This window comes from Paenibacillus sp. CF384 (assembly GCF_900106745.1).
In the GTDB taxonomy this organism is placed as follows: Bacteria; Bacillota; Bacilli; order Paenibacillales; family Paenibacillaceae; genus Paenibacillus_Z.
In genome coordinates, this window is sequence record NZ_FNNV01000005.1 from 57,672 (window position 1) to 173,014 (window position 115,343).

General features: G+C 50.9%; 94 protein-coding genes and 1 riboswitch (2 of these 95 cut by a window edge). Of the genes, 21 read left to right on the top strand and 73 right to left on the bottom strand.

What is annotated here, in order from left to right:
* Both BLW29_RS10765 and BLW29_RS10770 read left to right on the top strand, forming a co-directional pair.
* A protein-coding gene (locus tag BLW29_RS10765; RefSeq protein WP_090979261.1) for a sensor histidine kinase crosses the window boundary here: on the top strand, positions 1 to 150 show its 3' portion. Its footprint begins 1,605 nt before the window's first position; 150 of the gene's 1,755 nt are visible here — the last part of the coding sequence; its start codon lies off the left edge, out of view; it ends in the stop codon at positions 148 to 150.
* 7 nt (positions 151 to 157) lie between these two features.
* Positions 158 to 1,792: a response regulator gene (locus tag BLW29_RS10770; RefSeq protein ID WP_090979263.1), complete on the top strand. Its 1,635-nt coding sequence runs from the start codon at positions 158 to 160 to the stop codon at positions 1,790 to 1,792.
* Positions 1,793 to 1,888: 96 nt separating this feature from the next.
* Here BLW29_RS10770 and BLW29_RS10775 read toward each other — a convergent pair whose 3' ends face one another.
* The 9 genes from BLW29_RS10775 to BLW29_RS10815 all read right to left on the bottom strand — a co-directional run bounded on the left by BLW29_RS10775 (position 1,889) and on the right by BLW29_RS10815 (position 16,568).
* Positions 1,889 to 3,616: a type 2 periplasmic-binding domain-containing protein gene (locus tag BLW29_RS10775; protein WP_090979265.1), complete on the bottom strand. Its 1,728-nt coding sequence runs from the start codon at positions 3,614 to 3,616 to the stop codon at positions 1,889 to 1,891.
* A 468-nt stretch (positions 3,617 to 4,084) separates the two neighbouring features.
* Positions 4,085 to 5,068 (bottom strand): TnsA endonuclease N-terminal domain-containing protein, encoded by a 984-nt coding sequence (locus BLW29_RS10780; protein ID WP_090979267.1) that lies wholly within the window; start codon positions 5,066 to 5,068, stop codon positions 4,085 to 4,087.
* A gap of 1,073 nt (positions 5,069 to 6,141) precedes the next feature.
* Positions 6,142 to 7,761, bottom strand: coding sequence for an alpha-glucosidase (locus tag BLW29_RS10785; RefSeq protein ID WP_090979269.1), 1,620 nt, complete (start codon positions 7,759 to 7,761; stop codon positions 6,142 to 6,144).
* 13 nt (positions 7,762 to 7,774) lie between these two features.
* A complete protein-coding gene (locus tag BLW29_RS10790) occupies positions 7,775 to 9,862 on the bottom strand; it encodes an amylo-alpha-1,6-glucosidase (protein ID WP_090979271.1) in 2,088 nt (695 codons plus the stop codon).
* 67 nt (positions 9,863 to 9,929) lie between these two features.
* On the bottom strand, positions 9,930 to 10,754 hold the full coding sequence (locus BLW29_RS10795; protein WP_090979273.1) for a carbohydrate ABC transporter permease: 825 nt from the start codon (positions 10,752 to 10,754) through the stop codon (positions 9,930 to 9,932).
* 4 nt (positions 10,755 to 10,758) lie between these two features.
* On the bottom strand, positions 10,759 to 11,706 hold the full coding sequence (locus tag BLW29_RS10800; protein WP_090979275.1) for a carbohydrate ABC transporter permease: 948 nt from the start codon (positions 11,704 to 11,706) through the stop codon (positions 10,759 to 10,761).
* A 90-nt stretch (positions 11,707 to 11,796) separates the two neighbouring features.
* Positions 11,797 to 13,044, bottom strand: a complete 1,248-nt coding sequence (locus BLW29_RS10805; RefSeq protein ID WP_090979277.1) for an ABC transporter substrate-binding protein — start codon at positions 13,042 to 13,044, stop codon at positions 11,797 to 11,799.
* A gap of 174 nt (positions 13,045 to 13,218) precedes the next feature.
* Positions 13,219 to 14,754 (bottom strand): response regulator transcription factor, encoded by a 1,536-nt coding sequence (locus tag BLW29_RS10810; RefSeq protein WP_090979279.1) that lies wholly within the window; start codon positions 14,752 to 14,754, stop codon positions 13,219 to 13,221.
* Positions 14,751 to 16,568 (bottom strand): cache domain-containing sensor histidine kinase, encoded by a 1,818-nt coding sequence (locus BLW29_RS10815; RefSeq protein ID WP_090979281.1) that lies wholly within the window; start codon positions 16,566 to 16,568, stop codon positions 14,751 to 14,753. The genes BLW29_RS10810 and BLW29_RS10815 overlap by 4 nt, the downstream gene beginning before the upstream one ends.
* Before the next feature lie 896 nt (positions 16,569 to 17,464).
* Here BLW29_RS10815 and BLW29_RS10825 point away from each other — a divergent pair.
* The 6 genes from BLW29_RS10825 (at position 17,465) to BLW29_RS31395 (ending at position 21,223) form a co-directional block, all read left to right on the top strand.
* Positions 17,465 to 17,950, top strand: a complete 486-nt coding sequence (locus BLW29_RS10825) for a winged helix-turn-helix domain-containing protein (protein WP_177186577.1) — start codon at positions 17,465 to 17,467, stop codon at positions 17,948 to 17,950.
* Positions 17,951 to 18,307: 357 nt separating this feature from the next.
* Complete coding sequence (locus BLW29_RS31735) at positions 18,308 to 18,433, top strand: hypothetical protein (protein ID WP_256208525.1); 126 nt, start codon at positions 18,308 to 18,310, stop codon at positions 18,431 to 18,433.
* 46 nt (positions 18,434 to 18,479) lie between these two features.
* On the top strand, positions 18,480 to 19,835 hold the full coding sequence (locus BLW29_RS10830) for a cytochrome ubiquinol oxidase subunit I (protein ID WP_090979287.1): 1,356 nt from the start codon (positions 18,480 to 18,482) through the stop codon (positions 19,833 to 19,835).
* Positions 19,832 to 20,857 (top strand): cytochrome d ubiquinol oxidase subunit II, encoded by a 1,026-nt coding sequence (locus BLW29_RS10835; RefSeq protein WP_090979289.1) that lies wholly within the window; start codon positions 19,832 to 19,834, stop codon positions 20,855 to 20,857. Before BLW29_RS10830 ends, BLW29_RS10835 begins: the two co-directional genes overlap by 4 nt.
* A 25-nt stretch (positions 20,858 to 20,882) precedes the next feature.
* Positions 20,883 to 20,984, top strand: a complete 102-nt coding sequence (locus tag BLW29_RS32095; protein WP_371264703.1) for a cytochrome bd oxidase small subunit CydS family protein — start codon at positions 20,883 to 20,885, stop codon at positions 20,982 to 20,984.
* A gap of 86 nt (positions 20,985 to 21,070) precedes the next feature.
* Positions 21,071 to 21,223 (top strand): DUF6254 family protein, encoded by a 153-nt coding sequence (locus BLW29_RS31395; RefSeq protein WP_177186578.1) that lies wholly within the window; start codon positions 21,071 to 21,073, stop codon positions 21,221 to 21,223.
* Between the two features lie 92 nt (positions 21,224 to 21,315).
* Here the strand turns inward: BLW29_RS31395 and BLW29_RS10840 are convergent, their stop codons facing one another.
* The 3 genes from BLW29_RS10840 to BLW29_RS10860 all read right to left on the bottom strand — a co-directional run bounded on the left by BLW29_RS10840 (position 21,316) and on the right by BLW29_RS10860 (position 27,333).
* Positions 21,316 to 24,114 (bottom strand): bifunctional diguanylate cyclase/phosphodiesterase, encoded by a 2,799-nt coding sequence (locus tag BLW29_RS10840; RefSeq protein WP_177186579.1) that lies wholly within the window; start codon positions 24,112 to 24,114, stop codon positions 21,316 to 21,318.
* A complete protein-coding gene (locus BLW29_RS31150; protein WP_177186580.1) occupies positions 24,104 to 25,882 on the bottom strand; it encodes an ATP-binding protein in 1,779 nt (592 codons plus the stop codon). Before BLW29_RS31150 ends, BLW29_RS10840 begins: the two co-directional genes overlap by 11 nt.
* Positions 25,883 to 25,968: 86 nt before the next feature.
* A riboswitch (cyclic di-GMP riboswitch) is annotated at positions 25,969 to 26,062 on the bottom strand.
* A gap of 191 nt (positions 26,063 to 26,253) precedes the next feature.
* On the bottom strand, positions 26,254 to 27,333 hold the full coding sequence (locus BLW29_RS10860) for a Gfo/Idh/MocA family protein (RefSeq protein ID WP_090979293.1): 1,080 nt from the start codon (positions 27,331 to 27,333) through the stop codon (positions 26,254 to 26,256).
* 166 nt (positions 27,334 to 27,499) lie between these two features.
* Between BLW29_RS10860 and BLW29_RS10865 the strand changes: the two genes are divergently transcribed.
* Entirely contained in the window at positions 27,500 to 28,369 is an 870-nt protein-coding gene (locus BLW29_RS10865) for an AraC family transcriptional regulator (RefSeq protein ID WP_090979295.1), read from the top strand.
* A gap of 21 nt (positions 28,370 to 28,390) precedes the next feature.
* Here the strand turns inward: BLW29_RS10865 and BLW29_RS10870 are convergent, their stop codons facing one another.
* From BLW29_RS10870 to BLW29_RS10890, 5 genes are all read right to left on the bottom strand, one after another.
* Positions 28,391 to 29,164, bottom strand: coding sequence for a sugar phosphate isomerase/epimerase family protein (locus BLW29_RS10870; protein WP_090979297.1), 774 nt, complete (start codon positions 29,162 to 29,164; stop codon positions 28,391 to 28,393).
* A gap of 76 nt (positions 29,165 to 29,240) precedes the next feature.
* A complete protein-coding gene (locus tag BLW29_RS10875) occupies positions 29,241 to 29,960 on the bottom strand; it encodes a response regulator transcription factor (RefSeq protein ID WP_090979299.1) in 720 nt (239 codons plus the stop codon).
* Between the two features lie 119 nt (positions 29,961 to 30,079).
* A complete protein-coding gene (pnpS, locus tag BLW29_RS10880; protein WP_090979301.1) occupies positions 30,080 to 31,861 on the bottom strand; it encodes a two-component system histidine kinase PnpS in 1,782 nt (593 codons plus the stop codon).
* Positions 31,862 to 31,915: 54 nt separating this feature from the next.
* Positions 31,916 to 32,833 (bottom strand): bile acid:sodium symporter family protein, encoded by a 918-nt coding sequence (locus BLW29_RS10885; RefSeq protein WP_090979303.1) that lies wholly within the window; start codon positions 32,831 to 32,833, stop codon positions 31,916 to 31,918.
* A 79-nt stretch (positions 32,834 to 32,912) separates the two neighbouring features.
* On the bottom strand, positions 32,913 to 34,457 hold the full coding sequence (locus tag BLW29_RS10890; protein WP_090979305.1) for a fumarate hydratase: 1,545 nt from the start codon (positions 34,455 to 34,457) through the stop codon (positions 32,913 to 32,915).
* A gap of 151 nt (positions 34,458 to 34,608) precedes the next feature.
* Here BLW29_RS10890 and yfbR point away from each other — a divergent pair, with 151 nt between their 5' ends.
* Together yfbR and BLW29_RS10900 are read left to right on the top strand one after the other, a co-directional pair.
* Positions 34,609 to 35,211 (top strand): 5'-deoxynucleotidase, encoded by a 603-nt coding sequence (gene yfbR, locus BLW29_RS10895; protein WP_090979307.1) that lies wholly within the window; start codon positions 34,609 to 34,611, stop codon positions 35,209 to 35,211.
* 101 nt (positions 35,212 to 35,312) lie between these two features.
* Entirely contained in the window at positions 35,313 to 35,705 is a 393-nt protein-coding gene (locus tag BLW29_RS10900; protein WP_090979308.1) for a cupin domain-containing protein, read from the top strand.
* Between the two features lie 352 nt (positions 35,706 to 36,057).
* On the opposite strand, the gene BLW29_RS10905 is transcribed toward BLW29_RS10900, so the two are convergent.
* Together BLW29_RS10905 and BLW29_RS10910 are read right to left on the bottom strand one after the other, a co-directional pair.
* Positions 36,058 to 36,387: an HIT domain-containing protein gene (locus BLW29_RS10905; protein ID WP_090979310.1), complete on the bottom strand. Its 330-nt coding sequence runs from the start codon at positions 36,385 to 36,387 to the stop codon at positions 36,058 to 36,060.
* Between the two features lie 259 nt (positions 36,388 to 36,646).
* The gene (locus tag BLW29_RS10910) at positions 36,647 to 38,455 is read right to left on the bottom strand and encodes an SgrR family transcriptional regulator (RefSeq protein ID WP_177186581.1); all 1,809 of its coding nucleotides are present in this window, start codon (positions 38,453 to 38,455) and stop codon (positions 36,647 to 36,649) included.
* 116 nt (positions 38,456 to 38,571) lie between these two features.
* On the opposite strand from BLW29_RS10910, the gene BLW29_RS31400 reads away from it, so the two are divergent.
* Positions 38,572 to 38,778 carry a hypothetical protein gene (locus BLW29_RS31400; RefSeq protein ID WP_177186582.1) on the top strand — a complete coding sequence of 69 codons (207 nt, stop codon included), beginning with the start codon at positions 38,572 to 38,574 and terminating at the stop codon, positions 38,776 to 38,778.
* Between the two features lie 18 nt (positions 38,779 to 38,796).
* Here BLW29_RS31400 and BLW29_RS10915 read toward each other — a convergent pair whose 3' ends face one another.
* From BLW29_RS10915 to BLW29_RS10925, 3 genes are read right to left on the bottom strand one after another with little or no spacing between them, the layout of a single operon-like run.
* Entirely contained in the window at positions 38,797 to 39,327 is a 531-nt protein-coding gene (locus tag BLW29_RS10915; RefSeq protein ID WP_090979314.1) for a cysteine hydrolase family protein, read from the bottom strand.
* 29 nt (positions 39,328 to 39,356) lie between these two features.
* Positions 39,357 to 41,099 carry a Rieske (2Fe-2S) protein gene (locus tag BLW29_RS10920; RefSeq protein WP_090979315.1) on the bottom strand — a complete coding sequence of 581 codons (1,743 nt, stop codon included), beginning with the start codon at positions 41,097 to 41,099 and terminating at the stop codon, positions 39,357 to 39,359.
* Between the two features lie 54 nt (positions 41,100 to 41,153).
* Positions 41,154 to 42,383, bottom strand: coding sequence for an MFS transporter (locus BLW29_RS10925; RefSeq protein WP_090979317.1), 1,230 nt, complete (start codon positions 42,381 to 42,383; stop codon positions 41,154 to 41,156).
* Positions 42,384 to 42,708: 325 nt separating this feature from the next.
* On the opposite strand from BLW29_RS10925, the gene BLW29_RS10930 reads away from it, so the two are divergent.
* Entirely contained in the window at positions 42,709 to 45,588 is a 2,880-nt protein-coding gene (locus BLW29_RS10930) for a family 78 glycoside hydrolase catalytic domain (protein WP_090979319.1), read from the top strand.
* Positions 45,589 to 45,696: 108 nt separating this feature from the next.
* On the opposite strand, the gene BLW29_RS10935 is transcribed toward BLW29_RS10930, so the two are convergent.
* Entirely contained in the window at positions 45,697 to 46,125 is a 429-nt protein-coding gene (locus BLW29_RS10935) for an Lrp/AsnC family transcriptional regulator (protein WP_090979321.1), read from the bottom strand.
* A 157-nt stretch (positions 46,126 to 46,282) separates the two neighbouring features.
* On the opposite strand from BLW29_RS10935, the gene BLW29_RS10940 reads away from it, so the two are divergent.
* Positions 46,283 to 47,335 carry an oxidoreductase gene (locus BLW29_RS10940; protein WP_090979323.1) on the top strand — a complete coding sequence of 351 codons (1,053 nt, stop codon included), beginning with the start codon at positions 46,283 to 46,285 and terminating at the stop codon, positions 47,333 to 47,335.
* A gap of 70 nt (positions 47,336 to 47,405) precedes the next feature.
* Here the strand turns inward: BLW29_RS10940 and BLW29_RS10945 are convergent, their stop codons facing one another.
* From BLW29_RS10945 to BLW29_RS10975, 7 genes are all read right to left on the bottom strand, one after another.
* Positions 47,406 to 48,464 carry a DUF4037 domain-containing protein gene (locus BLW29_RS10945; protein ID WP_090979325.1) on the bottom strand — a complete coding sequence of 353 codons (1,059 nt, stop codon included), beginning with the start codon at positions 48,462 to 48,464 and terminating at the stop codon, positions 47,406 to 47,408.
* An 18-nt stretch (positions 48,465 to 48,482) separates the two neighbouring features.
* Positions 48,483 to 48,833 carry a VOC family protein gene (locus tag BLW29_RS10950; protein ID WP_090979327.1) on the bottom strand — a complete coding sequence of 117 codons (351 nt, stop codon included), beginning with the start codon at positions 48,831 to 48,833 and terminating at the stop codon, positions 48,483 to 48,485.
* A gap of 500 nt (positions 48,834 to 49,333) precedes the next feature.
* Positions 49,334 to 49,933, bottom strand: a complete 600-nt coding sequence (locus BLW29_RS10955; RefSeq protein WP_143044385.1) for a hypothetical protein — start codon at positions 49,931 to 49,933, stop codon at positions 49,334 to 49,336.
* A gap of 17 nt (positions 49,934 to 49,950) precedes the next feature.
* On the bottom strand, positions 49,951 to 51,048 hold the full coding sequence (locus BLW29_RS10960; RefSeq protein WP_090979331.1) for a hypothetical protein: 1,098 nt from the start codon (positions 51,046 to 51,048) through the stop codon (positions 49,951 to 49,953).
* 84 nt (positions 51,049 to 51,132) lie between these two features.
* Positions 51,133 to 51,636: a GNAT family N-acetyltransferase gene (locus tag BLW29_RS10965; RefSeq protein WP_090979333.1), complete on the bottom strand. Its 504-nt coding sequence runs from the start codon at positions 51,634 to 51,636 to the stop codon at positions 51,133 to 51,135.
* Between the two features lie 34 nt (positions 51,637 to 51,670).
* Positions 51,671 to 52,198, bottom strand: coding sequence for a hypothetical protein (locus BLW29_RS10970; protein WP_371264704.1), 528 nt, complete (start codon positions 52,196 to 52,198; stop codon positions 51,671 to 51,673).
* Positions 52,195 to 53,589, bottom strand: a complete 1,395-nt coding sequence (locus tag BLW29_RS10975) for a DUF4832 domain-containing protein (RefSeq protein ID WP_090979337.1) — start codon at positions 53,587 to 53,589, stop codon at positions 52,195 to 52,197. The genes BLW29_RS10970 and BLW29_RS10975 overlap by 4 nt, the downstream gene beginning before the upstream one ends.
* A 479-nt stretch (positions 53,590 to 54,068) precedes the next feature.
* Here BLW29_RS10975 and BLW29_RS10980 point away from each other — a divergent pair, with 479 nt between their 5' ends.
* Entirely contained in the window at positions 54,069 to 55,820 is a 1,752-nt protein-coding gene (locus tag BLW29_RS10980) for an ABC transporter ATP-binding protein (protein ID WP_090979657.1), read from the top strand.
* 59 nt (positions 55,821 to 55,879) lie between these two features.
* Positions 55,880 to 57,901: an ABC transporter ATP-binding protein gene (locus tag BLW29_RS10985; RefSeq protein WP_090979339.1), complete on the top strand. Its 2,022-nt coding sequence runs from the start codon at positions 55,880 to 55,882 to the stop codon at positions 57,899 to 57,901.
* 480 nt (positions 57,902 to 58,381) lie between these two features.
* Here BLW29_RS10985 and BLW29_RS10990 read toward each other — a convergent pair whose 3' ends face one another.
* The 23 genes from BLW29_RS10990 to BLW29_RS11100 form a co-directional block, all read right to left on the bottom strand.
* Complete coding sequence (locus BLW29_RS10990; protein ID WP_090979341.1) at positions 58,382 to 59,269, bottom strand: metallophosphoesterase family protein; 888 nt, start codon at positions 59,267 to 59,269, stop codon at positions 58,382 to 58,384.
* 20 nt (positions 59,270 to 59,289) lie between these two features.
* Positions 59,290 to 60,747: a leucyl aminopeptidase family protein gene (locus BLW29_RS10995; RefSeq protein WP_090979343.1), complete on the bottom strand. Its 1,458-nt coding sequence runs from the start codon at positions 60,745 to 60,747 to the stop codon at positions 59,290 to 59,292.
* 32 nt (positions 60,748 to 60,779) lie between these two features.
* Positions 60,780 to 61,733 (bottom strand): carbohydrate kinase family protein, encoded by a 954-nt coding sequence (locus BLW29_RS11000; protein WP_090979345.1) that lies wholly within the window; start codon positions 61,731 to 61,733, stop codon positions 60,780 to 60,782.
* A 47-nt stretch (positions 61,734 to 61,780) separates the two neighbouring features.
* Positions 61,781 to 62,791 carry a LacI family DNA-binding transcriptional regulator gene (locus tag BLW29_RS11005; RefSeq protein WP_090979347.1) on the bottom strand — a complete coding sequence of 337 codons (1,011 nt, stop codon included), beginning with the start codon at positions 62,789 to 62,791 and terminating at the stop codon, positions 61,781 to 61,783.
* 181 nt (positions 62,792 to 62,972) lie between these two features.
* On the bottom strand, positions 62,973 to 63,866 hold the full coding sequence (locus BLW29_RS11010) for a CehA/McbA family metallohydrolase domain-containing protein (RefSeq protein ID WP_090979349.1): 894 nt from the start codon (positions 63,864 to 63,866) through the stop codon (positions 62,973 to 62,975).
* A 31-nt stretch (positions 63,867 to 63,897) separates the two neighbouring features.
* A complete protein-coding gene (locus tag BLW29_RS11015) occupies positions 63,898 to 64,806 on the bottom strand; it encodes a carbohydrate ABC transporter permease (RefSeq protein WP_090979350.1) in 909 nt (302 codons plus the stop codon).
* 122 nt (positions 64,807 to 64,928) lie between these two features.
* Positions 64,929 to 66,674 carry an extracellular solute-binding protein gene (locus BLW29_RS11020; protein ID WP_090979352.1) on the bottom strand — a complete coding sequence of 582 codons (1,746 nt, stop codon included), beginning with the start codon at positions 66,672 to 66,674 and terminating at the stop codon, positions 64,929 to 64,931.
* Positions 66,675 to 66,760: 86 nt separating this feature from the next.
* Entirely contained in the window at positions 66,761 to 67,714 is a 954-nt protein-coding gene (locus BLW29_RS11025) for an ABC transporter permease (protein WP_090979353.1), read from the bottom strand.
* 193 nt (positions 67,715 to 67,907) lie between these two features.
* Entirely contained in the window at positions 67,908 to 68,618 is a 711-nt protein-coding gene (locus BLW29_RS11030; protein ID WP_090979355.1) for a glycerophosphodiester phosphodiesterase, read from the bottom strand.
* 48 nt (positions 68,619 to 68,666) lie between these two features.
* Positions 68,667 to 69,443: a sugar phosphate isomerase/epimerase family protein gene (locus BLW29_RS11035; protein WP_090979357.1), complete on the bottom strand. Its 777-nt coding sequence runs from the start codon at positions 69,441 to 69,443 to the stop codon at positions 68,667 to 68,669.
* Complete coding sequence (locus tag BLW29_RS11040) at positions 69,440 to 70,369, bottom strand: aldo/keto reductase (protein ID WP_090979359.1); 930 nt, start codon at positions 70,367 to 70,369, stop codon at positions 69,440 to 69,442. Before BLW29_RS11040 ends, BLW29_RS11035 begins: the two co-directional genes overlap by 4 nt.
* A gap of 128 nt (positions 70,370 to 70,497) precedes the next feature.
* Positions 70,498 to 71,514: a LacI family DNA-binding transcriptional regulator gene (locus BLW29_RS11045; RefSeq protein ID WP_090979361.1), complete on the bottom strand. Its 1,017-nt coding sequence runs from the start codon at positions 71,512 to 71,514 to the stop codon at positions 70,498 to 70,500.
* A gap of 39 nt (positions 71,515 to 71,553) precedes the next feature.
* A complete protein-coding gene (iolB, locus tag BLW29_RS11050) occupies positions 71,554 to 72,375 on the bottom strand; it encodes a 5-deoxy-glucuronate isomerase (RefSeq protein WP_090979363.1) in 822 nt (273 codons plus the stop codon).
* A gap of 18 nt (positions 72,376 to 72,393) precedes the next feature.
* Positions 72,394 to 73,437, bottom strand: a complete 1,044-nt coding sequence (gene iolG / locus BLW29_RS11055) for an inositol 2-dehydrogenase (protein ID WP_090979659.1) — start codon at positions 73,435 to 73,437, stop codon at positions 72,394 to 72,396.
* Between the two features lie 22 nt (positions 73,438 to 73,459).
* Entirely contained in the window at positions 73,460 to 74,905 is a 1,446-nt protein-coding gene (locus tag BLW29_RS11060) for a CoA-acylating methylmalonate-semialdehyde dehydrogenase (RefSeq protein ID WP_090979365.1), read from the bottom strand.
* 42 nt (positions 74,906 to 74,947) lie between these two features.
* Entirely contained in the window at positions 74,948 to 75,958 is a 1,011-nt protein-coding gene (gene iolC / locus BLW29_RS11065; RefSeq protein ID WP_090979367.1) for a 5-dehydro-2-deoxygluconokinase, read from the bottom strand.
* Between the two features lie 8 nt (positions 75,959 to 75,966).
* Positions 75,967 to 76,875 (bottom strand): myo-inosose-2 dehydratase, encoded by a 909-nt coding sequence (iolE, locus tag BLW29_RS11070; protein ID WP_090979369.1) that lies wholly within the window; start codon positions 76,873 to 76,875, stop codon positions 75,967 to 75,969.
* Between the two features lie 18 nt (positions 76,876 to 76,893).
* The gene (gene iolD / locus BLW29_RS11075) at positions 76,894 to 78,759 is read right to left on the bottom strand and encodes a 3D-(3,5/4)-trihydroxycyclohexane-1,2-dione acylhydrolase (decyclizing) (RefSeq protein ID WP_090979371.1); all 1,866 of its coding nucleotides are present in this window, start codon (positions 78,757 to 78,759) and stop codon (positions 76,894 to 76,896) included.
* Positions 78,760 to 78,931: 172 nt separating this feature from the next.
* On the bottom strand, positions 78,932 to 80,500 hold the full coding sequence (locus BLW29_RS11080) for a hypothetical protein (RefSeq protein ID WP_090979372.1): 1,569 nt from the start codon (positions 80,498 to 80,500) through the stop codon (positions 78,932 to 78,934).
* Between the two features lie 249 nt (positions 80,501 to 80,749).
* Entirely contained in the window at positions 80,750 to 81,133 is a 384-nt protein-coding gene (locus BLW29_RS11085) for a hypothetical protein (RefSeq protein WP_090979374.1), read from the bottom strand.
* A gap of 39 nt (positions 81,134 to 81,172) precedes the next feature.
* Entirely contained in the window at positions 81,173 to 81,952 is a 780-nt protein-coding gene (locus BLW29_RS11090; protein ID WP_090979375.1) for a phosphotransferase family protein, read from the bottom strand.
* 144 nt (positions 81,953 to 82,096) lie between these two features.
* Positions 82,097 to 82,642 (bottom strand): histidine phosphatase family protein, encoded by a 546-nt coding sequence (locus BLW29_RS11095; RefSeq protein ID WP_090979377.1) that lies wholly within the window; start codon positions 82,640 to 82,642, stop codon positions 82,097 to 82,099.
* Positions 82,643 to 82,674: 32 nt separating this feature from the next.
* Positions 82,675 to 84,303, bottom strand: a complete 1,629-nt coding sequence (locus tag BLW29_RS11100; protein ID WP_090979379.1) for a stalk domain-containing protein — start codon at positions 84,301 to 84,303, stop codon at positions 82,675 to 82,677.
* 214 nt (positions 84,304 to 84,517) lie between these two features.
* On the opposite strand from BLW29_RS11100, the gene BLW29_RS11105 reads away from it, so the two are divergent.
* The 3 genes from BLW29_RS11105 to BLW29_RS11115 all read left to right on the top strand — a co-directional run bounded on the left by BLW29_RS11105 (position 84,518) and on the right by BLW29_RS11115 (position 87,261).
* Positions 84,518 to 85,510 carry an ABC transporter substrate-binding protein gene (locus tag BLW29_RS11105; protein ID WP_090979661.1) on the top strand — a complete coding sequence of 331 codons (993 nt, stop codon included), beginning with the start codon at positions 84,518 to 84,520 and terminating at the stop codon, positions 85,508 to 85,510.
* A gap of 72 nt (positions 85,511 to 85,582) precedes the next feature.
* Complete coding sequence (locus BLW29_RS11110; protein ID WP_177186583.1) at positions 85,583 to 86,359, top strand: ABC transporter ATP-binding protein; 777 nt, start codon at positions 85,583 to 85,585, stop codon at positions 86,357 to 86,359.
* An 8-nt stretch (positions 86,360 to 86,367) separates the two neighbouring features.
* A complete protein-coding gene (locus tag BLW29_RS11115) occupies positions 86,368 to 87,261 on the top strand; it encodes an ABC transporter permease (RefSeq protein ID WP_090979383.1) in 894 nt (297 codons plus the stop codon).
* 20 nt (positions 87,262 to 87,281) lie between these two features.
* Here the strand turns inward: BLW29_RS11115 and BLW29_RS11120 are convergent, their stop codons facing one another.
* The 16 genes from BLW29_RS11120 to BLW29_RS11195 form a co-directional block, all read right to left on the bottom strand.
* Positions 87,282 to 88,265, bottom strand: coding sequence for an RNA polymerase sigma-70 factor (locus BLW29_RS11120; RefSeq protein ID WP_256208529.1), 984 nt, complete (start codon positions 88,263 to 88,265; stop codon positions 87,282 to 87,284).
* A 20-nt stretch (positions 88,266 to 88,285) separates the two neighbouring features.
* Entirely contained in the window at positions 88,286 to 89,578 is a 1,293-nt protein-coding gene (locus BLW29_RS11125) for a phytoene desaturase family protein (RefSeq protein WP_177186584.1), read from the bottom strand.
* Positions 89,579 to 89,602: 24 nt separating this feature from the next.
* The gene (locus tag BLW29_RS11130; protein ID WP_090979386.1) at positions 89,603 to 90,130 is read right to left on the bottom strand and encodes a hypothetical protein; all 528 of its coding nucleotides are present in this window, start codon (positions 90,128 to 90,130) and stop codon (positions 89,603 to 89,605) included.
* Positions 90,131 to 90,753: 623 nt separating this feature from the next.
* Positions 90,754 to 92,361: a glycoside hydrolase family 3 protein gene (locus BLW29_RS11135; RefSeq protein ID WP_090979388.1), complete on the bottom strand. Its 1,608-nt coding sequence runs from the start codon at positions 92,359 to 92,361 to the stop codon at positions 90,754 to 90,756.
* Positions 92,362 to 92,382: 21 nt separating this feature from the next.
* On the bottom strand, positions 92,383 to 94,053 hold the full coding sequence (locus tag BLW29_RS11140; RefSeq protein ID WP_090979390.1) for a response regulator transcription factor: 1,671 nt from the start codon (positions 94,051 to 94,053) through the stop codon (positions 92,383 to 92,385).
* Entirely contained in the window at positions 94,050 to 95,864 is a 1,815-nt protein-coding gene (locus BLW29_RS11145) for a sensor histidine kinase (protein WP_090979392.1), read from the bottom strand. The genes BLW29_RS11140 and BLW29_RS11145 overlap by 4 nt, the downstream gene beginning before the upstream one ends.
* Before the next feature lie 64 nt (positions 95,865 to 95,928).
* The gene (locus tag BLW29_RS11150; protein WP_090979394.1) at positions 95,929 to 96,828 is read right to left on the bottom strand and encodes a carbohydrate ABC transporter permease; all 900 of its coding nucleotides are present in this window, start codon (positions 96,826 to 96,828) and stop codon (positions 95,929 to 95,931) included.
* Positions 96,828 to 97,709, bottom strand: a complete 882-nt coding sequence (locus BLW29_RS11155; protein ID WP_090979396.1) for a carbohydrate ABC transporter permease — start codon at positions 97,707 to 97,709, stop codon at positions 96,828 to 96,830. Before BLW29_RS11155 ends, BLW29_RS11150 begins: the two co-directional genes overlap by 1 nt.
* Positions 97,710 to 97,797: 88 nt before the next feature.
* Positions 97,798 to 99,162 carry an ABC transporter substrate-binding protein gene (locus tag BLW29_RS11160; protein ID WP_090979398.1) on the bottom strand — a complete coding sequence of 455 codons (1,365 nt, stop codon included), beginning with the start codon at positions 99,160 to 99,162 and terminating at the stop codon, positions 97,798 to 97,800.
* 255 nt (positions 99,163 to 99,417) lie between these two features.
* Positions 99,418 to 100,395 (bottom strand): aldo/keto reductase, encoded by a 978-nt coding sequence (locus BLW29_RS11165; protein WP_090979400.1) that lies wholly within the window; start codon positions 100,393 to 100,395, stop codon positions 99,418 to 99,420.
* Between the two features lie 514 nt (positions 100,396 to 100,909).
* Positions 100,910 to 101,113 (bottom strand): hypothetical protein, encoded by a 204-nt coding sequence (locus tag BLW29_RS11170; protein WP_090979401.1) that lies wholly within the window; start codon positions 101,111 to 101,113, stop codon positions 100,910 to 100,912.
* A 553-nt stretch (positions 101,114 to 101,666) separates the two neighbouring features.
* On the bottom strand, positions 101,667 to 101,999 hold the full coding sequence (locus BLW29_RS11175; protein WP_090979403.1) for a hypothetical protein: 333 nt from the start codon (positions 101,997 to 101,999) through the stop codon (positions 101,667 to 101,669).
* A 204-nt stretch (positions 102,000 to 102,203) separates the two neighbouring features.
* A complete protein-coding gene (locus BLW29_RS11180) occupies positions 102,204 to 105,137 on the bottom strand; it encodes a DEAD/DEAH box helicase (protein ID WP_090979405.1) in 2,934 nt (977 codons plus the stop codon).
* Positions 105,134 to 106,735 carry an SWIM zinc finger family protein gene (locus BLW29_RS11185; protein WP_090979407.1) on the bottom strand — a complete coding sequence of 534 codons (1,602 nt, stop codon included), beginning with the start codon at positions 106,733 to 106,735 and terminating at the stop codon, positions 105,134 to 105,136. The genes BLW29_RS11180 and BLW29_RS11185 overlap by 4 nt, the downstream gene beginning before the upstream one ends.
* Before the next feature lie 162 nt (positions 106,736 to 106,897).
* A complete protein-coding gene (locus BLW29_RS11190; protein WP_090979408.1) occupies positions 106,898 to 108,646 on the bottom strand; it encodes a sensor histidine kinase in 1,749 nt (582 codons plus the stop codon).
* Between the two features lie 168 nt (positions 108,647 to 108,814).
* The gene (locus BLW29_RS11195) at positions 108,815 to 109,489 is read right to left on the bottom strand and encodes a tetratricopeptide repeat protein (RefSeq protein ID WP_090979410.1); all 675 of its coding nucleotides are present in this window, start codon (positions 109,487 to 109,489) and stop codon (positions 108,815 to 108,817) included.
* Positions 109,490 to 109,650: 161 nt separating this feature from the next.
* Between BLW29_RS11195 and glsA the strand changes: the two genes are divergently transcribed.
* Positions 109,651 to 110,586, top strand: coding sequence for a glutaminase A (gene glsA, locus BLW29_RS11200; protein ID WP_090979412.1), 936 nt, complete (start codon positions 109,651 to 109,653; stop codon positions 110,584 to 110,586).
* Positions 110,587 to 110,671: 85 nt separating this feature from the next.
* Here glsA and BLW29_RS11205 read toward each other — a convergent pair whose 3' ends face one another.
* A complete protein-coding gene (locus tag BLW29_RS11205; RefSeq protein WP_090979414.1) occupies positions 110,672 to 112,144 on the bottom strand; it encodes a DHA2 family efflux MFS transporter permease subunit in 1,473 nt (490 codons plus the stop codon).
* Positions 112,145 to 112,373: 229 nt separating this feature from the next.
* On the opposite strand from BLW29_RS11205, the gene BLW29_RS11210 reads away from it, so the two are divergent.
* Positions 112,374 to 112,979 carry a TetR/AcrR family transcriptional regulator gene (locus tag BLW29_RS11210; protein WP_090979416.1) on the top strand — a complete coding sequence of 202 codons (606 nt, stop codon included), beginning with the start codon at positions 112,374 to 112,376 and terminating at the stop codon, positions 112,977 to 112,979.
* An 89-nt stretch (positions 112,980 to 113,068) separates the two neighbouring features.
* On the opposite strand, the gene glpX is transcribed toward BLW29_RS11210, so the two are convergent.
* The 3 genes in view from glpX to BLW29_RS11225 are tightly spaced (at most 18 nt apart) and all read right to left on the bottom strand, a layout consistent with a single transcriptional unit that may run on beyond the window.
* Positions 113,069 to 114,037: a class II fructose-bisphosphatase gene (gene glpX, locus BLW29_RS11215; RefSeq protein ID WP_090979418.1), complete on the bottom strand. Its 969-nt coding sequence runs from the start codon at positions 114,035 to 114,037 to the stop codon at positions 113,069 to 113,071.
* Between the two features lie 18 nt (positions 114,038 to 114,055).
* Positions 114,056 to 114,874 (bottom strand): pyruvate, water dikinase regulatory protein, encoded by an 819-nt coding sequence (locus BLW29_RS11220; RefSeq protein WP_090979420.1) that lies wholly within the window; start codon positions 114,872 to 114,874, stop codon positions 114,056 to 114,058.
* 11 nt (positions 114,875 to 114,885) lie between these two features.
* Positions 114,886 to 115,343: the 3' portion of a CBS domain-containing protein gene (locus BLW29_RS11225; protein WP_090979422.1), read on the bottom strand. 211 nt of this gene lie beyond the right edge of the window; only the last 458 of its 669 coding nucleotides appear in the window; the start codon falls outside the window, past its right edge; its stop codon occupies positions 114,886 to 114,888.

The window sequence follows — 115,343 nt, forward strand, 5'->3', positions numbered from 1 at the left end:
GTCTGGAACATGCATCAGCGTTTCCTTCTGCAATTCGGGGAAGGTTCGGGACTCGTCATCGACAAGCGTTCAGGCGGCGGCATGATTTTCACTATCCGATGGCACACCGCTAAGCGGGACGTGCTGCCACAACAAGAGAAGGAAGCGTGAACCTACTATGATTCAATTGATGCTCGTTGATGATGAACCATCTGTCGTCGATGCATTGGCCTTACGCATCCCTTGGAGTTCGCTTGGCGTCGTACATGTTTTTAAGGCTTATTCGGGCGCAGAAGCGTGGGAACTGTTCCAATCCCAGCAGATTGACATCGTCATTACCGATATCCGCATGCCGGGCATGGACGGACTGGAGCTCATCCGGCGCGTGCGCGCGGTGCGCAATCGCACCCAATGTCTGCTGCTGACGGGATTTGCGGAGTTTGAATACGCGCAGGAGGCGCTTCGGTCGCAAGTATTCGATTATCTGCTCAAGCCCATCGGAAACGACGAACTCATTGCTTCTGTGAGCAGATTGATTGCTCGGCTGACGGATGAGTGGCAGGCAATAAGTTCTGTCCAACGAGCTGCCTATACGTTGCGCGAACACTTGCCGCTGCTCCGTGGAAATCTGTTGAACGATCTACTGCAGGATAGACGCATCGATGAAACCTTGCTTGCGGAGAAACTCAACATGCTGGAGCTGCCTTTCCGTCCCGGTAACCGGTTCTGCATGCTGCTCATTCGCATGGAAGGGCAGTTCTTGAACTACAGCAGGCAGAGTATTAATCTGTTTGAATATGCCGTCTTTAACATGGCTGAAGAATTGATGAGCCTGAATTTCGATTTGTGGACCGGACGCGACGACCACGATTACCTCGTCTTCCTGCTGCAGCAGAAGGAAGACGAGGTCGTCGACATCACCACCTCTGTGGTCAATAGTGATCGTCTCGTTGAACTTCGGGCGGAAGAGCTCCAGCATCATGTAGGTCTCTATTTAGACGGCAGTATTTCCATCCTCCTCAGTCCGTGGGGCAAGTTTCCGAACAGTGTTTCAGACGTTTATGAAACGATGCTCCAAGAGATGCGCAAGCTTATTCGAGGCAAAAGCGGCATCTTTAAAACCGTCGACACGTCGCCTGAACGTGTCAGCATGCATTCGCTTCATGCTCTGTACAAGCCCCCCCTGCTAAACCATCTTCTAGAAGCAGGACGGTGGGACGACGCGCAGGAGAAAATTTCGTCTATCATTGAAGAAATATCCGCTCACTGGGCTGAATCGCTAGAACACATTAATGAGGCCTACTATTCATTGCTCGCCTCCTTCCATTACATCGCCCATAAAAGCGGCAAGCAGCTAATGGATATTGCCGGGATAAGGCAACTGGAGCTGGACACCAACGGCCGTCGTTCCCCGGAACAATTTCGAAGTTGGGCAGAAGGCATACTTAAACTCGTCAAGGAGGAATTGGAACGGGATAATCGGCATGCCAATTCCGCAATCATTCTGCGCGTGCAACAATTTGCAGAGGAGAAACTCGCCGAGGATGTCTCACTGCTGGCTATTGCCAATCATGTGTATCTCAATTCGGGTTATCTCTCGAAACTCTACAAGCTGGAGACCGGCGAGAATTTAAGTGATTACCTCTATCGGCTGCGCATGGACAAATCCGCCTATTACCTGACGAACACAAGTCTTAAAATCCAAGACATTTGCGAGCGAATCGGCTATCAGAATACATCGTATTTCATTAAAATGTTCAAAAAACACTTCCGAGTGACACCGCAGGAATACCGTAACGGGACGATGCATTAAATGAATCCCTGTCCTCCAACCCCTCTCATCTTTCCTTAGCGAAAAAGCAGCAAGCGGTCATCGATTAATCGATGACCGCTTGCTGCTTTTCTATCCTTATTTGGCGCTCTTCGCGTACCAATCGTTGACTTCCTTCATGATTTTACCGTAACCGGCTTTATCATAATCCTCCAGGAACTTGTCGTACGCATCGACGGATGCCTCGCCGTAAATAATTTTTGAAATCGTCTCCTTGCGCATTTTGTCCAGCATGGCATTCTTGGACATCATCGTCGTCGTGACCGGAACGCCGATCACTTGAGGTACCTGGAAGCCTTTGTCGAGTCCGTCCAATAGAATCTTGGCCGCATCCAAGCTGCTTTGGTCCTCGCCTCCGTACTGCTTCACTTCCATCGGCGTACTAGGCTTCTCTCCTGCCGTGAATTTGTGCAGCATTTCGGTCCAGGCATCCGGAAGCGTGAAATCTTTCGGTACACTGATTCGGACCGCATCCAGATAATTCGGTACTTTGCTCTTGTCGTTCGTAGGCTGCCCCTCGACGTTAGCCCAGTCGTATCCTTCCGCCAAACCGTACTCATATTTAGAGCCCTTGTCGGGATTCAGATAATTTTTGAAAAACCAGTTCATGTATTTCACGACCGCTTCTGGATGTTCCATGCCGCTGCGAATCATGATATTTACGCCGTTCGTCGGATTTTCTTGTGCCACTTTGTACGCCCCATCCGCTCCGGCAAGGTACGGATAAGCTTTGAATTCAGCACCGGGCACATTCTTCTTCAAATCCGGGAATGGCCAGATGGACAACCAATACTGACCAAAGGTAATGCCGGCTTTGCCACTAGTGAACAATTCCGCCGCTTTCATATTGTCATAGATACCGCTGTCCTTCGGGAAGTACCCTTTCTTCATCCATTCCTGCAGCTTCCCAAGACCCGGCTTAGCCGCCGCCGTCAGTAACGGTTGATAAATCGTACCATCGTCCTTCTTTACCCAGCCGTTATCGTTCGGAAGAACGCCATCCGCCGCAAAGACAAAGTCCGTGCTGCCGAGCCATGTCGCATTCACGCCGTTATCCTTCAACGCCACGGATAAGCCGAACGTATCCGGCTTGCCGTTCCCGTCCGGATCTTGCGTCGTGAACGCATCCATGACCGTCTCCAGTTCCGTCACGTTCGTCGGCGCTTTCAAATTCAGCTTGTCCAGCCAGTCTTGGCGAATCCACATGACATTGCCACGGCCCACCATGTTGAACATCGGGAGAGCGTATTTCTTATCATCAAACGTCACGCCATTCCAGACTTCTGGATGGCTCTCGTAGCCCTGCTTCCAATTATTCTCCGCGTACTTCTCGAAAATCGGCGTCACTTCCTGGTATTTGCCTGACTGTACCAACTGGCTCATAAGCAGCGGATCCGAAATGGCCAGCATATCAGGCAATTCCTGATTGGCAGAAAGCGCGAGCCGAATTTTCTCCGTCAACTCTTGCGTGTTGGATGCCGTCCATAAGTATTTCATTTTAATGTTCAAATCGGATTCAATCGACTTGTCTATGACGTTGTTGTCAATGCTTTCGCCTTCCTTAAACTTCACATCGCCTTCAAGCACCTTCGCTGTCGTTAGTGTGACAGGTTCCGCGTATTTGGTGAGCGCGCCGTCTTCATTTGCTTGTGCTTCTGTGCCTTTGTCAGCCGTTTGATTTGTTTTGCCGCCGGAGTTGACTCCCGCGTTGTCGCTGCCGTTCGAATTGTTTCCACACGCGGTCGTCAGTGCAATCATGGCGACAAGCGCAAGCGCCGCCGCGGTTTTCTTTGTCGATCCCCTCATGTCTCATGAACCTCCCAATTTCATCAATCCTTACACGTTTATCATAATCAATCAAGTTTTAGGCGGCTATAATACTATTTCATTTTTGATAGAATTCTGTGGGGGTCATGTTCGTTGAGATCCTTCAATATCTATTAGTCTGATGAAGGAGATCTAACTAAGCAGAATCGTTACTTCTTGTCTGATTTAGACGAACATAATGGGTTGTGATCGTGAGATAACCGCAAAGCAATATCCCTCATCACTCCATCGTCGTACTGATGAGGGATATTGCTTTGCGGTGTCTTCCTTTTGCCTTTGGTTTTCACTTACTTGCAGAGATACGGGTAAAGCAAAAAAAATCGGAATGGATCAGACAGGATACCTTCCTGGCCAGTTCATTCCAAATTTATGGTTGTTGGGGTTTGGAAGCATCGCAATTTTTATAAAAGCTCAGGGATAGACTAGGAGCTTTCTTATTTAAGATTATCATCTATGGATTTTGAGTCTTCTATTTAGCCGTGGACGAACCTTCCTAATACTCTGCCTTTTACGTATCTTCCTAAAAGTAGGTTTTAATCTTTTGTACTCGTTGTCACATGAATCATAGTTTTCAATATATTTATGATGAAAATTCCGGGTTTGAATTTGGTTCAGATCATTCCAGCCTTCGTTTCTAGCTCCGGGCTGTCCCGAACTCCCAGATATGCCCATAATATAAAAACGATATCCAAGAGCTTTTGCATAATCAGCAGCCGCTTCAAATTTCGCTTGATTCTTAGGTTGACCTATATCACCGGATACTTTTACTTCAATTAGATCTTTGGTTCCGTCACGATAAGTTACCAAAATATCTGGCGTATATAAATGACTAACCTTGCGATAAAAGTATCTGATTCTGAATGGTTCAACTTCAATTTTTATTATCAACTTATTACTTTCTAAGTCTAGAAAAATCTTATGTTCAAGAGGACTTCTACATTTGGATGCCTTGTCCATCTTATTTAAGTGAATAGTAAACGGATATCCGTCCTCTGTTTTCCCTCTTTTGGGTGGTGATAACCTATCTAACTCTTTCTTTAGCTTAATATCAAGAGACCGTAGATCACTCTCCATTTTTTGAATGTAGGCATGCATTATAATCTTTGAAGTATCAAAGAACATACTATCTTTTTCAGACTTTCCTAACTGTCTTAGCTTTTTCTTCCGTATGGATGAAAAGGGTATAGGTTTCTCCTTACATTCCGTATCAGTAATTGTATATGTTCTTATTCGTTTAGTGTGAAAGATTCGAATAGCATATCTATCCCTACAAAATCCAACTAAATAGTAATAAGCATGCCTCTTGAAGATATACCAGGGCTCCACTCTTCTATATCTCTCACCACTTGAAAGGCTGTCATAGAGCATATGTATTTGTTTTCTTTTTTGTATTGCAGTTTCAAATACCTTTATGTCATTTAAAATAGTCACAAATGTCTCCTTTTGTAGATGTTTGAAGATCAATCCACACGTTTACTATTTATTTCATTATAATAGAATACTAAAATAGTAGCAGAAGACATTTCATTGTGGGTCATTAGTTTGACCAAGCATATCATGAAAGGATGAGGATAATGCAGATAATACTTAAAGGATGGATTCACGGCGAGTTTCTAGAGCTCGCCAAGTGCAAAGCGGAATTGTATGAGTACAATGTAGGGAGTGAAGACCTACCAAATTACTGGTACTCCCCTATTCCACTCGATGTATCAAGTCCTGAACAAATTTGTTAGTGGTAATCGCTGAGCCTGAAACGCAACATAAATTTGCTGTCCCTGAGACAAAAGATTCTTTCCACCATAATTCTATCTCCTTACTTTTCCAATATATAAAATCCAATTAAGAACACAACATATACAATGTGTTATTCACTATTAGGAAAGGGCAGCATCAAACATGGCAAAATTACTGTATATTGCGGCACACCTATGTGACCACCACTTCTTTCTGTCAGTATGGCCGTGGGACAGGCGTTCATCGATGCAGTGACGTCCAAGACAGTAGGTATCATCAAGCAATTACCGCTGCAGGAAGTTAATTTGTGGTAAAATTGACATTTTCCATATCAAGAATTTTTAAACAAACAAAACCAGCAGCAGCAAATGATGAGGGAAAATAAAGTTTGTTAGTGGAACTTCAGTGTTTATGCGGATTATTAGATTTACTTATATGTGAAAAAACATGGGGAAAGTTTGTTAGTGACAATCACGCAACCTGAAATCGGAACACAAATGTGGAAATTAAAGTTTGTTAGTCGGATACAGAAAAGAGAAAAACTGCTCGGTGCATCTGTCGGAGCAGCACCTTTTCCATTACACATATCAATTTTATTGACTTCTGTGCATGGCCGGCCACAGTAACGAAAAAAAAAAAAAAAAAATTACCCGACCATCATTGATCGAGTTTAACTCATCATATTACATCAAACCGTCTTAATAGCTGCTCCGCCTCCTGAAGAGCCGCTACAAAAAACCAGACAACCCGCGGGCTGTCTGGTTTTCGCTTTAGTTGATCTGATAGATCCGTGCTTCATAAGGCCGAAGAAGAAGGCCGTCCGCGGCTTCAGCTATCCGTTCCGGATAATTCCGAATAATCGTCTCTCCGAGCCTGGCGGCGGCCGCATCCGGGAGACGGCAAAGCGTCTCTTCTTCCGAGATGTTAAGCAGCACAAGCCATTTCAAATCGCCGAGCGTGCGGTAATAGGCGTAGATGCGCGCATCATCGTCCAGAATCGGCTCGTAGACGCCGTATATCATCACGTCATTTTCTTTTCGCAGTCGGATAAGCTTCTGGTAGTAATAGAACACCGAATCCGGATCCGCGAGCGCTTGCTTCACGTTGATGTCCCGATAATTCGGATTCATCTTCAGCCAAGGCTGTCCCTTGCTGAACCCTGCGTTCGCCGTATCATCCCACTGCATCGGCGTTCGGGAGTTGTCTCTGGCAAGATGAAGCAGGCTTTCGAACACCTCCTGCGGCTCTCTTCCCTTGGCCACTTCTTCCTGATACTTGTTTTTCATGGCAATGTCGTTGTAATCGTCGATCGAAGGAAAGCGAACACCCGTCATGCCGATCTCTTCTCCTTGATACACATACGGCATCCCCGGAAGCGTGTGAAGCAGCGTCGCGAAGCATTTGGCGGACTCCACCCGGTAGGCCGCGTCATTGCCGAAGCGCGTCACGAGCCGAGTGTGGTCGTGATTGTTCAGAAACTGCGAATTCCACCCTTTGCCCCACATGCCGTCATACCAGCGCTTCTGGATTTCCTTGAAGCGATGAATATCCCAGTGCGCCATATAATCGCATACTTCAAAGTGGAATAATGTGTTGAGCTCGCTGCGCTCTTCCCCGACGTAGAGCACGCCGTCTTCCGGCGATACGAACGGAATCTCGCCGACGGTAAACACATCGTAATGCACCAATACCCGCTCATGCATCTCTTGCAGGTACTCGTGGATGCCGGGATTATTGCCCAAATAGGAAATGACGTCCGGGTTGTCCGCGTCCGGAAACCCGGCCTGCTTGGCGAGCAGGTTGATGACGTCCATGCGGAAGCCGTCGATGCCCTTATCGAGCCAGAAGCGCATCATGTTATAGATCTCTTCCCGAACCCGAGGATTGCTCCAGTTCAAATCCGGCTGCTCCGTGGCAAAGGAATGAAAGTAATACTCGCCCGTCCGGTCGTCGAGTTCCCATGTCGAAGGCGTGAAGTAGGAGCGCCAATTGTTCTTCTCGCTGCGCCAAATGTAGTAATCCCGCTTCGGATTGTCCTTCGAGGAACGGGATTCCTGAAACCATGGATGCTGATCGGAGGTATGGTTTACGACCAAATCCATGATCAGCTTCATGCCTCGGGCATGGACTTCTGCGAGCAGCCGGTCGAAGTCTTGCATCGTTCCCGCTTTGGCCATCACGGATCGATAATCGGAAATGTCGTAGCCGTTGTCCACATCCGGGGATCCGTAGCACGGATTCAGCCAGATCACGTCAACCCCCAGGCTGCGGACATAGTCCAGCTTCTCGATGATCCCCTGCAGATCGCCAAAGCCGTCTCCGTTCGTATCGAAGAAGCTGCGCCAATAGATTTGGTATACGACCGCTTCTTTCCACCATGTTTTGTTCATCTTGGTGCTCCTTTTATTCCAAAATAAGCTCGTAGCCGGTCGTATTCCCGATGATCTCGCATTGGACGTGATCCTCGGCCGATTCGCGCGCTCGGGTAAGCTTCACGGACAAATGCCCTTCGCCGATTGCAATGCGCCGCGCCGTCAGCTCGTCGAATCCGTCCGGCAGGAACGGATTCATACGAATTTGTCTCGCCAGCGCATCCGGCGTTATGCCCAGCATGGCCTGCAGGAACACGAACGTGGTCGCGCCGGACCATGCTTGCGGAGAGCACGTCGTCGGATAAGGGATGGGCTTGCCGGATACTGCCTTGTCGTAGCCGCAGAATAGTTCAGGCAGCCGCTGGTATTCGAAGGACTTGGACGCTTCGAGCAATCCGGACAGGAGATGCTCGGCTTCTCGCTTCATCCCGAGCCTGCTAAAGCCAAGCAGAATCATGCCGTTGTCATGGGGCCATACGCTGCCGTTGTGATAGCTCATCGGGTAATAGCCGGCTGCTTTCGTGCTCATGGTACGGACACCGTAGCCGCTAAACATATCCTCGGCGGTAAGTCTGCTGGCCACAAGCTCCGCGCGGGCCGGATTCGGCAGGCCCGAAAGCAGCAGATGCCCGGGATTGGACGTCACGGAGCGCACCTGTCTCTGCTCCTGATCCAAGGCGACCGCGTAGAACTGCTCGTCTTCCATCCAATAGGCCTGTTCAAACCTTGACCTAAGCGACTCCGCCTCGTCATCCAGCTTCTTCGCCAGATCGATGTCACCCAGCTGCCTGAGAATGGGGGCAAGCGCCTTCTTCGCCTGATAGACATAGCCTTGAACTTCGGATAGCGCAATGGGAGATGAAGCATATTCGCCATTGTCGTGCATGATGGAGTTGCTGGAATCCTTCCAGCCCTGGTTCGGGAATCCTTTCTCCGCTTCTTGACGATACGTGAGGAAGCCCTCTTCCGCGCCGCCGATATGGCTGTCGATCCAGGAGAGCGCCTGGATCACATTCGGCTTCAATTCCTCGACAAGCGCCGTGTCTCCCGTCCAGCGGACGTATTCGCCGAGGACCACCAAGAATAACGGCGTTGCGTCTACAGAGCCATAATACGGCGAGAACGGCGATTGCTTCGTATTCACCAGCTCTCCGAAGCGGATCTCATGCATGATTTTCCCCGGCTGTTCATCCCGGGACGGATCGGTCTTCGTCCCCTGATAGGCGGCCAGCGTTCTCAGCGTTCCTTTCGCCTGATGGGCATTCAGCGGAAGCATGAACAACGACGTGATGAGGCTGTCGCGGCCAAAGGGCACCGCAAACCATGGCAGGCCTGCCACCGGCGTTTGCCCATATCCCACGTCTGTCAGCAGCATGCGCATATCCTGGACGCCGCGATTGTACAGCTCGTCGAACAGCGGTACATTCGATGCGACAGCCGTCGTGTCCGCATACCACGTTTCATATGCTTCATCCAGCAGCCGCAAGCCTTGATCGAAGGTGCGGGCTTCGGAGCTTTGCCCATTAAGCACCGGTGTAATCGTAAAGCAGATCTGCTTGGATTCCCCTGACGCCAAGGAAACGGTAAAATGAATGCCGCCGCCGGGAGTCGTCTTCGCAGCCTCAGGCCAGTCCCACGCAATATGCGTCTCCCGCAGGATGTCATCCTTGCCCTGATAACGGATGCTCATCGCGTGATCGCCGATGTCCCGCCCGACGATTTCGCCAACCTCACCGGTACGGTATTTGCGGACGATAAACATATCTTGAAAATCCGCATCGAAAGCCGCTGCCAAATCGAAGCTTACCGACCGGGGAAAGAAATTCGTCAGCGACACCCGTTCATAAAGAATCCCGTCGTAAATGTAGCGCTCCCGAAGCAGCTCGATTGCGCCATCATCTTTGCTGACCTTCATCGATCGAAAGGACGCGCAATAGCTTTTGTCGGCATCGGAGTGAAGAAGCGCGGGCTTCTCCCCGTCTATATAGAGCTCCATTCGGCTAAGAAAGCGCGTATCCTGCGTATATAAGCCATGCCCGGCTTCGTCGTTGCCCGTCACGTCGCCGCGGAGATCGGTAAGAAAAAATACGTTTCCTTCTTTAATGACTCGGTAGTCCATGGATGCGACTTCCTCCTTCTTCCTGTTCAAGTGTCCATACAAAAAGCAACCGGCGGGAAAAGGCTTGTCAGCCTTTCACGCCGGAGCTCGATATGCCTTCGATATATTGCTTCTGAAAAATAAAGAAGAAAATCAAGATCGGTAATGTCGTCAGCACGACCCCAGACATAATAAGCGGCGTATTCTCAAAGAACTGATCCTTCACGCTGTTCAATCCGACCACCAGGACATATTTCGCCGGGTCACTCGTAAACGTGCTCGGAATGAGGTAGCTGTTCCAGGTTCCGGAGAAGGCCAGAATCGACATGGTAATGAGCGACGACTTGGCAAGCGGAAATACGATTCGCCAGAAAGCGCCCATTTTCGTAAGTCCGTCTATTCGAGCCGCTTCGATAAATTCATTCGGAATGCTCATGAAAAACTGTCGCAGCATGAAAATATACAAGCATTGGTATAAGAACGGCACCGTTAATCCCAGGACGGAATTCAGCCAGCCGAGATGGGCCACGTTCACGTAGACCGGAATCAGAATCATATGGTACGGCACCATCATGGAAGCCACCACGATCCAGTAGATCAAGTTCTTGCCAGGGAAGTCCAGCTTCGCAAGGGCAAATCCGACCATGGGATTAATGATGAAGTTCCCTAGGATGACGAGCGCCGTGATCACGATCGTATTGACAAGCCATTTCGGCACATTATAGGCATCATTGGTAAAGAACAATTGATAATTGGCAAACGACCATTTTGATAACCCTGCCCATTTATTGACGTCCTCCAGATGGAGCACCGAGGTGTACAGCGTATAGAGAAACGGAAGGGCAAAGAGCAATCCGAGCACGATCAGGAGCGCATAATTGCCGATCAGAGTGAGGCTCTTTCTGCTAGTCATGTGCTCACCCCTTTTCATCCAGCAGTTTTTTCTGAAGGAACGTAATAATCAAAATGATGAAGAAGAACAGCACCACGGCCGCGCTGCCGTAGCCGATATTCAGATAGCGAATTCCATTCTGATAGAAATAGGTTACGACGGTATTCGTGGCACCCGCCGGAGATCCAAGCGCACCGTATCTGGAAATGGCGGCAATTTGGTCGAAAATTTGAAAACCGAGGATCGTCGCCACCGAAACGATGAAAAAGGTAATAGGTTTCAAATACGGCACCGTAATGTAGCGGAATTGCGCCCACCTGGATGCGCCGTCGATCTGGCCTGCCTCGTATAAGTCCTTGGGCACTTCCTGCAGGCCGGACAAATACACGATCATGCTGAAACCGCATTGCTGGAAAATAAATAGGATCGCAATGAATACCAGTGCATAATGCGTATCCGCAAACCAGGTCACATTGCCAAAGCCGAACAATCCGATAAAGTCGGTCACGAAGGTGCCTTGCTTGAACAGCGTCATGAACACCGTCGTAATCGCGATTTGGGAAGTGATGTACGGAATGAAAAACAGTGTCCTGAACAGACCCTTCCCTTTGATCTTTTGATTCACGAGAATCGCCATGATCAAGCCGATGATGGTTTGCAGCGGTACGGCGATGACCACGATTTCCAAGGAATGCAGAACCGCACGGTAAAATTCATGATCCTGCAGGATCTTCACGTAATTTTGCAATCCAATGAATTTCGCTTGGTCCAATGCAGCGAAGTTCGCGTCCTGGAAGCTTCGAATAAAGGACTGCAGGAACGGGTAGAAGAACCACCATACCCACAGCACCAGAAACGGCAGGCTGAACAGCCAGCCTACTGATAGATCCGAATCCAAGACTTTACGCAGCCATGATTGGCTTTCTTTGGTTGTTATCCGCCTCTCCGCGGTTGTATCTCCACCAGCACGCATCCAATTCCCTCCTTGCAGCTAGCCTCTTGGCTGTAAAAATGAAAACCGTTCCCGCTGCGTATGAAACGGGAACGGTCTGCTGTGCGCTTCTTACTTGAATTGTTGTTGAATCGCATCCAGGATTTCCTTCGGCGATTTTTTCGCCCCGCCGAGGATCGTAGCTTCGATTTGATTCACAAGCTCGTCCTTGAATTTCTTCGTTTCGGCCGGATAAGCAAAGTCGGTTGCCGTTTTCAAAGCCGGCTCGACGGATTTGAATTCCGGATTTTCTTGGAAATATTGCGGCGTAAGCGTCTTGACGGCGGAGTTGCTGCCGTTCTTCATGAACGCCGTTTGCGTTTGATCGTTCGTCATGTAATAAGCCGCTTGCAGAGCCGCTTGCTTATCTTTCGCATCTTTCAGTACGACGTATCCGTCCGCGATCATCGTGCTGCCCTCCGTCGTTCCTTTTGGAATCGGAAGCGTGACGTATTTCAAGTTCGGAGCCGCATCCTTCAAGAAGCCTTTATACCAGTAACCGCCCGTCGTCATGGCCGCTTTGCCGTTCGCGAACACTTCGCCGTCCCAGCCGAAGCCAAGCGATTTCGGCGTTACGGCTGCGCCGTCCTTGTACATATCGAAAATCTTTTGAAGTCCGTTAACGTTCGCCTGCGAGTTGATCGCTTTGCCATTGTCCCAGCCGCCGCCGTAGCTCTTCACATAGTTGGTGATATGGTACGGATCAATGTTGATGACGATGCCATGCACATCCTTGGTCGTCAGCTTCTTCGCCGCCGCTTCCACTTCATCCCACGTGGTCGGGTACGCGCCAAGGCCCGCTTTCTTCCACATCTCTTCATTGATGAAGAACATCCCCGGTATTACGCTGCTTGGCAGCCCGTATTGCTTGCCGTCCACTTTCCAAATGTCGTTCGCGGTAGAAACATAACGGTTTACATCCACGCCGGCAGGACCGATCAAATCGTCCAGCGGAGCGAACAAGCCTTTCGTGATGTATTCATAAGAGCCTTCGTTCGTCGTTTTAATGAAATCGGGCGCTACGCCTGCTGCGATTTCACCCGGAAGCGTATTCCAGAATTGATCGCTGCTCGGATACTGCTTGATCTTAAGATCGATGTTCGGGTATTGCTTGGAAATATTGGAGGCGGCATCCTGATAAATTTTCAGATCCTCCGCGGTTCCCCAGAAGCCCATCGTCACCGTCGTTTTTTTGCCGGTATCCGGCGAAGCTTGTCCGTTATCGCTCGCGTTGTTGCCTTTGCTTCCGCAGGCAGCCAGCACGACAACCAAACAAATCATCAGCAAAATCGCTGATCCAGCCCTCAATTTCTTGCTCATTCGAGTATCCCCTTTGTCTGTCGTATTATTTGCTCTCTAAGCATAAGGGTTGGTCTTCACGATCAAAATCATTCAAATCGGCTTTCATTTAACGAAATGAACTTGTTTGGCGCTCGAGGCAGCAGCCCGGCACGCCTTTTTATAATTAAAATGCTTTTTCTTTAACGATATTATCTAACTAAGCTCCTTGCGATAGTCCGAGGGCGACATCCCTTCATATTTGTTAAACACGATCGCAAAATGCACCTGGCTGTTAAAGCCGACTTTTTCCGCAATTTCATAGATTTTGTTTCGGTAGTCCTTTAGCAGCTCCTTGGCCTGCCGAATTCGCACGACGTTCAGATAATCGAATACGCCTCTGCCCACCTCTTGCTTGAAGAGTCTGCTGATATAGTTCGGGCTGGAATGAAACGTATCGCCAAGCAGCTTAAGCGAGATATTCTCGCTGTAGCGGGTATTGATAAATTGGACCACGTTCCGGATTAGCGGACTATATTCCTTGTTTTTCCCAATAATGCGGGCCCGCAGCTTCTCGTTAAACACGGCGTGATAGTAAGACGAGCATTCCGTAAAATCATCAAGCTGGGCGGCTTCTCCGGCGGGCAGATCCTCGTCGTCTCCGACCGACAACATGAACAGAAGACCCTCGTACACCTTTTTGACGTCTCTTTCATTCATCCCTTCATAGTTCTGGAGCAGCTGCTCCCAGCTTGCGAGTGCAGCAGCGAATGAATCGTATTTCTCCTCCTTCAAGCAGTCCTTCATAGCCACGATCGCCGCACCGATCTGCTCTTGGACCGACTCATCGTCACGTTTGCGGTTCTGGTAATACAATACCGGATCGTTCGGATGGTAAAACTTCATGTCGAGTGCCCTTCTAGCCTGGTCAACGGCCTGAGGAAGCTCCGCATACGCATGAAAGGCATTGCTAATGCCGAAAATAGGCTCAATATTGAGAAAACGTTTCATGGCGTTGTGAATCATATATACGATTTCATTGACATGCGTGAACGAAGCCTGCGTACTGTTGGAATCGCCGTGCGATAGGACAACGAGGAACGCATTGTACTCCAGCTGCATACATTCCGTTTCCTGCTCCTTCGCTAACAGCTCGCTGACGATATTGAAAATGGTGGCGGGCAGATAGGCTGCATTCCCCTGCGTGTACCGCTTCAAAATCTGTCCAAACCGCTTGACCGTGAACAAAACCGTGTATAGATTGCTTTCCTTCAGCTTGGTTTCTTCCGCGCGTTCCGAGCTCCCTGCAAGCAGCTCCCGGAGAATCGCAGCCTTCCCCGGCTTGATCTCCACTGCTTCCGCACCGCTCATCCGGTTTTCTCGCGCTTCCGCCTGGATATTTTGAAGCAAGCTCATGATCTCCTGAACGTTCATGCTCGGTTTATGGAAATAATCCAAAGCGCCTAGCTGCATCGCTTGTTTGACGTGAACGAAATCGTCGAAGCTGCTTAGAATGATCACCTTGGTTCTCATCCCGCGGTCCCGCAAGGCCGTTAATACCTCGATGCCGTCTTTCTTAGGCATCTTGATGTCCAGGATTACGATATCCGGCTGCAGCTCTTCGATTAATTGAAGCGCTTCCTCGCCGTCCGCTGCTTCTCCGACGATTTCCATTCCGGCTGCAGCCCAATTAAATGACGACTTAATGCCGATTCGGACTAGCGGCTCATCGTCCGCGATTATGATTTTCATTGTGAGTCTCCCTTGAATGCTTGTTTGATTACGGGTACAAGAAGGGAAGCCGTAGTGCCGGCGTTCTCCACGCTTGTGATCGTCAATCCGTAGCTTGTCCCGAAGTGCAGCTCGATTCGTTTGCGAATATTGGATATGCCAATGGCATTCAGATTATCATCCGTATGCCTGCTAGTATTCATGCTCCCCAGCTGCTGAGGAGACATGCCTCTCCCGTTATCCGTCACCGTTATCCTGATGTTCCCCTCTTCTTCGTGGACGCGGATCTCAAGCTTCCCTTTATAGGGGATGGTATCGAATCCGTGAAAGATCGCGTTCTCGACCAAGGGTTGAAGCAGAAACTTCAAGATTTGATAATCCCAAACCTCTTCATCGATATCAAACGTCAGCTCGAACTTACCCAAATAACGGATGTCCAAGATCTTCGAGTAATCGCGTATGAATTGAATTTCTTCCCTGACGCTGACGAAATCAAGCTGCGTTCTGGCTGTAAATTGGATCACCGACGAAAACGCGGTCAGCGCCTCTTCGATGCCGGACGCTCCCTGCATCTTGGCCATCCACTTGATCGAGTTCAAGGTATTGTACATGAAATGAGGCCTTATCTGTGATTGCAAAGCAAGGGTTTCCAGCCTTCGTTTCTCTTGCTCTTCCGTATAGATGGTACGGATCATCCTTCTTATGTCTCGAAGCATCCGATTGATCGTGACGCCGATTTTGCCGACTTCGCCATGCTGAATGTCAATGGATATATCGAGCTCGCCTTGGGAAACGAGCTTCATTTGCCGTTCTAATCGGCGCAGCGGTTTCGTGACGCCGGTCGCAATATAAATCGACGCGGCGATCGATAAGCCAAGCAGTACGAATAGCGAGATGGCGATCGTTCGCAGAATCGTGTCCACGAAGCCGAACAGCTCATGTTTAGGTATAACGGTCACCGCGCTCCAGCCGGACAGGCTTGAGGTTGCTTTAATCGCATAGTATTGCTTGTCTTGGTATAATTGTTCCTTGCCTCCTCCGGCAATGGTTTGGAAACTCTTGCCCAGCACGGCTTCGGCCGATTTACCGATGTCGCCGCCGTCTTTGCTGTATATAATGTTCGCGTTCTGATCTACTAGGTAATACCGCGCATGCTTTGTAAATTGAATATCGCTCCACAGCGACTTTAGATTTTCCACGTTGATATTAAACAGGATAAACCCGAGTTTCTCTTTCGAGAACGGATCAACCACCGCTCGTCCGATGGAAACGACGGGCGTAGGTTTTATGGAAAGCAGTCTTTCCTCATGGATGCCTACGGAAACATACTTTCCATGCTGACTTAGAATCGTTTGAACAAACGGTTCATGATAGAATTCGTGCTCTAAATAAGCATGATTCATATAGTCATTATTGCTTCTTCCGAGGATCATGTTATTCTTGCTCTGGTAGATAACGGCTGAATTGATCAGATCCGTATACAGCATAATGCTGTTCCGGAACAAATCCCCGACCTCGTCAAACGCTTGTGACCTTTCCAGCAATGGAAACGCAGCGGCCTCGTAATCCTTCCGCATCAACTGGAACAGCGCTTTGTTTTGCACAGGAACCATTGTCAATCGCAATAGCGGGGATAGCGATGTATCGATATTTTGCGCAATTTGCCTATTGTTAGCCAAGGTCGCGTCGAGGATCATCCGCTTATTGGATTGGACGAACAGCCAGGATAATGTGCCGCCAATTATGATGTACGGGATCACGATGAAACAAGCAAATGCCACAATCAGCTTTTGCCTAAGACCCATTTGAAGCCAATGATTTTTAAGCACCTTCATAACCTCACCCATTTCATTTTGCGAACGTTTTCATTCGCGAGTATAGGGCATTTGCAGACGGAAATCAACGAAATAAAGCGGATTACCTTGCCTGTCCTTCAAAACGAATGGCATTCTATGATGCTCAGCCAGCTAGAACCGGTTATAAGCCCAGTTTTTCTGTCTTGGCAAGTTCCACCGTACGACGGAAAGATTGTGCAGGGATTCCCTCAAACAAAATATGTGATAACTCCAATACAAACAGCGAAAATCTGTTCCAAATGGGTTTGTGTCATATAGTTCATCCTTTAGAAGCGGAGATCGTTGCCTTATCCGATATAACATCCTCGTTCTCCGACAAATACCAGTCGCACATGAAGCTTGATACCCGCCTTTGTACTGAGAAACATCCTGCGGGCTGCTACAGTTCCCTATAGCTACTCTTTCTCATAATATAAATTGAAGCACAACAGTAAGGAATTCTTTCAGTAAGCTAGTTATCTTGATGGATTAACCAAATCAGTTTTGGGTAAGTCGAGGGGATATCTATGTATGGGTAACAAGATTAGTATGAATAAAAAAATATAAAACAAAAAAGTAATGTAGTTAGTACCATAGTTGAAGCCGGAAATAACTTGCCCGATATCCTACAATTCATTGGACAGCTTCTTACAACAGCCGGAGATGTGATAACGACTATCGGCCAAACTATTGCACTTGAACAAGCTAGACAAGAACAAATTCAGTCCCAATTGGAAAAACAAGAACAAGAACGTCAACAAAAAGAAATACAGATACAAATAGAGGAGATGAAGCACCAAACAAGATAAGGTACTCCGATTTGCCGCGATATGTGTTTTTCAGACTATAGGATGTAATCGATGTATTGAATCCACGCGGTTTTGATGTTGAGATTCTTGAACTGTTTAGATACACAGACAACGTTTGAACGCTATCAGACTGTTCGGCTGCATCTTCTTGGTAAATCAGATGAAGATGCTGCTCTTGCGATCGGAAGAAAAGAAAGCACGGTTGCCGCCAATCTTCGCAAATACCGCAAGCATGGGCTTGACGGGTTGCAAATGAAGTTTTCACCCGGTCCCCCCGAACAATTATCACCTGAACAACAGGCAAAGCTCAGGCAAACCATTATGGATTTCGTTCCGCATAATGTTGGATTCACGGCGAAGTATAATTGGACGCTGGAAATCATCGGAGAATACATCAACCGGGAGTTCAAACAGGATTACTCGATTCGCGGCATCTCCAAATTGATGCATCGAATGGGACTGAGCTATACCAAGCCAACCTACACACTGGCAGCTGCTGACGAAGAAAAGCAGCGTCAGTTTGTCGAAACCATCTTCCCCAGGTTAAAAAAATTACGAGAACGGCGAAATTAATCACATCTTGTTTGAAGATGAAAGCATGATTCGTGATTATCAAGCCATTCAGAAGACGTGGTTTGCCAAAGGTCAGGCTCTGAAAATAAGTATTAGACTGATCCTTGAAACGGAACAGCAGCAGTCGTGGACGTGAAAATAAAGTCCCACTGATTTCGACTTGATCTCCCAGTTCGACTAACACACTTTATTTTCCTTAACAAACTTTATTTTCTCTCATCAGTAACTTTTTATTGCATGTTACTTGTGTATCCAGAATTCAAACCCTCGTCACAATTCATGTGAAAATAATCACATAGATCGGCTATAATAAGCGTGTAGCCACTACATCACATCTACATGAGAGAAGGGATCCTATTGGCCGGTCGCCCGCATAACCCGAAAGACAGCCGTGTAGCCAAACAAGAGAAACGCCTTATCTTGCTTTGCATCATCGTTGCGGTCATTATGCTGCTCTCTCTATCTCGATATGTGTTTAAATAATTAATATCCATTCATTACTACATCAAGCACTTGGGAGGGATTACATATGCTGCTTAGCAGTTACGATCCGGTCATGTACAGCCGAATGCTCACAGGACTCACGCTTGCTTTCCATATTATTTTCGCTACGATAGGTGTCGGGATTCCGCTTATGATTGCGCTCGCCGAGTGGATCGGGATCAAACGCAATGATGAGCATTACTTGCTTATGGCTCGCAGATGGGCACGGGGCTTCGTCATTACGGTGGCGGTTGGCGTTGTAACGGGGACTGCGATTGGTCTGCAGCTCAGTCTGCTGTGGCCAAGCTTCATGAAGGTAGCCGGTCAGTCCATCGCGCTTCCGCTCTTTATGGAGACGTTCGCCTTCTTCTTCGAAGCCATCTTTCTAGGTATCTACCTCTACACTTGGGATCGGTTCAAGAGCAGAATGACACACTTCTGGCTGCTCGTTCCCATCGTTATCGGTTCGTCCGCCTCGGCCTTCTTCATTACAGTCGTCAACGCATTCATGAATGCGCCTGCCGGTATTACGGTGGAAGACGGCAAGATCACCGCCATCTCACCATTCGGCGCGATGCTGAGCCCTGCGATGCCGACCAAAGTCTCGCATGTGCTCGTTACAGCTTACCTAACCTGCGCGTTCGTCCTTGCCGCGATTTCCGCTTGGTCCCTGCTTAAAGGCCGCAATCATGTGTACTACAAGAAAGCGCTCAAGTTAACGATGGTTTCCGCCTTCATCTTCTTAATCTCAAGTGCCCTCATTGGCGACTTATCCGGCAAGTATCTAGCTAAATATCAGCCCGAGAAGCTTGCAGCTATGGAGTGGCATTTCGAAACGACATCCGAAGCACCGCTTGTGCTCGGTGGAATTCTGACCGAAGACAATGAAGTCAAGTATGGTCTCAAAATCCCGTTCGCGCTTAGTATTCTCGCCCATGGCGTGCCTAATGCGGAAGTTACCGGATTGAATGACATCCCGGAAGACGAGCATCCGCCGCTCTATATTCATTACCTGTTCGATCTGAAAATGGGCTTCGTTGCGATGATGGTCTTAATCGCATCGGCGTTCATGCTCCTCCTATGGCGCAAGCGCGAGCTCGCTTTCAGCAACAAATGGATACTCCGCGGCATTATATTGGCGGCTCCGCTTGCGATGTTGACCATTGAGCATGGTTGGATTTTCTCCGAGGTTGGCCGTCAACCTTGGATTCTTCGCGGCATCATGCGCACCTCGGAAGGCGCAACGGTATCCGATCATGTGGATACGATGCTGTGGGTATTCGCACTGCTGTACATTGTACTTGCCATCTCATCGGTCACCGTCTTAACCCGCATGTTCCGCAGCAACTCGGCTGAGCAAGAAATCGAGGCTAAAGGCATTAAAGGAGGCGACGAGCAATGAGCTACGAAGTACTTGGCATAACCGTCCTCTGGATCTTCCTGTTCGGTTACTTGATTGTCGCTTCGATTGATTTTGGCGCAGGCTTCTTCAGCTATTACAGCACCATTACGGGCAAACGCCACGTAATCAACAATATTATCGAACGTTATCTCTCACCGGTCTGGGAAGTGACGAACGTCTTTCTCGTCTTCTTCTTCGTGGGCATGGTGGGATTCTTCCCGGACACGGCTTACTATTACGGTACCGCCCTGCTCGTTCCGGGTAGTATCGCCGTCATCCTGCTGGCCATTCGAGGCTCCTATTACGCCTTCAACACGTACGGTACTAACAAGAATAATCGCTTCTACATGCTGCTCTACGGAGCAAGCGGACTGCTTATTCCCGCTTCCTTGTCTACCGTGATGACGATTTCGGAGGGCGGCTACATTGAAGTGAGCGATTCCGGTCAAGTCAGCTTCCTGTTCAGCAAGCTGCTCCAAAGCACGTATTCGTGGACGGTAGTGCTGCTGGCGCTAGTCAGTGTACTCTATATCTCGGCCATGTTTCTCAGCTATTACGCTAATCGCGCGAACGATCGCGGTGCCTTCGAGGTGGTGCGCAAATACGCGCTCGCCTGGAGTGCACCCACGATTCTAAGCAGCCTGCTCGTATTCTTCGCCATTCGCGGTCATAACGCGGAGCATTACCAGCGGATGACGGAGCACGCGTGGATGTTCGTCGTATCCTTCGCCTGCTTCCTGATCGCGGTCTATCATGTATGGACGCGCAAACGACTTGGACTGTCCTTCATCTTCGTCATGCTGCAGTTCGGCTTCGCGTTCTTCGGTTATGGCGCGGCTCACTTGCCGTACATTCTATATCCGTATTTAACGATTCACGATAATTTCACCAGCGAACCGATGGCGATTGCGCTGATATCCGTCTTCATTCTCGGACTGCTGCTGCTCGTTCCGTCGCTGTACCTGCTCATGCGGTTGTTCTTGTTTGATACCAAATACGTTCAAGGCAAGCGCGGCAAATAACCCTACCGGAGGAGGTTGAACCGAAATGGAGCCATTTCTGATCTTCGTCGCACCGTTTCTAGTTGTTGGATTGTCTGTAGGATTTCTGTTCTGGTGGGGTGCCCGGAAGCCGAAACCGAAACGTTAATTTGTCATAAGAATCGGCCTAATCGCACACGATAGATGAGTACAATCCAGCAATCACACTCATTTATGAAGGAGCATACACCGACTATGACATCTTCGAAGAACCGCAGAGAAAACGCTTGGAAGAGCCGTAAGCAGAACCAGAAGCCTCATGGCGAGGTCAAATCGTTGGCCGAAATCTCTGACGAAGGCACCTCCGGCGTAGCCGGCTATGAGAACGCCCGCAATAACGGCGACTAGTCCGCATGAAGAAGCCTCCATCACGGATTGTGATGGAGGCTATTCTTTTGCAGCAGTCGCTCGCGACGATGTTTCAACACCAAGCCTTTGCGTCATCTCGCAGCTGCCGCTTCTGCCCTTGCCAGATATACCGCGCTCATATACGTTTGCTCAAACTGCTGGATCGACAACGGTCTGCTGTGCCAGTAGCCTTGCATATCCGTACAGCCCAGCTCGCAGAGGCGCTTGGATTGCTGCTCCGTTTCGACCCCTTCGGCCAATACCTGCAGCTTCAGGCTGCGCGCCATCGCGATGATCGCTTCCACAATCGCGGTATCCTCCCCTGCACCGGAAATATCCTGTACGAAGGATTTGTCAATCTTGAGCGTATCGATTGGAAACCGTCTCAGATAACATAAGGACGAGTAGCCCGTCCCAAAGTCGTCAATCGAAATCGAAACGCCCAGCTGCTTCAGCGCATGGAGCTTGCTGACGATCGTCGCATTATGCTGCATGGCCATGCTTTCGGTAATTTCCACAACCAAATAGCTGGCATCCAGGCCGGTTTGCTCCAGCACACGAACAATCATATCTACGACTTGATCTTGGTTAAACTGAATGACCGAGAAATTAACAGCCACCGGAATCCGAGGGAGGCCCGCATCATGCCAGTCTTTCATTTGCTTGCAGGCCATGAGCAGAATCCATTCGCCAAGCCCGATAATGTGACCGGTGCTCTCGGCAACCGGAATGAATTCACACGGCGAAACCGTTCCCAGCTCCGGATGCTCCCAGCGAGCCAACGTTTCTACGCCGATCAAATGACCTTGCTGGGCATTAACCATCGGTTGATAAACAAGATGGAAAGCCTGCTCTTCAATCGCTGCCGGCAGTGCCTTCTCGATGTTCATCCGCCTTGCCTGACAATGGTTCATCGACCATTCGAAGAACTGGAATTGATTCTTTCCTTTCTCTTTGGCCGCATACATCGCTGTATCCGCATTTTGCAGCAGCATTTCCAGCGTCTCGCCATCCTCGGGATAAATCGCAATGCCAATGCTGGATGTAATGAAAATGTCCTGACCCTCCACCTGGATCGGCTCGGCCACTCGTCTAATCAAGGTTTCCGCCATGAGCTCCAGCTCCGAGCGGTTGCAATCCTGAATGATCGCCACAAACTCATCCCCGCTCAAACGCGCAACCTTACGATTGTCTCCAATCGTCTCACTCAGCACAGCTGCAAAATGTTGCAGCAGCCGGTCTCCCATCAAATGTCCCATCGTATCGTTAATCAGCTTGAACCGATCCAAATCCAGAAACATAAGCGCCGCTTGCTGCCCTCTGGCGCTCACACTTAGCAGCAGCTCGGGATAAGAGAGGTTGAACCAGTTGCGGTTCGGCAGCCCGGTCAGCATATCATAATAAGCCAGCTGCCTGATCGTATTCTCGTAGCTTTTCTTATCCGTAATATCCCATGCGATCGTTTGAATCAAGGCTTGTCCGGCAAAATGAACCAGAATCGACTTCGCTTCAATGTCGATCATCGTGCCATTGAGCTTATGCATCTTCAGCTCAATGGGATCTCCATTAGCCGATCCGTTCCCCACGCGCTCCAGCCACTGCGCAGCGGATGCCAGGCATTCTGGATGAACCAGCTCCAGGAAACCTCTCCCGATCAAGCCATCCTGCTCGGCACCGAATATCCGCAGCGCCGCTTCGTTCACGAAGGAGATAACGCCATGATAATGAACGAGAATGGGCTCCGGCGAGAAATCGATCAGTTTCCGATAGCGCTCCTCACTCTCGCGCAGCGCTTCTTCTACAAGCCGGCGCTCCGTTAAGTCTCGTAAATACATCGTGAAGACGGGAAACTTCTCTCTGCGAATGCGGGTGACGATAATTTCTGCGGGAAATTCGCCGCCATACCCGCGCGGGAGCATCGTCTCAACCCGTTTGCCGAGCAACGTTGTATCACCACTGCACAGCATTCCGTTCATCGTCGTTCTATCTCGAGGCAGCCCAGGCATCAATACATCTTCAATCGATTTGCCGATGACCTCGCTTCTCGAATAGCCGAAGAGGTTCTCCGCTGCCGGATTAAATTCAAATATGGCTCCTTTATGATCGAACATGATGAGGCAGTCGATCGCCGACTCCAGTATCGAGCCTTTAAGCGACAATTGCTCGGACAGCTTCTTATCGACATTCATCGAGCTGATCAAGCTGACAGCCATAATCACGATTGTGCCAAAGGCTACATAGATCGCCATTTCGATAAAATCCATCGCCTGCGCATCTGCCGTACGACTTAACATATTGACCGGCATCGACATATGAGCCGCTGACATGCCCGTATAGTGCATACCCGTAACAGCTATGCCCATGATGAAGCCGCTCAGCCAATAATGATTATTTCTGCGGAAGGAGAAGAGCAAAGCAACAATCGATGCTAGCACAGCGATAAGGATCGAAAGTGTGAAGATAGAGGGACTGTAAGTTATCGTTATTCCCGTCAAGGCATACATGCCAATGTAATGCATACCGGTGATTGCAAGTCCCATAATGGTACCGCCCACAATCAGCCTTGGCGTACCGCGTCCCGAATGGCTGGCAATACCGAAACCGATAAAAGCGCCGACAATAGAAACACCAATCGATACGAGAACGGTTACAAAATTATAGGTCACGCCGCTTGGCAGGTGAAAAGCGAGCATCGCGATAAAATGCATCGACCAAATCCCAACGCCCATAACGACTGCTCCGCCCAGCAGCCATCCTCTCTTCTTCCAGCCCTCAGACATCAGCACTCGTCTGGCTATATTCAATGCCGTATACGAAGCGAACAGCGCAATAATAAACGACAGACATACCAAGAACCAGTTATAGCTTCCTTCGATATGATTATGCACCATCTCGATACCCCCCAGGGAGTGTGACTTGAAACGTCGTACCCTCTCCCATATTGCTGGCAATAGATATTGTCCCGCCATGACTGGAAATAATTTTGTTACTGATCATAAGTCCAAGGCCGGTTCCCTGCTCCTTCGTCGTAAAAAAGGGGCTTCCCACCTGCTCAAGCACATCCCCCGGAATACCGCAGCCATTGTCTGCAATCGAGGTCATCAACTGGTTGCCAACCCGTTCTACAGTAATTTGAATTTCGCCGCCTCCCTCCGTTGCTTCGATTGCGTTCTTGATGAGATTAATAAATACCTGTTTGATCTGGCTTTCATCGCAGTAGATATGCAGCTCCGGCTCCGCGAAATGCAGCTTGATATCCACATTGTTCAGATGGGCCTGTGATTCCAGCAGTGTATAGACACCGGTTAGCAGCTCACTTAGATCAGTCGCTTGAAACCGGCTGATTTGTGGCTTCGCAAGCAGGAGCAGCTCGTTGATGATGCCTTCCATCCGAACAACCTCCGATGTAATAATCGTGACATACTCCATCTTGGTTATTCCGTTCTGAAACAGCTTCATAAATCCTTTAATCGCCGTAAGCGGGTTTCGAATCTCATGCGCGATACCGGCAGCCAGTTGGCCCGCCATCGCCAGCTTCTCCGACTCCACGATGAACGACTCTTGCTCCTTGCGCTGCGTCAGATCCGTGAAATTGATGACAACACCGGCTTGTTCGCCTCTACCCTGCATGGGCGTAATATGATATTCCACCGGGAACGTCGAACCATTCTTCCGGCGAAACAAGTCATCCGCCACATATTCAGCGTTGCCGGTGCGATGAACCTTCTCGACAGGATCCCATTCCTCACCAGCCGACTTCATAGCCCGAAGCTCAACCTTTCGCCCAAATACTTCGTTCGCCTCGAATCCGGTTAAGTTCACAGCGGCTTGATTCCAGAAGATGACCTTGCCCCGCTCGTCCAAACGGTAGATGCCTTCGGCCACCGAATCTAAAATATGCGAATAGGCTTCGTTCATCCGCTTAAGCCGTTCTTCGCTTTGCTTTAAGCGACTGTCAATCATCATAATGACAATCGAATACATGCAGATGACGGATACGATCAAACTTATGCTAATGGCGAGAAAGAATTGATTTTGCGATAAGGCTACAGCTTCTTCACCTGCGTGCAGCGTTGTAGTGCCATGCATCATGGGCATATTGCTGTAATGAAGAAATTCAATAGCTATGGATAGCGATAGAGCGTGGATGAACTGCCGCAACCGGCTTTGACGACGGAGTTGGAAACGCTGTCTTGTGAAGATGAAGCCTAACACGAGAGCCAGAACTACGATGGATATTAAACCTGTGGATGACTGATAATGGAGCGTCGCATGGGCCTTGATGGCTCTCATCCCGATGTAGTGCATCGCTGCGATGCCGCATGTCTGTACCAAGCTGCCCAGAATGAGCAAGCTTGTCCGATTTCGCTGCGAAGCACGTTCGAACAAGAGGAGCGCAAACGCCGACAAGACGATTAACACGCCCATCGACAGAAACACATAACCGAAATGATACATCACCTTAACCGGGAACGGATACGCCAGCAAGGCCACAAAATGCATGGACCAAACCCCGATACCGAAAACAAAAGCAGCACTCATAAGCCAGAAGAAAGTCGTGTACCTGGCTGCATTCATGCGCCCGTAAAGATGAAAGAGGATTAAGGATGAGCTGAATACGAGTACAAATGAAATGGCGACGAGTGCGATAGGTGCCATGCTAACCTTCCTTCGGTTCATTGACTTAGCATGCAGGATGCAAAATGGCAACAAAAAAACCATCCGAATAGGATGGTTTCCATCTACTCGGCAGCCTTGTCTACCTTAGCATCACAGGAAGTGATCCCTTAGGCCACGGCTTTGCGTCCCATAATTTCCTATGGTTTGCCTTTGTCTTAGGTATTTAGTTGTAAAATATTGCTATAATGTTCGATTTAATTCTCATTATAGGTGTTTTCACAGAACTGTACAGAGCGAATAACGTAGAACTTTGACTGATTTTGTCGAACCTCCAAAAAATATGTAACATCGTTAATGATACAAAAAAGCCGGAGATGACAAGGCCATCCCCGGCTTCATTGGTTGTACTACTACTCGAAGTATACAGCCTTGCCCGTACGGGAAGACTCGTAGATCGCTTCAAGAATTTCGGAAACCACAAGCGCTTGCTCTGGTTTAACGAAAGTTTCTTTGTCGTTCTTAACAGCATCGATCCACATGCTAGCTTCAAGAACTTCTGCAGTTTCGCTCGCGCCTTCGTAGAAAGCAACGCCGCCGCTGTTCAGTTCGACTTTGTTAACATATAGGCGGCTGTTGTGCTCGCCATTGAAACGAAGACCGTCTTTCATGTCAGCGCCTGCTTTAGTACCGCTGAGGGAAACTTTAGCCTCATCGACTTCAAGCGAGTTAAGCGCCCAGCTGGATTCAAGGATTACAGTTGCACCGTTCTCCATTGTGATCATAGCGAAAGCGGAATCTTCAACTGTGAATTGTTTTGGATCCCAAGGGCCCCAAGCATTCGCAGCGTTCTCGGTTTGGGACAGCTTGTGGTAAGCGCGGCCAAGTACGACTTTCGGCTTGTAGTTGTCCATCATCCACAATACAAGGTCAAGTGCGTGAGTACCGATATCGATAAGCGGTCCGCCGCCTTGTTTCTCTTCATCCAAGAATACGCCCCATGTCGGAACTGCACGACGACGGATTGCATGTGCTTTAGCGAAGTAAATTTCGCCAAGCTCGCCTGCATCGCAAGCTTCTTTCAGGTAACGGCTGTCTGCACGGTAACGGTTGTTGTAACCGATGCTGAGTTTTTTGCCGGTACGTTGTGCAACTTCAAGCATTTTACGAGCGTCAGCAGCTGTTTTAGCCATTGGCTTCTCGCAAAGCACGTGTTTGCCAGCTTCCAAAGCGTCGATGGAGATAACCGCATGGGAATCGTTAGGCGTACAAACGTGGATCACGTCGATCGACGCGTCTTGAAGCAGTAGTTTATAGTCAGAATATACTTTTGCTTCTTCTGTGCCGTATTTCGCTTTTGCTTGTTCAGCCTTCTCAACAATGATATCGCAGAAAGCTACGATTTCAGCGTCTTTGACTTGGGCCAAACTTGGGAGATGTTTACCGTTGGCGATACCGCCGCAGCCAATAATGCCTACACGTACTTTTGACATTTTAAATTTCTACCTCCATGAGCCTCGAAATGATATAATTTGTAGTATGTGTGTCAGCTAGATAGAGAGACATACAATGACTACAGTATATCCGAACTTGTCCACTAAAATATAGGCGCTATATAGGTATGGTTTTATGTGATTTTGTTATTGAAGGGATGGTACCGTGGAATTTTACAATGAGAAGGTCGTTTACGAGAACCCGCTGCTCTCCATCAAAGTGTTTCAATCCCTGCGGAATAACGATCTGTTTATCAATTGGCATTATCATCGAGAAATCGAATTGCTGCTTGTGATCACCGGCGAACTTGACGTAAATATTGAAGATGAGTGCATAAAACTACAAACGGGCGACATCGCATTGATCGGTGCAAGGCAGCTTCATCGCGATCGCAGCATGAGCAGCCCGCTGAATTATATCGTCTTGCAGTTCGATTTGGAGCAATTTATCGACCAAAGCTCCATGCCATATATGCGATTTTTCTCCGAAACGAAGAATCCGCTCAGTCGAGCGAATTACATTTTCCAAGAAAATGAATCCGCACGAGCAGAGGCATCGGAATGTATCCGCGGCATTCTGCAGGAAGTCACGACCAAGCAAAGCGGGTATGAGCTTGCCGTCAGCATGTACATAAAGAAGCTGCTCCTTCTGCTCATCCGGGGGGATTCCAGGAAAGTGCTTGCTGATCATGATGACTTCGATCGTGCTCGTCTTCGAGGCGTGATCGACTACGTGGAAGAACATCTGACCGACCGCATCCAAGTAGAAGAAGTATCGAAGCTCGCCAATATGAGCTACTATTATTTCGTTAAATTCTTCAAGAAGGCGATCGGCATGTCCTTCACGGAGTATGTGAATTATCGCAAGATCAAATGGGCCGAGCGCATTCTGCTCACGAAGGACCTCAGCGTCTCCGAGGTCGGCGACCGGATCGGCATGCCGAATATGGCTCACTTCTACAAGATGTTCAAGAAATACAATGATTGCTCGCCTAAGCAATTTCAGAAGAAAATGCTGGAGTGGAACCGCGCTTAACAGCAATGTCCCGCAGGGACATCAGCCCAGCCGATGGAATTGTTGTTTCATGAAAGTCAGACTGGCCGATAATTCCTCGTCTGGTTGCTGAAGGCTGCATTCCGCGGAGATTCCGCCCTTGTAGCCTGCTGCCGTCAGCTGCGCGGCAAAGTCCGCGTATGGATATTGCCCGGTTCCCGGTGATCGTCTGCCCGTATCAGCGATGTGAATATGCGCAAGCCAGTCCTTATTAGCAGTCAATGTGTCCAGCGCTTCGCTGTCCTCATCCATGTGATAGAAATCAGCCAGCACCCGAATGGCAGGGTGATTGATTTGTTTGGCGAATTGAACAGCTTCGGCCACAGAGCCGATCAGATTCGTCTCTTTCTTGTTCAGCGGTTCAATAGCCAGCGTTACGCCGCTTCCCGTAAACTCCTCCGAAATCCAGCTAAGTAAGTGAAGCATCTGATCCTCCGCCCGATTACGCTCCCATCCATCCGGTATGTTGCGCGCTCCCCCGCTTCCAAGCACGGAAATTTTCGCACCGATCTCATGCATCGCTTGCGCGGCACGATATACATAGCGCCGGATACGCTCCGGTTCTACATCGGGACCGACTACTTTAATATCCCCAGGGAAAAACAAGTTAAACGCATAGACAGGAAGCGGACTTTCCTTATAAGCACGCAGCAATTCTCGGTGCAAGACCTCGTTCTCCAGCTGCAGAGCGGACAGAGGACACTCGATGTAATCATACCCGTATTTGTGAAGCAGCTCCGCGTCCTCGATCCCTCTGCACCAACCATAAGCAACCATTCTCTGAACACCTCCATTAGTTTCTAAAGTGAGTTTACCATTATTTTCAACGGAAATAGACAAAAAAAAGTTCACCTTATTTAGGTGAACCTAGCTTCTTCGGCATAACCAGCTTATAGCCTACGCCGCGTATGGATTCAATTTCGACCGATTGCTGGCCCAGCTCCAATTTCTTGCGCAAGGAGCTGACATGGACATCTACCGTTCGCTGTCCGCCGAAATAGTCGAAACCCCACACGACATTCATAAGATCATCGCGGGTAACGACAACGCCGGGACGTTGAACAAGATAGAGCAGCACTTCGAATTCCTTCGGCCGCAGCGGTACCGTTTCGCCATTAAGGACGACCTCATACCGTTCCGGATAAATCGATAAATCACCGGCCGTGATAACTTTGTCCGTGGACTCCGTCAGCTTGCCTTCATCTTGTCCGGTTCTGCGGAGCACCGCAGATACGCGCGCAAGAAGTTCAGCCACGCCGAATGGCTTAGTCATATAGTCATCGGCGCCTCGCTTAAGGCCTTGTACAACTTCTTCTTCCGCATTGCGGGCTGTCAGTACGATAACCGGCGTACGGTTGCCACTCTGCCGCAAGCGAGATAAGATCTCGAAACCGTTCATGCCTGGCAGCATGATATCTAGAATGATAAGATCAAATGCGCGTTGCAAAGCAACCTGCAAGCCTTCTGCACCATGATCAATGACAGTCGTGTCATAACCTTCTTGCGAAAGGTTATACGAGAGTAATCTGGCTAACGTCGGCTCATCCTCAATGACCAACACTTTCTGTGACATGTTGACCCCCTGGCTTCCACGCATGCCGCTGCTAATACTCGGCATGGTAACTCGTTCTACGTTCATAACCATGATAGCATTGTTCAGTGGAAGGGGAAACCCCAATTACTGGCTTATTGCTATTGTAGGACCGGCAGCTCAATTGTAAACGTCGAGCCGCTGCCCACTCGGCTCTCTACAGATATCGTTCCTTTGTGCAGCTCAACAAGATGTTTCACGATCGACAACCCTAGCCCTGTTCCGCCTGAACTGCGGGATCTTGCCTTGTCCACTCGGTAGAAACGCTCGAATATTCGCGGCAGATCTTTCTTCGGTATACCGATACCTGTGTCGGATATGTGAATGCGTACGGATTCGTAATTGTCCCCGCCAACCGGTTCAACGACGATGGAAACACTGCCGCCTTCAGGCGTGTAGTTAATTCCGTTCGAGAGCAGGTTCATGATGATTTGACGCAATCGATCTTCGTCTGCCTCCACATACACATCCCGATCAGCTTTATAAGATAATCGAATTTGCTTCTGCAGCCCTTCTGCACGCATCAGCTCCACCGTCTTCTCCACGAATGACGCCAGCTCGATCGGCGAGAATTGCAGCGGTACTCGGCGTGACTCGATCTTGGACAATTCCAAGATGTCGCCGATTAGCCGGTTCAAGCGGTCGCTCTCGTCATAAATGATTTGCAAGAAGGAGCGCGCGGTCTCCGGATCATCCACAGCGCCGCCAAGCAGCGTCTCCGCGAACCCTTTGACCGCAGTAATCGGTGTCTTCAGCTCATGTGACACGTTTGCAACGAATTCGCTGCGCATCCGTTCCAGCCTGCGAATGGCCGTCACATCTTGAAGGACAAGCAGGACGCCGCCGAAGGAATCATCATCTTCGAAGATTGGCACCAAGTTGAGATCAAGCAGCCGCTCCTCCGGATAATAGAAGGTGACTTCTTCGCGCAGATGCTCTTTGCGCTCGATGCCCTCTTGAATGATTTGCGACAGCTCGTACTGCTGTTTAGCCACTGTAAAATGATGGCCGACCAGCTCTCGTGTCGAGAAGCCAAGCACTTCTTCTGCCCGCCGATTCAGCAGTACAATATGCCCGCTCGCATCGATCATGACAACGCCGCTGATCATGTTGTCCAAGACGCTGGCCAATTGGCTCTCGTTCTGATGAATGCGCGTCATCTGTACTTGAAGCGAATCCGCCATCGCATTGATAGCAAGCCCCAGTTCACCGATCTCATCATTACGCTTCACATGAACGCGCGCTCGATAATCGAGACTCTTAATTCGCTTCGCGACGCGAGTAATCTGTTCAAGCGGACGTGTTAATCCGAGCGCGACACGGTAACTGATAAGCGCAGCTGCTATGAATAGAATGAGCAGCCCCAGTACAAGCGTTATCCAAATGCGCTGTACGCTCTCGTCCACCTGCTGCAAGCTGAGTGCCATTCGGATAATGTCCGAATTCGGATCATCGGGGTGAACAAGCATCGCCACGTAAAGCAAATTCTCATTAATGGTGTCGCTGTACCGCGTCGTACGTCCTACGCCGTCTTTCTTGGCCTCCATCACTTCTTCTCGATTCAGATGGTTATCCATCGTTGTCGGATCATGATCGGAATCGCCAAGAACTACGCCATCGCCTCGAATGAAAGTAATCCGTGTTTCCGTAATCTCCTTCAGGCGCTTGGCATGGCTCGTGTAGTAGCTGTAGACCGACGACGGTTCCCCGCTCTGCCAATCCATTTGATCGAGGATGATCTTCATTTCGCGCACCATATTTTCCTGCAGCGCATCCAAATGATTTTCCTTATACGTCTTGCCCATAAATAAACCGGCAGCCAGAACGGCAAGTCCGATCATACCGATCAGAATCATCGTAAGCCGCACGCGAAAGCTATTCATCTTCTCCTACCTCCATGCCGGGTTGCTCCATGTACCATCCATCGTACCTTGTTCTCAGCCGCCTGCGCCAGCGCTGCGATTGTTAAGTTTTTGTAAAATGTAATGATGCAGCGTGGCAAGCGGCTGTTGAATCAGAATGGACAGCACGACCGGAACAGCGGCCAGCGGGCTAAAATAGCCCATTGCAAGCACGACGCCAAGCGAAATATTCCGCATACCGGTCGCATAGGAAACCGTCACTTGTACCTCGCGACTCCGGTAATGCGCCGTACCGAAATAGCCAATTGCATAACATAAGCCCACCATGACCAAGGCCGCTGGCACTACTTTCAACAAATCACCGCGAAGCGCTTCTGTGGAAGGAGCAATGGCTGCCGCATTCAGCATGACGACTGCTGTGAAACACAGCTTAGACAAGGGCGGAGCGTAGGGCTTAACGGCTTGTTGAATGCGTCCTTTGGACCACTCATGCAAAGCAACACCAATAATCGTTGGCGCTACAATAAGGAGCATTAAGTCACCCATCATCGCCATTGTGTTGGTCTCTACATCGGTACGAAACAGCAGATGAATGCCGGTTGGCACCACAATCGGACTAAGTGCTGAATCGATGACAACCATAGCCAGCATAAGCGGCACACTTCCGGCCGACATTCCGACCCACAGCACGGTTGATATGCCAAGCGGGATAATCGTGAATAGGACAAGTCCCACGACGTAAGGAGAATCCGGGCCGAACAACATATACCCTAATCCGTATGCTACCAGCGGTGACAGGACATGTGCCAGTAGGAAGGTCCATATCATCACGCCAGGCCGATTCAATACAGCTCGCAGCTGCTGCAAGCCGCATCCGATCGCCATCGTCAGCGTGACGAAGGCGAAGCAATAAGGAACAGCATTCACGTATTTGTGCAAATACGGAGAAAAAAAGAATCCCAGGATAAGTGATCCAGGGATAATAAAAAACATCCATTGTTCATACCTTCGATTGAAGGCGAGTCCGAAGCTGCGCGTACCGCATCCCTCATTCTATTGTCTACTTTGGTAATTATTTAAATACAGGCTCTTTAAATTGGGCAAGCTTAGCAAAAGAGTCCTTGTCTACATCAGCATGCAAGCTGTTGCCATGGGAATCCATCGTTACGACCGCTGCAAAACCTTCCGTCTTCAGATGCCACATGGCCTCTGGAATACCGAATTCCATAAAGTCGACGCCGTTAACATTCTTGAAGCATTCCGCGTAGTACTGTGCCGCACCGCCGATTGCATTCAGATAAACCGCACCATGCTCCTGCAGGGCAGCCAATGTCTTCGGTCCCATTCCGCCTTTGCCGATAACCGCGCGGATACCGAATTTCTTAATGATATCGCCTTGGTAAGGCTCCTCGCGAATGCTTGTCGTCGGTCCAGCTGCTTTCACTTGCCAACCGTTCTCATCCTTCATCATTACAGGTCCGCAGTGATAAATGACGGAGCCATTCAAGTCGATCGGCGCGTCATGATCCATCAGGTGATGGTGAATCGAGTCGCGTCCTGTGTGCATCTCTCCATTAATGATGACGATGTCGCCAACTCGCAAACTGCGGACATCTTCTTCGGAGAGCGGCGTGTTCAGAACCACTTCACGGCGTTCCGCGCTCTCCGTTACCGCCTCAGCTGCTTCATCAGCAGCTTGCGATTTCATCGGCGTATCGGAGCCGCTCGGATAAATCCAAGATTTGATCTCTCCGCTGTCTGCAGAGAGCAATACGCCTTGACGGCGGTAAGCCCAGCAGTTATAAGCAACCGAGACGAAGAAGCTCGCCGGCAGACGGTTCATGACGCCGACTTTACAGCCGAGCAATGTCACTTGGCCGCCGAAGCCCATTGTGCCAATGCCAAGCTTGTTGGCATTCTCCATCACGTATTCTTCCATTTGTGCTAGCTCAGGAATGCTGTTCGTATCATCGGTATGACGGAATAATTGCTGTTTCGCCAATTCATAGCCTGTCGTCCGGTCCCCGCCGATGCCAACGCCGATGAAGCCCGCGCTGCAGCCTTGACCTTGTGCTTGATAGATGGAATGCATGATACATTTGCGGATCCCGTCGAGATCACGGCCAGCTTTGCCAAGTCCCGGAATTTCCATTGGCAGGCTGTACTGAATGTTCTTGTTCTCGCAGCCGCCGCCTTTGAGGATCAGACGCACATCGATGTCGTCCTTCTCCCATTGCTCGAAGTGAATCACTGGTGTTCCAGGTCCGAGGTTGTCACCTGTGTTGGAGCCGGTGAGCGAATCTACGGAGTTCGTGCGCAGCTTGCCGTCTTTCGTCGCGCGTGCGATGGCACTGCGAATCTGCTGCTTCATAATAATTTGGTTGGCGCCAACCGGGGTATGAACAACAAAGGTCGGCATGCCTGTATCCTGACAGATCGGGGAGACATTGCACTCCGCCATCTCAATGTTCGTTGCAATTGTGGAGAGCGACAGTCCTGCACGAGTTGCACGGTCCTCCGCCTCTTGTGCGGCTTGAATGACTTTCCGGACGTCTCCCGGAAGATTCGTAGAAGTTTCAACAATAAGGTTATAAACACTCTGTTCAAAATGCTGCATAAGGCCTAAATGGCTCCTCTCTCTATTCCTTAATCGTCTTTCCTTATATAATCAATCTATATCATACCATATCCTAAACGAGCGGGCATACCACGCTTTCGGAGTCTCATATGTTCTCCAATTTATAGAGTAGAAGGAGCATCCTGCCATTATGGACAGTCCATTTATCGCTTATATGTACCGGCTTCGCTATATTGAGAGATGGAGCCTCATGCGCAATACCACCCGTGAAAATGTCGCCGAGCATTCCTACCATGTCGCGCTTCTCTCGCATATGCTTTGCGAGATTGGCAATCAGCTGTTCGGCCGCTCATTGAATGCCGACCGAGCGGTCACGATGGCGCTGTTCCATGACGCCACCGAAGTGTTCACCGGCGATATCCCAACGCCGGTGAAGCATCACAACCCGAAGATGCTCGCGAACTTCCGCGAGATCGAGGCGCTGGCCGCCGAGCGGCTGCTCAGCATGGTGCCGAAGCCGCTGCAGGCTGCCTATGAGCCGCTCGTCATCGGATCGGCTCATAGCGACGAGGAGAAGGAGCTGCTGAAGATGGTGAAAGCAGCGGACCTTCTCGATGCATACATGAAGTGCCTCTCCGAGCTCTCCTCCGGCAATCGCGAATTCGCTGTCGCAAAAGGGCAGACGGAGCAAAAGCTCGCGGATCTGAACATGCAAGAGGTCAATTGGTTCTTGACCTATATGGCGCCAAGCTTCAACAAGACGCTGGATGAGCTGTCTGAGCACGAAGCTTAGGAGCTCATCTTGAGGATGAACCTATAAGCTAGGAACAGCTTCGCATTTACTCTATATCGGGCGGAAGAGAGTGATGGGCATTGGGAGACAACCGGACTTGCATGCGGATTCGTACGAAGGGTAATTATCAGGGGAAGCAGGGCTTCGACTATCAAGAAGCGATTTCTGCTGAGAGCGTCGGCTCGACCGGACTCTGCATGCATTTGTTGACCATCCCTCCGGGCGGCCGCGCCAAAGCGCATCTGCATGAGAACCACGAATCCTCTGTATATGTGCTTTCCGGAAGCGCTGGAATGTGGTACGGCGAGCAGCTCGAGCAGCATATGGAAGTGGAAGCCGGGGACTTTATGTACATACCGGCTGGCGTGCCGCATCTGCCCTATAACCGTTCGGATACGGACGTCTGCACGGCGGTCATCGCCCGCACCGATCCGAACGAACAGGAGAGCGTAACGCTGCTGCCCGAGCTTGATGACCTGCACGCCTCCCGCTGAGCTAATAAAAAGGCTGCCTTTGTAGGCAGCCGCCGGCCGCCCGAGATTTTCTCGGGCGGCCACTTTTTTGTCTAAACATCATGAAATATTGTGTAACGGTTGTCAACGTGGCTATTTCAAGCAAATAAGCCTGTTTGAAAAGCTAACGGTTGTGGCAGACGTTATTTGCAGCTTATTGGTCAATTTCTAGTGGAAAACGTTGAAATAGGCTCGCTGGCAACCGTTAGCAAATAAAAAGGGGCATTTGATGCCAAATAGCCACTGTCACAACCGTTAGCGTTGGCATGCGACAACGCATACGATCATCGCGGAGGTTCAGCAACTTAAGAATATTGCGAACCGGAAATTAACGTCAACGCAGTGGCTCACCATAAATCACGTGCCAATGGAGATGCTTCGAATCCTGGTATTTGCCTAGGTTCGTGATGACTCGGCATGCCCCGTGTTCAGCCGTCACTTTGGCCGCCACCTGTTTCACGACATCTATTAATTCCAAGAGCAGGTCGTTATCGCTAGGCTCTAACGTAAGTAGAGATGAAATATGCTTCTTCGGTATCGCAACAATGTGCACGGGGTAGAATGGGCGAGTATGATAATAGGCAAGCACATTATCGGTCTCTATTACTTTCTGAACCAGCGTTCGACCGCTTAAAACTTCCTCGCAATAGAAATCCTCTGACATCGGTATTCGCTCCTTTAATAGAGTGATGGTATCTTTTTTCTAGCGCCATTTTTCCAAAGAAGACTCCCTGGCTCGCTACTTTCTCCCAGGTACCGCATTTCCGGCTTATGTAGACTCCCTCGTTCGCTACTTCCTCCCAGTTACCGCATTTCCGCACAATGTAGACTCCCTCGTTCGCTTCTTTCTCCCATTTACCGCATTTCCTGCCACCGTAGACTCCCCGTGTGCTAGTTTCTCCCATTCTCCGGCCAGCTTGTCGCTAACCCGACGCACTCTGCACCCACACATCCTTAAAGTCGATCCACCCGAGAGACGACATCGTGATCCCCTTGATTCCCGGATGGTAGGAGGTGTTCGTCTTCTTGTGCAGCAGGAACACGACATGTCCCTCCTCGCGAAGCCGATCCTCGATTTCGCCCATGATAAGCCGGCGTTCTTCGGAGGTCTTCGACGCTAAGGCCAGATCGATTTTGCCCCTCGCCCATGCCCGGAAATCCGAATGCAGATGCTCCTTAATGAAGCTGCCGTGCTGCTCGTAGGACTCAATCTCGCATACCTCATCCTGCGCAAACAAGATGCCATATAGAATGGTATCTGCCTCGTTGATGACATCCCTTCTCTTAAATTCATTGTTGTCATGCTGCTCAATATGTACGACAACTCCGTGCTCCCCGCAGCGATCCGCAATCCACTTGGCATCCCGCATATGGAAGCTTGTTGTATAGAGTGTAATGGGCGTCCCATCATAGCCTGACTCACGTAGAAGGGCTTGCGCCATTGCTGAATCATGACGGATGCTTCGAAGCGGCGTATTATCGTCGGGACGGAAACCGCGAGCCGCGTACATGCGATCTTCACCCAGCTCCCGAATCATGGAATGACGGTCAATCAGCAGATCGATCGCCTTGCGAAATAACGCCGATTGCTGAGGCCCTTCTTTCCCCATATTCCAAGTCAGCATCGTGCACCCTTTGCACAATGTCTCCATCTTAACCCAATCCTCTTCCGGCTTCTGATCCTGCAGATCATGATCCCAGATGAGCTTCTCCCAGCATTTACGCGAGGAATCTCCATGCTCCGGCGGCATGAAGGCGATGACGACACCGTCCAAATGCGCTCTGCCGTTGAAATAATTCTTGTTCACCGCAAGCACGAAGCGATCTTCGTTCCACTCTCCGGCCATGAAAGGCCCTGTACCGGACGGCTTACGCCAGAACTGTTCCTCATCGCTCTCCACCAATTCACGAGGCAGAATCGAGGCTGCAGGCGAGCTCATGAATCGGTGAAAAATACGGTTGGGCTTCTCCAGCTCAATTCGGATCGTTCGCAGCCCGACGGTCTCGATCTTAACCACCGATCTTAGCAGCCAGCTGTGCGCTTTGCCTAAGCGCAGCCGCTCTAACGAGAAGACTACATCATCCGCCGTCATTTCATGACCATGATGAAAGTAAACGCCCTTGCGCAGATGAAATTGCCACACAGTCGCTTCCTTATTAGATTCCCACGCATGCGCAAGCGCCGGAACAACCCGTCCGGCCACCACATCGTAATAAAGCAGCTGATTAAACAGCTGCTTGATCATATGTGCATCGAATGCGTACAGGACATCGCCCGGATCTAGCGTCACTATCGGGGTATGCACGGGAAGCCGCAGCGTATCCACACTCCGTTTGCCATCCAGCACTTCCGTTCGGTAGCCAAAATGCAGCTCCAGCCATTCCGAGAAACGATCCTTCACCGGTGAACCTTTCCCATGGGTATGGATCAGCTCAAACGCAGGCTTATACTCGCCTCGCTGCGCCATCCGCTGCGCGAGCTCAAGCAGCATCGTATCGCGCTCCAGCAGAAAAACCATCTGCGAGCGATTGCCTCTGCCCAGGCCGGGCAGCCAGCGAATCCAGCTTTCCTCTTCCATTTTGCGCAGCACGAGCTTCACATTACGGGTTGTGCAAAACAGCACCTGCGCAAGCTCGTCAAGCGAGACCTCAACAGGTACTCCAGTCGTCGCAATCCCATCAGCGAATCGGCTGTATAAATCCAAATAGCGTTCAGCAGCAGCCAGTTGCATGCCGACATCCCTCCTGTACCCGGGTGAAAAGGGGAAGTGTTTTATAAAGATTCTACTCTTTTTATCCCCTTTTAGCGAGCGCATAATTGAACTATAAACCAGAGGAGGAAAACAACATGTTTCAGTGCACAAACACGTACGCGATAGAGAAGCTTGCACAATTTCAACAGGCGGAATTGGAACAGAAACTTCGCAGAGATTTAATGATTCATTCGGGAGAGGAAGCTGAGGCAAAGCCTCAAGCGGAGCAAGCGAATAAGGCGCGTGGATGGTTACAGAGATGGTGGAATAATAGGCGGCTCGGCACTTCATTGAAGAAGTGACGGCCGCCCTTTTTTCATTTAGAACTCGATGTCCTTCGCCGGACTGATTTGGGCAAAAGAGGAAAAACGCGCGTTATGCTCTGCTATGATTTCCTCCGCAGTCAGACCACCGGATCCCCACGTGCTGTGTGTATCGCCGGCCACGATAATCTCATAGCCAAGCTCTGCAGCTCTTGTAGTCGTCGCATTCACGCACATGTCTGTTTGAAGACCCGTGATGACAAGTTTGCCTACGCCTCGCTCCGACAATACTCGCTGAAGGTCCGTTTCATAGAATGAATCCGGCTTGTACTTCTGAATGCGAAGTTCACCCTCTCTCGGCGCTATAGCAGCGTTGATTTCCCACGCCGGAGACCCTGTTTCCAGTTCCTCGCCTTCCCCTTCATTATGCTGCACATAAATGACCGGAACATCGGCCGCGCGCGCTTTGGCCAGCAGTCCGTTGATCCGCTCCAGCAACACGTCCGCGTTATAGACCGGGTTCGATTCATCGAACATCGCCGTTTGAACGTCAATCACAAGTAAAGCCGAATTTGAATTTGTACTCATCCTCTTATTGCCCCTCTCACAAAGATATATTACTCTTCAAACAATCGTTCGCCCTTATGCAGTCGCCATGCAATCTGTGCCGTATGAGGCAGCTCGCGCGCTGTCGGCGCATGTGCAGCCAAGTACCTCGTGCAAGCGAGCAGCATCGTCTCTTGTGCCTTCTCCGCAAATTCGCCTGTCCGTAAACACCAACGTTCATACTCGGCAAAAGCAGCCTCCACCATCTGGAACGTATGAAACTCCGCATCCTCACGCAGCAGCGCATGCCCAAGCGTATTCAGCAGTGCGTCCATCTCGCCGCCGCTCTTCACATAGTCGAAAACCCATTTGGCCGCCTGTTCTACCTGCTGCCTTTGATCGAGCAGTTGAAGCAGCTCCGATGTATTCGTCGTCGCATTCACGTCACTCGGAGCCGCTTTGGGCCGCTTCGCCGATGGCACGTTCAAGAATCGATCCAAGTACACGCTCATCGCACCATGGAAAATAGCTCGCACCAGCAGCGGTTCCTCAGAGCGCAGCAATCTCTCATGCAGTGCATGCGCATAAGTGAACGTATGAAGCACCGCAACCCAATCGCGGTGATCATTCTGCGTATGGAATCGAACTACTCGCTCGGCAGAGGCAAGTGCGACCAATTGTGCAAGCTGCACTGGTGCTGCACCTGCCAAGAGCAGGTCTCTGAGCAAAGCAATCGTTTCAAGCGGCTCTTCACTTAGCAGCTGCTGCAGGATGGCCTCTTCGTCAATGGCAGTCACTTCTTCGCCTACAACTCGCAACTCCGCCAACTCTCGCACAGCCTCATGAATTGGCTCCACAAGATTAATCGGCGCCTGCCAGTGATGCTGCTCTTCGCTGCGAGTCGGATTTCCCATCATATGCAGCAGCGAGGTTAACACCTGCTTCGACTGATCAGCGCCTACAAGCTCAAGCGCCTCGAACGCTTTATTATGAAAATCAAACACATGCCCGCCGTCCAGATAGAAATGATCCGTTGCGGCAATCAGCATCATATCGGCCAATTGCTCCGGACTCATCCCTTTCTCGATCGCAGTAATGACCAGCTTCTCGGCGCCCTGCGTATCTCTTACCTCGATGCAATTGCGGTACCAGCCCGCAAGACGCTCGAAGGAAACGTCTGCACTTGGCAGTGCGCGAAGCAAATAATGAATGCCGCGGCCCGAGCTGCCCCTTGCCACATGCACCAAACCCTGATAGAGCGCCAGAATGCGGCCTGTCTTGTCCAGCTTCGGAATTACGCGGACCATTGCGGTCAGAATCGTCAATCCGGAATTCCAGCCGCTTCCGCTGCGGGTCCCGAAAGCGATCCCAACTGCTGCAATCTCGCTATCCGGCACATTCGCTTCCACCAAACCGACGACTGCTTTGGCGATGACGATACTAATATTTTGCTCCAAGCCTTCCATGAGGCGATCTTTATACTTCTGAATATGATTCGCGATCTTCGGCTGCGGGTTCACCCACACGGTCTCTTCTTCCACTCTTACTTCGTAGGAAGGCACATCATCCGCCCAAGGATCGAGCGTCCCGCCGCTGCATACGTCAAAACGGGCATGATGCCAATGACAAGTTAAGATGCCATCGCACAAGCTTCCCATATGAAGCGGAAATCCGAGATGCGGGCAACGGTTGTCGACGGCGAAGATGCCTTCCTCATGCACGAAGACGGCAATGCCGCCTTTAATGACAGCGGAACCTTTCTCCTTCAATTCCTGGACGGGTCCGGCTTTGATCCACTCTGCGGTTCGACTCATATTCAGCCTCCTCCATAATGATGGTGCTTCCTACTTCTTCTATGGCTGCGGAGCCTAGTCCTTCATTAGCCAGAACATTAAATATTGCATCGCAGCCGTCCCCGCAACGACAACCGGAAGCCATATGGATTCCAGGTCTTTCGAAACAAAGAGCAGCAGCGTAATCGATATAATCCGCCCCGCATTCAGGAACACTTCCCTCATGACAACCGATTCCACCTTGAGTTGTCCTTTCAGCGGTAGTTTGCCAATGAGCCTGTAATAATAGGAGGTTAACGTGTTCACGGCCAGAGGATTGCAAATCGAGAAGGCAACCATATAGAAGACGACCGTCCAGGCAGACACATCATAGAGAAGGAAAGCCGCACCGAGCAAAATCCCACTCGTGGAATACAGCACATGTTTGCGCACCTGTTCTTTCTTCGCTTTGCGTGAAATGATGTACCCGGTAGCGACGGTTAGAGCAGAGAAGCATACTCCTAAATAGCCGACGAAGTCTTCTCTACCTATGGTTTGATAGAGCAGAATGTTCGGTAGAAACAGCATGATGCCTTGAAATAATCCCAGAACAAAAAACGCCAGCAGTCCTTTCACCCATTGCGCGTTCTTCCGCATAACAAGGCCCATTAGGTTCAAATGATAGACACGATGATGTGTTGCCATCATCGGAATTCGGAAGCTGATGATCGAAGCTACCAGGAACATGATGAAAGCAAGCATAAACGTGATGATATAGCCGCGCAATCCTTCGTTAAATTGAATAATAAAGCCGGCAAGCGCCGGTCCAAGCAGGCCGGCCAAGTTAAACACAACCATATTAATCGCCAGAAATCGAACTCGGTTGTTCTCCGTTGACACATCGTACATAAGAACAAGGTATCCGGTCCAGTACAAGCCGGCAGCCATCCCGTGAAAAATCGCAAAGAGCACATACCATGTCGCAACGTTCTCTTGTGCAATGACAACGAGCAGATAGAAGATGGCAATCAACAGAATGCCTATCCGATAGGTGACCATCCGATCCTTGCGTTTCGTGATCCAGCCACCCAGCGCGAACGCAATCGGTGTGAATAGGAACACGATCATATTATAGAAACCATTAACGGCTAGATCGTGGGTGAGCCGCCACAAATACAAGTTCAGAAACAGCCCCGACATCGAAGCGCCGAATTGAAAGCATCCATGGATGATCAGCGCAACAAGCGCTTCTCTTCCAAGCTCTCGCTCCTTTGGAACCGGGCTTCCTTTCATGGCATTCCATCTCATTCCTAAACTTGCCTTCATCTGTACGGGGCCACCTCCGACTAAGCTACATCCAATTGCTGTCATTGTAACATAGCAGCCAAATCAGGTAAGCGCTTTAACCGAGCACTCTGGGCCAAATAACCTCTCCTGCTAGATTCTTGCTTGAATTCCGCCGTATAATCGGTCTTTCTGCCCAGATAGAGGGGAATCTGGCAGTCATGCTCTGCTTGACTGCCACTGCTGTCATGAATTGATTTTCGGCATGTCCGAATCGCCCTATATAAATGTCCGAACAGAACCCCCTTCGCCTCCTAGTAATCGTTTACAATGAGGGGGATGATGACGATAGAGGAGGCAATCAATTATGTGGCAAGCATCATGGATTTGGGGCAGCGGCGAGGAAAGCCCGCGCAATGAATGGCGCTGTTTCCGTAAAACCTTTCAGCTCGAGCAGACGGGCACCAGCGAAACGAAACTGAAACTGACGGCGGATTCCCGCTACGTTCTCTATGTGAATGGCACGCAAGTAGGTCGCGGACCGCTCCGCTCTTGGCCGTTTGAGCTTGCTTATGATGAATATGAAATCGGCCATTTGCTGCACAATGGCGCTTTGAATACAATCGCGGTATTGGTGCTCCATTCCGGCATCTCTACCTTTCAATATTTGAGAGGCAGAGGCGGCTTGCTTCTACAAGTCGTAGACGCAGATGGCACTTCCATCGTTTGTACCGACGAATCTTGGTCAACTGCTGTACACGCCGCATATGATGCGACCTCATCTCGCATTTCCTGCCAGCTTCCATTCACCGATCGTTATGATGCACGGAACTGGGATGATGCGTGGATGGTGGCGCAGGTTGACGATGCTGCATGGGAGCTGGCAACGGTCATCGGCAGCGTTGGCATGGCACCATGGACAAGCCTTGTGCCGCGGACGATTCCTTATCTAACTGAAGAGCCCGTCTATCCGGCGCGCGTGGAAGAGCTGTCGTTCGTTAAGCCGGTTGCTTGGAGTGCCGTATTCGACGTTCGGACGATGCTCGTTCCGGAAAGTGTGAATCACGCGAATCCGATTTCTTTTATCGGACTTATGGCTACTGTACTCACGCTTCCTGAAGCAGCTGCTTTTACAATTGGCACTGTGGACGGAGGCCGAGTCCCATTCCGCGTTCGTGTCGGCGGCAAATGGTACAAGGATGAAGACTTCTCCGGCGAGCGGCCAAACATGTTCCTCGAGCTTCAATTGCCTGCCGGCGAGCATTTCCTTCTGTTCGATCTGAGCGGCGGCTCGCACGGACATGGCTATCACCTTGGCCTTCATTGCGATGGCCCGTTTGAGCTTAGTTCCCCTATCGCTGAGCGTGGACAAGAGAGCCCGGCAGTGCCTTTTGCTCAGATCGGTGCTTTCGATTCCGCAGAGCATATCGACCACCAGCCCGGTGTTTCGATGAAGCAGGAGCAGTCGCTCTATGAAGCTGTGAAGCAAATCGACTCCGCCTCGCAACTGAGGGAATTTGCCGAGTGGATCCGTCCGATTCCGTCCCAGCTGGTGCATTTCACTGACGTCTATAGCCAAACTGCATGGCGTGTCGTAGACCTGCCGCAGCCGGTACCGGTTCAACTGCAGCAAGCTGTTCTGGCTAGTTCGGATGCTGGCATTGTTCCGCTTCATGCAGAGCTTGATACCGAGATTTTGTTCGATTTCGGCCGCGAGTTGACCGGATATGTGGCCTTTACGATCGATGCCGCCGAAGGAACGATCGTGGACGGCTACGGCTTCGAATATATGCGCGATGGCTGGCGTCAGTACACCTATGAGCTCGACAATACGTTCCGCTACACATGCCGTGAAGGCAGACAATCCTATGTCTCCGTCGTTCGCCGCGGTCTGCGGTATCTTGCCATAACGGTACGCGGTGCAGCACGTCCGGCGAAGCTGGTAGAAGTGAAGATGATTCAAAGCAACTTCCCAGTCGCCAATGTCGGTACGTTCCATTCCAGCAATGCGAAGCTGAATGAAATTTGGCGGATCAGCCGAGATACGACGCGGCTCTGCATGGAGGATACGTTCGTGGATTGCCCGGCTTATGAGCAAACCTATTGGGTTGGCGATGCCCGTAATGCTTCGCTCGTTAACTATTATGCATTTGGTTCTGCAGAAATCGTGGAGCGTTGCCTGCGCCTTGTACCCGGCTCCTCCTTCCAATCACCGCTCTATGGCGACCAGGTGCCAAGCGGCTGGAGCAGCGTCATTCCGAACTGGACTCTATTCTGGGTATCGGCTTGCCTAGAGCATTACCAATACACCGGCAATGAAACCTTTGCGCGCGATATGTGGCCTCATGTTCGTTTCACGCTGGAGCATTACTTGCAGAAGATCGACGAACGCGGTTTGTTAAACATTAGCGGCTGGAATCTGCTCGATTGGGCAGCCTTTGAGCAACCAGGCGAAGGTATCGTCGCACCGCAAAACATGTTCCTCGTCAAGGCACTTCGCGATGCTGCTCAGCTTGCTGAAACCGCTGGTGATGAGTTAACAGGCGTAGAATTCCGTAAGCGCGCTTCACAAATTCGCGATGCCATTAATGTGGAACTGTGGGATGCGGACCGTCAGGCTTACCTGGATTGCATTCATCCGGACGGCAGCCCATCGCGTACAACCAGTATGCAAACGCAGGTGGTTGCTTGCTTGTGCGACATCACAACAGGAGAACGCTTGGAAGTGCTGAAGCGTTACATCGTGGAGCCTCCAGCTTCTTTTGTCCAAATTGGCAGCCCATTCATGTCCTTCTTCTACCATGAAGCACTGGCTAAGTTGGGATTGCAATCAACCATGACTGCCGATATCTTAGAGCAGTATGGGGTCATGGTAGACCAAGGCGCTACTTCCGTATGGGAAGTGTATCCGACCAGCAATATTACGATTAATGACAAAATGCTAACGCGCAGCCATTGTCACGCTTGGTCCGCAGGTCCGGTCTATTTCCTCGGCACCGAAGTGCTGGGTGTACGCGGGCTGACACCGGGTTGGACGAAGGTGGAAGTTGCGCCGAAGCCGGTTGGTCTTACTTGGGCACGCGGCTCCGTTCCGGTTCCGGGCAGCGGCAGCATCAATGTATCCTGGAAGGTCGATGAACAGACCAAAGTGATGCAGCTTCGCGTTGTGGCTCCGTCCCATATCGAGCTTCAGCTGGTGAAGCCGGATGGATATGAGCTTGAAGTCGAACAAGTCGTACTTGGTTAGATCAGGAAGAGCCTGGCGAATAATCGCCCGGCTTTTCTTATTTATTGCTGCCGTTCCTTTACAAATGGACATTCTAATTTATAGGTAAGTAAATGGCGGTTCAAGGGATTATGGGATCAATGGTTCATGGATGAGCGGTGAGGATAGAACAATAAGTGTCGTTGAATCTCCGAACGCTCCCAGTTTGTTTAGTGCGCCTTCCAACGTTTGAAGTGATTCGGTGACAAGTTTAACGAGAAAGTTATATTGGTGTCCGCTGATGCGATGCAGCTCGACTACTTCGCTCATTTCCCCGCAGTATTCTACAAACCGGTCACATCCTTTGGTATAGAACAGTACATACGCAGATATTGGTTTATTGATTTTCTCCGGGATAACCACGGCACGGTAGTGGTCGATGATCCCCTTCTCTTCCATGCGACGTACCCGCTCTGTGACTGCTGGTTGCGACAAGGAAACGGTTTTGCCCAGATCGGTCATTGAAATGCGACCTTGCTCTTGCAGAATAAGCAATATTTGTTTGTCTAATTCGTCCACGAGAAGCGACTCCTTTAATTTTAAGGTGAGCATTATATAATAAATGGATTTTATAAGAGAACCCAGCTAAAGGCCTTGAAACAACTATGGGATAAGTCCGGATTATTATATAAAATTCAACCATAGAAAACAATTCAATTAAGGGAGCGCAACATATATGGAGAATCAAGCATTATTGCAGAACATTAACATCGGTCCTTGGAAACTTCGGTCACGGATCACGATGGCGCCAATGACGCGCGGTTTCGCTAACGATGTCACCGGGACGGTTGGAGAAGAGGTCGTCACTTATTATCGGCGCCGTGCCCGAGACGGGGTCGGATTAATTATTACGGAAGGCATTACGCCTTCGCCGCAAGGAAAAGGTACTTTCGGCGTACCCGGATTATATACGAAAGAGCAAGCCGACTCTTGGCGTAAAGTAACGGAGGCCGTACATGAGGAAGGCGGTACGATTATAGCGCAGCTCTGGCATGTCGGCAGGCTGACTCATCCGGATTTGATCGGCGGTCTGGCGCCACAAGCACCGTCAGCCATACAAGCGGAAGGACTCGTGCATAAGCTCCGTAAACCATTCGCAATGCCAGCGGCCATGACGACCGACGAAATCCGGGAGCTTGTCAGCCAGTACACGCTGGCTGCGAAGCACGCGATGGAAGCAGGATTCGACGGCGTTGAAATCCATGGCGCACATGGCTATATCATCGACCAGTTCGCTTCGCCGATTACGAATAGCCGAATCGACAATTACGGCAAGGATAGAGAAGGTCGCCTTCGGTTGATGAAGGAAGTGCTCTCGGCTGTAGGCGAGGTAGTAGGCATGGATCGTTTAAGCATACGTTTCTCCGAGCTGAAGGATGATCAAACTGGCTATCGGTGGCAAGAACCCGAGAGGGAGTTAGATGCCTATCTCTATCTATTTCGCGAGGTAGGATTAGGAATCATCCATCCGTCGACAAATTCATTCATAACACCAGTGGCAGGCGGCCTATCGCTGCATGAGCTCGTTCGCCAGCGTTGGAATGGCGCCGTCATCGGAGTAGGAGGTCTGACTCCGAGCTCTGCCTCGGACGCGATAGTGGCTGGTGTCATCGACCTTGCCGCGTTTGGCAAACCTCTACTGGCTGATCCGGATTTCGTGCAGCGGCTTCGTACCGGCCAACCGCAAATTCCTTACGAACCTACCCTTCATTTGAAACATTTGCTTTGAAGATGGTCAAGCACTGAATTCCTAGAAGAGGCTGCCATGGACCTATTCCCTCTCGCCCATGACTGCCTCTTTAACTTTCGTCCCCGAAACGATAAAACTGCTTCAGAATCGACCTGGCGCTATTCCCCGATTCGTCCTTCCACGTGTTCAGCATGCGGAAATCCGTATTATCCGTAATGAGATCCAAGCTGCCGATCAATCGGTTTCCACGAATCACCCCTTGCAGCTTCTCATCTTGAATCCGGTTCGCTAGGCGTCCTCCGATATCCCCGCCGTTCATAACCAGAAACGGTCGAGTATAGAAGCTCGTTGCTTCATCCGATACCGGTTCGGTAATGCCAAGCTCGTTGTGCATATGGGCCAGATGCTTGTAAATGCTGTTCATCCCTTGCTCCCGCTCTTTCCACACTGTCGCCGTTTGAACCTTCCATAAGAGAGGTGTCAGCTGTTCCGCGCAGTTCAGCTTCGCGAATGCTGTACCGAACCATTTCGGATACGGTGCATACTGGCGTTCCATGAGGAAACCGAGGTTCATGACATCTCGGATAAGCCGAGATGCAATAACGGCTGAACCAAGCTCATCTCCGGCATATCCGGCGCGAAGCATCAGATGCTCCTCTTGACCGATACGCTGCCACGCGGAAGCCAGTAGATAGAACCACACTTCATCCGGATAGAACTGCAATTGCTCGCGCAGCTCGGCTAAGCGATCATCATCATCATGGAACACTTCGCCCTTCGTCATCTCAAGCAATGTTTGCGAAGAGAACGTCAGCCAATCCGCCGAATCCAGCGGTTTGCTAAAGTCGTAAGCAAGACAATGCCAAGTGTACTGCTGCAGCGTCGTAATGACGGTCTTCTCCGCTTCAACCGGGAAACCGTAGAACGTTTCCGGTAATTTATCGATGATAGAGGCGCGAAGCCGCTCAGCCACTTCCTCGTCCGAATCATGAAGGAAAATCAGCGTTCTCGGACCCCAGTCATGGTCCTGCGACATCTCGGTATCGAAACCGAGAACTTCACTCCCAGGCCCGATGAGAGCTGCCGAGTAAGCTATCGATGTGAATACAGCTAACTGCGGCTCTACGATTTCTTCATAGTAACGCCGGCATAATTCAATCCCTTGCATCAGTAACCCACCATTTCACTACTTTTTCTGGATAAGCCCGATTCCTAAGCCTACAGGATCTACCAAATAGGCGAGATAGAAATCGTCGAATTCCATTTTATCACGCACGATGACCGCTCCGTTATCTCTTGCTTTGGCAATAGCTTCGTCAATCGCATCGACTTCAATCTGAATACGCGTACCATGCGGATGATCGGCCGGGCCTCTTCCGATTCCGCCATCAATTCCCGGCTTCTCAGAGGCACCCGTCGTAACGTTCCAATACTCCCACTGAGGTTCTGCTACCTTCCACCCAAACACATTGCTATAAAATTCTGCTGCCTTCTCTGGCTGTTGGCTGCTTAGCTCGAATCCAATTACTCTACCCATCAAAGATCCCTCACTTCACTGGAATTTATATCCACTTCACCACTTTAGCAAACATATGTTCGCTTGTAAAGAGTGAAATTGATATGTAAAAGGGGTGTCCCCTAGTCTCTTGAATATTCTAACGAACCACACAGGGACTTATTTCCCCCTGAATGGCTCCATTAAAATTCTAACGAACCGTAGGGGACTTATTCGACGGTTTTTGAGTGTTTGGAGGCTGATTATCCCACAATAAGACCTCCACGGTTCGTTAGATTGTCGAAGCCCCGAAATTCGGCCAAATAAGACCTCCACGGTTCGTTAGATATCCGCGGTGTGATGAGTTGCGCCAAGCTTTCTCTACAGCCTTATCAGCAAGGTCTCAGCAGAATACCCGCTCCTGCATTGGCAGCAAGCTCCGACAAATGGGCCATTCGAGCCCGCATAAATAAAAACCACAGATGAAAAGAAGAGCCCTTCTACAGAAAGGCTCTTCTTAATCGTGGCTGCAGCCACTTCCATTATTTATTTTTGCTGCGAATCAAATCCTCGATTTCCCGATCCAGTGCATCCGGTTGACCTGAACGAGCGAGCTCCAGCCTCGCTTCGATCACATGATGCTCCTCATCCTTGCCCTCCAGCAACGCATCTACCCTGCCAGTCGAGGAAACTCTAATCGTTTCAAGCTCTGTTGTCGCGATCAAAGATCGGATCAATATCGTATCGTGCCTGCTGCTCGCTTCTTGTATCGTTTGCGCGAATTGTAGATAACGCTCTTTTACACCGGTAAACCGCTCCTCCATCTGCCTCAAATCCCCCAGCATGACCGCCAATCGTTCTTTCCCCGAATATTCCTGCTCCAGATAGCGGCCTACAACCTCATGATTCTGCTGTTCCGCCGCTTGCTCTGCGAGCTGTCGAAACGATAGGTTTTGTTTCTCGACACCTCGTATCCGCTCTTTGGCTGACAACAGCTCCGATTCCAAGCGATTAACGATAACCGAAATTTCACGTAATCGCTCATTCGCTGACTCCAAGCAGGATTCGAAGGAACCCTGCTTCGCTTCCTGCTGCAATCCTTGACGAAACAGACCTTTTATCCGATCTACTATTCCCATCATCCCACTCCTGTGGCCGATTAATCTTCGCAGTATTTACGTGAATCCGCTGGTTGGAATGAAGCCTGTGTGATGAATTTCCCGGGGGCACCGTCGTCGCCATATTCAAACACAAATACATGATCTCTTGGAATTACTTTTCCCAATACCCTTACAGCATCCGTCTGCACTTTGTAAACCGATGGAAATGGACAGCAATACCAGTAAGAATCTTCGCTGATATGACCTTTTGACACCAGTTCCTCTACAGTCGTTTCATAATCCCGTTCTACTCCGCTATCCACAAAACATTCCCAATGCTCGATTAAATCACGCTCCGCCTGAAAAAACTCGCCTGCACGCTTGATCTCACTAGCAGCCATCGGTGATGTCACTTTCCATATATCGTTCGAATCTAATTTACAGCGTTTAAAGCCCATGCCTTGCGTTCTCGTTCCGACGGAGGGACGCTTAAGCAATTCGGGGTCCTTCAACCCTTGGGCGATCAACAAATAATTCGATAATGCCATCCAATATTGTTCCTCGGCATCTTCATGACTTTCTTCTGAAACATGTCTTCCGTTCGAGATCGTGCCCACGATGGAATCCCCAGCCTGTTTCCGTGTCCTCGCTTCTTCGTACAGGAGAATCGCCTCTCTGTATCGTTCCTTCTCATTGCGGGCGAGCGATACTTCCAAGGCAAGCATTTCCTCCATCTCAGCAGCCGCATTGCGAAGTCCGGCGATGTGCTGAACCGGGCATGGCTTTGGACCTTCAATCTGTGTGCCGAGTCGGATCGGAAGTTCTATACGCGCTGATTGCGCAAAAGAAGCCTCTTGTCTAGCCGCGACCATTATATCAGGCAGCATCCCATACCAAATATCGGCTTGATCATGAGTTACAATCGGAACTGCTTTCGGTTCATCGCCGGAGAAGGCATCGCCCAGTAAAGCGTCAGCCATCTTCTGAATACTTCTTGCTGCTTGAACAAAGGCCAATGCACGGGGAGACGTATTGTCCGCTAACTCCACATGGAGGGAATAAACTTGCTCGCCAAGTCGCTTGTAGCTCTCCAGATGCTCGATCGGACACACCTTTTGACCGGAAAAGGCTTCTAGAAACCAATCCTTAATTCCCATATTGAGATAACCTCCACAAAAGTTCGAATGTTAGTGATGTTCACGCGGATCGTTTCCATTTGTTTCAAATGAAGCCAAGATAATTCACACCAACTCCAGCTTATAGTATATAAGCCGATCTCGCAGTTCCTCTTCTCTCACGAACTGACAAGCTTCCAGCAATCGCTGGCATCTCACATTCGCTTCTTCAACCGTGGCCTCAATGTAATCGAGCTGCATCACATCGAATCCCAATCGGAACATAGGTCGGAGCACTTCCTTCATGTACCCTTGGCCCCAATAAGCTCGACCTAAATCAAAACCAATCTCTGCTCGAGATGGACCACCCTCATCCTTCACCCAACAATGGTAACCGCAAGTGCCGATCAACGATCCGCTCTCTTTGCTAAACAATCCATATCTGCAACCGCTGTCCTCTATGTGAAACTGAATAATATCCTCCGCTTCAGCAATAGACTGACACGGCTCGATGTCCATAAAAGCAGTGACTTCCGGGTCCGAGAAGTGTTTGAATACCTCTTCCGCATCATCCAGCGTCAGCTCTCTTAAAATCAATCTATCTGTCGTTACTGGTGGAAAATGAATCAATATTCACAACACCTCATTCGGTCTATTTTGCCTATCATTTATAGCTCCCTATAACATGTTCATCCCAGACTTGCACTTCGATATATCGCTCCGGGCCAAATGCACCATCTGCATTCCACTGCTGAGGGAGTCCATATTGTTCAATAATATTCTCAATTTCAAGCCTCGTATAGACTTGCTTTCTATACGCTCTGTCGTCGTTAAATCTCATGGTCGGGAACAAATCTCCATACGTGAAGCTGACCGAATCCACCTCAAACTCATCTAAAGGGATCTGCAGCAAGCCCCCTTCTTCAAACCATTCCTCTATCCAGCCGCATGCTCCGAGTGTCATATAATGCGGATAAAGCTGTTGCGGTTTGCCCCCTTTGGCTATGAATATCTCTCTAGCTGCTGCTTCCAGCTCTCTGCGTATGGTCAAATAATCCGCTGAGCGCCGGCTCGCAAACCCTTTGCCTTCTCGTACAAGCTGCCTCTGCACCTCTTCCGCTTGCTCCATTGGAAGACTGGATAAATTACGAAAAGGCCCCAGCCTCTTGTCGTAATAATGAAATAAACTCACTGCCACGGCGACACCACAATCTCGCCAATCGGAGAAGGAGGCGAATCAAGCTCGGTTTGGACGTGGACGGTTCCCGCTGCGTACCAGCCGTCCGGCTGTCTTCCTTCGGAAGCAAGACGGATTCCCGGCTCGCCGGTAAGTCTATCGACAAGTGCTACTTCGAGTCTGTAATGACCAAGCGGCATATCCGGCGGAATGTCGAGCGACCGCTCATAGGTGATGTCGCCGGGCAGCCATTCCCGAATGTCGGCATCTGTCAGATACACGTTGCTGCAGCGCTCGTTAACCAGCCGCACCGCCAAAGGAAACCTACGATAGATCGGCGCAACGCCAAGGTTCTCCCACCAAGAGGTGAAATCGAGCTTGCCGCCAGGCTTCACGACATCCGGGTAAGTCCACTTGCGCAGTGCGAAGCGGTACCCCATCGATCGCAGCCAGCGATTCACCTGACTTTCCCATTCACGTGGAATCGGGGATGATTTGGGATTGAAGGAGGACATATGCCATTTCAGCGATTGATCGATCACGTAGTCGATATCGACACCGCGGTGGAACCATGAATACATGACCCCGCACGATTCAAAGGACACATGGCCTTTCTTCCAAGCATGCTGCATCCCGCATTGGATGATCTGCTGCGGATAACAGTCCAGCATATGTGCCGCGCCTTCCGTCATATCGCCAAGGCAATCCATCCGATAGCCCACATTCGCCTTCGTCAGACCATATTGATTTGTATAGGGATCTGTTAACAGCATGACTAGAGGCGTATCTATAAATGTGTCGGTATAGGAATCTGCCAGAGCCGCACGCGTGTGCTCGCTCAAGAGGTGAGAGGATTCGCCTTCGCCCCATGCGCTGACAATGGACATATCCACCGTCTCCAAATCGGGATGCCCGTTATACCTCTCGCCCATAAGCCGTGTGAACCCGCCAAAATGCTTCACGTACAGCGGATTCTCAGGGTCCACCTGCCATTTGGCATCCGGCAGCGGTCTGCCGCTGCTACCCACCATCGCGCGAAACCATGCCGGTACATCCTCCGATTCTCCTACTCCATAAGGCGCGATTCGCAGCTGAAGCGTCTGTCTGCGCTCGCGCGCCACAGACAATGCAGTATCGATCAAATCCCAGCGATATTCTCCTTCTTCGGGCTCCAGATATTTCCAGTACACGCGATAATACGCGAGCGATGTCATCGGGTAATCTACATTTTCCAAGCTTCCGCTATAGCTCTGATATTCGATCGGATGTCCTTCTGTCCAATGCCTGGTTCCCGGATTCAGCTGATCTCCGTTAAAACGCTGGAACGTCATAAATCCGGTTCCCGGATTGACGAGCACGTCTTGAATCACCTTCGGATACATTGCAATGCGGCTTCCCATAACCATGCGAACACCACCTTAGTTTACTAGATTCATTGTTACTAGAATAACATAATATGTAAATTCGATGTGATCCCGGTTATTAACGAGAAAATAATAAGCACATACCTTCAAAAACCCCGTTGACAGCTCCGAGGGGGCGATGATAAAGTACTCACATATACTTTGAAGAACGGAAAGGAGGGTTACGGATATGTTTAACCGACATATGTTTGCATCATTTCTGCCTGAAGGCGGAGCATACAATCGAAATGTACGTAACCCTCGCGCAAACCGGCGTTAAGAGGCGGAGAATGGCAGATTCTCGCTGAATAACGTTAGAAGGTGCATGGTTGCGGTGACGTAATCGTGCGCCTTTTTTATTGCACTCGGGTCAGGTGGCGACAGTTCTCAAGCTGTCGATCACCATACGAGTTCAGGCGTATCGCTTACGGGCGGTATGCCTTTTTTGGTTCCTCAGAAGTTTAGAAAGGTTGTTGATCGACGTGTTTGCAGTACTTAAGAAGCTAAGCTGGTTTTTCAAAATGCATTGGAAACGCTACACGGTTGCAGGCGTTCTGCTGACAATCGTTGGCATTATGGAGGTTATGCCTCCGAAATTAATCGGATATGCCGTCGACAGCATCGGGCAAGGGACGATGACGACGGGGAAGCTAACCGAACTTCTGCTGTTCTGGGGCGCCCTTACGATCGCGATTTATCTTATTACTTGCGTATGGTGGTCGCTGCTGTTCGGCTCTGCCTTCATGCTGGAACGTACGCTCCGTTCCAATCTGATGCGTCATCTGCTCAAGATGACGCCTACGTTCTACGAGCGTAATCGTACCGGGGACCTCATGGCCCGGGCTACGAACGACCTCGGCGCCGTATCGACGACGGCAGGCTTCGGGATTCTCACGCTGATTGATTCCACCGTGTTCATGACGACGATTCTTTTCGTTATGGCTGTGTTAATCAGCTGGAAGCTAACGCTTGCGGCTATGCTGCCACTGCCGATTCTGGCACTGGTCATGCAGCATTTTGGCAAGAAAATTCATGAGCGGTTTACGGTGCAGCAAGATGCCTTCGGTAACTTGAATGATCAGGTGCTGGAATCCGTATCCGGCGTACGGGTTATTCGCGCCTTCGTCCAAGAAGAAGCAGACCGGAAACGGTTTAGCGATATGACAGATGAAGTGTTCAGTAAGAACATTGCCGTTGCCAAGATCGACGCTTTGTTCGAGCCGGCACTCAAAATTCTGGTCGGGATCAGTTACTTAATCGGTCTCTGCTATGGCGGCGTGCTCGTGTTCCGCGGCGAAATTTCGCTTGGGGAAATGGTATCGTTCAACATGTTCCTCGGGATGCTCATCTGGCCGATGTTTGCCATTGGGGAACTGATTAATATTATGCAGCGCGGTAATGCCTCGCTCGATCGTATCAATGAGACGCTTGGCATTAAGCCAAATGTGAAAGATGCGCAGTCGCCGGTAGCCATGGCAGTGCCGGAGTCAATCGAATACGAGCAATTGTCCTTCCGTTACCCTTCTTCAACCATCGATAATCTGGTCGATATTTCCTTCAAGCTGCGCAGAGGCGAAACGCTTGGCATCGTCGGCAGAACAGGAAGCGGCAAGACGACGCTGCTCAAGCAGCTGCTGCGCGAATATCCGATGGGTCAAGGGAGCCTGAAAGCAGGCGACGTCTCCATCACGGAGATCGAGCTTGATCAAATCCGCAGCTGGATCGGGTATGTGCCGCAGCAACCGATCTTGTTCAGCAAGACCATTCGCCAGAACATCGCCTATGGCACCACCGGTGTCACCATGGACGACGAGCTGCTGAACAAAGCGCTGGAGCTGGCTGCATTCCGCAAGGACGTCACGTTCCTCCCGGATGGCCTCGAAACGCTGGTCGGCGAGAAAGGCGTTGCGCTATCAGGCGGACAGAAACAGCGGGTCAGCATTGCGAGAGCCGTCATTGCCAATCCGGAAATTCTGATGCTGGATGATGCCCTCTCCGCTGTTGATGCGAAGACAGAGACCGAGATTCTGGAAGGTATTCGAAGAGAACGAGCCGGCAAAACAACGCTCATTACGACGCACCGGCTGTCGGCCGTACAGCACGCGGATTGGATTCTTGTGCTGGATGAGGGCCGTATTACGGAAGAAGGCACACATGAACAGCTGATTCAGAACAATGGCTGGTACAAAGAGCAGTACGATAGGCAGCAGCTCGCTTCCCTGGTGGAAGAATAATCGACTGCCGGCTCAAATGTGCGCATACTAGGATAAATGAAATGAAGGTGACAATGACAATGGGTAACAACGGAAAACGATTGTTTCAATATGCCTGGCATTATAAAAGGCCCATTCTGCTAGCGCTTCTGCTGCTGGCTTTGGCCATCTCGGTCGAGCTTGTAGGACCGTTCCTTGCCAAACGTATGATTGATACGAACATTATGGGGATACAGAAACCGTGGTACGAAAGCAAGCAAGTCGGGCCTTACTCCGTCCCTTATAAGGACAGCTGGTACAAGCGAGCTGACCACTGGGAGGACGGCGAAGTGAAAGGCCGGGAAGTCCATGTGATGCAGTCCGGTCTTACGTATTATTTTGTAGATGCGCCCGGTGTTCCAAGCACGGGATCGCTCTCGTTTAAGGACGGTCAGCTGACTGTCACAGCGAAGGATGACAGCGCGCAGCAATTCCCTGCGGTGCAAATGAGCCGCAATGAAACTTATGGCTTCTACAAACCGGAGATTAGAAGCATGATCACGCTTGCTTCCGGCTATGTCGTTCTGCTGCTAATCGGAGCGCTTCTGGCTTACGGTCAGAAGTATTTGCTTCAAGTGTCCGCTAACCGGATTGTACGCAAGATGCGTAACGATGTGTTCCGGCATATTCAGGAGCTGCCGGTTCAATATTTCGATAATCTCCCGGCAGGCAAGGTCGTTTCTCGCGTAACCAATGACACCGAAGCGATTCGTGAGCTGTACGTCTCGGTACTGGCGAACTTCTTCTCCGGTATTATCTATATGACCGCCATCATGGGCGCATTGTTCGTTCTGGATACGAAACTCGCCTTAATCGCGCTGCCTTTATTGCCGATCCTCTACGTATGGATCGTCGTGTACCGCAAATATGCATCCAGCTACAATCATGTCATTCGCTCGCGTCTGAGCGATATTAACGGCATGATCAACGAATCCATTCAAGGGATGCCGATCATTCAAGTGTTCCGCCGAGAGAAACAAACGATGGCGGAGTTCCATGAGACGAACGACGAGTATTTCAAATACCAGAACAAGATGCTTTATTTGAACTCGTTTACGAGCCACAACTTGCTTACGATCTTCCGTAATATCATCTTCATTGCGGTAGTATGGATGTTTGCGGGCGGCTGGCTCGGAGCAGCCGTTTCGGTCGGTGTCCTCTATGCGTTCATCGATTATATGAACCGGATGATGTCCCCTATCGTCGGTATGGTCAATCAGCTGTCCAACCTAGAGGTTGCTCGTGTATCCGCCGAGCGGGTATTCGCCCTTCTGGATGAGCCCGGCATTCCCGTGTCGGAGCAGCGTTTGGACCGTTATAAGGGTCATGTTGCTTTCAATAACGTATCGTTCGGGTACAAAGAAAGCGAAGACGTGCTCAAGAACATCGATTTCACGGCCAAACAAGGTGAAACCGTTGCGCTTGTCGGTCATACGGGATCGGGTAAGAGCTCAATTCTGAATCTGCTCTTCCGCTTCTACGACATCGATCGCGGCTCGATTACGGTGGATGGCAACGATGTACGCGAGATGACAAAGCAGCAGCTGCGTCAGCATATGGGCATCGTGCTGCAAGAGCCGTTCCTCTTCACAGGTACGATCGCTTCGAACGTCAGTCTGGACGATCCGTCGATTACGCGTGAGAAGGTGGAACAATCGCTTCGCGATGTCGGCGCGTATGACATGTTCATGCAGCTGCCGGGCGGACTCGATGAGCCGGTGATTGAGAAAGGCAGCACGCTCTCAGCGGGCCAGCGACAGCTGATCTCCTTCGCGCGTGCGCTAGCGTTCGATCCGGCGATTCTGATTCTCGATGAGGCAACGGCGAGCATCGACACGGAGACGGAAGCGATCATCCAACAAGCGCTCGACGTGCTCAAGCGAGGTCGCACAACCTTCGTCATCGCTCACCGGTTGTCGACGATTCGCGCTGCAGACCAGATCCTCGTACTCGATCGCGGCCGCATCGTGGAACGCGGCAATCACGACGAGCTGATGGAGCATGGCGGCAAATACCACGCCATGTACCAGCTGCAGCAAGGTGCAGCCGTCAGCGTAGCTTAACAACGTGAAACGGCTGTTGCCCTTCACTTGGCGGCGCAGCGCGATTCATCCAGTGAAGAATCTAACTAAAAAATGGCGCCGCAGATCTTATATCTGTGGCGCCATTCTATTGATTGGATAGTTTAGTCCGCTGCCAGGTCTAACAGTCTGCGAATAAGAGGGGCAGCATGGAGCTAACTACCACGTTTTAATCGACTTCCACCTTGAGTTGCACCAACTACACGACAAACCAAAGCCTTCCGAGAATATAGGTAGTTATCTTGTATAAAATGCATTTGAAAAACGAATAACCAGCAATATTCACAAGAAAAAAACGTATGACGTGTACAAAGTACACGTCATACGTCATTAGAGACTAGAAAGTAGCGATTGTGTTGTACGCCTTACACGTCATCTTCGAGCCGCGTGACAGGTGATCCCTCGTTCTGTGGCCTCTTCGTCATTATGAATGACTTTTGGACAGCCCCTTCAATTCCGCTGCTATTGATTGTTCAACCGAACAGAAGTTTCGAACTCTCGCGAACCTTCTATTAATGTAATCACGCGCGCACCGCGTTCAAGCTTGCCGTAGGTGTTATATCCGGTAACGCGGCCGTAACATAATTGTATGCCATGGAAGCGACCGACATAGTCGTTATCGTGGTCATGCCCGACGAAGGTTCCGACGATATCGCCCATCTCCAGCATGGCCGTGAACAAGCCGCTGTTCAATTTCGGACAGCAAACCGCCTCGCCTTTGATGCCTTGTATCGTGCCAAGGTGGCAGACCTGTTCATACTCCGGAATCGGAATATGGAAGAATGCGAGCGCAGGCAACGTGCGACCGGCGTTTCTCGCTCTCAGCGCCAGCGATTCATGCCGATACCACTCCACTTGATTCGGCTGAATCCATGCGTACCCGCCAACGCTCTCCGGCGCGTAGTCACCAGAGTCGAAGAAATATAAAGCGGCCGCATCCTCACTGCTCGCAGAACCTCCGACAGTCAGCACATAATTGCCGATGCCATAAATGTCCTCAGGTCCATCGACGGACAAGTTATTGTCATGTTCCCTTAGAATCTGATTCAACCGCTGACGCGTAATTCCTTTCTCCGAATCATGATTGCCATAAACGACGGCAAACGGAATACCGGATTTCACGACACCGGCAATGGCGAGGCGGAATGCCCCTTCTTGATCAGCGATGTCGTAGCTCGCAATCACATCCCCCGTAAGCACGATCAAATCCGGCTTCTGATCCGCGATCATCTGATCGATAAGCGCTAGGGTTTGGACATCTTTCTTGGACCCGTCTTGGATATGCATATCGGTAAACTGTAGGATTGAAAATGTTCCGTTTGCACGAAAGCGAAGCTTATTGGGTTCCACTTGGAGATCTCCTCTCTAGTCTAAATAGACATTACGTAAGCTGACAATAAGCGGGCTCCCCAACCGGTCGCACCAACGGCAAGCTGGCCTTTGGCTGAAGAGCAGTCCTTCGGTCCGTTCATATCCATATGGGCCCATGTGAGAGCGGGATGCACGAATTTTCGCAAAAACAATGCCGCCATAATAGCGCCACCGCCATTCCCACTGCTAATATTGGACGTATCCGCATAATCGCTGGACAGGTAGCCTTCATACTCGTCAATAATCGGCAGCTGCCAGATCTTCTCGCCATACGGCTCACCTGCTGCCTTCAACGCTTGTACAAGCTCGTTCTGTCCAAAAGCACCTGCGACCGCAGTACCAAGCGCTCCAACGACCGAATATGTCAACGTCGCCATATCGATGACCTGCTCTGCGCCGAGCTGATGGGCATAAACCAAGGCATCCGCCAGAATCAGTCTGCCTTCCGAATCCGTATTGCCGACTTGGACGGTGACCCCGTTCGCATACCGGATGACTTCGCCGGGCAGCATTGAGCGATCGGATGGACTGTTCTCCGCCGATGGTACAAGCACGACGAGATTGGCCGGATACTCCGCGCGCACGACCAGATCGAGAGCACCGAGCACACCGGCGGCCCCTGCCATATCCATACGCATATCGCTGATATCATGGTCTCGCTTCAAGCTAATGCCGCCGGTATCGAACGTAATGCCTTTGCCGATTAAAGCCACCAGGGGCTTCGTCTCGTCGGTGCAATACCGCAGCTCGATAAACACAGGCGGATGGATGCTTCCTTTGCCAACTGCCGCGAGTCCGGCAAACCCGCGGCGTGTAATCTCCTCGCCTTCATACACCGCAACCGTCGCCTTGGTGCCGGCAAACCGCTCCACTGTTCGCTCCGCCAGATCGCGGGGACGCAGGTAGTTAGGCGGCTCGTTCGTCAGATCCCGCGACCACATCGTACTCTCGGCTCGAAGCTGACCCAGACGAATCGCTTCTGCCCGCTCTGCCGAAGAATCACCAATCAGATGCATGTGGATATCCACGCGATGCTCGGCTCGCGCCGCCGATTTATATTTATCGAACACATAAGTACCTAACAGTGAACCCTCTACCCAAGCTTCCATATAGGCAGTCAACCTGCCTGCGAAGACTCCGCCACCTTCTAGGGCTTCGAAGGAAACTACTGCGCAATCCCGCTTCTCTTTATGTAAAGCACGTCCCGCATTCCCTGCCGCATCACGCAGAACAGCCAGGTTAAACTTGTCTGCTTCGCCCAGACCAACTACCATGAGATCGGCCTGACCGCTGTGAGTGCCATAAAACCATGTTATCGCATGTCTGGCACCCATATACGGCAACAGGGAAGCCTTTCGCAGCTCTTCCCGGCTTTGAGACAAATCCGCCAAGCTTTCCGTAAATACAGGAACAATCACAGTCTGAATGCCAGTTCCCTGGCTTATTTCGAAATGCATAGCTGCTCGCGATCTCCCTTCGCTTAGGTGCTTTAGGCGCTCTCCCAAGTGTCCGTCGTACAGTTGACCTTCTCGAATAGAAAATGTTCCATCTCCGTTTGATCCGGCGTTCCCGTACTACCGCCTGATTGTGTCACAGACAAGGCTCCGCATGCGTTGCCATATAATAAACACTGCTCTGGCTTCAGCCCGCTCAGAAAACCGTAGATGTAGCCGGCGTTAAAGGAATCCCCGGCACCAGTCGTATCGACCACAGGTACATGGAAACCCGAACGAAACTGAGCTTGTCCGTTTACTGTCGAAACCGCGCCGGCAGAACCAAGCTTGACTACGAAATGGTTGCTATGAGCAGACAACTTCGCAATGATATCCTTTATGCTTGAACATCCGGTATAATGCTCCGCCTCGACTTCATTCATGAAGAACACACTGACTTCGCTCATCAGTTCATAGATGCCAGCGAACCACTCGCCGGTATCGTCCCAACCTACATCAATGGAGGTCGTCACGCCTAACGCCTTAATCCTTTGAACGACTTTCATATATTCCGCGTGATTCTCTCTGCCACGATAACCGGTCAGATGCACATGTCTTGCCAAGGCAACGCTATCCATATCGAGAAGCCCCATGCTCAGCTCCGCGTTTGATCCCATATAAGTAATGAAGGAACGATCCTTCTCCGGATTGATCGCGATGGAAATGCCTGTGCTGCTGCCGCTGATGCGGATATAGCTGGTATCGATGCCATGCTCGGTCAAATGATCGCGCACGAATTGTCCGAAACCATCTTCACCGAGTATGCCGTTAAACGCAATCTTTAAGCCAAGTTTCGCCAATGCCATACTGAACAATGCGGCTCCGCCGCCCACATGAATCGTCATGTTCTGAACAAGCACCTCTTGTCCGGGCTTCGGCAGCTCGTTGCAGCCGGCAACGACCAAATCGATGTTCGCGTCCCCAATTACAATCGCGTCGTATTTCTTCAAGGTTGCTTCATCTCCGCCCTACTCCTGATATGCTTGCCTCTGCTCATCTACTTCTTCTTAGCTATACAGCTCTCGCGCGCCACCAGCCGATGCTCGAGGACGAGATCACCGCTTGGCACCTCGCCGGTCTCCACCTGGTGAAGCAGGATGCGCATCGTTTCTTTCCCCATTTCATGAATGGGCTGTTCCATCGAGGTCAACGTGGGTCTCGTAAGCTCGGTTAATTGGCTGCCGTCAAAGCCGATGACCGAAATATCCTCAGGCACACGAAGATTGTGATCCCGGATACAATTCATCGCTCCGACAGCCATATCGTCACTCACCGCAAACACTGCAGTCGGACGCTGGCTAACTCGGAGCAGCTCTTTCATCTGCGCGTAGCCGCTTTTCACTTTATAATCCCCGAAACGGATATGCTCGTGAATGATCCGGATCCCTTTGCTCGCAAGTGCATTCCGATAACCGCTGTACCGATTCTGCCCTGACGTGATATCACGCATGTCGCCGCCGATAAAGCCGATTTCTTCATGCCCCAGCTCGATCAAATAAGACGTCGCATCATAGGCTGCCTTATAATCGTCGACGATAACGGATACGAATTGTTGATCCATCGGTTTAACGCTGGAGAAAATAACCGGAATCTTCATCTTATGGATGAGACTTCGAATCTCCTCGTTGATCTTCTCATGCATAATAATGATGCCTTCAACCCGCATCTCTTGAAAGACGTTCAAATACTTATATTCCTTATCAATATCCTCGCTGATGTTGCACACGAGCAAATTGTAGTCGTTTGCGCTTGCGGCTTCTTCAATGCTGCTAAGAATAGTCGCATAGAAGCTGGAGGTAATATCAGGTACGATTACACCGATCAGGTTCGTTTTGTTACGCACCAAACTACGGGCAATATGGCTAGGGGCATATCCCAATTCTTCGATAGCTTGATTCACTTTGCGCTTGAGATCGTCCTTGACATACTTCTCGCCGTTCAACACACGGGATACGGTCGTTACCGAAACGCCCGCCAGGCGCGCCACGTCTTTAATTTTTGGCTGCACATTACTCACCCTCTTTATAAAGATTCAATTAAGAAGCAGTTCGCCGTTCACGAAACAAACTCCTTTACGCTTCTAAGCATTATTTACTAGTTTCGACCAAGGTGAAACGGCTGACGCCGTCCTTTGACAGCGCAGAGCGTTTCATACCGGAGATTTCTAAGCTCATTTATAAATGTGAAACTTATAAATTCTTAGAAATAAATAAAGGCTGGGAAAATGCGCCGTAGCCGCCTTCCAAATAGGCCGCAATGCGTACGTATCCTTCATCGCCTTTACATTCGTAAGTAGCCTGGCTTATTCTGCCCGTCGTCTCCTGCAGCACGCGGCCGTCTTTACCGAAGAACGTTACATACTTATACATTTTATCCAGCAGCTCATTCGAACGGAGATCGATTACAATCGTATGGCCTTCCGTGCGAATAGCATCGAATCCATAGCCCGTAGATACGTAGAAATTGCCGTCCTTGATCGCTTGCGTAATCGCTTCATTCGTATTCGCTTCCGCCTGCACCATATTCCAAGCTCGTTTCTCTTGGCCGTAAACATGCGAATCATCGTTGCCGAAGCCCCATACCTTCCGTCCGCTCGACAATAAGGCATCCCATTTATCAAAGGCGATATCGTACTCCGGGTTGCCGTCGCCGTTATACACTTCAATTCCAATATAGCGTTCCAATTTCATCATATCTTCCAAGGTCCAATAATTAGAGAAGAAGCGATTCGGATGAACAAGAACGCCAAACCCGCCGTTGTCGACCGCCATATCGAGCAACCGCTGATAGTTTTCAATCGTAAATTCGTTGCTGTATCCATCAAGCATTGTCAGCGGCGGATTAACGAGCAGCATATGCGTCTGGCGGCTGCTCACTTCAATGGCATCGAATACAGTAGGAATGCTGCGCTCGCCTTCGTGCTTCGTAATTTTATCATGATCGGAAATACCCAGAAAATCGTAGCCGCCATACATCTTATAGACCGTTTCCAGCGGGAACCAGCCATCGCTGTTCGTCGTATGATTGTGAAAGCTGCCTCTCCACCATTTGCCCGTTTGCGTGTAGCTATTCAAGATTTTCATCACCGATATCTCCCTCTCTCCGCTCTTCTTTCTATTCTTTCATGGAACCGATCATAATGCCTTTAGCAAAATAACGCTGGACGAAAGGATAAATAATGATAATCGGAGCCACCACTACGATGATCGTCGCCATCTTAAGCGAGTTGCCCGTAATTTGGATTTTGTCGAGCAGCTCGTATCTGGTCGTGCCCGCCGCTTGATTGAGCGTATCGCGCATCGCTTCGGCGCTTGTCAGCATTTCCTGAAGCAGTGTCGATAACGGACGCAGACTGGCTTTACGTACGAAGAATGCACCGGTAAACCAATCATTCCAATGCCCTACGGCGTTGAACAAACCAATAACGGCAATAACAGGACGGCTGAGCGGCATAATAATGCGCATAAAGATGGCAAAGTCGTTGTAGCCGTCAATGCGCGCCGATTCCTCTAAGCTTGGGTGAATTTGCTGGAAGAAGGTTCGGATAATGATCAAATTCCATGCACTGTATAAGGTTGGAATGACATAAACCCAGATGTTGTTCGTTAAATGAATCGACTTGAGCAGCATGTAGTAGGGGATGATGCCTCCGCCAAACAGCATCGTGAAGAAAATAAGCATCATGAAGAATTTTCCACCGGGCAGTGTTTTGCTCTTTAACGCATAAGCAGCCATCGCTGTCATAAACACGCTGGAGACCGTGCCGACCACAGTACGGAACATTGAAATCCCGAAAGCCGATGCGATATTAGAGGCTTCGAATACCTTCATGAAATTCTCGAACGACCAGATGCGAGGCCAGAAGAAGATGCCGCCTCTTTCCGCATCTTTGCCCGGATTAAATGCTAACGCGAATATATTCAGGAAAGGAAGAATAATAGACAAGCACAAGAGGACAATTAGGACATAATTGATGACGCGGAATACTTTCTCGCCAAGGCTGATCTTATAAAATTCGTTCACTGACTTCCCTCCTCCTACACCTCGAAGAAACCACACTCCGAAACTGCGATAGCAAGGCGGTTCTATCCGGGCTGCGAATAAAACCGCCTGACCATCAGGTACTCATTTGCTGCCGGTAGATGCTACAGCTTTACCTTTGTTTTTGGATCCGCATTCTTCTCCGCAAGCAGCTTCAAGTAGTCGTCCAAGCCGGAAGCTTCCATTTGCTTCAGCGCATTGTCAATGATCTTCTTCGCTTCATCATGACTTTTGCTGTAATACGCTTGGATCAAGCTGTCGTTGTAGTTATCAAGTGCGGTTTGCAATTCTGTGCCATTGCTAAACTCGCCAATAAACGAATTCGGCTGATAAGCATCGGATACAACGCCGTTCTTCACCTTCTCATCGAAGTTCCAGTAGGTTGCGATTTGCTCTACTGCCGGGAACAAGCCTGATGCTGCGTTATCGCCATAATTGGCTTCACCGAAATCCACTAGATTATCATTGTCCGTGCTGCCGAGGATATCGCCCCAGTTGTTGCCTACGCCGCCAAAACCAAGCTTCTTCGCTTCGTTAGGATCTTTCGCTTTCAAATCCACGACTTCTTGTTTCACGAGCGGGTTGCCTTTGTCGTCAAGCGTGTAGTCGCGGCCTTCAATTCCGTATTTCCACAGCAGCTTGCCTTCGCGGCTTGCAAGGAAATCAGCGAATTTAACGATGTCTTCGGGTTTCTCGGTCGTAGTCGGAATCGCCCAAGCGGAGTAACCGGACTTATAGGAAATTTGCATTTGATAAGGACCGTCTACTTGGTTAATTGGACCAAGCGGAACATAATGCATATCTTGGTTAAATTCTTGGTAGCTGTGCGTATCGCCGATAATCGCCCATGAACCGTTTAATGCGCCTTCTGTTGCACGGCTCTCGTCAATCGTGAAGAACTCGGGATGAATTAATTTTTCTTTGATCAACTTCTGAATATAATCGACTTTCTTCAGGGCATATTCGGTTTGCGCCTCATGCAGAATTTTACCGTCTTTGGTCTGCTTGATGCGTTGATCGTCTGCGCCCCACTCTAGATCATTGAACAACGCTCCGACTTCCTTACCGCCCCAGTAAGAGGGGCCGATTGGCGTAACCGGACCGCCATTGTTGTCTTTGAAATTGCCTGCTTTAATCTTCTTAGCCAAATCATACAGCTGATCTGTCGATGTAATGGTGCGTGGATCAATACCCAGTGCGTCTACGATATCTTTACGGATGTAAGGACCTCCGACACCTTTCCATGATACTTGACCGCCTTCGCGTTGGATGTTCATATGCGTGAAGTATGTAGCGCCGTTGAACTCCGGACGGAACATAACGCCGTACTGCGTATCCATTGGCAGGTAATCAGCCTGCAAATATTTGCTGTACACCTTCGAATCCTTGAAGAAAGGAGTCAGGTCGGTGAACATGCCTTCGCGAGCTGCTTTGAGCACGACCGGCATTTCCGGACGACCGCTGTTGTTCAGATAGAAAGCAACGAAATCCGGCAGATCGTTCGCCGCGAGCCCTGCAATCAAACCATCAATGGAATGCTCGGCCTTCATAATTTCGATTTCGAAATCAATGCCCGTTTTCTCTTTAATTTGCGCTTTGATTTCAGGGTTCATATCCTCGGTGTAATCGTCGGTTCCCATGAATACGAGGCCTTTAATCGTACGGTCTGCAATCCATGTCGCCGGCTTTCCTTCAGGTGCATTTGTAGCAGTGGCATTGCTGTCTGAAGCGGTATTGCTGTTTGCAGCAGGTTCATTGCTCGTGTTGTTGCCGCTATTGTTGGAACAACCTGCGAGTAGCATAGAAACCATAACAGGAATCGCTAGAAACTTCGTCCATTTTCTGCTCATGCTTTTTTCCCCTTTAATTCAATTTTTTTGTATGAATACGTCGGTTGACGTTTCCACCTTAGAGCGTTCTTCATCACATGGTAGCGTTACCATAGTGAAGTGTCTGACACTTTACGGGACAGCTTATTGGCCAGTACTACTAAGATTAGTCCGATAACGCCTTGCAGCATACCAACTGCGGTTGCATATCCATATTGTCCGCCTTGTAAGCCGACTCGAATGATATAGGTATCTAAAATATCGGAAAGCTGCATGTTTCCCGGCGTTCGCAGCAGATAAAGCTGGTCGAATCCGGCGGATAAGATGCTTCCAAGCGATAAAATAAACAGAATGACTACTGTCGGCATGATAGAAGGAAGTGTTATGTTCCAGATCTCCCGAAGCTTACCGGCACCATCGATCTTCGCCGCTTCGTACATATCGGGGTTTACACCTGATATCGCTGCCATATAAATGATCGAATCCCAGCCGATCGACTTCCATAGATGGCTGCCGAACATAATTTGATAGAAGTACTTAGGGTCCATCATGTAGAAGATGCTGCCATCACCGCCCACATTGGCAATGAATTGATTGAGCAGGCCGGTGTCCGGAGCGAGAATCCGCTGGATCAATCCGACAACCACGACCCAGGACAGGAAGTGCGGCAGATACATGACGCTCTGTGAAACGTTCTTGAACCATTTGTTGCGAACTTCATTAAACATAAGTGCCAGTATGATTGGAAAAGGCAAGTACAGGAACAGCTTCATACTGCTGATAATCAGCGTGTTTTGGATTAAACTCTTGCTTTGGTAGGAGTTGAAGAAGGTGACGAAATAGTCAAAACCGATCCAGGGGCTTCCGAGTATGCCTTTGTTGAACTTATATTCCTTAAAGGCTAACAACAAGCCGCCCATCGGAATATATGAAAATACGATGAAGAACACGAGACAAGGCAGTAGCATGAAATACAAGTACCGATGCAGCATAATGTTTTTCCACAAAGAAGCTCTGGGTTTTTTCAGCTTCACTTGCGAAGTCGTCGAGACATTTGCCATGAGTCGGGAATCACCTTCTTTTCGGAGAAATGGCTAATTCTTGTTGTGCTCTGTTGCTTCTGTCGGTTCTGATTTGATTTTCTGGTATCGATACCAGAAACGGCTAAAAAATTTACTTTCCAATAAAACGGAAAGTAAGCGTTGCCATTGGTTTCATTATAGCAACTAATTTCGAATCTGGCTATACGTTTTTCTACTCTTCATGAATACTTAACAGTCGGCTTGGCTGCCTCGTGGTGATGGCATCTACCCCTATTCCGATCAGCCGTCTCATCTCTTGCGGTTCGTTCACCGTATACACCCATACAAGCAGTCCCGCGGCATGCGCACGATCCACTACTTCTTGGCGACATGTCGAGCTCTCCATGTTCAAACCGGCATAGCCGCCTATTTGCGCTTTCCGGCATACGGCATCCGCAAACTCGACATAGCGCTCGCCTTTCCCATCGGTCCAAACATCAGGCGTGTTGTACATTACTCTAATATCGGGGTACCTCGCGGTCATCGATTCGGAAGCCCCCGTAATAAAGACGCGCTTCTGCGCAGCGAACTGATAAATCAGCTTAGCTGTCGGACCGATGGCGTCGGTTGATTTCAAATCCAGATTGAGCAGCATACCACTTGAATCTGATACCCGTAAAATCTGCTCCAGTGTCGCTATTTCATGCTCGCTATATATAGGAGAGATTGATTGCCTCACTTCAGGGGCATTCAATTCCTCATAGGTACAGGTCAGCAGTGCCGGCGAATGATCATGCAGCAATACTGCCGTACCTCCAAGCGTCACAAGCACGTCTACTTCTGCGATTTGGGCACCGCTCTCCATGGCTTCGAAGAACGAAGCTAACGTATTATCCGGATGAATGCCGCAGCCCGTATGGGCTGCGGTTAATGGTTTGCGCATCTAGTATCGGCTCCTTCTCTTGGATGTTCTCTCTAAGCCAGACTACGGTTAATTATTCACAGCCCGTTTGATTTCCGTCTCCATTCGAAGCAAGTTCTCCAAGCTTAATGCCAGACTGTCCATCGGGCTGCCCGGGCAGTAATCCTGCTCAACAGCGTACCATTCTACGCCGCTCGCTTCACCCCACCGAATGATCGGGACAAAGTCAATAATTCCGCTGCCAATCTCGGCAAAATACCCCCGTTCGTCAGCGGTCATATCTTTCAAGTGGAGAATTGGCATACGCCCGGCGTATTGCTCGATGTACGTGAGCGGATCCACATTCGCTTTCTTGACCCAATACGTATCAATCTCCGCATAGACCGGACTCTCGGGATCCAGCTCTAACACATAATCCAGCGCGTATTGCCCGTTCATGGACGTATGGAATTCAAAGTCATGGTTATGATAGCCGGCTCTAAAACCCATGGAGTGGACTTGAGCTGCAACAAGGCGCAGCGCTTCCCGTACGCTTCGATACCCTTCCGGATTCATTAGCTCATCGGGCAAGGAGTGACAGATGAAATCTCTCGTCTTGAACAATCTGGCTTCTTCCAGCACGGCCGGCAAATCATGCTTCATGCGCTCCAAGCCGACATGCATCCCGGCGGTTTGCAGGCCGAGCTCATTCATAACCGCTGCGATTTCACGCGGATCATTGCCATGTAAACCGTCGATTTGCACCGCCTGCCAGCCCATCTTCTTCAGTTCGCGAAGCGTGCCCGGGAAATCCTTCTTCAACTCATTCCGGAGCGTGTACAATTGCGCAGCTAGTTTCTCTCTCATACCACAAGCTCCTCTCGTTTCAGATCCAGCCATTCCTGCTCTGCTTCTGTAAGATTGATTTCCATCGCTTTCACGGAATCCATCAACTCCGCATCGCTGCGCGGGCCAATAATCGCTCCGGTAGGAAACGGGCGATTGAGCACAAAGGATAGGGCGATATGCAGAGCCGTGACGCCTTTGCTGTCCGCCAGCTTCTTCGCTCGCTCATAGCGCTTCCAGTTGTCCTCGTTATAATAGACGCGAACCATGTCCGAATTGGATCGATCCTCCGGCGAGAATAATCCCGTAAAGAAACCACCTGCTTGCGCAGACCATGCAAGCAGCGGCAATTGCTTGCGTTCATGCCACTTGCTGGCTTGTTCATCCGCCGACACGCAGCCTTCCCATCTCGGCTCATTCGCTGCAGCCAGAGCAAGATTCGTGCTGCTGAACATGAAACCGGACAAACCATGCGCCTCTGCATAGTCATTAGCTTCCTGTATGCGATGATGCGTCCAGTTAGAAGCCCCGATGGCCCGTACCCGGCCTTCGCTAAGATGCAAGTTCAGCTCCTCCATAATCGGTCCGACCGGCGTTCCCGGCTCGTCACGATGAAGAGCATACAAATCGATATAATTCGTTTCCAAGCGATCAAGGCTTTCGAACAAATCCTTGCGTATCGCTTCCGCATTAACGCGAGGCCCCGGGCTGCCGTCATTGTGGTGGGCACCTTTGGTCATGATGACCATCTGATTCCGGATTCCCTTCTCCGTCATCCATTGCCCGAGGATGGTCTCGGCACGTCGATATTGATGAGCGGTATCAATCGTTGTTCCGCCTGCGGCAACATAGGTGTCCAACATGTCCGTTCCATTCAACTTGCTTAAGTCGCCGGTTCCCATCATGAGCCGGGACAGACGAACGCCATTGATTTCCATGAACTTCATTGAGTAGGCCCTCCTTGTGCAGCTATGTCGAACTTTCTGGTAGCGATACCACATAACGAAGTCGTATGCCCCATGAATGGGGCTGCGACTGAATCATTAACTGTAACCCTACCGGGCAGCTTCATCGCTTAGATAGTGATTGGTTTCCCGGTAGATTGCCGAATAACAAGCTCCGGCTTCAGCACTATACGTTTCGAGTCTCCGGGTTTCCCCGCATTATTCTTACTCAGAACCAAGTCTACAACAAGCTGACCCATCTGCTCCGTTGGCTGCGAAACCGTCGTCAGCAGGGGATCAGTAACCGTCGCCAATATCGTATTGTCAAACCCGACAATCGACAGCTCCTCCGGAACGCGAACACTCATCTCCTTCGCTGCTTGCAGCGCGCCGATGGCGAGCAGATCGTTGCAGCAGAACACGGCTGTTGGGCGATCCGCATAGCGAAGCAGCTCCGAAGCGCCGCGCCTGCCATCTCTAACCAAGTCATGACCGCTCATTTTCACCATGTACTCTGGGATCTGTAACCCAGCTTCGATGACTTCGTCTTGGAAGCCGCGAATCCGTTCTTGCGAGCTCATTACTTTCGGATGCTCAGCCAGCACAGCCATTCGGGTATGCCCTAAATCCAGCAAATGACGAGCAGCCATTCGGCCGCCTTCATAATCGTCAACGACGACGGTCGCCAGATCATGACCAGGCATTTCCCTTGCGATCAGCGCGAATGGAATGGACTTCTTCTGAAGCTTATCCAGCAGCTCCCCGCTATCGATCCCCGTACCGATAATGATACCGTCGACACTCTTTTGTTGAAGCAAATTCAAATACCGTTCGACTCGCTCGTCTTTGTTATCCGTGCTGCAGATGACCAAGCTGTAGCCATGCACATCTCCCTGGTCTTCCACAGCCCGGGCGATTTCGGCGAAGAAGGGGTTGGAAATATCCGGAATGAGCAGCCCCAGCGTATACGTTTTCTTGCCGGTCAATGCGGAGGCGATGAGGCTCGGCTTATAATTCAGCTGTTCCATGACGCTGATAATAGAGGCTCGGCGCTCTTCGCTAATCTTCCCTTTCCCGTTAATAACTTGGGAGACGGCCGCAATGGAAACCCCGGCTTCTCGTGCTACGTCGTAAATCGTTGCTTTCACTCTAGTAACTCCTCCTGCTTCTATGCCTCTTACCGTTTACTAACGATTCGGGTTCGGGTTGACCATGATCCACTCATGGTCCGGATCGTTGTGGAACTTCCACGTACGTACCGGACCGGCCATTACATTCAAATAATAACAATCATATCCCGGCGGAGCGGAGACCGGATGATAGCCTTTGGGCACCATGACTGCTTGCCCATCCTTGACAACCAGCGTCTCGTCCAAGGAGCGATCGTCCGTGTACACGCGCTGGATCGCAAACCCCTTCTCCTGCTGAATCCGGAAATAATAGGTTTCCTCGAGCAGTGATTCCGCCGGAAGCGCATCCTGATCATGCTTATGCGGCGGGTAGCTGGACCAATGTCCGTTAGGCGTGAACACCTCCACCACAAGCAGGCTATCAGCCGACTGCTGCTCAGGCAGAATGTTATGAATTTGACGCTCCAAGCTGCCATAGCCGCGTGTTTCCACACCGACCTGCTCCGGCTTGATCAGCCGAGCTTCATGATTGCCATTGCCCGGAGCGGAACAAATGGCCATCTCCACATCCGTTACGGCGCGAATCTCGTAGTTATCGTCATTCGGTACATAGACCGAATAAGGCGTTGTTCGTTCGAATATATTCATTCTGCTTCCAATCGCAAGCCACTCATGCGACCTCGTTGTCACATCCGCTTTACCGCTTAGAAGGACAAGGCACACTTCTCGATCTCCGGTATCACGGCGGAAGGCTTGACCTGCTTCTAACTTGATGACTTGAAATCCAACATACTTCCAACCTGCCGACTCCGGCGTAATGTTCATTATACTGCCATCGTGATCCGGATGATCAGCCGGCGCAATGATTAAATTCGACATCGTTGCCTATCTCCCCTCCTAGATAAGGATCGCATGCTGCTCCGCGAGCTGCATCGCTTCCGAGACTTTAACGGGACGCGCAAGCATAACGGATAACTTGGCAGCCAGCGCAGCCAGCTCCGCCTGCAAGCCATCGGAACCGCTGACCGGAACCGGCCGATCCTCTCGGATGCAATCGATAAAGATCCGCGTCTCTTCTCTGTAGGCCTCTTGATACCGCTCCAAGAAGAAATGCAGCGGCTTATCGCGGAACACGCCTTCAGCCGTACTGATTTCCGCCGAATTCGGATAATCGTTCGTCACGGCTGCCGCTCCTTTGGAACCGAATACCTCCACGCGTTGATCGTATCCATATACGGCCTGACGGCTGTTATCGATGACTCCCATCGCTCCACTCGCAAACTTCAGCGTTACGATCGCCGTATCGACATCGCCATATTGCGCGAATACAGGGTCGATCAACACGCCGCCGTGTGCATACACCTCTTCGATTTCGCTACCGGTTACGTAACGTGCCATATCGAAATCATGGATCATCATATCCATGAACATACCGCCGGATACCCGAATGTAATCTTGATGCGGCGGATTGGGGTCGCGCGAGGTGATTTTGACAATGTGCGGGGTTCCAATCGTACCGCTCTGCACATGCTCGCTGATCCTCTTGAAGTTATGGTCGAAACGCCGGTTGAACCCGATTTGCAGCTTCACGCCAGCCTGCTTCGCGGTCTCTACAGCTTCCTGGGTCTGTCTGATGTCCATACTGACAGGTTTCTCGCAGAAGATATGTTTGCCCGCCAGTGCAGCTTGCTTAATGAGCGGGACATGCGTGTCCGTCGAGGAGCAGATGAACACGGCATCGATATCCGGATGGGCAATAATGGCCCCGCTGTCCTTCGTTACTAACGGAATGTCTCGAAGCGCCGCCCATTCCTCTAGCTCAGGACCTGCGAATAAATCGCTCACCGCGATGACTTCCACTTGCGGCATCCGCAGCAGATTATCGGCATGTATTTTGCCGATCCGGCCCGCTCCGATGATGCCGATCTTGATTTTCTCCAACGCCATATCGATAGGCCTCCTCTTACCAGCGGGTAGTGATCATTTTCTTGCGCGTATAGAACTCTACACCGTCGCTGCCGTTAGCATGCAAGTCGCCGTAGAACGACTTCTTCCAACCGGAGAACGGGAAGAATGCCATTGGAGCCGGAACCCCGAGATTCACGCCCAGCATGCCGGCATCGATGGTTTCGCGGAACTGACGAACGTTAGCGCCGCTCTTCGTAAACAAACATGCGCCGTTGGCGAAATCCGACCGATTGGCCACTTCGATGGCTTCCTCCAGCGTTGCCACGCGCACGATGGACAGCACCGGCGCGAAGATCTCGTCTTCCCAAATTTTCATGCCGCATTGCACTTCATCGAACAAGGTCGGTCCGACAAAATAACCTTCACCCGTTGATGCCGCATCCTTGCGTCCGTCCCGAATCAAGAGCGCGCCTTCCGACTCGCCAAGCTCGATGTACTTCAATGTACGTTCTTTGTGGGGTCCGCGAATAACAGGGCCGAGGAAAACGCCCTCTTCCATGCCATTGCCGATCGTGATGCGATCCGCTGCTTCGACCAGCTTGTTCACGAGCGTATCGGCAACTTCGCCTACAGCTACTACGACGGAGCAAGCCATGCAGCGCTCGCCTGCGGAACCGAATGCCGCATTGACAATTTCCTTCACCGTCAACTCCAGATCGGCGTCCGGCATCACGATGGAATGGTTCTTCGCTCCGGCAAGCGCTTGAACCCGCTTCCCGTTCGCGGAAGCTATTTTGTACACATACTCCGCTACCGGCTGGGAGCCGACGAACGACACGGCCGTAACATCCGGATGCTCCAGAATGCCATTCACGACATCATGCGCACCATGAACGATATTCAGGACGCCATCCGGCAAGCCCGCTTCCGTGAACAGCTCCGCGAGACGGTTCGCCAGAAGTGGCGTACGTTCCGATGGTTTCATGACAAACGTATTGCCGCAGGCAATCGCGAGCGGGAACATCCAGCATGGCACCATCATCGGAAAGTTAAACGGCGTAATCCCGGCAACGACGCCAACGGGATAACGATACATGCCGGATTCGAGGTTCGATGCAATGTCAGGCAGCTGTTTGCCCATCATCAACGTCGGGGCGCCTGCGGCGAATTCAACGCATTCGATCCCACGCTGCACCTCGCCGTAAGCTTCACTGTAGCTTTTGCCGTTCTCGAGCGTGACTAGGCGGGCGAGCGCTTCCCAGTTGTCGACCAAGAGCTGCTGATATTTGAATAAAATGCGAGCTCGGCGCGGAACCGGCGTCCGGCTCCATCCCGCGAAAGCTTCCTTGGCCGTTCTCACCGCAAGGTCAACGTCTTCTTTGGTAGACAGCGGAACCAGCGCCAGCACTTCTTCCGTTGCCGGGTTATAGACGTTCTCGCGTGCGGCAGAGGCGGACGGTACCCAGCTGCCTCCGATCCAGTTGTTCAACAATTCAGTCATACTCGAATTCCCCTTTCGTAATCAACAATCTGTCAGCGACGACTATGAGGCTGTTATTTTGCCGTTATTGCAGTCTTCGATATATTGGAGCACTTGGCTCTCGGTTGGCATGGCGTCAGAACAGCTATGGCTCGAAATAACGATACAGGCAGCCGCGCTGCCGAACTCCATGCACTGCTCAAGCGACCAGCCCTGCATAATCCCATGCAGGAATCCGGCGGCATAGGAGTCGCCTGCGCCGAAGGTTTTGATAACCTTAGCCGGGAAGCTCTTCGCTCTATGACTCTTGTTATCAGTCGTATAGGCGATCGAGCCCTCTTTGCCATGCTTGATAATGACGATTTTTGCGTTGTCGTCGAACCATTTGGAGGCCGTTACGCTGTCGCTGTGCTCCGGATTTTGCTCGAACACCTCCATCATGTCGAACTCCTCGCGCGTCCCCAGGATGATATCGCAATATGCTGCGGCCATATTATAGTAAACGGCTGTTTCTTGCTTGGAAGTCCACGTATAAGGGCGATAATCCAGATCGAACGCGATAACCGTTCCGTGTTTCTTCGCGTACTGCAGCGCTTGGAATACCGCTTCCCGCGAGGGACTCTGCGCAAGCGCCGTGCCTGAGATTAAGAGCATCTTCGACTGCGCAACCAAAGCCTCACTGACTTCCCCAGCTTCCAGCAGCAGATCGGCCACGTTGTCGCGATACATGAGAATACTGCAATCGGTAGGACTCTTAATCTCGGTTAAAGCCAGCCCGGTCACCGCACCGGATCGATCGGTCACGACATTCCCCGTCTCGATCCCGGTTCGCTGCAAATAATCGAGGATGAAGCGCCCCATCTGATCATTTGCGATTTTACCGATAAACGCCGTTTGGCGTCCGAGTCTTGCCATCCCGATTGTAATGTTCGCAGGAGAACCGCCGACATATTTGGTGAATGTCATCGTCTCTTCCATCGGGCGATTGATCTCATTCGCATTCAAATCGATGCAGAGACGTCCAATCGCCGTGAAGTCATAGGCTCTGTCTGCCTTGAAAGACACATAAGTCATGGCGTGGATTACCTTCTTTCTTCCGAAGTCAGAGATTCGATGTACTGAAGCGCATTCCTCGCATATTCATAGGCCGGATGCAGCGCGGGATCTTGTTCCCCCTCCAGCAAGGCCCATCCCTTATAATTACGTTTGACCAGTTCAGATAGAATCGGTCCAAAATCAATGCAGCCATCGCCCGGAACAGTGAACACGCCTTTGCGGATGCAAGTGATAAAGTCCGCCTGTTCTGCTCTTGCTTCCTCCAATATTTGAGGCCGAATATCCTTCAGATGAACATAGGCGATCCGGTCGTAATGCTTCTGCAGCACAGTCAGCGGATCCGCTCCGCCGTAATAGGCATGCCCCGTGTCGAAGAGCAGGTAGACGAGCTCCGGATCGGTCAACTCCATGAGCCGATCGATCTCTTCTGGCCGCTCCACAACCGTTCCTCCGTGATGATGATAGGTCAATTTCAACCCAAGCTCCTTGGCAATTGCTCCGGCAGCATTCAAGCCTTCAGCCAGCGACGCCCACTGTTCATCGCTTAAACGCTGCACGTCCTTCTCATTCGGAGAACGCCGCGGATCGAAGTGAAGCGATCCTCCCGCCTCGCACGTGCTGATCACGGTGCTTCCCATGTCCTTCAAGAACTCGACATGCTTACGATAAGCGTTCAGCTCTTCTTCACGGTACGCCGGATCGGAGAATAGCACCGACTTCCACTGCGACGTCAAGCTGATCCCCCGCCTTGATAGCTCATTCTTCAGTACCTCTGGATCGCTCGGGAACTTCCGCCCCATCTCCGTTCCTGTCAAACCAAGCGCGACGATGTCATCGACGATCCGCTCGAACGAAGTATCGTCGCCGTGCTCCTTGACATCCTCTCCAACCCAATTGATGGGATGAATCCCTAATCGGAATGGCAACTGTTTCATAGGCTCGCAGCCCCTCTCTTATAGGAGTTGGATGGATCTGATCTTCGCGTTCATTTCTTTGCCGGCTTTGATTACGTTATCGCTTTCTGACACCTCGGGAACCGCAACGTTCCACCAGGACTCATAACCGCCTGTGTTCGTGCCCGGCACAACCGGAATCTCGATGAGCGTCGTCACGGTCTCTTGCTTCGCCAGCTGCAGCGCTTCCTTCAATTCTTGCGGGTTAGTCGCCTTGTAGGCTTTCGCACCAAGACTGCGCGCATGTGCCGCGAAGTCGATTGGCATGTACGTTCCGGTCAGCTTACCGGACTCCGCCGAGCGGAAACGGAACTCGTTCCCGAAGCCATCGCTGCCTTGGCTCCTCTGCAAATTGTGGATGCACTGGAACCCGTGGTTGTCGAACAGCAGTACGGTAATTTTGCGACCTTCCTGCAGGCTCGTCACCAGCTCAGAGTGAAGCATGAGATACCCGCCGTCTCCCACAATCGCATAGACTTCGCGGTGCGGTTCAGCCAGCGCGACGCCGAATGCGCCGGCGATCTCGTACCCCATGCAGGAGAAGCCATATTCCATATGGTAGGTTTTCGGTTCTGTCGGACGCCAAACCCGGTGAAGATCGCCAGGCAGACTTCCCGCCGCGCATACGATAACCGAATTCGATGCGATCGTCTCCTGAATGACCCCGAGTGCCCGGGTCTGAGCCAAACCAAGCTCATGCTCCATCGCAAAAAGTCGATCGACCTCGTCATCCCACACTTGCTTGATCGTCTTAACTTCCTGTAGATCATGTTCGCTTCGGTAGCGAATATCCTCGAGTGCAGCTTGCAGCGCGATAAGACCTTCTTTGGCATCCGCCGTAATGGCTACCCCGTTCAGCTTGGAGGAATCGAATCCGCTGACGTTCACGTTAATGAATTGCACATCCGGATGACCGAAGGCGGATTTGGAAGCCGTCGTGAAATCGGAATACCGCGTGCCAACGCCGATGATGAGATCGGCTTCTTGCGCGATCTTGTTTGCGGCCAGAGCGCCTGTAACTCCTATCGCGCCTACGTTTAGCGGGTGGTTCCAAGATAACGAGCTCTTCCCTGCTTGTGTTTCGGCAACCGGGATATGGTAAGCCTCGGCGAATGCAGCAAGTTCACTCGATGCAGAAGAGTACAATACCCCGCCCCCGGCGATAATCAGCGGCTTCTTCTTGCCTGCCATGAGCTTCACCGCGCGCTTAATCGCATCCGGCACCGGTGGACGACGATCCAAATAATGCACCTTTCGGTCAAAGAAATGGATCGGATAATCATAGGCTTCCGCCTGTACATCCTGTGGCAGAGCCAGCGTCACCGCGCCGGTCTCAGCCGGATCGGTCAATACGCGCATCGCCTGCACCGCAGCCGTCATCAATTGCTCCGGTCTCACGATGCGATCCCAATACTTGCTGACCGATTTAAACGGCTCATTGGCGGAAATGGTGTAATCGCTTACAACTTCAAGTTGTTGCAGCACCGGATCCGGCTGTCTGCTGGCGAAATTATCACCCGGCAGCAGCAGTACCGGGATGCGGTTTACGGTTGCCGTCGCGGCCGCCGTAATCATATTCAAAGCCCCTGGTCCGATTGAGGACGTGCAGGCATAAATCTGTTTGCGATTGCTTTGCTTCGCGAATGCAGCGGCGGCATGAACCATGCCCTGCTCATTCTTGCCTTGTATGTAAACCAGTTCACCTGCGCTGTGCTCCAAGGCTTCCCCAATCCCGGTTACGTTGCCATGACCGAAGATACCCATAACGCCCTTAACGAACTTCGTTTCCTCGCCGTCCACCGAGATGTATTGCTGATCCAGAAATCGCAGCAGCGCTTGCGACATCGTAAGCCGAACTGTATTCATTATGCTTGACTCCTCCTTAGATTAAGTAGGTTAAGCGCTATACCTTGTGGCATAAAAATAACGCTCTTCTTACTATTCCACAGTAGATTAAGCGCTTAACTTATTTTACGAAAAAAGATTGCAAATCTCAATAGCTGTTTTTGGCGAATCCTGTCATTTGGCCCCTAACCAATTACAACCCTTCGATCACTTGTACCTTGAGGCTTCGTTTCATGAAGTCAAAGATAAATTCAATAACGGTGTTATCCTGCTCGATGTTCATAGTCGCTTTCGTCGAAGACCCGCTCCGCGGATATTCGTCAATCGAATACGTTTGCGATAACGTTCCGTAAGGTGCAACGGCATAGGTGTAAGTACCCTTGAACGGCATAACAAAGGCGCGCCGGTAGATGCCATTGCCGATGTAGTACATTCGCGTTGTTTCGCTATTGGAGTCATGACTGAACGCGCCTACATGATGCTGGAAGCTTCCGTACAAGATGACGCGAGCCGGAAGTTTGATTCCTGTCTCGGGATCATAGCTGTCGTCCGCCCCATAGGAGGTGTTCGGCAGCGGATTGCCTGCTCTGTGCCTAAGATTCTGTTCGGCTTGCCACAGCGATCTGATCTTCTCTTCCTGTCCGAATCCGAGCGGACAGCCTTCGCCAGCTTGATTCGCCTGATAGCAATTCGACAGTTCTTCACCGGCGCTGCCGGTCGGCATTGGAACATGATAACTGCCGAGCGTTCTTCGAATCGGCATCTGCAAATACGCGTTGACATTGTTTACAGCCGTCCATTTGAAGGCGTATTCAAGAAAACGGTTGCGACTCTCATCATCCTGCGATGCGAACCAAGCAATCTGATCGTAGCCCCACCATTCCGTCCATGCTCTGCGTTCATTAGGGATGTTGGCCTGCTCATCGAAGAATTTGCCGCCCCAATTATCAAGCTCCATCAGCATCGGTAACGAATCGCAGCTCCAGCCGCTTGGCGTCATGCCGCCTTCACTGAAGCCTTCTTGCACCAGCGCGAGCTTGTCGCACGGTACGTCTAGAATCGGCATCCGGGAGTATGGCATGGAATGAAAATCAAACAGAAGCTTGCCCTCAATGTTCACGCCATGCGTATGTGCATCAAGCAGTACAATGCCTCGTCTAGCGTGTTCGCTTGCATAGTCCCGTATCATTTGAAATAAGGCGATCGTCTTCTTGAGCCCGAAGTCTTCAGCAGTGTACAGGTGAATCTGCCCCATATGAATCGCTTCATAGCCCGCATCGATATAGTTAACCGCCCGGTAATAGAACCAGAACTGTGTCTCAAGCTTGTTCATGTTGGGAATCCCGCCGCCATCGTCCCAGACGAAGCCTTGCGGGTTCTCGTCAAACAGCATATCCGCGATACGGAAATTGCGATCCTCGGCCGGTAACTGGAAGGCTTTGAACACCCAATCCGGAATCTTGATCTTCTCGACATCCGGGAATACAGCTTCGAAGATGCAGGTTTGCAGCATAATGTCCGGGTCCACTTCGTGTACACGCTCAGCAAGCGTCTTAGACTTCCGGAAATGCTCACCGTCATCCGCTTCCAGCAGCCACACGCCCGAAGCGCGTCCCAGAAACTTTGCCCCGATGTTCTTGATCATCCTTAAATCATCACTTAACGTTTCGCTGTTGACCAAATCTGCGGCCGTAACCGCCCTGGACAGAAAGCCCTCCAGAACATCCCGGCTGATACAACCGTTACCCATCGAATGATTCATGTCTACCTCCGTGATCATTGATATTCATCGTATAAAGTGATTCATGATCGCCTTCATTCCCTCTATCAGAAAAAGCATCTAAATCATTTCTGGTATCGATACCAGAAATGCATATTACTAATTTACCATCATTTCTGAATAATGGAATAACTTTTTGAAAATTTACACTTTTTTATTGTTTGGGCACAACAATAGAGCGATACCAGAGGCCTCCCTTTTCCTTTCTAGTATCACTCTCATTCTATTGATTTATTTTAACGGTGCAGTTTGATCAAACATCGTCCTGCTCTCTTCCGGCACATGAATAATATCTTGTACCTTGTACATGTTTGAATCCGGGTCTTTCACGATATCCAGCAGTAGAATCTCATCTTCCATCCTTAGAAAGCTATACGTTCGAAGCTCGGCTCCGGTCGCGGAGAAGTCCTTTAATTGACTCATATCAACCTCTGACAAGGTTCCCTTCATGGCATCCGACAAGTAGACATTCAACTGCTGCAAGTCCTGATGATCGATTGCCTGCTTCACGAGTATAGCTACATGTTCCGGAGAATCTGGCTGAACGAACTTGGGGGATGAACATCCCATAATAAACATTAATCCTGCTAGCACAGTGAGCTTCTTTGCTGTCATGCTGCTTCTCCTAACCAATTATTATTGTTCAAGTAGCATTTATTCCTTCCATTCATCTTGCAGCAGTTCAATAATTTCTTCTTGTTCTTTGCCAGCCATCTCGTGGATGCGAACGGCTAATGTAGGAAGCTTCCACGCCTCCAGTTCAGCTGCATCGACGCCACTTAAAGCTATGTATTCATCGCGATAAACCTCGTGAAACAGCTTCCGTCCCTCACGCAGCCAGCTAGGCGCATCCGGTGGTAAAGAGCTCGATGCCAGCATCATCAAGGTTCGGCTCACATCCGCGGCCTTGTCGCCAATTAGGACATTCATCCAGTCGATGATGACGGGGCCGTCGTCTGCCATGAGAATGTTACCCGGGTGAAAATCATAGTGGCATAATGCCTGCCCGTCCGGTAATTGCCGAAGCACAGCAATAATGTGATCCCTCTGACGATCCGAAATTTCAGCGGCCGCCATCGTATGTTTCAGCAGCTCCTCCTTCAGATTCGGTGTAAAATCAACCTTCCGTTCATGAAGCTGAAATTGGAGCTCCGCCAACATTTTCGCATAGTGGGTAACGCTCTCTCTATTGGGCTCAATCCTGCTCATCATGGAAGGCGCGTTGATTCGCTCATAGACGATGCCGGAGCGGCCTTCATACTCCATAAGTCCGCCGAACCGCGGCGTCCGTATCGCTAAACGAGCAATGATTGCCGCATTCTTCGCTTCCTTCGGTGCTTCATGGGCATGATGAAACAATTTAATCACCTCATGCTCGCCCCACTCATAGACATCTGCTGTATTACCTCTTCCAACCTGTTTGCCTATTTTCATTTTGGCGCACCTCACTAAGACATCGTAATTGGTATTGTATCCCATATCATGAAGCAGTGGCGATAAATTTCTTCCAAAGAAAAAGCCGCATCGGCATAAGAGTGTCTCTCTTAGCGCAATGCGGCACATAATGATGATCTTCAGCTAAACCTCGCTCACTTTCACTTCGTATGACCTAAGCTCACAATTGCCGGTGTGAAAGTTATAGTATTCTTCATTTGATTGTTCATGGAAATAAGAATGAATGACCCTGCAAATTCCGCCATGAGAGACCAGCAATACATGCTGGCCTTTATACTTCTCTATGATTTCATCCAATACATTATAAACGCGTTGCGCCACCTGCAATACGGATTCTCCACCTGATAGCTTGCTCGGAAAATGTTTCTTGGCCTCAAGGAAACCAGCGTCATCACGCATAACTCCCTCGTATTTGCCATAATTCTGCTCCCTCAGTCTATCATCCACGACATAAGCTACTCCTAGCGCATCAGAGAGAATCTCAGCAGTATGTCTTGCTCTAATGAGCGGAGATGAAAGAATGAGATCGATCTTCACTTCTCCCATGCTAGCGGCTAACGTTCTTGCTTGCTCTATGCCTCGACTCGTCAAGGCAATGTCTGAGATTCCACAGATGCGGCGCGCTACATTCCACTCGGTTTGACCGTGCCTCACAGCGAATATGTTCATAGGCATCCTCGTTTCCTGTTGAATATTACTAGTTACCCCTGCGGATACACGTACTTCGTAGCCGACACAGTCACATTGGCTGAGATGGAGCCTTCCGCAGGAACGGATATTGTTCCTTTGGCCGCATAGGTGTCGCCGTTGAAGTCAAAATATTGGCCGAAGCTGTACGTTCCCGGCGGCAGGGAGAGCTCGAATTTCCCATTATTCAGAACAACGTCGCAAATGTAGCTGTTACGGTCGTTATAGATGTTCAACTGGCCGGAACGATTGACGGAGGCATTCTCGAAACTAGCGGTTCCGGTCACATTCGGCTTCTGCAGTTGGAGCGTTGCGCTCTCAAACTGGCCATTCTGCACACGAATCGGCTTGTTCAGTACACTGGTCGTGCGATAAGTCCTAGCACTTACAATATTATAGTTACCATCAGGTAATTCCGCATAAGCTGTGCGTCCTTCCCAGTTTACCCAGCGATCCAGGTCGTATCTGCCTTCCGCGGACTGAATAAAGATGGTGCCGCTCTCAACCGGCACTCCCTGTGCATCCATGATGCGCAGCTCCGGAATTACCGGCTGTTTATCCTGAACAACTAACCATTTGGTCGTGCCGCGAGAAACAGCCATTTTGTAGGGAGTATCATGAAACCGATTTTCTTTGTAGGGATCAGCACCTGCCTTGAGCAGCAGTTGCGCAATTGGGTAGCTGGACCACTGCACAGCTGTATACAAGGAGCTATCGAGTCCCGGATCAGCGCCGTGCGCGAGCAGCGTCTGAACGATCTCTGCCTTCGGATATTGATTCACATAGTTACTCCCATTACTGGAACGGCCGATTACGCCTGAAGCGGATTCCAAATAGGAGTAACCATCGCGGTTTGTTTTATTCGCGTCATAGCCATGCGACAATAGCAAGTCTAGCAGATCAGCATTTTGGTTCAATATCGCCTCCGAAACCAAGTCCCGCGATGACAACTTGACATCTGCGCCATGCTCCAGCAGCGCTCGCGTCCCCTCCGTACTGCTCTTCATCACCGCATACTCAATCGGAACATTATCCCCAAACATGTTGACCAGCTTCAAATTCGGGTCAACGCCTCGATCCAGCATCCGCTCGATCGTCACTGCATCGCCACTCATGGCTGCTTCAAACAACGTACGCTGAAAGACTTTCAGATCGGCCTCACTATACCCGATAACAACCTTCTTCTGCTTGGTATCGTAGTTCACGTTCTTCCCGCTCACGATCGCAACCAGCCTTGCCGAGACGTAAATACGTCCATTTAGAATAATCGGCGCCTGGCTTAAACGAATGTTCTGATTGGATGTTTGGAGCATTGTAGTATTCAAACGAATAGTCCATTTCGTCGATCCCCGCGTCATATCGATTCTTCCCAGCTGTACCGCCGCCTTGACGCCAAGCGCATCCAATATCGACTTCATCGGCAGCAATAAGCTGCCTTTATACATAAGCGGAGCTGCTGATAATTGCAGCGGCTTACCGTCAATGACCACCGTAATAGTCGGCGCTGCACTCTTCTGTGCTGCCGGTGCTGCTGATGCTGCTGATGCGCTGACCGGTGCTTGTATTACGGCCGCTAGAAGGAATATCGTTGTCCACACCAGGGTAAGCACCGACAACCTTCCGGCTTGATTCTGTCTACTCATTCTCCATTCATCCCCTTAAAATGATGTCACCTTATATCCCATAATTCGACACTAACCGTCCATTCCCTTCCATAAACAATCCAATCCTTGCCATTTATACGCACCGTTTCTGGGCGCCCGCATAGCATGTGAACATACTTATTTCTTCTGCGCGGCAGGCTGCCCCCGGCGTGTAGTGCAGAAAGTCTATGGAGGGGTTTTCTTGAAAAGAAACATGATGAGACTTTCGTTCATTGTAATCAGCTTAGCGCTGCTGCTGGCAGGCTGCGGTGGGAAGAAGTCGGAACCGACCAAGGTTCGAATCGGCGAAGTCACACGTTCTATCTTCTATGCACCGCAATATGTCGCGATTACGAATGGATTCTTCAAAGATGAAGGTCTGGACGTAGAATTGACCACGACGCCTGGCGGAGATAAAACGATGACGGCACTGCTCAGCAACAACATTGACGTGGCACTGGTAGGGTCCGAGACATCCATTTATGTCTCGCTGCAAGGCTCGGAAGATCCGGTCATTAATTTCGCCCAATTAACGCAAACCGACGGGACCTTCCTTATTTCCCGCTCCAAGGTCGACAATTTCGATTGGAACATGCTGAAAGGGTCCAAATTCCTCGGGCAGCGCAAAGGCGGCATGCCGCAAATGGCCGGTGAATTTACGCTCAAGAAACACGGCATCAACCCTCAGAATGATCTGGAACTCATTCAAAATGTGGAATTTGCCAACATCGTTCCTGCCTTCACATCGGGCACGGGCGACTATGTTCAGCTCTTCGAGCCATCGGCTACCATGATTGAGCAGCAAGGCAAAGGATATGTGGTTGCTTCATTCGGAACGGAGAGCGGTCATCTGCCTTATACCGTGTTCATGACCAAACAAAGCTACCTCGATGACAATCCGGGTACCGTACAGAAGTTCACGAATGCCGTCCATAAAGGACAAAAGTGGGTGCAAGAGCATAGTGTAAATGAAATCGCTGATGCTGTTGCTCCATTCTTCCCGGACACAGACATTGAGCTGATCCGCGGCGTTGTGAAACGGTACAAAGATCAAGGCTCCTATGCTACTGATCCAATCATCGACGAAACCGAGTGGGCGAATTTGCAGGATGTGATGAAATCGGCCGGCGAACTGGATGGTCCTGCGGAATTCGGCAAGCTGGTAAACAATACGTTTGCAGAGAAAGCGATCAAGAATGTGAAGTAACGAGCACTTGAAGGACTTGAAGGATGGCCGCCAGCGTGCGGCCTCTTCAAGCGTATGGAAGGAGTGACCGCTTTGATTCCTGTTGTGGAAGTAAAAGATGTTACGCATGTGTACGTCAATGAGAAGGGTGCAACGCTGGCTCTGGATCAGATTGAATTAACGGTCAGAAGCGGTGAATTCGTCTCCCTCGTCGGCCCAAGCGGCTGCGGCAAAACAACGCTGCTCTCCATCATCGCGGGCTTAATTCTGCCAACCGAAGGAGAGGTCTCCATACTCGGGCAGCCCGTTACCGGTCCGACGTCGAAGATCGGTTATATGCTGCAGCAGGACTTTCTGTTTCCGTGGCGGACGATTCGCGAGAATGTGACGATTGGTCTGGAAATCATGGGTAAGCTCACTCGCGAGAAGAAGGAGTTCGCGCTTCATCTGCTCGATGAGCTGGGGCTTGGCGGGTCAGCTGGCAAGTATCCCGGAGAGTTGTCTGGCGGTATGCGGCAGCGTGCAGCGCTTGCGCGTACGCTGGCTACCGAACCGGATATTTTATTTCTGGATGAACCGTTCTCGTCACTGGATTTTCAAACGAAGCTGCAGCTCGAGAACTTGATCTCCCACACCCTTAAAGCTCGCCGTAAAACTTCGCTGCTCGTTACCCACGATATTGCCGAGGCCATCGCGATGAGCGACAGGGTGATTGTGCTAGCGCCTAACCCGGGACGAATTAAGAGCGAAATCACCATCCCGGAGTATTTGGCGGAGATGACGCCTATTGCCGCGCGTGAGCAAGACGGGTTTCAGGAGTGGTTTCGTATGGTGCGGAAGGAGTTCGAATCGACAGAGAGAAGGAGATGAACACACCTATGGGGAACGACAAGTTTGGGAAAGAACCGTCTGAGGCGGAACTGTCTGGAACAGTGCAGTCTGGAACAGAACAACACAAAGAACCGCGGAGCAATGTCGATCCGCAGCTCATCTATAAGGCCTTCAAACAAGCAAGAAATAAAGAAAAGCTTGTTGTTCATATTACGCAAGTATTGCTGCTTGCCCTCTTCCTCGGCTCCTGGGAGTATGCGGGGAGAACGAGGTTAATCGACGTCTTCTTGTTCAGTTATCCCAGCAAAATCTTCAATCTGCTGTACACAAAAGCAATGGACGGCTCGCTGCTGCCTCATATCGGGGTTACGGTAGCGGAAACAGCGGCAGGTTTTGCACTTGGTACGTTATGCGGCTTGTTGATTGCAACGATTATTTGGTGGAGTCCTTTTCTGGCACGCGTACTTGATCCGTATCTTGTCGTGCTTAACTCCTTACCCAAGGTAGCGCTCGGTCCTCTGTTCATCGTGGCGCTTGGCTCCGGCATCCTCTCCATCATCGCAACGATACTCTCGATTACCGTCATCATCACCACGCTTGTCATCTATAACGCCTTCCAGGAGGTCGACGCCAACTATGTGAAAGTCGTGAACGTATTCGGCGCGACCAAAACGCAATCGTACAGCAAAGTTATTCTGCCCGCTTCCTTCCCCGCTATCGTATCGACGCTTAAAGTGAATGTCGGCTTGGCTTGGGTCGGGGTTATTGTAGGCGAATTCCTGGTAGCCAAGGAAGGGCTGGGCTATTTAATTATTTACGGTTTTCAAGTGTTTAACTTTACACTCGTTCTCGCGAGCTTGTTTATCATTGCGGCTTTCGCAACGTTCATGTACCAAATTGTAGCGGCCATTGAGTCTAGAATTAGAAAGAGAAGGCGATAAGGAGACAGTGTGCGCGAGGGCTACCGTTCCGACGCAGCCGCGATATGTCTGAGTTTATCGGGATTGACGACGATATAGAACGATGAGATTTGGCCATCCGCAATCTCAAAGGAATGCACGTTATTCGGCTGTCCATCGCCATCGTATCCGACAATGCCGGTTTCTCCGTTTACCTCGGACAAGACGTAGGTATAATCTTGCGGCAGCTTAGCAAGCAGACCGAAGAAGTATGCCGCGATACGCTCGGCGCCCAGAATGGGACGAATCGCCGCTTTCACCTTCCCGCCGCCATCCGAGTAGAGAACCGCATCTGCACGAACAACGCTTAGCAATTGCCCCATATTTCCGGACATGATGGCTTGCACGAACTGCTCCACGATTGTTGATGTTTTCTCGACGGCCGGCGGCTTTAATGGCTGTTGCTGCTCGATTGGTGTAGTTTGCAGCGATGACTTCAGCGCATCATCCTGCTCCGGTATTTGACTGATGGCCAGCTTGGCTCGGCGGAAAATTTGGCGGCAATTCGTGCTGCTCTTGCCCACGATCTCTGCAATCTCGTCATACTCGTACTGCAGCACTTCGCGGAGTAGAAATACGGCACGCTCCACCCAAGACAGCTGCTGCAGCAGGAGCAAGTATGCTGTAGATATGGACTCTTTCTGTAGATAGCGGTCATCCGGCTCTGCGAACGAACGTGCTGCATCCGGGACAAGCGGCTCCGGCAGCCAGGTTCCAACGTAGACTTCCCGCTGCTTTCGAGAGGAACGCAGTAGATCGATGCAGCGGTTCGTGACGATTTTGCACAAATACGCCTTCATACTGGTGATGTGCTCCGGCCTCTTCACATTTACATAGATAAAAGCCTCCTGCACCACATCTTCCGCATCCATTACGCTGCCGAGCATCCGGTAAGCTAATGAAAACAAGAGCGGCCGATAGGAGATATAATCCTCTACAGACGACGATGCTCCTTTGCTTGATTCCGGTTCCGTGTTCATGTTCATCGTTGCACACCTCCGTGTCGTTACCTTGCCGCTGCCAAGCTTGGTGAATGCTTTGCGACAGCTTCCGCAGCCCTGACGGCACTTGCCGCCGATGCGTCAGCAAGCAATTCGCCATGACCGGCCCAGTCTCCTGCGACATATAAGCCATGAATTTCAGGAACGGACGGCCCCATGTTCTTGAACTTCTGACCGGTACGCGGATAACCGTGCGTTACCGTGATATTCGGCAGAAACTGCTTTGCGAGAACTTCGTCCTGCCAGCCCGGCTGCAGCCAGTTCATCGTTTGCAGCAGCAGCTGCTCATCCGCCTTCGGATCGTTCTCGCCGGGACCGTTATATTTGATCAAATGGACCACGACCGCACCGTTGTCGCTCATCGTGGCATGAGCGGAATGATTGGAGAAGAAGATCGGCTGATCGAGGCCAAGCGCGAATTCATGCTCTGGGACCGGGAGCTTCTTCAGTCCAATATCCAGGCAGGCCGCCATAGAAGGGGTCGCTTCTGTTTTCCATTGCTTTAATACCGTCGCATCGGCTCCGGGTACAAGCTTATACGTTTCCGAAGGGGAGGCCGTACTAATCACATTTGCTGTGGAAATCGATAGGCCATCTCCCAGTTCGAGACCTGTAACCTTGCCTTCCCTATGAGTGATTTCTTTTACCGATTTGCTGGCCTCGATGTGCACGCCTGCCTGCTGAGCTTTGACTCGCAATTGATCTACGATGGTCTGCCAGCCTTTATTGAGATAGACGACTCCCTTGAGCGAACGCTGAATTTGCCCTAGAGCAGGTGCAGCAAGCTGATGATCCGGATCAAACGCATACGTCGCCGTCCGGCACAGCGCATAGAAAACATGCCTTACCATCGGATCTTGCACCTCGCGCTCCGCCCATTCCCGAATGCTCGATGCAGGAATGTTGGCTGCGTTGATTCGAGTTAACTTGACCATTAGACGCATCAGCTGCATCTTGCTTGACCATGTGAGCAGCTTCGTCTTCAGCATGCCAAGCGGATCTGCTCCCATAGGGACGAGCTGATTGTTCCAGATTACATTCATTTTGGTGGACGGCTTAGCGCCTTCCGCTCGAATGCCAAGTTCTTGCAGGATACTATTCGCACGACCGGCTTTATACAGCGCATGCCCGCCTAAGTTGAGATACACACCATTGTTGTGGTTCGTCATCGCACGTCCGCCGAGTCGATTCGACTTCTCCAGCAGCAGGACGGAGCGGCCGCTCTGCGCCACCTTTATCGCTGCAATCAAACCCGCCAACCCGCCGCCGATCACCGCTGTATCATAGTTTGTTTTCATTATTGTCACCCTCCCCGAATGCTTTCATAAGTTAAGGCGTTGGAGGAGGGGGGTTTGTGACAGATGTGGTGAAAATTTAGATTTTCTGGTCATGTAGCCTTCTAGGTGGGCTTCTTTTGTGGTTTCCGTTGATTTTATGCGCATGTAGACTTCTAGATGGGCTTCTTTTGCGGTTTCCGATGATTTTATTCTCATGTAGACTTCTAGGTGGGCTTCTTTTGCGTTTACCGATGATTTTATGCGCATGTGGACTTCTGGGTGGGCTTCTTTTCCGGTTTCCGTTGATTTTATGCGCATGTAGACTTCTGGGTGGGCTACTTTTGTGTTTTCCGATGATTTTATTCTCATGTAGACTTCTAGGTGGGCTTCTTTTGCGGTTTCCGATGATTTTATGCGCATGTGGACTTCTGGGTGGGCTTCTTTTGCGGTTTCCGTTGATTTTATGCGCATGTAGACTTCTGTGTTGGCTACTTTTGTGTTTTCCGATGATTTTATTCTCATGTAGACTTCTAGGTGGGCTTCTTTTGCGGTTTCCGATGATTTTATGCGCATGTGGACTTCTGGGTGGGCTTCTTTTGCGGTTTCCGATTATGTGTGGCCTCTTGTGCTACTCTTTCTCTCATATGGCTACTTTTCCAGTGATGTGTTGCTCCCAGGACCGCTCTTTCTCTCATCTAGCTACTTTTCCAGGGATGTGTTGCTTCCAGGACCACTCTTTCTCTCATTTGGCATCTATTCCAGCAATGTGTTGCTCCCAGAACCACTCTTTCTCTCATTTGGCTTCTATTCCAGCAATGTGTTGCTCCCAGAACCACTCTTTCTCTCATTTGACTACTTTTCCAGTGAAGTGTTGCTTCCAGGACCACTCTTCCTCTCATTTGACTACTATTTCAGCGATGTGTTGCTCCTAGAACCACTCTATCTCTCATTTGACTACTATTTCAGCGATGTGTAGTTCCCAGGACCACTCTTCCTCTCATTTAGCTACTTTCCCAGAGATGTGTTGCTCCCTTCCACAAATTCGGCTACATCCCCAGTAATGTGTTGCTCTCTGAGCCACTCTTCCTCTCATTTGATTACTTTCGAGCGATGTATTGCCTCCCAACAGCAACACACACACAATAAAAAAGAGCTGCACAAGGCCCACGGCCCGTGCAACTCTATCAACTCAACCTTTACTCGCCCCAACGCCAGCCGAACGGGTACTGCGCGGACAGTGTCAGCGGCAGTCGGCCTGTTGGCGTGAATTCGCCGAGCAGTGCGCCCGCGGCGGATTCCAGCGCGAGTGGACGGCATTCGTATACGGCGATGAACGCCGATACGTCCGGGTACACGAGCAGATCGAGCGGGTTGCGGACAGATACCGCAACCGTGCGATCGCCCGCTTCCGCGAGCAGCCGCGCAGCGAGCTCGCGCTCGTTCGCGTGCTTCGCCGCGTCGTAGCTCACGAACACGATCTGCTCGAACGCCGCAAGATCCTGCAGCGCATCGGCAGCTCCGACGCGGCGCTCCGTCACATGCGGCATGCGCGCCGCGAGTCGGCCCCCAAGTGTACCGTCGTCGGTCAGCAGCTCGTCTGCTTCCGACACGGTCACGATCTCGGGCCAGAGCACGAGCGTCTTCGCCTCGCGCCGCAGCGGCAGCAAGCCGCGATCGTTCTTCACGAGCGTCGCAGAAGCCTCGCTCCAGTGGCGCGCTGCAGCCTGCTGGTCCGGCGTATTCAGCGCCGGTTCGACCTCCGCCCATGGCGCAAGCGCCTCGCCCACCGCGCGCTTCGCCTTCAAGCGCATGACGCGCGCCAGCGAAGCATCGATGCGCGCCTCGCTCAGCTCGCCGTTCTCTACCGCGGCAACGACCGCTTCAATCGCAGTCCGCTGCTTCGCTGCCGTGTGGCAGATCAGCACCATATCCGCGCCTGCTTGCAGCGCCATAACAGCACCGCGCTCCGGACCGTAGAACTTGTCGATGGCGTTCATCTCCAAGCAGTCCGTTACGATGACGCCTTCATAACCGAGCTCGCCGCGCAGCAAACCCGTCAATACAGGCTGCGACAAGGTCGAAGGCACGCCCGACGGGTCTAGCGCAGGCAAACAAACATGTGCCGTCATGATCATATCCGTCTCGCCGGCTGCCATCTTGAAGGGCACCAGTTCAATCGCATCAAGCCGCTCCCGATCATGCGTCAACACAGGCAAATCGCGATGCGAGTCAACGCTCGTATCTCCATGTCCCGGAAAATGTTTCACGGTCGCCGAGACACGCGAGCGCTGATAACCGCGAACGGCCGCCAACCCAAGCTCGCCGACAACCTCCGGCCGATCGCTGTAGGAACGAACGTTAATAACCGGATTGTCCGGGTTATTGTTCACGTCGATGCAAGGCGCATAGTTCAAATTAATGCCGAGTGCGCGAAGCTGCTCGCCGCACATGGCCGCCGACTCGAACACGCCTCCGGCAGAACCTGCAGCGCCAAGCGCCATATTGCCCGGCATCAACGTGACACCTTTCACTAGCCGCGACACCATGCCGCCTTCTTGATCCACCGCAATAAACATCGGCGATCTCCCCGATCGCTCTGCCGAAGCCATTAAACCTGCCGACAGGGCATGCACCTGTTTCGCATCTACGATATTACGCGTAAAATAGATAATGCCGCCAACGCCGTAGTCCCCAATCAGCGCTTCGATCTCGGCAGACGGCTCATGACCGTGGAATCCAAACACAAATAACTGCCCGATTTTCTCCCGCAAACTAAACTGTCCCCACGCAACTTGCTCTCCCATGTCTCGAACGCACCTCTCCCGTTAATGCTCATCCTCTGAATCTTCAGAAACCGCTAGCAGCGATCCGCCGCCCTGAACGGCCATTCGGTAGTCCGTCGGTTTCTGTCCCGCATACTTCATAAACACTTTTGTAAAATACCGCCGCTCCGCATACCCGACTTCCTTGGCAATCAGCGCGACGCTCTTCGGCGTATCGAGCAGCAGCGATTTGGCTTTCTCCATTCGCTGACGCGTAATATATTCGATGAAGGTTTCGCCATACGTTTGCTTAAATAACAAGCTGAAATGCGAGGTCGACAATCCGACGTATGTAGCGGCTTCTTCCACGCTGAGATCGCGGAACAGATGACGGTCCATGAACTGCTTCGCATCGGTCATCTGCCGCTCGGAATGCTTCCGCTTGTCCGTCGAACGCGCCACGCCTTCACTGGAAGCCTGCCGGATCGCCGCGAACAAATCCTTCACGCCAAAATGCAAGTCCATCTTGCGCCACATGGCTTCTTCCTGCTCACGCTGCAGCAAATCCGCTTCCTTCAGCTCCCGCATCAGATGCAGCGCCAGAAAATGCAGCATCGGCTTCAGCCGACCTTCCGCACTGCCGCCGGCCTTATGCAGCTGCTCCGCCAGTCGCTTCTGCTCGCCTTCTACGCCGACCGCATCGCCGCGCTTCATCGCACCAATCAACCGCTCCGCAATATCCCACAGCGTGCGCCCCGCATCAAAGCCTCCTGCAAGCTCGCTGCCGTAGACCGCGATCGGCACCGATTCGGTAGACAGCTGCATGCCGCGCTGCACGGTTTTATAAGCGGAGGACAGCTTATTCATCGCTGTCATTTTATCATAAATACCCGCATGCAGCTGCAATTTAGCATTCTTGCGAACGGAGGCCAGCAGCATTTCTGCCCACTGCTTCACCTGCAGGTCACGGGCCTCCGGCGAACCATCTCCGCTTGCCGCAGCCTTCTCGCCGCGAATCAAGACGCACCATTCGCCATCACGCATTTGGATGACGGCATGATGCAGCCCATCCAGCTGCAGCGTTTCGCGCAGGACGTTACATACGGCGAAATTCCAGATCTTCCGCTCTTTGTCCGGCCATTCACGCCAATCCCGAGCATCGGCTGAACCGGCATCGATATCGAGCACGAGCAGCGTATATTGGGGCTCCCCGAGCAGCTGCTCCTGTCCCGCCATCAGCCAATTGTCCGGGGTAATATCCGTATAGTCCATCAGCACATCATACAGAATCTTCTCGTTCACCAAATCGATCATGCGATCGAGCTTGCGCTGCTCTTCCTTCATCTGCTGCCGTTTATTGCGCTGCTCCGACATGACGCGGGCGATAACGCCAGTCAGCTCATCATACGGAATCGGTTTAAGGATATAATCCTTCACCCCATACTGAATCGCAGACCTCGTGTACGAGAAGTCCTGGTAGCCCGAGAGCATGATAACATCGCAAACCATTCCCCGCTCCCGAATCTGGCGGACGAGCTCGAGTCCATCCATGACCGGCATCCGGATGTCGCAGAGGATCAAATCCGCAGGTTTCTCCCGCAGAAGCTCCAATGCCTCAACACCGTTCTTCGCGGTACCTGTAACTTCAAGTCCAAGCATACTCCAAGGGATAACCTTCTCTAGGTTGCGAGTAATATGTTGTTCGTCATCGACAAGCAGCACTTTTCCGTTCATACCCGTTCACCTCTGTTTCGTGGAATCTTAATTCGGATAATGGTGCCGTACCCCTCCTGGCTGCACAGGAGCAAACCATAAGGCGAGCCATAATGAATGCGAAGCCGATCTGCGACACTGCGCAGTCCAAGTCCGCGCCGTTCTCCTTGTTCCGCCATGTTCAAATCGAGATCTCGCTCCTGCTCGCTGCTCAGTCCGTTAATGCGTTTCAAGGCCTCCTCGTTCATGCCGATTCCATTATCGGTAACGGTCAGGATGACCAAACCTTCTTCCAGATGAACCGAAACGGAAATCATGCCAACATGCGCAAGCCCTTCAAATCCGTGTTGAATACTGTTCTCGACAAGCGGCTGCAGGGTCAGCTTCAGAATCGTATAATCGAGCGTCTCCTCCGAGATCAACAGCTCATAGCTGAATAGATCCTCGAAGCGGTATTTCTGAATCTCCAGGTAGCTGCGCACATGCTCAACCTCTTGCTGAACCGTAATAATCTCCGAGTGATGCATGCTCGTTCGCAGGAGGATGCTCAATCTGCGCACCATCTGCATGATTTTGCCGCCTTCGTTCTGGGCTGCCAGCGCATTGATCGACTCCAGCGTATTAAATAGAAAATGCGGCTTGATCTGCGCCTGCATCAGCATCATCTCCGCGCGCTGCTTCCGCTCCTGCTCGGTGCGCACCTCACTTAGCAGACGCCCTATTGTCTCCACCATGCTGTTAAAGCTGCGCGCTAGGAGCACGGTTTCGTCCTTGCCTTTCGCCGGAACGCGGGTATCCATCATGCCCTGCTCCACGAGGCGCATTTTGCGAACGACCCGAATGATTGATTTCGCGACCCGGCTAACGAAGAAAATATTAAATAGAATCGCAAAAATCAAACATAGCAGCGTAATTCCGCCGATCCACTGCACGAAACGGATATTTTCGCTGGTGAGCGACTCCCATGACTTGACGGAAATAAGGATCCACCCGCTGCGGTCGAGGTTATACGCCGAAACAAGAGAATCCTCATGATTGAACATGGTGCGAGAGCTTACATAACGCTGGGTATGCTGCAATTGAAGCTGCATTTCATTTTGAGCGTATCTTCCCTCTAATTCGTGCTTACTATCCAGCATAACCAGACCGCCGTTGTTGATGATGAGATAGCGAGTCTGCGTTTCTTGTTCCCCTGAGAGCGTAAAATCCTGCAGCATGCTGTCCACATCGTCGGTCTTCACCTGTGTCACCATAATACCGGATTCGTTGAAAGATTCCATATCACGCACAATGCGCAGCTGCGTGAATAAAGCCGCACCGGTACCTGTTAAGCCGGGCTGTTCGTAAGGACCGATCCACATCGGCCGGCCGCTGTACTGCTTGATCTGCGGATAGATCGAGTGATTCTTCAACATATCGTACGTAATATTCTTAAATGTCGTCGGATCATTACGATAAGAACGGAACATCGTCCCGTCCTCCCCGTAAAGCATCACCATGCTGAGCGCCGGATTTTGCCAAAGCAGCTTTCCGAGCGACTTCTCGTATTGGCTGATTGCGATCAGCCTGCTTGCATCATTAACCGAGTTGCGGGAGCTGCGCAGCGCATCTTGAACGGTTGCGTTCGTGACGCTGGTATCGGTAAGCTGATCGAGCTCCCGGAAGAAATAGCGGATATTGCCGCCCACCGCTTTGAGCGTAATTTCGGTTTGCTCGCTATACTTCTTCTCCAGCAGCTGCTCCGAATTCAGAAAGGAGACGATGCCAAGACAAATAAGCGGAGCAACGATCAAACCTATAAATGCCAGCAGCAGCTTCGGACGCAAATTCATGGGACGGCTCCTTTATGAGTACAGTTCTTGTCACCGACAAGCGCGTCCGCGCCAAGCTACGAAGTTAGCCCTTCACGCTGCCCGCTGTCATTCCGTCGATAATTTGGCGCTGCAGGAACATGTACACGAGCAGCACCGGAATGATGCTGATAATGACTGCCGCAGAGAGCGATGCAAAATTCGTCCGGTAGCCGTCATTGAACGTAGCCATTCCGGTCGGCAGCGTACGCAGCGATTCTGTCGTGACGAGCAGCTGCGAGAGTATATATTCGTTCCAGTTGCCGATGAACGCAAGGATGAAGACGGTAACGAGCGCCGGCATCGACACCGGTATAATCACTCTGACGAACAATCCCGCAGCACTAAGCCCGTCCATAATGCCGGCCTCTTCAAGCTCGGTTGGAACGGATTGCATGAACGCATGCAGGATGAAGATGGTAATTGGCAATGCATATGTGCAGTATACCAAAATGAGCGCCTGATGCGTATCGTAGAGATGAAGATCATTCACCAAGCGGTACAGGGGGATGAACAGAGCGCCCGGAGGCACGAGCAAGCCCATCAGAATAAGACCATAAATCCGCTTGCTTAGCACTTTGTATTTCATCCGGGACAACGCGAAAGCCGTTGCTGCCGAAAGCACAATCGTTAGCAAACATGCAGCAACCGTTACATATAGACTGTTAAACGCATACTCCCCGATATGAGCGCTTTGCCAAGCAGCCTTGTAGTTGTCGAAGTTGAACTTGGATGGGAATGCCCAGGTATTAACGGTAATCTCCCGATTCGTCTTGAATGAAGATAGGAGCAGCCACAGCAGCGGGAAAAGAATCACAATCACGTACACCCATAATGACAAATGAAGCGACCACTGGCTGTTGCTTATTTTGTTCGAACGGTGCAGTTTATGATTGGCCGTATCTTTCGATGGTGTAAGGTTGCCTTTCGTAAGGACACGTTCCATTAGTACTGCACCTCCTCGGATTTGGATACACGCTGCAGGATAGCCGTCATCGCCAGAATCAGAATGAACATCGCTACGCCGATGGAGCTGCCATAACCAAGCTCCAAGGAGCGGAAGCCGACTTTCAGAGCATACGTTGACATCACCTCTGTAGACTGGAAGGGTCCGCCATTGGTCATAATTTGCACGATATCAAGCACTTTTAACGTGCCGGACACCGTTAGCAGCAGCATGACGAACAGAATGGGACGTACGAGCGGCAGCGTGATTTTCCACGTTTCGCTCCATGCGTTGACGCCGTCGATCTTCGCCGCTTCGCCGATTTCCTTCGGAATATTCAGAATCGCAGCCAGACAGAGCACAATGAAGAAACCGATGTTCTGCCATGCGTTCGCGATCAGAATCGAGAGCATCGCCAGATGTGGATCGGAGAGCCATTCTTTCGCCCAGCTTTCGCCGCCGATCGCGCGCAAAACTTGGTTGATCATACCGGATTCATAGTTGTACAATACGCCGAACAGAATCGCGACGGTTGCCGTGGAGATGACGACAGGTACGAACACAGCTGATTTATAGAAACCGCGCATGCGTCTTGCTTTACTGACCATAATGGCAATCAGAAACACGAGCGGAATATTGACGATAAGGGAAAAAGCCATGAAATAGAAGTTGTTGCCGAGCGATTTCAAGAACACTTCGTCGTGAATCAATCTTGTAAAGTTATCGATGCCGATAAATACTTTCTCGGAAATGCCATCCCATTGATAGAATCCATAAATGAAAGACACAACGACCGGATATAAAAAGAACAAACCGTAAAGCAGAAGCGTGGGGATAACAAAAGCCAGATACGTCCAAGGGTTTCTCAGCGCTTGATACATTGGGATCCTCCTAGCAGGTTAGGCGTATAAAAAGAGGGTGCCTGTTACGGCAGGACACCCTCCATTCATCAACAAGTTGTGATTGCTCTTATTTTTGTGCTGCGTTCGCTTTCTCTTGGGACGCTTGGATTTTCGCCGCTACTTCTTCCGGCTTCTTCACTTTGCCGATCAGCTCTTGCAGACCTACACCTACATCAGCGCCAACGCTTGGTTGAACGATCGCGTCAAAAGCTTTCCAGGACGTCGATGCGCCGCCCATTACGTTCAGAACATCAGAGATCAGCGGATCTACGCCGGACAGGTCGGACAGTTTCATGGAAGGAAGAACCTTGTCTTCAAGCAGCGTACGCTTCTGGATTTCTTCGTTGAAGAAGTTACCGATGAATTTCTTCACTGCTTCTTTTTGATCATCATTCAGGTTAGACGAGAAGCCGAAACCGTTGGAGTAACTTGCATTGATCGATGTTTGGTCGCCTTTACCGCCGTCGATGGACGGGTAGGAGAAGTAACCGATATTGCCTTTGAGCTCGCCTGCTTCGTCGCCTGTGAAGCGGTTGGCATCCCAGCTTCCTGTGAAGACCATCGCTGCGTCTCCTTTCAGGAATTGCGCGCCTTGCTCTGCATATGGCAAGCCAAGTGCACCTTTAGTGAAGTAATCGTTATTCACCAGTGTTGCGTAGTCGCTGAAGCCGGCTACGAAATCAGCATCGGTCCATTTGGCTTCGCCTGTCACCAGTTTGCTGAAAGCATCGATGCCCACGCGACGTTCCATGACTGTGTTCCACAGCATGCCGTTAACCCAGCCGTCTTTGGCCGCAAGCGCGAATGGCGTTTTGCCTTTTGCTTTAATCGCGTCGGCTACTTTGATCAGGTCTGCGAATGTTTTCGGAACTTCCAGGCCGTAATCCGTGAACATCTTCTTGTTATAGAACACGCCCTCGCTGTAACCGCCGAATGGAAGGCCGTACACTTTACCGTCGATTGTAAACTCGTCCAAGCTTGCGAACTTGTCTTTGATGCCAAGCTCTTCAATGATCGGCGTCAGGTCGAGCATACGGCCTGCTTTTACGTAGAGGTTCAAGTCCGCGCCGCCGAATACTTCGAAGATGTCAGGCGGGTTGCCTGCGGCCATTTCCGCTTTCAGCTTCTGATCGCGGTTAACGACTTCGTCGATACCTTCAAGGTTGAATTTGAGGCCGGCGTTTTCTTGTTCTGTTTTTGCTACAACATCTTGCAGGATCTTCAGACGCACTTTGCTTGTTTCTTTAATTTGCGTATGACGCAGGGAAAGCGTAACGTCTTTCGCCACCGGCGTTTCGTTGTTGGTTGAGCCTTCGTTCGTTGTCGTATTTGAAGTGTTGGTAGTGTTGTTGTCGTCTTTGGAACCGCATGCGGAAAGTACAAGGGATGCCGACATGAGCGTCACGGCTGCGACTGTAAATCCTTTTTTCATTTCAAGACCTCCAAATGTGTAATCGTAATAGTTGTTTACTGCTCTTCCTTACACTTTGAATTATAGAGGGAGCAGCAAGAACGCAGGAGGTCGAAAATACAACGAGATGGGGATACTTTTAGGCTTGAAAATGAGGAAGGGGTAATAATAAACGACCCACAGGAGGTAATAATCCTGTGGGCAGCGTTATTAATCAGAGAATAGTATCCTTGCTGTTAGGTTCCATGACATTGGAACGTGTGATTGACTTATTGATTACCAAGCATACGCGCGTGGTGCTTCTCCGCCTGGTCCTGGGAAGATCTCGTCGATGCGTTTCAGCGTCGACTCGTCCAATTCAAGCTCAACTGCACGCAGAGAGCTTTCGAATTGCTCGGCCGTACGTACGCCGATGATTGGAGCTGTTACAGCTGGGTTCGACAGCAGCCATGCCAGCGAAACAACATCCTCGCGTTCGCCAAGCTCGTCGCAAAGCGCGCCGTAAGCTTCAAGCTGCGCCGCGTGCTGCTCGATGCGCTTGAGGTCACCGCTGCGTTTGCCAGCGCCGCCGCGGCGAACGTTACCAGCCAGCAGGCCGCCGTCAAGCGGGCTCCAGGGAATGACGCCGATGCCGAGTCCTTGGGAGGCTGGCAGTACTTCCAGCTCCGGCAAGCGGCAAAGCAGGTTATATTTATGTTGCTCCGACACAAGTCCGAGTATTCCGCGAGCTTTGGCTTCGCCTTGTGCAACGGCAAGGTCCCAGCCGGCAAAGTTGCTCGCCCCGACGTAGCCGATTTGACCTTGTGTTTGTGCCGCTTGGAATGCAGGCCATAGCTCGTCCCAGCTCACGTTGCGATCAACGTGATGCATTTGGTACAGCTCGATATGATCCGTTTGTAAGCGCTTAAGCGAGGCTTCCAAGTGACGGCGAAGCTTATAAGCAGACAACCCGCCATCGCGGTTTGGTCCATCGTTCTTGTTACTCATATCACCGTAGAATTTCGTTGCCAGCACGGTACGCTCACGGCGTCCGCCGCCTTGCGCGAACCAGCGACCGATGATTTCCTCCGTGCGGCCGGCATTCTCGCCCCAACCGTAAATGTTCGCCGTATCAAAGAAGTTAATGCCCGCATCCAGTGCCGCATCCATAATCCGAAACGCTTCCTGCTCGTCCGTATCGACTCCGAAATTCATCGTTCCCAAGCACAAGCGGCTAACCTTCAAACCAGAACGTCCCAAATAGGTATACTTCATCTTGATTTCACAGCTCCTCTTCCAAGTATGAATGAGATAAGGAAATAAGTCCCTTTCCTATTATAAAGAATTTGGCCGGGAAAGAGAAATGAAGTTGCTGTTTAGGCGATTGGAGAATTGCTGCGCATGTGTGGCTCTCAGGACCACACATTTGCTCGAATTGGATGACTGCGGCGTATGTGTGGCTCTCAGGACCACACATTTGCTCGAATTGGATGATTACGGCTCATGTGTGGCTCTCAGAACCACACATGTGCTCGAATTGGATGATTACGGCTCATGTGTGGCTCTCAGGACCACACATGAGCTCGAATTGAATGACTGCGGCGCACGTGGCTCTCCATACTAAGTTAATGCAAATCTCTCGGTAAGTTAGTTGCTATCGAGTATCTAAGGCGGATGTCTGCTGCAACGAGCTCTGGCTAATGTAGACTTCTAGATGAGCTTCTTTCTCGAAATCCCCCTAATTCCCGCCAATGTAGACACCTAGACTCGCTACTTCCTCCGCATTCCCCTAATTCCCGCCGATGTAGACGTCTAGACACGCTACTTTCTCCGCATTCCCCTCATTCCCGCCGATGTAGACGTCTAGACACGCTACTTTCTCCGCACTCCCCTCATTTCCGCTAATGTAGACGTCTAGACCAGCTACTTCTTCTCCATTCCCCTCATTCTCACCAATGTAGACGTCTAGACCAGCTACTCTCTCCGAAATCACCACATTCCCGCCAATGTAGACACCTAGACTCGCTACTTCCTCCGCATTCCCCTCATTACCGCCAATGTAGACGTCTAGACCAGCTACTTCTTCTCCATTCCCCTTATTACCGCCAATGTAGACGTCTAGACACGCTACTTCTTCTCCATTCCCCTCATTCTCACCAATGTAAGACGTCTAGACCAGCTACTCTCTCCGAAATCACCACATTCCCGCCAATGTAGACACCTAGACACGCTACTTTCTCCGCACTCCCCTCATTCCCGCCAATGTAGACGTCTAGACACGCTACTTCCTCTCATCGCCCAGAGCTACACCTTTGTATGAAGCAGTCCCACAATGATATTCAGAGAGGTAGCTAGTACCTCTCTTGGTGTAAAAATCGAAAAAAGGAGCTCAAGAGCGGAACATGGTACCCTTCTTGAGCCCTTATAAGCGGAAATATGCAAATGTAAGGTAGCGGATACCCTTCTTTGGAATTGGAATGATGAACAAATAAAGACGGCGATAACCATCATCGCCGTCTTCTCAATATCTATAGCAAGTGGTGAGGCTACTCACCACCGCGCATCCCTTGTACTGCAGCGCGAACGGCGCCGTAAAATTCACGCCAATGCGGCGCAGCCTCGGCTGGGCCGATCACGCTCCCCGGCGTGCCCTGCTCCGCCGTAGGCGCCGGCTTACCGCTTAAATGAAGGCGGCTCTCTCGCTGCGATACATCAACCGCAGGTGAAGACTTGGTACCCGCTCCAGCTTCTGCACCACTCGGCTGCACCACACCATCAGCTGCCTCCGCCTCGGATCCATCTCTCACCTCTTCGGTGTCTAGCTCAGCTGTTAGCACAACTTCATCCTCACGCGCTTGTTTACCCGCCCATTCTTCCATCAGTTGCCTTGCACCTCACTCACTGTTGCATAGCTCCATCGATTGTAATAAACTGCACCTCGATTGCTTAACTCCATTGATCGCCTTCTGCCGCACCATGTTTAGCTCCATTGGTCGCCTCACGATCATTTAGCTTCCTGCCCTGTCCTGCTCTGCCCTGTCCTGCTCTGCTCTGCCCTGCCCCGCACATCACTCACGTTCGCTCTAACCCTTGAGCCGATGCTTGCGGAGCGAGAACAGCTCGCGCAGCTCGTCAGTCGACATCTCGGTAATCCAGTTCTCCGATTGGCTCACGACTTGATCGTTAAGCATCTGCTTGCGTGTGATCATGTCGTCGATCCGCTCTTCCAGTGTGCCCAGCGTCACGTATTTGTGAACCTGCACATTACGCTTCTGACCGATTCGGAACGCACGGTCTGTCGCTTGATTCTCGACAGCTGGATTCCACCATCTATCGAAATGAATCACATGATTCGCCGCCGTCAAGTTGAGTCCGGTACCGCCTGCTTTCAATGACAGGACGAAGGCGCATCCCGGCTCCGCTTCATTCTGGAATCGCTCGATCATCTGATCCCGCTCCGCCTTCGGCACAGCCCCGTACAGATACGGCGTCGGAATACTCAGCCGCTCTTCAATGAGCCGCTTGAGCGTAGCCCCCATCTCCACATACTGCGTGAAAATCAAACAGCGTTCGCCTTCCGCCGCAATCTCTTCCACCATCTCAAGAACGCGCAGCACCTTGTTGGAGCGCTCGATCTCCCATGCTGAAGGGAATAACGCCCGGTCTTCCTTCAATAATAAGCTCGGATGATCGCATACCTGCTTCAAGCGAGTAAGCGCGGAGAGAATAATCCCCCGACGCTGCAGCGCGCCGACCGCCTCCAGCTGATTCATCAGTTCAGACACAATATTCTCGTACAGCGCACCTTGCTCCACCGTCAGCGACAAATACGTACGCATCTCGTTCTTCTCCGGCAGCGCAAGCGCGATGGCAGGATCCTTCTTAAGCCGGCGCAGCATGAAGGGTTTCACCCACCGCTGCAGCTCAGCAATCAGCGCCTCGTCGCGCTCCTTCTCAATCGGAAGCACGACCGCTTTACGGAATTCAGTCAACGTCCCCAGATAGCCCGGATTCGTAAAATCATACAGCGACCACAGCTCCGTCAACCGATTCTCCATCGGCGTACCTGTCAAAGCAACCCGGTGATGCGCGGAGAACCCGCGAATCGCGGAAGATTGCTTCGTGTAATAGTTCTTAATATTCTGGGCTTCATCCAAACAAAGAACATCCCATGAAACAGCACCGAGTTCTTCTTCATCGATTGGAGCCAGTGTATACGAGGTGATAACAAGGTCAGCCTCGGCAGCTTCAGCCGCGAAGTCCTCTCCGCGCATGCGTTTCGGTCCATAATGCACCATCACGCGCAGCTCCGGAGCGAATCGTTCCAGCTCCTTCTCCCAGTTGCCGATAACCGACGTCGGGCAGATAAGCAGCGAGGGTCCGAAGCTCCCTTGCTCCATCACATGCTGCAAATAAGCAGTAAACTGAATCGTTTTGCCAAGACCCATATCATCGGCTAAGCAGCCGCCAAGTCCGAACTTACGCAGAAACGCGAGCCACGATACACCTTGCAGCTGATAATGGCGAAGCTCGCCTTGGAAAGCATCCGGCGTTTCAACAAGCGGCAAGTCTGCCGATTCATTCAACTGCCCGATCCAAGTAGCCAAGTGCTCATTCAGCTCGATTTCGGCTGTCAATGCTTCCTGCATCTCATCTTCCGGCTCAAGCTCTGCCCCGCCGCGCAGATGCATCTCCATCACATCGCGCATCGTTAGGCCGCGCTTGCCGCCGTTCTTCTTCAGCCACTTGCGCAGCCGTTCCATGTCGCCCGGGTCCAAATGCACCCATTCGCCGCCAACTTGCATCAGTCTGCGATTCTCGGAAGCCAGCTTCATAAACTCTGCTTCCGTCATATCGACGTTGCCAACGGCAAGCTTCCAGTCGAAATCCACGATTTGCTGAAGGCCGAACATCGACTGCTCGGCTGAGCCGACCGACGATTTCACTTTGGCTTTCAGCTTCATCCTGCGGTTGCGCGCCGCTTCCCACCAAGATGGCAGCAGCACGGAGCAGCCTGCGGCAAGCAGCTTCACGCTCTCTTGCTCCAGAAATGCATAGGCCTGCGCATCATTCAGCTCAATACGAATATGGCCGGCATCCGCATCGCCGCCAAGCGTACCATCCTCGGATCGCGTCCATTCCGGAAGCGCCGCAGCCCATTTCATCTCTTCCTTGCGCATACGCTCGGCAAAAGACTCCCGCCACGCTTCCGGAGCATCCGCCGGCAGCATAAACCGATCTTCGCCACGCGACTCGGCCGCTTCATTAAGCGCAAGCGTCATCCAGCGTCCGCCATCTTCGCGGTCGCGAACTGCCGGACGCAGCCGCCAGCCATGCCCATCGCTCGGCTCCAGCAGCTGCAAAGCGGTTCGGAACGGCGCATTATCCTGCTTCATGCCGATGGAGACGAGCCAATCGTCCTCATCGGCCGCTTTCATCATAAGCGCACCTTCGCCGGCCTGGGATACGGCGTTTCGCCAAGCCACGCCTACCGAATCATCGGAAGCGATCAGCTCTTCCACGATACCGGTCAGCCAGCCTTGCAGCGCTCCGATATCTCCCTGCTCCTCGAGCTGCTCTGCAAGCTGCTTCCACTCCTTGCGCTTGTTCTCCTCATCGCGCGGCACATCGAGTCGCCAAGCTCTCGCCTCTGCCCGCCAGCGCGTCCAATCCGGAGAGAACCAGCCGTGGAGAAGCACCTCGCGCATCATCTCAGCAAGTTTAGCCAGCGTCTGCAGCCTATCCGTCCATTCCACCTGCAGCAGCCTAACCGGCTTCGGGGAAGATAAATAATCCATCGCAATTGCCGGTGACAACGGCAGCTCCGTTCGTTTGAGCCGCTCGTCCGTACGTTCCTCGATCTCTGCACCGAACCATGAGGCTTCGTGCCAAGCGAAGAGAAGGCGGCGCAGACGAAGCGTTATGCCAGCGACATGCCCGGCTGCCAGCACCAAGCCTTCGCCATCTTTCCAAAATCCGTCAACGACAACCGTTTCAGTACCTGTGTACCCTCTCATGTGATGATTTTACCCCTCCAAAGCTCTTCCTGCAGCGCGCGCAGGCGCCCATGCTTGTGTACGATACCATCCACATAACGGCTCCATTTATCGCTGTGCTCTTCCGCTTTGTACAGCTTCTCGAGCTTCTTCATCAGCTTGACGGCTTGCCTGTAGCCTTGCCGATTACGCGAGCGAATCGCGCCATCAATCGCTTGATGGTACAGCGGGTACAGCACACGGGGAGCAGCCTTGCTGATCTCCCGCACCAATTGAATGTCCATCTCGTCAGGCTCAATGCCGAACAGAAGCTGCAGATCAGCCCATTTGTCATAATGCTTGCGATCCAGCCAATGCTCCGTCAACGCCAAATATGAATACGGCAGGAACGAAACCAAGTATTGCTGCCAGCTCGGATTATCCGGCTGCTGGAGATCGGCTAAACGGCACATCGACAAGAACGGTCCAAATGCCTTGGATTTCCGCTCAATCGATAAACCTCCGTACAAATACCGAATCCAATTGTCCAGCTTCGTCCAATTCCGTTCCTCCAGCCGCTGCAGGGCACAATCGCAAGCAAGCAGGGCCGTCCGATTAAATGGAGTTCTCGCCAGCAGCTCCATCGCGTAGTCGTCGTTATTCTCTGCATATGCGAGAAAAGCCAGTGCCATCGGGACGAAGAAGCTTGCATGTCCCGTGCCTTTCTCCTCTGCCAGCTTATTCTCCAGCCATTGCTTCTCCTTGCCGGTCCAGCCTGGATCATGTACAAGCTGCCCCCAGATCGAGAAATACAGCGCCTCCCATCTGTGAAGCTGCTGCTCCCGATCCATCTCCCGTACATGGAACAGCTCAAGCAATTGTTCGACACCGACCCGTTCAAGATCTGTCATCGTATCCGGTGTAAGCTCGCCCGCGAGCTCGTGATAGTGATTGATCCAGGGCTCCGTCATCCGCGCGAAAGCCATCTCATAATAGTAGCGGCTGTAGCTGTCTGTAATCGAATAGGCTTTCTCCGACTGCTCGATGACAAAAATAATACCGTGCATCCAGTGCAGCCGTCTTAGTCCTTCATCCCAATTCTTCGAAACCGCCTTTATCGCCGACAAAACCGGCTGCAGCGGATGCAGGGAATGTCTGCATTGCCGCCATATTTCGCCATGCTTCGCTTCCATATCTTGCTGCCATAGATGCGGGTCACCTTCGAGACCGGTCTTAGCCGCAGCAACAACTGCCGCTGCCGCAGTCGTACCACCATCTCCCCGATCTTCCGTAAACATCGGATCTTGACCGTATAACAAGCGGTTATGCACCTCATCCGCACTTCTTCCCGCATATTCATAATAAGCATAGAAAACGGCAGCCATATGCTTGCAATACCCTTTAACCGGACACGTACAGGTGCTGAATCCAAACTCATCGCAATCGAGCGTAACGGCAAAAATCGCAGCATCCTTGACGGTTCCATATACAGAGGTTCCTTCCATCACTTGAACGGAAAGCACCTTCTCCCGGCGGTAATAATCAAAGCCAAGCTGCATCACCTCAAGGGGGATGCTGCTTGCGACAGCTGTCTCCAAAGCCTGCAGCCGCTGTTCATCCAATTGAAAAAACGTGCTCACGATGCGTCCCCCGTTCCTCAATAACCATTCCAATCATTATACCACATTCACAAACGGTTTCGCTTTGAACTGGGACAGACAGGAAGAGATATAATAAAAGCCCCTTGTCCGGACAGGTAAGTCCGAGCAAGAGGCTTCGTAGGATGGAATCAACAATCCAGCTTAATAAGGCACTTTCACGATAAACGTAACGGTATTGGGTTCATTAATGGCTAGGTTAATGCCACCTTTATACTTCTCCACGATGGACTTCACAATATGCAAGCCAAGTCCGGAATGACTGCCCTTCTTCGACGTGTAACCCGCCTGAAAGATCGGTTTATTCACAAGCTCCGCTGCGCACAAGCAAGTATTGCTTACGGCAAATTCGTAATACCCGGTCTTCTGGCAAGCCTCGATATTGACCGAACGTTGACCTTCTGCGTATTTAAGCACCTCATCAAACGCATTATCGATCAGATTGCCAAGCAGCCTCGTCATATCCAATGACTTCATCCCAAGCTCAAGCTTATTGATGTCATTGAAATCCGCCTTGAATTCCACTTTGAGCACCTCAGCCTGCAAGCCTTTCGCACGAATAAGCGCAGCAATGGCAGGATTGCCGATGTCGATAATATCGTTCAATTCTCGAATCTCGCCGGTTAATTCTGCCGTGTACGACTTTAATTCTTCTGTCTTGCCAAGCTCAGCCAACGCATGAATGGTCTGTACATGGTTAGCGAAATCATGGCGCTGCGAGCGAATCGATTGAAACAGCCCGTTAATTTCATCCAAGTAGGTTTCTTGCGCTTTCCGAATCAATTTATCCTGCGACTTGCGATAAGCAGTCACGAACAGGTAAACCAAGATCAAGCTGATCACCGTTACTACGCCGATAATAATCGCAATATTAACAAATTGTTTGTCCAGCGTCTGTTGAATGATCGCGTAATCCGATACGACCGAGATGACATAACGATTAAGCGGTTCGCCTTTCTCATCGAGCATGCTGGCTACTTTATTTGTGATATCGACCGGTATAAACAGCTTAATAACATGTTTACCGTTGATGACATCATTCTGATACACCTTCGTGTTCTTCTCGTTGGCCAGTTTCACGTTAGCCAGATCATCAGGGTCTGCATACTTATAGGTTCCATTAATGATTGGATTTTGGGTCATATGCGTTAGAACATCGCCATTATCCGTAATGGTTGTTTTCTCGCCGTTTCCAAAAGTAGTCGGATTAATGATCGTAATTTCACTGAGCGATTGATTCTCCTTCAGCGTCTGCGAGATCAGCTTGTCGACCCCGGTTGCCTCGTCGTAATCATGCTGCCTGCTGTCGTAGCTAATGTAAGGATCAATCATATAATTGGTCGTGCCGTCATAATAGTAACCCCATTTTTGAATGGAGCTCGTGTCTGTCGTTGCAAACTCGAATGGGCCTGTCCAGAAATTCGTCAAGCGCTGGCCCCAGTCAATCGTAACCTTGTGTTCGTCATACAATTGGTTAAACGCCTGATACCAAGGTTTCCATGTATTCGTCTTATATCCAATTTGTTTGGGACTGGACGATTTATAAAGGATGATATTGTCTTTAGTCCGTTTGAGCAGCGTAATGCCCACCATGTCAAGCTTCTTGGAAAGCTCCACCAGTTGCGAGTTGGATACTTTTTCGACATCCGGGCTTAAGGCGAACTGAGTTGCGATCGAGACTGCACGAAGCTCACGGCCAATTTGCTCTTGATATTTCTCTGCGCCGTTCCGAGATAGCTCAATAGAGATTTCAATCTGTTTTGCAACCGATTCCATTTCATGCTCAAGGCTGTCTTCCAGTGAATCTTTGGTTGTAAAATAATAGATTGTATTATTGACGCCAAGTAATAGCGCGATCAACAAGATGGCAAGAAGCCACGCATTACGCCGCATTTCGACAGACTCTCCGATCAAATTCGATATTTCTCTCAATTATGTCTGATTTCATAGAGAGTGACAATGAAAGAATTGAACAGTAATGGGTATAATACACTACTTTTGGAGTTTTTTGACGAAAAAAGCGGCTCAGCACCTAATGACACATGCCGGAACCGCTTTTTACTAGGAAGAAAGTCTCTTAAAAAAGGCCAGAAGAGCCCATTTGCGCTCTTGCCGTTTCTTGTAACGAGGCAAAGCGCGGTACAGTGTTCCGCATTCCACAAGCGTCTGTTTCGCATCTTCTGCTCTCCCCAGCTGAGCATACAGCAGTGCCAGCTTATAATACGCTTCGATGGAAGAAGAATGTATAGCGCGGAAAGATTGCAAATGTCCGATTGCCTTCTCTGGATTTGTTTTGGCGTAAATAGCAGCTAATCGCAAATAGGGAGTTCCATATTTGACTCTCGGATTGATCGAAAGCGCGTTGCCGATTGCCGCTTCTGCAGCATCCGTTTCGCCCAGTTGACTGAGACTCGCACCCAGATCATCCCAGAACTCCGCGGAATGCTCCAGTGCATCTTGCAGCGGCATGAGCCATTCCTTCGCTTCTTTATATCGCTTGCGTTCAATCAGCAGTCGCGCGAGCTCGTGTTTGGCCGGAATATCGTTTGGATTCATGAGGATTTGCTGACGCAGTCTTCTGATGGTACCGAATCTGCGCAGCGGTTTCACGAAACTCGGCGTGAGTCCGATAAATCTGCGGTCCAGTACATAGAGCAGGGCCAGAAGGACAAGAACAGCAAGAAACGGACTGCCCGTCAGCCACCATAATAAGCCGAAAAGTAGGATTTTAACCATATTGCCTCCTGCTACCTATGATAAGGTTAATTGCTGTCATCATTGTACACGATTGGCCTGGCTCTCAGATAGTGGGAAATCTTTTTCCTCTTGCCGAGGAACTCCGGTGAGCCGTACACTATGAAGTAGAAAAGACTAGCTGCGAGGATGAGGCGACAATAATGATGGAACAATTGCGGGAAACCTTACCGATATGGGTACATGCAAGCCGGCTGCATGCAAGCGCAGGACAAGTGGCCTCCTATATTCCGGAGCTCGCCAAAGCGCCTGCAGATGCGCTCGGTGTTACGATTATGGGTGCGAGCGGGGAGACAATTAGCGCTGGAGAGACTGATTTCCCTTTTACGATGCAGAGTATATCGAAGGTGTTCACCTTGCTTCTGGCTCTTATGGATAACGGGGAGGAAGGCGTGTTTGCCAAAGTCGGCATGGAACCGACCGGCGACGACTTCAATTCGATGCTTAAGCTGGAGCTCGTAGAGCCGGGCAAGCCGTTTAATCCGCTGATCAACGCCGGTGCAATCGCGATCAGTTCGTTGATTCATGGCGATACGCCTGCAGCGAAGACGCAGCGCATACTGGCCTTCTTCGGGGAAGCGGCAGGCGGTGCTGCGCTCAGCGTCAACGAAGATGTATTCCGTTCTGAATCTGCAACGGCTCATCGGAATCGTTCGCTCGCTTATTTCCTCAAGGATAACGAAGTGTTAGGCGATGAAATTGACGTCGAAGATGTGCTGCATGTCTATTTCCGGCATTGCTCCATCGAAGTCAGCTGCAATCAGCTTGCTCGAATGGCGCTGCTGCTGGCATTCGACGGCTTCGACCCGCTGGTCGGTCGGCAGCTCGTGCCGAAACGTTATGTCCAAATCGCCAAAACGTTCATGATCATGTGCGGCATGTACAACGCATCCGGCGAATTCGCGATTAAAGTCGGCATTCCGGCGAAGAGCGGCGTATCCGGAGGCATCCTCGCCTTGGTTCCCGGCCAGTACGGCATTGGCGTCATAGGGCCGGCACTCGGCGCGAAAGGAAACAGCACGGCAGGTGTACATTTGCTGGAGACGATGTCAACTGCGCTGGATTGGCGGATTTTCTAAGTATAGCAATGAGAAAAGAGGCTGAACTTGTGGATTGGTTTCCACGGGTTCAGCCTCTTTCTTATATCATGCCAATAACCTTCAATTAACCTACGTGCATCATCATTTCCGGTTGTTTGCCGCCTTCTTCGCCGGCAATCGGTGCCGGTTTGCGAAGCATTAAACCAAGTACGGCGCCGAAGATCGCGATGAACGTCAAGATCAGGAACGTATCGCCGAAGGAGAGTGAATAAGCTTCAAGCTCGCTCTTCGCTGTCGGTCCGTAGAACACCATACGTTTAGCAAGAATGGTTGCCAATCCCGCTACTGCAAATGAAGTCATGATTTGCTGCGCAGCATTCGTAAGGGACGTTACGCGGCTGACGAGATCACGCGGTGCGGATTGCATCAGATGCGTATTCAGCGGCATCATCGACATCCCCATGCCTGCTCCGAGCAACGCCAGCGGCCCCATAATCATCATTTTGCCGGATTCTGCATCAACATGAGAGAAGATGTATGCCGCTACAGTTACGAGCAGCATCCCTGCGAATACTAGCGGTCTTGCGCCGATCTTATCGTAAAGCATCCCGCCGATTGGCATGAACAGACCTGCGGCGATGGCTTGCGGAAGCATGATAAGTCCAGTATCAAACGCGCTGTAATGCTGCGCTTGCTGCAAGAACAACGGAACTAGGAACATCGTGCCGAACAATGCGATTTGGGAAATCCACTGCACCACGATGCCTTTCGTGAAATCCATCGAACGGAAGACACGAAGTTCAAGCAATGGATCTTTACGTCTGAGTTCAACGATAACGAACAGAATAAGGGCTACTGCTCCAACAATGATACCGATAATCGTCTTCGATGCCGTCCAGCTTACTGCGCCCTCACTAACACCGTAGGAAAGACCGGCGAAAGCGATTGGAGCCAAGAGGAAACCGAGCTTATCCAGAGCGGCTACAGCTTGACGCTCGATGCGCGGCAAGGAGCGAATACCAAGGATAACGCCGAATGCACCGATTGGAATGTTGATCAGGAACAGCCATTTCCAGCTGACATAGTCAACCAGGTAACCTGCAAGTACAGGTCCAAGCGCCGGAGCAAGAAGGATCGGAATCCCCATCATGCCCATTACAGCGCCGACTTTCTCCGGTGGGCTAAGACGATAGATGAAAGCCATCGCAACCGGAAGCACCATACCGCCGCCGATACCTTGAACAATACGGAAAATAATCAAGGTTTCAACGGATGTTGCCAATGCGCAAAGCAGCGATCCTACCGTAAACAGAAACACGGAGACGAGAAATACTTGCTTCGCGCCATAACGGTCAGACAACCATCCGGCTAGCGGGATGACCGCTGCTTGTGCAAGTGCGTACCCTGTAACTGTCCAGGATACAACCTGATACGTGGTGTTAAACTCTTGAAGCAAACCCGGAAGTGCCACGTTAACGGCAGTTCCGTCCAGCACGACCATGAAAATCCCGATAATAATGGCTGCAAGCGGGCCTAATATTTTCTGAATGGAAAACGGCTCTTCGCTCCTTGCAGCAGATGTTGTTTGTGCAGACATCGTACTCTCCAGCTCCCTTTACCCGTCCTATGCTCCTCCAGATCCCCCGTACTTCCATTGACCCTTCCTATGCGGAGGAGTACAATGAAGGCATCGGAACCTAGTTCGGAACATCTCGGTTTTTTATAAATGGACAATTGTCCGCTTTAAATACAGCTTACCTAACGCTACGCGCATTGTCAACGAAAGACAATGTGAACTTTTTTCAATTTCAGGAGGTTCATGGCATATGCAGCAACGGAGCGAACGAAAGGACGCCGCCAGACACCGAGAGCTCATACTCGACACAGCCTCCCAGCTGTTTCATGAACATGGTGTAGAAAGCGTCAGCATGCATCAGATCGCCAAGTGCGCAGGCGTCGGCCAAGGCACACTGTACAGACGATATTCTTCCAAAGCGGAGCTCTGCATGGAACTTCTTACGGATCGCTTCGAGCGATTCGCATCCAATATTTCCGCTTATCTTGCGCTGGAGGCGCAATTGCCGGTACGCGAGCGAATGGAAACGTTCTTGTCGCGCTGGATTGATTTTATCGCAACCGAAATGCAATGGTTTAATGCGATTCAGCCAGATACTTGGTGTTCGGATGATCGGGATAAGATGATTAGCTCTCCGCCTTTTCAATTTGTGACAGGCGTTCTGAAGAAATTGCTGGATGAAGCTGTCGCTGCCGGCTTGGCACCGCATGTGGATACCGAATTCGCAGCCTTCCATATTACGATTTCCATGAGTCCGATCGCGTTCCTCTACTTCACTGAAGATCGAGGGCAGACAACGGAACAGATGAAGGCGAAGTACATTTCTTATTACAGTAGCCTTTTTCTCGGGCGATAATGTATGTGCAAAAAAGGACGCTGCCGAGCAATTCCCTTGTTAGTAAGGGGTTGCGCGGCAGCGTCCTTTATTTGGTTGATGGGTTAGAACTAAAGTTGGCCTAAGATCGGTTTATTCGGCAAATAATGCTGGGATTTGATGTAGCGAATGGTACGCGTCTTCACTCGCATCACGATGGAATGGGTTTCGGCTCGTTGATCCGGCAGCATGGAGACACCGCCGAGAAACTCACCCGGCGTGACGCCTGTAGCCGCGAAGATCACATCGTCATTGCCGATCATATCTTCCATCCGCAGCAGCTTGCGCGGATCTGAGAGCCCCATCGCTCTGCAGCGCTGTTCCTGCTCCTCATTGAGGGGCATCAGCCGGCCTTGAATCTCGCCGCCGAGGCATTTGAGTGCGGCTGCAGCAAGCACGCCTTCCGGTGCGCCTCCCGAGCCAACATAGAGGTCGATGCCGGCTTCCGGAAAAGCCGGGGCGATCGCCCCCGCAACGTCGCCATCTGACAGAAACTTGATGCGTACCCCGACTTCCCGAAGCGAGCGGATCAGCTCCGCGTGTCGTTCACGATCAAGGATCATGACGGTCAGATCCGACACTTGCTTGTGAAGGGCAAGCGCCGCTTTCTCTACCGTTGTGCGGATTGGATCCTCCAGCCTCAGCTTCCCGGCAAGCGCCGGCCCGACCGCTAGCTTCTCCATATACATATCCGGTGCATGCAGCAGCCGTCCTTTCGGTGCCACTGCAATGACAGCCATCGCGTTATTGAGCCCTCGCGCTACAAGCTCCGTCCCTTCCAGCGGATCAACCGCCACATCCACCTCTGGACCTTGGAGGCTCCCGACTACTTCCCCAATATAGAGCATTGGTGCCTCATCCATCTCGCCTTCCCCGATCACAACCGTCCCTCGTATGGAGACCGAGTCCAGCATACCCCTCATGGCATTCGTCGCCGCTTCATCGGCGCGATGCTTGTCTCCTCTGCCCATCCAAGGAGCAGCAGCAAGGGCTGCCAGCTCCGTTACCCGTACAATTTCAAGTGCCAATTCCCTTTCCATCGTGCACCTGCCCCCTCCTCAGTTTGCTTGCTGAAGCCAACCAATAATGATGCCCGCCGTTTCTTCAATCGCTTTCTCCGTAACATCGATGACCGGACAGTTTAACGATTTCATAACGGAATGTGCGTAGGCCAGCTCAGCGTCTATGCGCTCTGAGGATGCGTATTTCGCAGAGAAAGGAAGGCCCATCGCTTTAAGCCGTTCGGTTCGTATTCCTGAAAGCTTCTTCGGCTGCATCGTTAACCCTACGACGAGGCGTTTGCCTTGATAGAGCTCCTGCGGAACTTTCACTTCCGGTACGAGCGGCAAGTTCGCGACTCGAATGCCTTTATGGGCGAGATAGATGCTTAGCGGTGTTTTCGATGTGCGGGATACGCCGATGATGACAACTTCTGCGAGCAGCAGTCCTTTCGTATCCTTGCCGTCGTCATATTTCACGGCGAACTCAATCGCTTCAATACGACGGTAATAATCATCATCGAGCGTATGGAGCAGACCGGGTTGTCGTTTCGGTGAATCATTAAACGTATCAATGAAAGCTTGCATCATCGGTCCCAATACATCAATGGCTCGCACGCCTTTAAGCAGCGCTTCCTCTCTCATCGTTTCGCGGAGCTCCGGCTGCACCAGCGTATAAGCGATGAATCCGCCTGCGCCGGCTGCATCTCCGACAATGTGTACGATTTCGTCCTCCGACCTGATGTGGCCGCACCGAATCAATTTCACATCTTCAAAAGCGAACTGACGCATCGCCGCCTTCACGACCGCTTCCGCCGTTTCCCCAACCGCATCCGAGCAAATATAGATCGGCTGCACACGTTTCCCTGAGCTCCCCACGTCCTGCCTCCTTAGCCCTGCCTGTCCGCTTCCAGCTCCATCATCCAGCGGAGGATATTCGTTTTGCTGATCCAGCCTACAACCTCGTGTCGATTCGCGAACTGTTCTTCGGTTGCAACGCTTGCAACGACCGGTAAACCGTCAAGCTCCTGCACGAGCATCTTCTTCACCGCGTCCATCAAAGGTTGATCGGCTTGCACGGCAGCGATAGCCGGCAGACGCGACATTGCCATACTTACCGGAATCGCGGCGGCATTGCTGCTGCTTAGTGTGATCTTCAGCAAGTCTTTCGGTGTCACGACGCCTACAAAATGCCGGTTCTCATCCACAACGGTGAGCACCTCGGCATTGCCCATGAATAACGTAATGACAGCGTCATGCACGGATGCGGTTTCCGCCACACTGATCGGCAGCCCTTGCACATCCTTCACGCACGCGTCTTCCCACCGCTTAAGCACTTGCTCTCTCC

What these genes read in the sequence shown, in the direction of transcription:
- BLW29_RS10770 (WP_090979263.1), top strand. Translation starts at nt 158, where the DNA reads ATGATTCAATTGATGCTCGTTGATGATGAACCATCTGTCGTCGATGCA.
- BLW29_RS10775 (WP_090979265.1), bottom strand. Translation starts at nt 3,616, where the DNA reads ATGAGGGGATCGACAAAGAAAACCGCGGCGGCGCTTGCGCTTGTCGCC.
- BLW29_RS10785 (WP_090979269.1), bottom strand. Translation starts at nt 7,761, where the DNA reads ATGAACAAAACATGGTGGAAAGAAGCGGTCGTATACCAAATCTATTGG.
- BLW29_RS10790 (WP_090979271.1), bottom strand. Translation starts at nt 9,862, where the DNA reads ATGGACTACCGAGTCATTAAAGAAGGAAACGTATTTTTTCTTACCGAT.
- BLW29_RS10795 (WP_090979273.1), bottom strand. Translation starts at nt 10,754, where the DNA reads ATGACTAGCAGAAAGAGCCTCACTCTGATCGGCAATTATGCGCTCCTG.
- BLW29_RS10800 (WP_090979275.1), bottom strand. Translation starts at nt 11,706, where the DNA reads ATGCGTGCTGGTGGAGATACAACCGCGGAGAGGCGGATAACAACCAAA.
- BLW29_RS10805 (WP_090979277.1), bottom strand. Translation starts at nt 13,044, where the DNA reads ATGAGCAAGAAATTGAGGGCTGGATCAGCGATTTTGCTGATGATTTGT.
- BLW29_RS10810 (WP_090979279.1), bottom strand. Translation starts at nt 14,754, where the DNA reads ATGAAAATCATAATCGCGGACGATGAGCCGCTAGTCCGAATCGGCATT.
- BLW29_RS10815 (WP_090979281.1), bottom strand. Translation starts at nt 16,568, where the DNA reads ATGAAGGTGCTTAAAAATCATTGGCTTCAAATGGGTCTTAGGCAAAAG.
- BLW29_RS10830 (WP_090979287.1), top strand. Translation starts at nt 18,480, where the DNA reads ATGCTGCTTAGCAGTTACGATCCGGTCATGTACAGCCGAATGCTCACA.
- BLW29_RS10835 (WP_090979289.1), top strand. Translation starts at nt 19,832, where the DNA reads ATGAGCTACGAAGTACTTGGCATAACCGTCCTCTGGATCTTCCTGTTC.
- BLW29_RS32095 (WP_371264703.1), top strand. Translation starts at nt 20,883, where the DNA reads ATGGAGCCATTTCTGATCTTCGTCGCACCGTTTCTAGTTGTTGGATTG.
- BLW29_RS31395 (WP_177186578.1), top strand. Translation starts at nt 21,071, where the DNA reads ATGACATCTTCGAAGAACCGCAGAGAAAACGCTTGGAAGAGCCGTAAG.
- BLW29_RS10840 (WP_177186579.1), bottom strand. Translation starts at nt 24,114, where the DNA reads ATGGTGCATAATCATATCGAAGGAAGCTATAACTGGTTCTTGGTATGT.
- BLW29_RS31150 (WP_177186580.1), bottom strand. Translation starts at nt 25,882, where the DNA reads ATGGCACCTATCGCACTCGTCGCCATTTCATTTGTACTCGTATTCAGC.
- BLW29_RS10860 (WP_090979293.1), bottom strand. Translation starts at nt 27,333, where the DNA reads ATGTCAAAAGTACGTGTAGGCATTATTGGCTGCGGCGGTATCGCCAAC.
- BLW29_RS10870 (WP_090979297.1), bottom strand. Translation starts at nt 29,164, where the DNA reads ATGGTTGCTTATGGTTGGTGCAGAGGGATCGAGGACGCGGAGCTGCTT.
- BLW29_RS10875 (WP_090979299.1), bottom strand. Translation starts at nt 29,960, where the DNA reads ATGTCACAGAAAGTGTTGGTCATTGAGGATGAGCCGACGTTAGCCAGA.
- pnpS (WP_090979301.1), bottom strand. Translation starts at nt 31,861, where the DNA reads ATGAATAGCTTTCGCGTGCGGCTTACGATGATTCTGATCGGTATGATC.
- BLW29_RS10885 (WP_090979303.1), bottom strand. Translation starts at nt 32,833, where the DNA reads ATGTTTTTTATTATCCCTGGATCACTTATCCTGGGATTCTTTTTTTCT.
- BLW29_RS10890 (WP_090979305.1), bottom strand. Translation starts at nt 34,457, where the DNA reads ATGCAGCATTTTGAACAGAGTGTTTATAACCTTATTGTTGAAACTTCT.
- yfbR (WP_090979307.1), top strand. Translation starts at nt 34,609, where the DNA reads ATGGACAGTCCATTTATCGCTTATATGTACCGGCTTCGCTATATTGAG.
- BLW29_RS10900 (WP_090979308.1), top strand. Translation starts at nt 35,313, where the DNA reads ATGCGGATTCGTACGAAGGGTAATTATCAGGGGAAGCAGGGCTTCGAC.
- BLW29_RS10905 (WP_090979310.1), bottom strand. Translation starts at nt 36,387, where the DNA reads ATGTCAGAGGATTTCTATTGCGAGGAAGTTTTAAGCGGTCGAACGCTG.
- BLW29_RS10910 (WP_177186581.1), bottom strand. Translation starts at nt 38,455, where the DNA reads ATGCAACTGGCTGCTGCTGAACGCTATTTGGATTTATACAGCCGATTC.
- BLW29_RS31400 (WP_177186582.1), top strand. Translation starts at nt 38,572, where the DNA reads ATGTTTCAGTGCACAAACACGTACGCGATAGAGAAGCTTGCACAATTT.
- BLW29_RS10915 (WP_090979314.1), bottom strand. Translation starts at nt 39,327, where the DNA reads ATGAGTACAAATTCAAATTCGGCTTTACTTGTGATTGACGTTCAAACG.
- BLW29_RS10920 (WP_090979315.1), bottom strand. Translation starts at nt 41,099, where the DNA reads ATGAGTCGAACCGCAGAGTGGATCAAAGCCGGACCCGTCCAGGAATTG.
- BLW29_RS10925 (WP_090979317.1), bottom strand. Translation starts at nt 42,383, where the DNA reads ATGAAGGCAAGTTTAGGAATGAGATGGAATGCCATGAAAGGAAGCCCG.
- BLW29_RS10930 (WP_090979319.1), top strand. Translation starts at nt 42,709, where the DNA reads ATGTGGCAAGCATCATGGATTTGGGGCAGCGGCGAGGAAAGCCCGCGC.
- BLW29_RS10940 (WP_090979323.1), top strand. Translation starts at nt 46,283, where the DNA reads ATGGAGAATCAAGCATTATTGCAGAACATTAACATCGGTCCTTGGAAA.
- BLW29_RS10945 (WP_090979325.1), bottom strand. Translation starts at nt 48,464, where the DNA reads ATGCAAGGGATTGAATTATGCCGGCGTTACTATGAAGAAATCGTAGAG.
- BLW29_RS10950 (WP_090979327.1), bottom strand. Translation starts at nt 48,833, where the DNA reads ATGGGTAGAGTAATTGGATTCGAGCTAAGCAGCCAACAGCCAGAGAAG.
- BLW29_RS10955 (WP_143044385.1), bottom strand. Translation starts at nt 49,933, where the DNA reads ATGATGGGAATAGTAGATCGGATAAAAGGTCTGTTTCGTCAAGGATTG.
- BLW29_RS10960 (WP_090979331.1), bottom strand. Translation starts at nt 51,048, where the DNA reads ATGGGAATTAAGGATTGGTTTCTAGAAGCCTTTTCCGGTCAAAAGGTG.
- BLW29_RS10975 (WP_090979337.1), bottom strand. Translation starts at nt 53,589, where the DNA reads ATGGTTATGGGAAGCCGCATTGCAATGTATCCGAAGGTGATTCAAGAC.
- BLW29_RS10985 (WP_090979339.1), top strand. Translation starts at nt 55,880, where the DNA reads ATGGGTAACAACGGAAAACGATTGTTTCAATATGCCTGGCATTATAAA.
- BLW29_RS10995 (WP_090979343.1), bottom strand. Translation starts at nt 60,747, where the DNA reads ATGCATTTCGAAATAAGCCAGGGAACTGGCATTCAGACTGTGATTGTT.
- BLW29_RS11010 (WP_090979349.1), bottom strand. Translation starts at nt 63,866, where the DNA reads ATGAAAATCTTGAATAGCTACACGCAAACGGGCAAATGGTGGAGAGGC.
- BLW29_RS11020 (WP_090979352.1), bottom strand. Translation starts at nt 66,674, where the DNA reads ATGAGCAGAAAATGGACGAAGTTTCTAGCGATTCCTGTTATGGTTTCT.
- BLW29_RS11025 (WP_090979353.1), bottom strand. Translation starts at nt 67,714, where the DNA reads ATGGCAAATGTCTCGACGACTTCGCAAGTGAAGCTGAAAAAACCCAGA.
- BLW29_RS11030 (WP_090979355.1), bottom strand. Translation starts at nt 68,618, where the DNA reads ATGCGCAAACCATTAACCGCAGCCCATACGGGCTGCGGCATTCATCCG.
- BLW29_RS11035 (WP_090979357.1), bottom strand. Translation starts at nt 69,443, where the DNA reads ATGAGAGAGAAACTAGCTGCGCAATTGTACACGCTCCGGAATGAGTTG.
- BLW29_RS11040 (WP_090979359.1), bottom strand. Translation starts at nt 70,369, where the DNA reads ATGAAGTTCATGGAAATCAATGGCGTTCGTCTGTCCCGGCTCATGATG.
- iolB (WP_090979363.1), bottom strand. Translation starts at nt 72,375, where the DNA reads ATGTCGAATTTAATCATTGCGCCGGCTGATCATCCGGATCACGATGGC.
- BLW29_RS11060 (WP_090979365.1), bottom strand. Translation starts at nt 74,905, where the DNA reads ATGACTGAATTGTTGAACAACTGGATCGGAGGCAGCTGGGTACCGTCC.
- iolC (WP_090979367.1), bottom strand. Translation starts at nt 75,958, where the DNA reads ATGACTTATGTGTCTTTCAAGGCAGACAGAGCCTATGACTTCACGGCG.
- iolE (WP_090979369.1), bottom strand. Translation starts at nt 76,875, where the DNA reads ATGAAACAGTTGCCATTCCGATTAGGGATTCATCCCATCAATTGGGTT.
- iolD (WP_090979371.1), bottom strand. Translation starts at nt 78,759, where the DNA reads ATGAATACAGTTCGGCTTACGATGTCGCAAGCGCTGCTGCGATTTCTG.
- BLW29_RS11080 (WP_090979372.1), bottom strand. Translation starts at nt 80,500, where the DNA reads ATGAATCATTCGATGGGTAACGGTTGTATCAGCCGGGATGTTCTGGAG.
- BLW29_RS11085 (WP_090979374.1), bottom strand. Translation starts at nt 81,133, where the DNA reads ATGACAGCAAAGAAGCTCACTGTGCTAGCAGGATTAATGTTTATTATG.
- BLW29_RS11090 (WP_090979375.1), bottom strand. Translation starts at nt 81,952, where the DNA reads ATGAAAATAGGCAAACAGGTTGGAAGAGGTAATACAGCAGATGTCTAT.
- BLW29_RS11095 (WP_090979377.1), bottom strand. Translation starts at nt 82,642, where the DNA reads ATGAACATATTCGCTGTGAGGCACGGTCAAACCGAGTGGAATGTAGCG.
- BLW29_RS11100 (WP_090979379.1), bottom strand. Translation starts at nt 84,303, where the DNA reads ATGAGTAGACAGAATCAAGCCGGAAGGTTGTCGGTGCTTACCCTGGTG.
- BLW29_RS11105 (WP_090979661.1), top strand. Translation starts at nt 84,518, where the DNA reads ATGATGAGACTTTCGTTCATTGTAATCAGCTTAGCGCTGCTGCTGGCA.
- BLW29_RS11115 (WP_090979383.1), top strand. Translation starts at nt 86,368, where the DNA reads ATGGGGAACGACAAGTTTGGGAAAGAACCGTCTGAGGCGGAACTGTCT.
- BLW29_RS11120 (WP_256208529.1), bottom strand. Translation starts at nt 88,265, where the DNA reads ATGAACATGAACACGGAACCGGAATCAAGCAAAGGAGCATCGTCGTCT.
- BLW29_RS11125 (WP_177186584.1), bottom strand. Translation starts at nt 89,578, where the DNA reads ATGAAAACAAACTATGATACAGCGGTGATCGGCGGCGGGTTGGCGGGT.
- BLW29_RS11130 (WP_090979386.1), bottom strand. Translation starts at nt 90,130, where the DNA reads ATGCGCATAAAATCATCGGAAACCGCAAAAGAAGCCCACCTAGAAGTC.
- BLW29_RS11135 (WP_090979388.1), bottom strand. Translation starts at nt 92,361, where the DNA reads ATGGGAGAGCAAGTTGCGTGGGGACAGTTTAGTTTGCGGGAGAAAATC.
- BLW29_RS11140 (WP_090979390.1), bottom strand. Translation starts at nt 94,053, where the DNA reads ATGAACGGAAAAGTGCTGCTTGTCGATGACGAACAACATATTACTCGC.
- BLW29_RS11145 (WP_090979392.1), bottom strand. Translation starts at nt 95,864, where the DNA reads ATGAATTTGCGTCCGAAGCTGCTGCTGGCATTTATAGGTTTGATCGTT.
- BLW29_RS11150 (WP_090979394.1), bottom strand. Translation starts at nt 96,828, where the DNA reads ATGGAACGTGTCCTTACGAAAGGCAACCTTACACCATCGAAAGATACG.
- BLW29_RS11155 (WP_090979396.1), bottom strand. Translation starts at nt 97,709, where the DNA reads ATGTATCAAGCGCTGAGAAACCCTTGGACGTATCTGGCTTTTGTTATC.
- BLW29_RS11160 (WP_090979398.1), bottom strand. Translation starts at nt 99,162, where the DNA reads ATGAAAAAAGGATTTACAGTCGCAGCCGTGACGCTCATGTCGGCATCC.
- BLW29_RS11165 (WP_090979400.1), bottom strand. Translation starts at nt 100,395, where the DNA reads ATGAAGTATACCTATTTGGGACGTTCTGGTTTGAAGGTTAGCCGCTTG.
- BLW29_RS11175 (WP_090979403.1), bottom strand. Translation starts at nt 101,999, where the DNA reads ATGGAAGAATGGGCGGGTAAACAAGCGCGTGAGGATGAAGTTGTGCTA.
- BLW29_RS11180 (WP_090979405.1), bottom strand. Translation starts at nt 105,137, where the DNA reads ATGAGAGGGTACACAGGTACTGAAACGGTTGTCGTTGACGGATTTTGG.
- BLW29_RS11190 (WP_090979408.1), bottom strand. Translation starts at nt 108,646, where the DNA reads ATGCGGCGTAATGCGTGGCTTCTTGCCATCTTGTTGATCGCGCTATTA.
- BLW29_RS11195 (WP_090979410.1), bottom strand. Translation starts at nt 109,489, where the DNA reads ATGGTTAAAATCCTACTTTTCGGCTTATTATGGTGGCTGACGGGCAGT.
- glsA (WP_090979412.1), top strand. Translation starts at nt 109,651, where the DNA reads ATGATGGAACAATTGCGGGAAACCTTACCGATATGGGTACATGCAAGC.
- BLW29_RS11205 (WP_090979414.1), bottom strand. Translation starts at nt 112,144, where the DNA reads ATGTCTGCACAAACAACATCTGCTGCAAGGAGCGAAGAGCCGTTTTCC.
- BLW29_RS11210 (WP_090979416.1), top strand. Translation starts at nt 112,374, where the DNA reads ATGCAGCAACGGAGCGAACGAAAGGACGCCGCCAGACACCGAGAGCTC.
- glpX (WP_090979418.1), bottom strand. Translation starts at nt 114,037, where the DNA reads ATGGAAAGGGAATTGGCACTTGAAATTGTACGGGTAACGGAGCTGGCA.